At 73.6% G+C, this 113,875-nt stretch carries 98 protein-coding genes and 1 pseudogene (2 of these 99 cut by a window edge); 51 read left to right on the top strand and 48 right to left on the bottom strand.

The genetic code is table 11. The features are described from left to right. On the bottom strand, window positions 1-909 hold the 5' portion of the coding sequence (locus ABT158_RS05065) for a serine/threonine-protein kinase (protein WP_352351022.1). It extends 639 nt beyond the left edge of the window; only the first 909 of its 1,548 coding nucleotides appear in the window; the start codon lies at window positions 907-909; its stop codon lies beyond the left edge, outside the window. 135 nt (window positions 910-1,044) lie between these two features. Between ABT158_RS05065 and ABT158_RS05070 the strand changes: the two genes are divergently transcribed. Then, entirely contained in the window at window positions 1,045-1,683 is a 639-nt protein-coding gene (locus ABT158_RS05070) for a GNAT family N-acetyltransferase (protein ID WP_352351024.1), read from the top strand. Window positions 1,684-2,012: 329 nt separating this feature from the next. Here the strand turns inward: ABT158_RS05070 and ABT158_RS05075 are convergent, their stop codons facing one another. The 4 genes from ABT158_RS05075 to ABT158_RS05090 all read right to left on the bottom strand — a co-directional run bounded on the left by ABT158_RS05075 (window position 2,013) and on the right by ABT158_RS05090 (window position 5,655). Continuing rightward, window positions 2,013-3,089, bottom strand: coding sequence for an NAD(P)-binding domain-containing protein (locus ABT158_RS05075; RefSeq protein ID WP_352351026.1), 1,077 nt, complete (start codon window positions 3,087-3,089; stop codon window positions 2,013-2,015). A 101-nt stretch (window positions 3,090-3,190) separates the two neighbouring features. Then, window positions 3,191-4,042, bottom strand: coding sequence for a phosphotransferase enzyme family protein (locus ABT158_RS05080; protein ID WP_352351028.1), 852 nt, complete (start codon window positions 4,040-4,042; stop codon window positions 3,191-3,193). A gap of 66 nt (window positions 4,043-4,108) precedes the next feature. Then, a complete protein-coding gene (locus ABT158_RS05085; RefSeq protein ID WP_352351030.1) occupies window positions 4,109-4,885 on the bottom strand; it encodes a hypothetical protein in 777 nt (258 codons plus the stop codon). 2 nt (window positions 4,886-4,887) lie between these two features. Further along, window positions 4,888-5,655: a bestrophin-like domain gene (locus tag ABT158_RS05090; RefSeq protein ID WP_352351032.1), complete on the bottom strand. Its 768-nt coding sequence runs from the start codon at window positions 5,653-5,655 to the stop codon at window positions 4,888-4,890. Window positions 5,656-5,915: 260 nt separating this feature from the next. Here ABT158_RS05090 and ABT158_RS05095 point away from each other — a divergent pair, with 260 nt between their 5' ends. Both ABT158_RS05095 and ABT158_RS51275 read left to right on the top strand, forming a co-directional pair. Further along, window positions 5,916-6,266 carry an avidin-fold protein gene (locus ABT158_RS05095; protein ID WP_352351034.1) on the top strand — a complete coding sequence of 117 codons (351 nt, stop codon included), beginning with the start codon at window positions 5,916-5,918 and terminating at the stop codon, window positions 6,264-6,266. 186 nt (window positions 6,267-6,452) lie between these two features. After that, a pseudogene (locus ABT158_RS51275) lies at window positions 6,453-6,587 on the top strand (hypothetical protein); the annotation flags it as partial. Between the two features lie 21 nt (window positions 6,588-6,608). Here ABT158_RS51275 and ABT158_RS05100 read toward each other — a convergent pair. Further along, a complete protein-coding gene (locus tag ABT158_RS05100; protein WP_352351036.1) occupies window positions 6,609-7,160 on the bottom strand; it encodes an Lrp/AsnC family transcriptional regulator in 552 nt (183 codons plus the stop codon). Between ABT158_RS05100 and ABT158_RS05105 the strand changes: the two genes are divergently transcribed. The 10 genes from ABT158_RS05105 to menC all read left to right on the top strand — a co-directional run bounded on the left by ABT158_RS05105 (window position 7,161) and on the right by menC (window position 17,156). After that, entirely contained in the window at window positions 7,161-7,289 is a 129-nt protein-coding gene (locus ABT158_RS05105) for a hypothetical protein (RefSeq protein ID WP_352351038.1), read from the top strand. 63 nt (window positions 7,290-7,352) lie between these two features. Beyond that, window positions 7,353-8,933, top strand: a complete 1,581-nt coding sequence (locus ABT158_RS05110; RefSeq protein ID WP_352351040.1) for an ABC transporter substrate-binding protein — start codon at window positions 7,353-7,355, stop codon at window positions 8,931-8,933. A 12-nt stretch (window positions 8,934-8,945) separates the two neighbouring features. Next, window positions 8,946-10,064, top strand: a complete 1,119-nt coding sequence (locus tag ABT158_RS05115) for an ABC transporter permease (protein WP_352351042.1) — start codon at window positions 8,946-8,948, stop codon at window positions 10,062-10,064. Next, window positions 10,061-10,921 carry an ABC transporter permease gene (locus ABT158_RS05120; protein WP_352328927.1) on the top strand — a complete coding sequence of 287 codons (861 nt, stop codon included), beginning with the start codon at window positions 10,061-10,063 and terminating at the stop codon, window positions 10,919-10,921. The genes ABT158_RS05115 and ABT158_RS05120 overlap by 4 nt, the downstream gene beginning before the upstream one ends. Then, window positions 10,918-11,739, top strand: coding sequence for an ABC transporter ATP-binding protein (locus tag ABT158_RS05125; RefSeq protein WP_352351044.1), 822 nt, complete (start codon window positions 10,918-10,920; stop codon window positions 11,737-11,739). Before ABT158_RS05120 ends, ABT158_RS05125 begins: the two co-directional genes overlap by 4 nt. After that, complete coding sequence (locus ABT158_RS05130; protein WP_352351046.1) at window positions 11,739-12,641, top strand: ABC transporter ATP-binding protein; 903 nt, start codon at window positions 11,739-11,741, stop codon at window positions 12,639-12,641. The genes ABT158_RS05125 and ABT158_RS05130 overlap by 1 nt, the downstream gene beginning before the upstream one ends. After that, entirely contained in the window at window positions 12,638-13,675 is a 1,038-nt protein-coding gene (locus ABT158_RS05135) for a M24 family metallopeptidase (protein WP_352351048.1), read from the top strand. The genes ABT158_RS05130 and ABT158_RS05135 overlap by 4 nt, the downstream gene beginning before the upstream one ends. Window positions 13,676-13,721: 46 nt before the next feature. Beyond that, entirely contained in the window at window positions 13,722-15,299 is a 1,578-nt protein-coding gene (locus ABT158_RS05140) for a Na+/H+ antiporter (RefSeq protein ID WP_352351050.1), read from the top strand. A 70-nt stretch (window positions 15,300-15,369) separates the two neighbouring features. Beyond that, a complete protein-coding gene (locus ABT158_RS05145; protein ID WP_352351052.1) occupies window positions 15,370-15,924 on the top strand; it encodes an acyclic terpene utilization AtuA family protein in 555 nt (184 codons plus the stop codon). Window positions 15,925-16,055: 131 nt separating this feature from the next. After that, window positions 16,056-17,156, top strand: a complete 1,101-nt coding sequence (gene menC / locus ABT158_RS05150; protein WP_352351054.1) for an o-succinylbenzoate synthase — start codon at window positions 16,056-16,058, stop codon at window positions 17,154-17,156. Here the strand turns inward: menC and ABT158_RS05155 are convergent. Continuing rightward, on the bottom strand, window positions 17,125-22,128 hold the full coding sequence (locus tag ABT158_RS05155) for a leucine-rich repeat domain-containing protein (protein WP_352351056.1): 5,004 nt from the start codon (window positions 22,126-22,128) through the stop codon (window positions 17,125-17,127). The genes menC and ABT158_RS05155 overlap by 32 nt on opposite strands. A gap of 166 nt (window positions 22,129-22,294) precedes the next feature. Here ABT158_RS05155 and tuf point away from each other — a divergent pair, with 166 nt between their 5' ends. Then, window positions 22,295-23,461 carry an elongation factor Tu gene (gene tuf / locus ABT158_RS05160; protein ID WP_352351058.1) on the top strand — a complete coding sequence of 389 codons (1,167 nt, stop codon included), beginning with the start codon at window positions 22,295-22,297 and terminating at the stop codon, window positions 23,459-23,461. A gap of 55 nt (window positions 23,462-23,516) precedes the next feature. Here tuf and ABT158_RS05165 read toward each other — a convergent pair whose 3' ends face one another. The 4 genes from ABT158_RS05165 to ABT158_RS05180 form a co-directional block, all read right to left on the bottom strand. Then, complete coding sequence (locus ABT158_RS05165) at window positions 23,517-26,309, bottom strand: glycoside hydrolase family 2 TIM barrel-domain containing protein (RefSeq protein WP_352351060.1); 2,793 nt, start codon at window positions 26,307-26,309, stop codon at window positions 23,517-23,519. Window positions 26,310-26,420: 111 nt separating this feature from the next. Further along, window positions 26,421-27,683 carry a M20 metallopeptidase family protein gene (locus ABT158_RS05170; RefSeq protein WP_352351062.1) on the bottom strand — a complete coding sequence of 421 codons (1,263 nt, stop codon included), beginning with the start codon at window positions 27,681-27,683 and terminating at the stop codon, window positions 26,421-26,423. Continuing rightward, a complete protein-coding gene (locus ABT158_RS05175) occupies window positions 27,680-28,864 on the bottom strand; it encodes an amidohydrolase family protein (RefSeq protein ID WP_352351064.1) in 1,185 nt (394 codons plus the stop codon). Before ABT158_RS05175 ends, ABT158_RS05170 begins: the two co-directional genes overlap by 4 nt. A gap of 62 nt (window positions 28,865-28,926) precedes the next feature. Then, window positions 28,927-30,015 carry an alpha/beta hydrolase gene (locus ABT158_RS05180; RefSeq protein ID WP_352351066.1) on the bottom strand — a complete coding sequence of 363 codons (1,089 nt, stop codon included), beginning with the start codon at window positions 30,013-30,015 and terminating at the stop codon, window positions 28,927-28,929. Window positions 30,016-30,093: 78 nt separating this feature from the next. Here ABT158_RS05180 and ABT158_RS05185 point away from each other — a divergent pair, with 78 nt between their 5' ends. After that, on the top strand, window positions 30,094-31,818 hold the full coding sequence (locus tag ABT158_RS05185; RefSeq protein WP_352351068.1) for a phosphatidylglycerol lysyltransferase domain-containing protein: 1,725 nt from the start codon (window positions 30,094-30,096) through the stop codon (window positions 31,816-31,818). 10 nt (window positions 31,819-31,828) lie between these two features. On the opposite strand, the gene ABT158_RS05190 is transcribed toward ABT158_RS05185, so the two are convergent. Continuing rightward, window positions 31,829-32,437, bottom strand: coding sequence for a hypothetical protein (locus ABT158_RS05190; RefSeq protein ID WP_352351070.1), 609 nt, complete (start codon window positions 32,435-32,437; stop codon window positions 31,829-31,831). A gap of 284 nt (window positions 32,438-32,721) precedes the next feature. Here ABT158_RS05190 and ABT158_RS05195 point away from each other — a divergent pair, with 284 nt between their 5' ends. From ABT158_RS05195 to ABT158_RS05215, 5 genes are all read left to right on the top strand, one after another. Next, window positions 32,722-33,360 carry a hypothetical protein gene (locus ABT158_RS05195; protein WP_352351071.1) on the top strand — a complete coding sequence of 213 codons (639 nt, stop codon included), beginning with the start codon at window positions 32,722-32,724 and terminating at the stop codon, window positions 33,358-33,360. Between the two features lie 135 nt (window positions 33,361-33,495). Beyond that, window positions 33,496-34,578, top strand: a complete 1,083-nt coding sequence (locus ABT158_RS05200; RefSeq protein WP_352351073.1) for an ABC transporter substrate-binding protein — start codon at window positions 33,496-33,498, stop codon at window positions 34,576-34,578. Next, entirely contained in the window at window positions 34,571-35,683 is a 1,113-nt protein-coding gene (locus ABT158_RS05205) for a FecCD family ABC transporter permease (protein ID WP_352351075.1), read from the top strand. The genes ABT158_RS05200 and ABT158_RS05205 overlap by 8 nt, the downstream gene beginning before the upstream one ends. Continuing rightward, a complete protein-coding gene (locus ABT158_RS05210) occupies window positions 35,673-36,458 on the top strand; it encodes an ABC transporter ATP-binding protein (protein WP_352351077.1) in 786 nt (261 codons plus the stop codon). Before ABT158_RS05205 ends, ABT158_RS05210 begins: the two co-directional genes overlap by 11 nt. A gap of 131 nt (window positions 36,459-36,589) precedes the next feature. Beyond that, the gene (locus ABT158_RS05215) at window positions 36,590-38,275 is read left to right on the top strand and encodes an HAL/PAL/TAL family ammonia-lyase (RefSeq protein ID WP_352351079.1); all 1,686 of its coding nucleotides are present in this window, start codon (window positions 36,590-36,592) and stop codon (window positions 38,273-38,275) included. A 46-nt stretch (window positions 38,276-38,321) separates the two neighbouring features. On the opposite strand, the gene ABT158_RS05220 is transcribed toward ABT158_RS05215, so the two are convergent. Further along, on the bottom strand, window positions 38,322-39,245 hold the full coding sequence (locus tag ABT158_RS05220; protein ID WP_352351081.1) for a TNT domain-containing protein: 924 nt from the start codon (window positions 39,243-39,245) through the stop codon (window positions 38,322-38,324). A 298-nt stretch (window positions 39,246-39,543) separates the two neighbouring features. Next, complete coding sequence (locus tag ABT158_RS05225; RefSeq protein ID WP_352351083.1) at window positions 39,544-40,746, bottom strand: PucR family transcriptional regulator; 1,203 nt, start codon at window positions 40,744-40,746, stop codon at window positions 39,544-39,546. A gap of 188 nt (window positions 40,747-40,934) precedes the next feature. On the opposite strand from ABT158_RS05225, the gene ABT158_RS05230 reads away from it, so the two are divergent. Genes ABT158_RS05230 through ABT158_RS05250 form a run of 5 tightly spaced genes read left to right on the top strand, consistent with a single transcriptional unit; the run spans window position 40,935 to window position 45,761 of the window. Then, complete coding sequence (locus ABT158_RS05230) at window positions 40,935-41,711, top strand: ABC transporter ATP-binding protein (RefSeq protein WP_352351085.1); 777 nt, start codon at window positions 40,935-40,937, stop codon at window positions 41,709-41,711. A gap of 23 nt (window positions 41,712-41,734) precedes the next feature. Next, window positions 41,735-42,505, top strand: a complete 771-nt coding sequence (locus ABT158_RS05235) for an ABC transporter ATP-binding protein (RefSeq protein ID WP_352351087.1) — start codon at window positions 41,735-41,737, stop codon at window positions 42,503-42,505. Then, window positions 42,502-43,392 carry a branched-chain amino acid ABC transporter permease gene (locus tag ABT158_RS05240; RefSeq protein WP_352351088.1) on the top strand — a complete coding sequence of 297 codons (891 nt, stop codon included), beginning with the start codon at window positions 42,502-42,504 and terminating at the stop codon, window positions 43,390-43,392. The genes ABT158_RS05235 and ABT158_RS05240 overlap by 4 nt, the downstream gene beginning before the upstream one ends. Next, a complete protein-coding gene (locus ABT158_RS05245) occupies window positions 43,385-44,494 on the top strand; it encodes a branched-chain amino acid ABC transporter permease (RefSeq protein WP_352351090.1) in 1,110 nt (369 codons plus the stop codon). Before ABT158_RS05240 ends, ABT158_RS05245 begins: the two co-directional genes overlap by 8 nt. Continuing rightward, on the top strand, window positions 44,484-45,761 hold the full coding sequence (locus ABT158_RS05250; RefSeq protein WP_352351092.1) for an ABC transporter substrate-binding protein: 1,278 nt from the start codon (window positions 44,484-44,486) through the stop codon (window positions 45,759-45,761). Before ABT158_RS05245 ends, ABT158_RS05250 begins: the two co-directional genes overlap by 11 nt. Before the next feature lie 9 nt (window positions 45,762-45,770). Here ABT158_RS05250 and ABT158_RS05255 read toward each other — a convergent pair whose 3' ends face one another. The 3 genes from ABT158_RS05255 to ABT158_RS05265 all read right to left on the bottom strand — a co-directional run bounded on the left by ABT158_RS05255 (window position 45,771) and on the right by ABT158_RS05265 (window position 52,678). Beyond that, a complete protein-coding gene (locus tag ABT158_RS05255; protein ID WP_352351094.1) occupies window positions 45,771-46,880 on the bottom strand; it encodes a glycosyltransferase family 4 protein in 1,110 nt (369 codons plus the stop codon). A 29-nt stretch (window positions 46,881-46,909) separates the two neighbouring features. Then, window positions 46,910-49,087 carry an amylo-alpha-1,6-glucosidase gene (locus tag ABT158_RS05260; RefSeq protein ID WP_352351096.1) on the bottom strand — a complete coding sequence of 726 codons (2,178 nt, stop codon included), beginning with the start codon at window positions 49,085-49,087 and terminating at the stop codon, window positions 46,910-46,912. A gap of 186 nt (window positions 49,088-49,273) precedes the next feature. After that, entirely contained in the window at window positions 49,274-52,678 is a 3,405-nt protein-coding gene (locus ABT158_RS05265; protein WP_352351098.1) for a phosphodiester glycosidase family protein, read from the bottom strand. A 105-nt stretch (window positions 52,679-52,783) separates the two neighbouring features. Here ABT158_RS05265 and ABT158_RS05270 point away from each other — a divergent pair, with 105 nt between their 5' ends. Continuing rightward, the gene (locus ABT158_RS05270) at window positions 52,784-53,977 is read left to right on the top strand and encodes a cytochrome P450 (protein WP_352351100.1); all 1,194 of its coding nucleotides are present in this window, start codon (window positions 52,784-52,786) and stop codon (window positions 53,975-53,977) included. On the opposite strand, the gene ABT158_RS05275 is transcribed toward ABT158_RS05270, so the two are convergent. After that, the gene (locus ABT158_RS05275; RefSeq protein ID WP_352351102.1) at window positions 53,937-56,186 is read right to left on the bottom strand and encodes a hypothetical protein; all 2,250 of its coding nucleotides are present in this window, start codon (window positions 56,184-56,186) and stop codon (window positions 53,937-53,939) included. The genes ABT158_RS05270 and ABT158_RS05275 overlap by 41 nt on opposite strands. A 176-nt stretch (window positions 56,187-56,362) precedes the next feature. On the opposite strand from ABT158_RS05275, the gene ABT158_RS05280 reads away from it, so the two are divergent. From ABT158_RS05280 to ABT158_RS05295, 4 genes are all read left to right on the top strand, one after another. Further along, window positions 56,363-56,938, top strand: coding sequence for a DUF2690 domain-containing protein (locus tag ABT158_RS05280; protein ID WP_352351104.1), 576 nt, complete (start codon window positions 56,363-56,365; stop codon window positions 56,936-56,938). 60 nt (window positions 56,939-56,998) lie between these two features. After that, entirely contained in the window at window positions 56,999-59,569 is a 2,571-nt protein-coding gene (pulA, locus tag ABT158_RS05285; protein WP_352351106.1) for a pullulanase-type alpha-1,6-glucosidase, read from the top strand. Between the two features lie 156 nt (window positions 59,570-59,725). Beyond that, window positions 59,726-60,415: a hypothetical protein gene (locus ABT158_RS05290; RefSeq protein ID WP_352351108.1), complete on the top strand. Its 690-nt coding sequence runs from the start codon at window positions 59,726-59,728 to the stop codon at window positions 60,413-60,415. A gap of 201 nt (window positions 60,416-60,616) precedes the next feature. Next, window positions 60,617-61,339 carry a VIT1/CCC1 transporter family protein gene (locus tag ABT158_RS05295; RefSeq protein WP_352351110.1) on the top strand — a complete coding sequence of 241 codons (723 nt, stop codon included), beginning with the start codon at window positions 60,617-60,619 and terminating at the stop codon, window positions 61,337-61,339. Between the two features lie 80 nt (window positions 61,340-61,419). Here the strand turns inward: ABT158_RS05295 and ABT158_RS05300 are convergent, their stop codons facing one another. From ABT158_RS05300 to ABT158_RS05325, 6 genes are all read right to left on the bottom strand, one after another. Then, a complete protein-coding gene (locus tag ABT158_RS05300) occupies window positions 61,420-62,058 on the bottom strand; it encodes a LysE family translocator (RefSeq protein WP_352351112.1) in 639 nt (212 codons plus the stop codon). Then, window positions 62,055-62,591, bottom strand: coding sequence for a cupin domain-containing protein (locus ABT158_RS05305; protein WP_352351114.1), 537 nt, complete (start codon window positions 62,589-62,591; stop codon window positions 62,055-62,057). Before ABT158_RS05305 ends, ABT158_RS05300 begins: the two co-directional genes overlap by 4 nt. A 19-nt stretch (window positions 62,592-62,610) precedes the next feature. Beyond that, on the bottom strand, window positions 62,611-62,967 hold the full coding sequence (locus ABT158_RS05310) for a spore germination protein GerW family protein (protein WP_352351116.1): 357 nt from the start codon (window positions 62,965-62,967) through the stop codon (window positions 62,611-62,613). 27 nt (window positions 62,968-62,994) lie between these two features. Next, the gene (gene zwf, locus ABT158_RS05315; RefSeq protein WP_352351118.1) at window positions 62,995-64,362 is read right to left on the bottom strand and encodes a glucose-6-phosphate dehydrogenase; all 1,368 of its coding nucleotides are present in this window, start codon (window positions 64,360-64,362) and stop codon (window positions 62,995-62,997) included. 2 nt (window positions 64,363-64,364) lie between these two features. Next, on the bottom strand, window positions 64,365-65,996 hold the full coding sequence (pgi, locus tag ABT158_RS05320) for a glucose-6-phosphate isomerase (RefSeq protein ID WP_352351120.1): 1,632 nt from the start codon (window positions 65,994-65,996) through the stop codon (window positions 64,365-64,367). Window positions 65,997-66,132: 136 nt separating this feature from the next. After that, the gene (locus tag ABT158_RS05325) at window positions 66,133-67,839 is read right to left on the bottom strand and encodes an IlvD/Edd family dehydratase (protein ID WP_352351122.1); all 1,707 of its coding nucleotides are present in this window, start codon (window positions 67,837-67,839) and stop codon (window positions 66,133-66,135) included. A 62-nt stretch (window positions 67,840-67,901) separates the two neighbouring features. On the opposite strand from ABT158_RS05325, the gene ABT158_RS05330 reads away from it, so the two are divergent. Together ABT158_RS05330 and ABT158_RS05335 are read left to right on the top strand one after the other, a co-directional pair. Then, window positions 67,902-70,205, top strand: coding sequence for a phosphoketolase family protein (locus ABT158_RS05330; RefSeq protein WP_352351124.1), 2,304 nt, complete (start codon window positions 67,902-67,904; stop codon window positions 70,203-70,205). Next, a complete protein-coding gene (locus ABT158_RS05335; protein ID WP_352351126.1) occupies window positions 70,181-71,359 on the top strand; it encodes an acetate/propionate family kinase in 1,179 nt (392 codons plus the stop codon). The genes ABT158_RS05330 and ABT158_RS05335 overlap by 25 nt, the downstream gene beginning before the upstream one ends. Before the next feature lie 24 nt (window positions 71,360-71,383). Here ABT158_RS05335 and ABT158_RS05340 read toward each other — a convergent pair whose 3' ends face one another. The 3 genes from ABT158_RS05340 to ABT158_RS05350 all read right to left on the bottom strand — a co-directional run bounded on the left by ABT158_RS05340 (window position 71,384) and on the right by ABT158_RS05350 (window position 74,015). Next, window positions 71,384-72,808 carry a PAS domain-containing sensor histidine kinase gene (locus ABT158_RS05340; RefSeq protein ID WP_352351128.1) on the bottom strand — a complete coding sequence of 475 codons (1,425 nt, stop codon included), beginning with the start codon at window positions 72,806-72,808 and terminating at the stop codon, window positions 71,384-71,386. 40 nt (window positions 72,809-72,848) lie between these two features. Continuing rightward, window positions 72,849-73,277 carry an ATP-binding protein gene (locus tag ABT158_RS05345; RefSeq protein WP_352351130.1) on the bottom strand — a complete coding sequence of 143 codons (429 nt, stop codon included), beginning with the start codon at window positions 73,275-73,277 and terminating at the stop codon, window positions 72,849-72,851. A gap of 93 nt (window positions 73,278-73,370) precedes the next feature. Beyond that, window positions 73,371-74,015, bottom strand: a complete 645-nt coding sequence (locus ABT158_RS05350; RefSeq protein WP_352351132.1) for a response regulator — start codon at window positions 74,013-74,015, stop codon at window positions 73,371-73,373. A gap of 154 nt (window positions 74,016-74,169) precedes the next feature. Between ABT158_RS05350 and ABT158_RS05355 the strand changes: the two genes are divergently transcribed. Genes ABT158_RS05355 through ABT158_RS05370 form a run of 4 tightly spaced genes read left to right on the top strand, consistent with a single transcriptional unit; the run spans window position 74,170 to window position 78,414 of the window. Beyond that, window positions 74,170-74,652, top strand: coding sequence for a cation:proton antiporter regulatory subunit (locus tag ABT158_RS05355; protein ID WP_352351134.1), 483 nt, complete (start codon window positions 74,170-74,172; stop codon window positions 74,650-74,652). A gap of 8 nt (window positions 74,653-74,660) precedes the next feature. Then, a complete protein-coding gene (locus tag ABT158_RS05360) occupies window positions 74,661-75,821 on the top strand; it encodes a cation:proton antiporter (RefSeq protein WP_352329071.1) in 1,161 nt (386 codons plus the stop codon). Window positions 75,822-75,838: 17 nt separating this feature from the next. Next, the gene (locus tag ABT158_RS05365; RefSeq protein ID WP_352351136.1) at window positions 75,839-76,456 is read left to right on the top strand and encodes a pentapeptide repeat-containing protein; all 618 of its coding nucleotides are present in this window, start codon (window positions 75,839-75,841) and stop codon (window positions 76,454-76,456) included. Window positions 76,457-76,509: 53 nt separating this feature from the next. Continuing rightward, a complete protein-coding gene (locus ABT158_RS05370) occupies window positions 76,510-78,414 on the top strand; it encodes a hypothetical protein (protein WP_352351138.1) in 1,905 nt (634 codons plus the stop codon). Between the two features lie 21 nt (window positions 78,415-78,435). On the opposite strand, the gene ABT158_RS05375 is transcribed toward ABT158_RS05370, so the two are convergent. The 3 genes from ABT158_RS05375 to ABT158_RS05385 all read right to left on the bottom strand — a co-directional run bounded on the left by ABT158_RS05375 (window position 78,436) and on the right by ABT158_RS05385 (window position 80,612). Continuing rightward, window positions 78,436-79,428, bottom strand: a complete 993-nt coding sequence (locus ABT158_RS05375; protein ID WP_352351140.1) for a hypothetical protein — start codon at window positions 79,426-79,428, stop codon at window positions 78,436-78,438. Further along, a complete protein-coding gene (locus ABT158_RS05380) occupies window positions 79,418-79,951 on the bottom strand; it encodes a copper resistance CopC family protein (RefSeq protein WP_352351142.1) in 534 nt (177 codons plus the stop codon). Before ABT158_RS05380 ends, ABT158_RS05375 begins: the two co-directional genes overlap by 11 nt. A 97-nt stretch (window positions 79,952-80,048) precedes the next feature. Further along, window positions 80,049-80,612 carry a hypothetical protein gene (locus ABT158_RS05385; protein ID WP_352351144.1) on the bottom strand — a complete coding sequence of 188 codons (564 nt, stop codon included), beginning with the start codon at window positions 80,610-80,612 and terminating at the stop codon, window positions 80,049-80,051. A gap of 76 nt (window positions 80,613-80,688) precedes the next feature. Here ABT158_RS05385 and ABT158_RS05390 point away from each other — a divergent pair, with 76 nt between their 5' ends. Next, complete coding sequence (locus ABT158_RS05390) at window positions 80,689-80,991, top strand: hypothetical protein (RefSeq protein ID WP_352351146.1); 303 nt, start codon at window positions 80,689-80,691, stop codon at window positions 80,989-80,991. Here the strand turns inward: ABT158_RS05390 and ABT158_RS05395 are convergent. The 3 genes from ABT158_RS05395 to ABT158_RS05405 all read right to left on the bottom strand — a co-directional run bounded on the left by ABT158_RS05395 (window position 80,958) and on the right by ABT158_RS05405 (window position 83,440). Continuing rightward, window positions 80,958-81,923, bottom strand: a complete 966-nt coding sequence (locus tag ABT158_RS05395) for a fatty acid desaturase family protein (RefSeq protein ID WP_352351782.1) — start codon at window positions 81,921-81,923, stop codon at window positions 80,958-80,960. The two genes, ABT158_RS05390 and ABT158_RS05395, sit on opposite strands and share 34 nt — an antisense overlap. Before the next feature lie 223 nt (window positions 81,924-82,146). Continuing rightward, window positions 82,147-82,572, bottom strand: coding sequence for a nucleoside deaminase (locus ABT158_RS05400; protein ID WP_352351148.1), 426 nt, complete (start codon window positions 82,570-82,572; stop codon window positions 82,147-82,149). Further along, window positions 82,559-83,440, bottom strand: a complete 882-nt coding sequence (locus ABT158_RS05405) for an LLM class flavin-dependent oxidoreductase (RefSeq protein WP_352351150.1) — start codon at window positions 83,438-83,440, stop codon at window positions 82,559-82,561. The genes ABT158_RS05400 and ABT158_RS05405 overlap by 14 nt, the downstream gene beginning before the upstream one ends. A 95-nt stretch (window positions 83,441-83,535) precedes the next feature. Here ABT158_RS05405 and ABT158_RS05410 point away from each other — a divergent pair, with 95 nt between their 5' ends. Further along, on the top strand, window positions 83,536-83,994 hold the full coding sequence (locus tag ABT158_RS05410; RefSeq protein ID WP_352351152.1) for an Lrp/AsnC family transcriptional regulator: 459 nt from the start codon (window positions 83,536-83,538) through the stop codon (window positions 83,992-83,994). 36 nt (window positions 83,995-84,030) lie between these two features. Here ABT158_RS05410 and ABT158_RS05415 read toward each other — a convergent pair whose 3' ends face one another. The 5 genes from ABT158_RS05415 to ABT158_RS05435 form a co-directional block, all read right to left on the bottom strand. Next, window positions 84,031-85,170, bottom strand: coding sequence for an FAD-dependent oxidoreductase (locus tag ABT158_RS05415; RefSeq protein ID WP_352351154.1), 1,140 nt, complete (start codon window positions 85,168-85,170; stop codon window positions 84,031-84,033). A 25-nt stretch (window positions 85,171-85,195) separates the two neighbouring features. Beyond that, window positions 85,196-86,764, bottom strand: a complete 1,569-nt coding sequence (locus ABT158_RS05420) for an MFS transporter (protein WP_352351156.1) — start codon at window positions 86,762-86,764, stop codon at window positions 85,196-85,198. Window positions 86,765-86,849: 85 nt separating this feature from the next. After that, window positions 86,850-88,235 (bottom strand): FAD-binding oxidoreductase, encoded by a 1,386-nt coding sequence (locus ABT158_RS05425; RefSeq protein WP_352351158.1) that lies wholly within the window; start codon window positions 88,233-88,235, stop codon window positions 86,850-86,852. Between the two features lie 46 nt (window positions 88,236-88,281). Further along, entirely contained in the window at window positions 88,282-88,542 is a 261-nt protein-coding gene (locus ABT158_RS05430) for a hypothetical protein (RefSeq protein ID WP_352351160.1), read from the bottom strand. A 69-nt stretch (window positions 88,543-88,611) separates the two neighbouring features. Beyond that, window positions 88,612-89,502 carry a hypothetical protein gene (locus ABT158_RS05435; RefSeq protein WP_352351162.1) on the bottom strand — a complete coding sequence of 297 codons (891 nt, stop codon included), beginning with the start codon at window positions 89,500-89,502 and terminating at the stop codon, window positions 88,612-88,614. Window positions 89,503-89,749: 247 nt separating this feature from the next. On the opposite strand from ABT158_RS05435, the gene ABT158_RS05440 reads away from it, so the two are divergent. The 6 genes from ABT158_RS05440 (at window position 89,750) to ABT158_RS05465 (ending at window position 95,578) form a co-directional block, all read left to right on the top strand. Then, window positions 89,750-91,453, top strand: a complete 1,704-nt coding sequence (locus tag ABT158_RS05440) for an exo-alpha-sialidase (protein ID WP_352351784.1) — start codon at window positions 89,750-89,752, stop codon at window positions 91,451-91,453. Between the two features lie 210 nt (window positions 91,454-91,663). Beyond that, the gene (locus ABT158_RS05445; RefSeq protein ID WP_352351164.1) at window positions 91,664-92,494 is read left to right on the top strand and encodes an ABC transporter permease; all 831 of its coding nucleotides are present in this window, start codon (window positions 91,664-91,666) and stop codon (window positions 92,492-92,494) included. Continuing rightward, window positions 92,491-93,234: an ABC transporter permease gene (locus ABT158_RS05450; RefSeq protein ID WP_352351166.1), complete on the top strand. Its 744-nt coding sequence runs from the start codon at window positions 92,491-92,493 to the stop codon at window positions 93,232-93,234. The genes ABT158_RS05445 and ABT158_RS05450 overlap by 4 nt, the downstream gene beginning before the upstream one ends. Before the next feature lie 89 nt (window positions 93,235-93,323). Then, window positions 93,324-94,292 carry an ABC transporter substrate-binding protein gene (locus ABT158_RS05455; protein ID WP_352351168.1) on the top strand — a complete coding sequence of 323 codons (969 nt, stop codon included), beginning with the start codon at window positions 93,324-93,326 and terminating at the stop codon, window positions 94,290-94,292. Next, window positions 94,289-95,131, top strand: coding sequence for a Rossmann-fold NAD(P)-binding domain-containing protein (locus tag ABT158_RS05460; RefSeq protein ID WP_352351170.1), 843 nt, complete (start codon window positions 94,289-94,291; stop codon window positions 95,129-95,131). The genes ABT158_RS05455 and ABT158_RS05460 overlap by 4 nt, the downstream gene beginning before the upstream one ends. A 12-nt stretch (window positions 95,132-95,143) precedes the next feature. Then, a complete protein-coding gene (locus ABT158_RS05465) occupies window positions 95,144-95,578 on the top strand; it encodes an FAD-dependent monooxygenase (protein WP_352351172.1) in 435 nt (144 codons plus the stop codon). A gap of 129 nt (window positions 95,579-95,707) precedes the next feature. Here ABT158_RS05465 and ABT158_RS05470 read toward each other — a convergent pair whose 3' ends face one another. From ABT158_RS05470 to ABT158_RS05480, 3 genes are all read right to left on the bottom strand, one after another. Further along, window positions 95,708-96,604 (bottom strand): DUF2382 domain-containing protein, encoded by an 897-nt coding sequence (locus ABT158_RS05470; RefSeq protein WP_352351174.1) that lies wholly within the window; start codon window positions 96,602-96,604, stop codon window positions 95,708-95,710. 105 nt (window positions 96,605-96,709) lie between these two features. After that, window positions 96,710-97,345 (bottom strand): hypothetical protein, encoded by a 636-nt coding sequence (locus ABT158_RS05475; protein WP_352351176.1) that lies wholly within the window; start codon window positions 97,343-97,345, stop codon window positions 96,710-96,712. Window positions 97,346-97,359: 14 nt separating this feature from the next. Further along, complete coding sequence (locus ABT158_RS05480; RefSeq protein ID WP_352351178.1) at window positions 97,360-97,905, bottom strand: DUF4142 domain-containing protein; 546 nt, start codon at window positions 97,903-97,905, stop codon at window positions 97,360-97,362. Window positions 97,906-98,087: 182 nt separating this feature from the next. Here ABT158_RS05480 and ABT158_RS05485 point away from each other — a divergent pair, with 182 nt between their 5' ends. Beyond that, on the top strand, window positions 98,088-98,537 hold the full coding sequence (locus ABT158_RS05485) for a pyridoxamine 5'-phosphate oxidase family protein (protein ID WP_352351180.1): 450 nt from the start codon (window positions 98,088-98,090) through the stop codon (window positions 98,535-98,537). A 126-nt stretch (window positions 98,538-98,663) separates the two neighbouring features. Further along, window positions 98,664-98,951 carry a HesB/IscA family protein gene (locus ABT158_RS05490; protein ID WP_352351182.1) on the top strand — a complete coding sequence of 96 codons (288 nt, stop codon included), beginning with the start codon at window positions 98,664-98,666 and terminating at the stop codon, window positions 98,949-98,951. A 52-nt stretch (window positions 98,952-99,003) separates the two neighbouring features. Here the strand turns inward: ABT158_RS05490 and ABT158_RS05495 are convergent, their stop codons facing one another. After that, complete coding sequence (locus tag ABT158_RS05495) at window positions 99,004-99,981, bottom strand: acetylxylan esterase (protein WP_352351184.1); 978 nt, start codon at window positions 99,979-99,981, stop codon at window positions 99,004-99,006. A gap of 110 nt (window positions 99,982-100,091) precedes the next feature. Between ABT158_RS05495 and ABT158_RS05500 the strand changes: the two genes are divergently transcribed. Both ABT158_RS05500 and ABT158_RS05505 read left to right on the top strand, forming a co-directional pair. Next, window positions 100,092-100,382, top strand: a complete 291-nt coding sequence (locus tag ABT158_RS05500) for a hypothetical protein (RefSeq protein WP_352351186.1) — start codon at window positions 100,092-100,094, stop codon at window positions 100,380-100,382. Window positions 100,383-100,392: 10 nt separating this feature from the next. Continuing rightward, window positions 100,393-101,556: an alpha/beta fold hydrolase gene (locus ABT158_RS05505; RefSeq protein WP_352351188.1), complete on the top strand. Its 1,164-nt coding sequence runs from the start codon at window positions 100,393-100,395 to the stop codon at window positions 101,554-101,556. 7 nt (window positions 101,557-101,563) lie between these two features. Here ABT158_RS05505 and ABT158_RS05510 read toward each other — a convergent pair whose 3' ends face one another. The 5 genes from ABT158_RS05510 to ABT158_RS05530 form a co-directional block, all read right to left on the bottom strand. After that, window positions 101,564-105,691 (bottom strand): hypothetical protein, encoded by a 4,128-nt coding sequence (locus tag ABT158_RS05510; protein WP_352351190.1) that lies wholly within the window; start codon window positions 105,689-105,691, stop codon window positions 101,564-101,566. A 301-nt stretch (window positions 105,692-105,992) separates the two neighbouring features. Next, window positions 105,993-107,477 carry a DHA2 family efflux MFS transporter permease subunit gene (locus tag ABT158_RS05515; protein ID WP_352351192.1) on the bottom strand — a complete coding sequence of 495 codons (1,485 nt, stop codon included), beginning with the start codon at window positions 107,475-107,477 and terminating at the stop codon, window positions 105,993-105,995. 317 nt (window positions 107,478-107,794) lie between these two features. Further along, the gene (locus tag ABT158_RS05520; protein ID WP_352351194.1) at window positions 107,795-109,336 is read right to left on the bottom strand and encodes a TIGR01777 family oxidoreductase; all 1,542 of its coding nucleotides are present in this window, start codon (window positions 109,334-109,336) and stop codon (window positions 107,795-107,797) included. Between the two features lie 90 nt (window positions 109,337-109,426). After that, window positions 109,427-110,293 carry an aldo/keto reductase gene (locus tag ABT158_RS05525; RefSeq protein WP_352351196.1) on the bottom strand — a complete coding sequence of 289 codons (867 nt, stop codon included), beginning with the start codon at window positions 110,291-110,293 and terminating at the stop codon, window positions 109,427-109,429. Between the two features lie 241 nt (window positions 110,294-110,534). Next, window positions 110,535-111,164, bottom strand: coding sequence for a class I SAM-dependent methyltransferase (locus tag ABT158_RS05530; protein WP_352351198.1), 630 nt, complete (start codon window positions 111,162-111,164; stop codon window positions 110,535-110,537). Here ABT158_RS05530 and ABT158_RS05535 point away from each other — a divergent pair. From ABT158_RS05535 to ABT158_RS05545, 3 genes are all read left to right on the top strand, one after another. Further along, the gene (locus ABT158_RS05535; protein ID WP_352351200.1) at window positions 111,102-111,524 is read left to right on the top strand and encodes a pentapeptide repeat-containing protein; all 423 of its coding nucleotides are present in this window, start codon (window positions 111,102-111,104) and stop codon (window positions 111,522-111,524) included. The genes ABT158_RS05530 and ABT158_RS05535 overlap by 63 nt on opposite strands. An 11-nt stretch (window positions 111,525-111,535) precedes the next feature. After that, window positions 111,536-112,300, top strand: coding sequence for an SDR family NAD(P)-dependent oxidoreductase (locus ABT158_RS05540; protein WP_352351202.1), 765 nt, complete (start codon window positions 111,536-111,538; stop codon window positions 112,298-112,300). A 117-nt stretch (window positions 112,301-112,417) separates the two neighbouring features. After that, on the top strand, window positions 112,418-112,972 hold the full coding sequence (locus tag ABT158_RS05545; protein WP_352351204.1) for a DUF4142 domain-containing protein: 555 nt from the start codon (window positions 112,418-112,420) through the stop codon (window positions 112,970-112,972). Between the two features lie 238 nt (window positions 112,973-113,210). On the opposite strand, the gene ABT158_RS05550 is transcribed toward ABT158_RS05545, so the two are convergent. Continuing rightward, window positions 113,211-113,875 carry the 3' end of a chondroitinase family polysaccharide lyase gene (locus ABT158_RS05550; RefSeq protein ID WP_352351206.1) on the bottom strand. 2,422 nt of this gene lie beyond the right edge of the window, so 665 of the gene's 3,087 nt are visible here — the last part of the coding sequence; its start codon lies beyond the right edge, outside the window; its stop codon occupies window positions 113,211-113,213.

The raw sequence follows: 113,875 nt of genomic DNA on the forward strand, positions 1-113,875 counted from the left end.
CCTGCCGATGATCCCTCCGCCGAGGCCCTCGCCCGTCCCCCCGCCGGTCCCGGCCGACGGCAGCAGCGCGGCGAACGGCATCGCCAGCACGGCCAGGCCCGACCGCCCGCGCAGCTCCCACCCCGCGCCGTACGTCCCGCGCGCCACCTCCTCCAGCTCGGCCAGGAACGCCTCGGCCGAGGCGGGCCGGTGGGCGGGGTCCTTGGCCAGGCCGTGCTCGACGAGGCCGCGCAGGCGTCCGTCCACCTGCTCCAGCGGGGGCGGCATGTGCTGGTGCTGGAAGGCCAGGGCGGCCAGGTTCGCGGCGGTGAACGGGCGGCGGCCGGTGAGGCATTCGTAGAACACCAGGGCCGCGGCGTACACGTCGCAGGCCGGGCCGGCCGGGGCGTCCTCCCACTGCTCGGGGGACATGTAGGCGGGGGTGCCGGCCAGGGCACCGGTCTCGCCGAACCGGGCCGCGACGCCGAAGTCGACCAGCTTGCTGTCGCCGTCCGGGGTGACGATGACGTTCTCGGGCTTGAAGTCGCGGTGGGCCACCCCGCGCCGGTGCGCCTCGGCCAGGCCGAGCAGGGCCCCCTTCAGCAGGGTGAGCGCGGCCTCCACGCCGGTGCCGCCCTCGGCGGCGATCAGGCGGCGCAGCGTGACGCCGTCGACCAGCTCCATCACGATCGCGGACGTGCCCCCGGCCTCGACGTAGTCCAGCAGGCGGGCGGTGTGGGGGCTGTCGATCTCGCCGATGACCCCGGCCTCGGCGCGGAACCGGGCGGCGAACTCGCCGTCCGCGAGCAGGGCCTCGGACAGGTGCTTGATCGCGACCGGTAAGCCGTCGGAGTCGCGGACGGCGAGCATGACGCGGCCGGTTCCTCCGTGACCGAGTTCCCGGATCTCCGTGTAACCGGGAACAGCCATGTCGGGCCCTCCTGACCGGATAAAGATCCTTATGTCAGGACGCTAGCCGAAGGTAACTCGCCGTGTCGAGCCCCTTCGCGCGAGTAACCGCCCCCTGTCTCAATCGGTATTTTTCCTACTTCCTATAGTAGGTCCGTGGCTCTCACCGATCATCTGCGCGAATGGCTCGGGGCCTGGCCGCCCACGGGAAACCTCGACGTCACGGGCTCGCCGCTGCGCACGCTGCCCGCCTGGGACGGGCGCGTGCACCCGGCCGTGGGCGTCGGCACCCCGGAGGGGGCGATGTTGTCGGTGCCGCCCGAGCACGTCGCCCGGGTGCGCGCCGCGCGGACGCTCCAGGAGATCCCGGCGCTGATCGGATATGGGGATCGCGGCTGGTTCGACGCCGTCTTCCGGTGGACCACCGAGCCCGCGCCCCTGCCCGACGCCGGCGAGTGGGTCCCGGCGACGGACGACGCCGTCCCCGGATGGCTGCGCGTGTTCGGCGGCGAGGTGCTGGTGGCCGTGGACCCCGAGACCGGCGAACACCTGGCCGGGGTGGGCATCAAGCGGCACGACCGGTTCGGCCGGGAGCTGTCGGTGGTGACCGCGCCCGGGGCCCGCGGGCGCGGTCTGGCCAGACGTCTGGTGGCGCAGGCGGCGCGGCGGGTGCTGGACGAGGGGGCGGTGCCGACGTACATGCACGCGGTCAGCAACACCGCCTCGGCCGCCGTCGCCAAGGCGGCGGGCTTCCCCGATCTCGGCTGGACCGCCTTCGGCGTCGCCGAGAACTGACCCCTACGCCAAGCCGCACGAAGTGAGGGCAAAGCCACCCAAGGCCAGGCAGCCGAAAGCGCCAGACGCGAGGTCGGGCCCTGGCGCGGGGCCAGGCGGCCCGGGCCGCCTGGCGCGGAGGCAGACGGCCCGAAGCGTCGGACACGAAGTCGGGCCGAGGGAAGGGCCGGTCGTGGGTCGGGCCGTGGGAAGGGTCACGCAGCCATGAGCGCCAGACGCGAGGCCAGGCCGCGGGCAGGGGCACGCGGCCCGAAGCGCCAGACGCGAGGTCACGCCGCGGGAGGCGTCGGGCGCGAGCTCACGCCGCGGGAAAGGCGTGGCGCGCGAGGTCAGGCGGCTGGGATGGCTGGGCGTGGGGTCAGGAGGGCGCGGATGTTGCGGGCGGCGGTGCGGCCCGCGCGGTTGGCGCCGACCGTGCTGGCCGAGGGCCCGTAGCCGACGAGTTTTAGCCGCGGCTCCCGGACGACCCGCGTCCCGTCCACCTTGATGCCGCCGCCCGGCTCCCGCAGGCGCAGCGGCGCGAGATGGTCGAGCGCCGACCGGAAGCCGGTAGCCCACACGACGACGTCCGCCGCGGCCTGCCGCCCGTCCGCCCACTCCACGCCGTACGGGGTGAGGCGGCGGAACATCGGCAGCCGCTCCAGCGCCCCCTTCGCCATCGCCTCCCGCACGACGGCGCTGTAGCCGAGCCCGGTGACGCTGACCACGCTCTGCGGCGGCAGCCCGGCCCGCACCCGCGCCTCCACCAGGGCGACGGCCTCGCGCCGGGCGTCCTCGCCGAAGTCGTCGCCCCTGAAGACGGGCGGACGCCGGGTGACCCAGACGGTGCCGGCCGCGACCCCGGCCACCTCCGACAAAACGTGCATCGCCGAGGCCCCGCCCCCGACCACGACCACCCGCCGACCGGCGAACGCCGCCGGCCCGCGATAACCCGCGTAGTGCAGCTGCTCGCCCAGGAAGTCGCCGGCCCCCGGGTAGTACGGCCAGTACGGACGGGTCCAGGTGCCGGTCGCGTTGACCACGGCCCTGGCCGTCCACTCCCCCGCGTCCGCCGCCACGACCAGCCGCCCGTCCTGCCCCTCCCGGACGGCCGTCACCTTGACCGGCCGCAGGACCTCCAGCCCCACCCGCCGCTCGTAGTCGCCGTAGTACTCCGGGACGACCTCCGCCGCGGGCCGGTCACCGGCCGCCGCCACCCCGTCCGGCACGCCGGGCAGGTCGAAGATGCCGTGCACCTTGTCCATGGTCAGCGACGGCGACCGGTGCCGCCACGCGCCTCCGGGCCCCGCGGCCGCGTCGAGCACGATCGTCCCGATGCCGAACCGCCGCAGGAAGTACGCGCTGGACAGCCCCGCCTGCCCGGCCCCGATCACCACAACCTCGGTCGCCTCCACGGTCGAGTGCAACCCCGCACACCCGCCCACTCTTCCCACCGGCCGTTCCTGCGGCGGCATCGGGCCGTTCTGATGACGACCTCCGGTCAGCCCGGCTGCGATGCCCGGCCGGATCAGGCGGGTGGCGGCTCTGTCAGCGCCGTGGCGAACAGGGCGCGGTGGCGCAGGACGTGCTCGCGGTCAACGCCGTACAACACGTCGTCGCCGCGGGCGATGTGTGCGGCGAAGGCCCGGTGCCCCGCCGCCGCGCGGTCGCGCATGTGCCGTACGAGGTGTGCCAGCCGGTCGGCCGCGGTGACGGGCAGCGCCGGCCGGTCACCGTCGGCCAGGCCGTAGGCGTCGGCGAACAACCGCAGCCTGCGCGCCTGCTCCCCCACCGGATCGGCCCCCTCGTGACGGGGATCGCTCAGCGGGACGAACCGGTAGGCGGCGTAGGCGACGTCCCACACGCGCGGCCCCGGATGGGCGGTGTCGAAGTCGATCAGAGCCACCGGCCGCCCGTCGCGGAACACGCAGTTGTACGGCGCGACGTCCCCATGGCAGATGACCTCGGCGGGTTCGCGCGGCGGGAAGTACCAGGCGGCCCCGGCGGCGGGCGGGAAACCCTCGGTGGCGTCGTGGTAGCGGCGCAGCAGCCGGGCGACGTCGCCGAGGGCCTGGTCGGAACGGGCGTAGTCGGGCAAGGGATGGCCGGGCACCTCGCCGGGGACGAAGTCGAGCACCTCCCGGCCCTGGACGTCGATCCCGTGCCCGGCCGGCGCGCCCGTGAAGCCGCGGGCGGCCAGGTGGGCGAGCAGCGCGTGCACGGCCGGCGTCCACGGGCCGGTCGGGCGGCGCACGGTGGCACCGACCCGCACCACCTGATTGACGCCGCCCCCGGTCAGCAGTTCCCGGTCACCGCCACCATCGGTCAGCGACTCCTCGTCACAACAACCAGTCAGCAGTTCCTCGTCATGCTCGGACACGCCCGCCATCTTCGCATCCCGGCGCGCACCGGCCACCGCCGTGGAGCCCGGCCCCGCCGGGAGGCGTCAGCGGGCCCTGAACGCGACGGCGGTCGTGGAGGCGATCGCCGTCACCAGGACCACCATGACCAGGACCGTGCCGAGCGGGTTCTTGCGCCGCGGCGGCGCCTGGACCTGCTTGACCCGCTTGCGCACCGCCACCGCCGGGGTGGGCCTGGGCGTCGGCGTGACCTCCTGGACGGGCACCCGCACCGGAGGCGCCACGCGCACCGGCCGGGGCGTGGGATGGCGCACCGGCCTCGGCGTGTGCGGCGGAGTGGGCGGGGGCGTAGGGCGGGGTGTCGGCCGCGGCGACGAGCGTGGCGGCGGAGGCGGCGGCGGGGACGGGCGGACGTGGCAGTCGCCCACCTCGACGCTGCCGGTCGGCCCGTACACGCACACCGAGCCGGGGCCGATCGACACGCGCGGCGCGGGGACGCCGGTCCGCGGCGCCCGCCCGCCGGGCCGCGTCGACACCGACGCCCGGGGCTCGGGAGCGTCCCAGATCTGCGCATTCGGGACCGACACCCGGGGCTCCGGAGCGTCCCAGATCCGGGCACCCGGGACGGACACCACCGGCCCCGGGTCGTCCCAGATCTGGGCGCCCGGCACCGAGACCACCGGCCCGGTGCGGCCGTCGCGCCCCCGCCCGCCGTGGATCGTGATCTCCGGGCTCGGGAGCTGCGACGGACGCACGCGCACGGTGCCGGGCGCCGGGGATTGCAGGTCGGCCGCCGCCGGGCCGGCCGCGCTCGCGGCGAGGAGAGCGGCGGCCAGCAGCAGCGGCGCGCGCCTGACGCCCACGGTCACATTCCCCCGGCGATGCGGGAGAACTCCTGCAGCGCGCCCTGGAACGCCTGCGGCCCGACCGCCAGCGGCCCGGCGAAGGCGTGGGAGATGTCCCAGGTCAGATAGGTGCCGAAGCCGAGCATCGCGGCCATCGCGAGCAGCGGCAGGACCGCCAGGCCGCGTGGCCGCGCGCCGGCCAGGTAGGGGAAGACGACGACCAGCAGGCCGGTGAGCACGGTCAGGAACAGCAGCCCCTGGGGCGGGGTGGCGGCGGCGTCCATCGAGCGCTGGGAACGGGCTGAGGCGATCGCGGCGACGCGTTCGAGCACGGCGTCACGGGCGTCCTTGTCGTCGTCGGTCTTGGCGTCGACGGCGCTCACCCGGCTGCGCATGGCGTCGAGCCGGGCGGCGCCGACCGGGTCCATCCGGCCCTCGGCCATCAGCGGCCACTCGTCTCTGACCACGAAGGTGACGTAGTCGCGCAGCGCGGTGCGGACCGTCTGCTGAGCGGTGCCGGGCAGGTCGGCCGCGGCCCAGTAGGCGTCGATCGCGGCCTGGCTCTCGGCCTGGGCGTTCTGGCGGGCGGCGTCGGCGGTGGTCCAGGGCACGATGATCGCGATCGCGAACACCAGCAGGAACAGGGCCGACAACATCGACCCGGCGTGACCGGCCGAGACCCCGTCGGGCTCGGCGTCCTCGCTGCCCTTCTTCGTGAGCCGGAACACCAGCGCGGTGAGCGCCACCACGCCCACGGCCGCCACGATCGAGAGCGTGTACGCCAGCATGAAGATCTCCCAAATCTTCTCGAATACACAGTGTTACATGACTATCACACTATGCAACGCTGGTGTCAGCTACCGGCAGGTAAAGTCGCGGCAAGCGTGTCGGCCACCGACGGAGCGGGCACCGGGCGGCGCCGGAGGGGTCGAGAACCTGCTCGCGCAGGGGTCCGGGGCGGCGCCGCCGCTGGACGGATCGTTGATCATGACCGGGTGTTCTGACCAAACGTCCAGCCGGTCGGTGATGATCCAGAAAAATGGTGACTATGGACGGCGTGAATCTCAACGGCCGTAAATTCGTGATGGTGAGCTCGACGGCGAGCACGGTGGACCCCGACAGCCCGACGGAGTTCCTGTACTGGGAGGCCGACGGCGTGGTGTGGGGCAGCTACACGGGCGACACCGTGACCCACGGCCGCTTCGTCGGGATGCGCGACGGCGCCGACGTCTCCATCTCCTACGCCCACGCGCTCAAGGCGGGCGGCAAGGCGGGCGGCCAGAGCAGCAGCCGCGTCGAGCAGGGCGAGGACGGGCTGCTGCGCCTGGTCGAGGAGTTCCGGTTCGACGGCGACGACACGCTGCACGTCAGCGTGTGCGCCGAGGTCCCGGCCTCCTGACCGGCCCTCCGCCGGGAAGCCGGAAGCCCGGGGGCCGAGCGGCCCGAAGCGTGCGACGCACCGGCCAGCCGGCCACCCGGCGGCCCGGCCACCCGGCGGCTCGGCCGCCCGGTCAACCCGGCCGCCGGGCGACCCGGCGGCCCAGGGGGCGACACCCAGCCCTCCTTCCGGAGGACAGCGCCCACCGTCCTGATCGGGGGGCGGCGCCCCACCGTCCTGATCGGAGGGCGGCGCCCCACCGTCCTGATCGGAGGGCGGCGCCCCACCGTCCTGATCGGAGGGCGGCGCCCCACCGTCCTGATCGGAGGGCGGCGCCCGACCGTCCTTGGCGGAGGGCGGTGGCTAGCCGTCCTTGCGGAGGGCGGCGCGTCCCTCGGCCGCGCCGACGAAGCGCATCATGCCGAGCGGCACGTCCCCTTGCGTCTCCTGGGGTGTCCGCCGCGCGGGACGGGAGGCGTCCCGGTCGGACGGCAGCACGTACGGCCGCCGGAGCACTTCGTCCAGGATGAACACGGTCTCGGTGGCCTTGACCGCCGGGATGTTGGCCAGGCGGTCGGTCACCATGGCGTGCACGGCGGCCACGTCGGAGACCCGTACCTGGATCATGGCGTCGTGCTGGCCGGTGGTGATCGCGCAGTACTCGACCTCGGGCATCCGGGCCAGTTCGGCCCTGAACTGCTTCCACATCTGCTGGCGCACGGTCACGAAGATCAGCGCGGTGATGCCGAGCCCGGCGCGCACGTGGTCGATCTCCGCGGTGAAGCGCTTGATCGCGCCGTCGGCGCGCAGCGCCTCGAAGCGCGTGTAGGCGTTCGCGCGGGAGATGCCCACCCGTTCGGCCAGCGCGGCGACCGAGATCCTGCCGTTCTCGCGCAGGACCTCAAGGATCTTCATATGGACGTCGTCCAGTTCGAGACCGATGCCGATCCGTCCAGGCTGACCGCTGCCGCTGGCACCATTTCTGGAAATATCACTCATCATTACACCTCGACCATTTATATCCGTCTCGCGGACCGCACATGACCTGGACGTTCTGCCGGACAATCCTCGACATCCTTCTCCCGAACGTCCAATTTGGAGGACCCCATGGCGACCCGCTCGCAGACGGCGGCAGTGCTGCTCGCCGGTGCGCTCGCCCTCGCCGCCTGCGGAAGCGGCGGCACCTCGCAGACCCCGGCGGCCTCCGGTGGCGGTGGGAAGACGCTCGTCATCGACACGTCGTTCGACCTCAAGACGGCCGACCCCGGCCGCACCTACGAGCCGACCGGGCTCATCGTCGGCAAGGCCGTCTACGAGACGCTGCTCACCTTCGACGGTTCCGACGTGACCAAGCCGGTCCCGGCGCTGGCCGAGTCCTACGAGCTGAGCGAGGACGGCAAGACGCTGACGCTCAAGCTCAAGAAGGGCCCCACCTTCGCCGACGGCTCGCCGATCACCGCCGACGACGTGGTGTTCTCGCTCAACCGCGTGCGTGACATGAAGGGCACCCCGTCGTTCCTGCTGGACGGCGTCGAGGTGGCCAAGACCGACGACTCGACGATCACGCTGACGTCGAAGGCGCCGAACCCGGCGCTGCCCTACATCCTGCCGAACCCGGCGCTGGGCATCCTCAACAGCAAGGTCGCCAAGGAGCACGGCGCGACGGCCGACGCCCAGGACAAGGCCGAGCAGTACCTGAACGCCTCCTCGGCGGGGTCCGGGCCGTACACGATCGAGTCGTTCAACGTGAGCAGCCAGGTCACGCTCAAGGCGAACCCGAAGTACTACGGCACCAAGCCGGCCTACGACAAGGTCGTCATCCGCAACGTCGAGGCCGCCACGCAGAAGCTCAACGTGCAGCGCGGCGACAGCCAGGTGGCGCTGAACCTGTCCGGTGACCAGGTCACCAACATGCCCTCCACCCTGCAGGTGAAGAAGACCGCCTCGGCGAACGTCATCTTCCTGCTGGCCAACCAGGACTCGGGCGTCAGCAAGACCACGCCGAACGCCAAGTTCGTCGAGGCCGTGCGCAAGGGCGTCGACTACGCGGGCCTGCTGGAGCTGGCCGGCGAGGGCTCGACGCAGGCGCCGGGCGTGATCCCGTCGCAGCTGCTCGGCGCGCTGCCGCCGGAGCAGGCCCCCAAGCGGGACGTCGAGGGCGCCAAGGCGGCCCTGGCCGCCAGCGGCGTGTCGAACCCGACCGTCAAGCTGGAGTTCCCGAGCGAGCTGACCGTCAACGGCCTGTCGTTCCAGCCGCTGGCCGAGCGCATCCAGGCCAACCTCAAGGAGGTCGGCATCACGGTGGACCTCCAGCCCGCGCCGGTGACGACCGCGCTGGACAACTACCGCAACGGCAAGGAGGAGATGGGCCTGTGGTACTGGGGCCCCGACTACCCGGACCCGAGCGACTACCTGGCCTTCGCGCCCGGCAAGACCGTGGGCCTGCGGGCCGGCTGGAAGGAAGGCGCGGCCAAGGAGATCGAGGCGGCCGCTGACAAGGCCGCGACCGCGATCGGCGACGAGGCCCGCAAGACGGCCTACGCCGACCTGCAGACCAAGCTCAACACCTCCGGCCCGTTCGTGCCGCTGATCCAGCCGAGCCAGAACATCGTGTCGGCCGCGTCCGTGACGGGCCTGGAGTACCACCCGGTCTGGACCGTGGACGTCGCCGACCTCGGCGCGAAGTAAGGAGACCGGCAGGTGTCCGACAACCCGGGCGCGGCGGGCTCGCCGCCGCGCCCCGGCGCCGGCTCCCCGGTCGAGACGGCCGCCGCGGGCACGCCGCGGCGGCGGGGGGTGCACCCGCTGGCGCGCTTCCTCATCCGGCGCATCCTCATCGCCGTGCTGCTGGCCTGGGGCATCACGCTCGTCACGTTCCTGCTGACGAACCTGGTGCCCGGCGACCCGGTGGCCGCCAACCTGGGCCAGCGGGCGCTGGGCGACCCGGCCATCGTGGCGCAGTGGCGCTCCGAGCACGGCCTGGACAAGCCGCTGTGGCAGCAGTACGGGATCTATCTGCAGGGTCTGGTCCAGGGGGACCTGGGCATGAGCCAGCAGAGCCACCGCCCGGTCAGCCAGGACCTGGCCGAGTTCGTCCCGGCGACGCTGGAGCTGGCGGGCGCGGCGATCCTGATCTCGCTGGTGCTGGGCGTGGCCTTCGGCGTGGTCGCCGCGCTGCGCCGGGACCGGCTGTCCGACCACGTGCTGCGGCTGGTCAGCCTGATCGGCATCTCGGTGCCGACGTTCTGGCTGGCGCTGGTGGCGTTCTACGTGTTCTTCTTCCGGTTGCAGATCACGCCGGGCAGCGGTCGCGTAGACGCCGCGCTCGGCTCGGCGCCGGCGGTGACCGGGCTGCAGACGATCGACGCGCTGCTGGCGGGCCGGTGGGACATCTTCACCTCCGCCGTCGGCCACCTGATCACGCCCGCGCTGGTGCTGGCGCTGTACACGATCGGCCTGCTGACCCGCTTCACCCGTTCGGCGGTGCTGGAGGTGCTGGGCCAGGACTACGTCCGGGCGGCCCGCGCCAAGGGGCTGCCGGGCCGGGTGATCCTGTTCCGGTACGTGCTGCGCTCGGCGCTGGTCCCGATCATCACCGTGGCCGGTCTGGCCTTCGGCAGCCTGCTGTCCGGCACCGTCCTGGTCGAGGCGATCTTCGCCTGGCCCGGCGTCGGCCAGTACGCCTACAAGAGCGCCACCAGCCTCGACCTGCCCGCCGTGATGGGCGTCGGCCTGGTCGTGGGCGTGGTCTACCTGGTCATCAACCTGATCGTGGACGTGCTGTACGGCGTCATCGATCCCCGAGTGAGGCTGCAATGAGAGGCAAGGGTCTGCTGGGCAGGCTGCCCGAGGCGTGGCGGCAGCCGCTGGCCGTCGCGGGCGCCGTCCTGGCCGTGGCCTGGCTGGTGATCGCGCTGGCCGCGCCGTGGCTGGCGCCGCACGACCCGCTGGCCCAGGACCTGCCGCGGCTGGCGCCCCCGGGGCCCGGCCACTGGTTCGGCACCGACCAGCTCGGACGCGACATCCTGAGCCGCGTCATGTACGGCGCGCGGGTGTCGATCCCGCTGACGTTGCTGCTGGTCGTGCTGTCGGTGCTGGTCGGCGGCCTGCTGGGGGCGTGCGCCGGGTACTTCGGCAAGTGGGTCGGCGAGACGATCATGCGGATCGCGGACCTGGTGTTCGCGTTCCCGACCGTGATCCTGGCCATGGTGGTGGCCGCGGCGCTGGGCGCGAGCCTGGGCAACGCCGTGCTGGCCGTGCTGGTGGTGGCCTGGCCCGCCTACGCCCGCGTCACCCGCGGGCTGGTGCTGGGCGTGCGCGAGCGGGAGTTCGTGCTGAGCGGGCGGCTGCTGGGCTTCTCGGTGTGGCGCTCGCTGCGGGTGGACGTGCTGCCGAACGTGACCGGCCCGATCCTGGTGCTGGCCACGCTCGACATCGGCACGGCGCTGCTGCTGCTGTCCGGCCTGTCGTTCCTGGGCCTGGGCGCCAAGCCGCCGTCCCCCGAGTGGGGCGCGATGGTGGCCTCCGGCGTGGAGGTCTTCGACAGCTGGTGGGTGGCGACGTTCCCCGGCCTGGCGATCCTGACCGTGGTGCTGGCGTTCAACTTCCTCGGCGACACGCTGCGGGACGCGCTCGACCCGCGGACGGCCCGCGCGATCAAGGAGCGTGCGTTGTGACGCTGGACATCACCGGCCTGAAGGTGTCGATCCACGGCAAGGAGATCCTGCGCGGCGTCGACCTGAAGCTGGCCGCCGGGCGCGTGCACGGCCTGGCCGGCGAGAGCGGGTCGGGCAAGACGATGACCGGCCTGGCCGTGCTGGGGCTGCTGCCGCACGGCGCGCGCGTCTCGGGCCGGATCGGGCTCGGCGAGCGTGACCTGCTCACGCTGCCGCCCAAGGAGCTCAACCAGGTGCGCGGCGGCGAGGTCGCCATGGTCTTCCAGGACCCGGCGACCAGCCTGCACCCGATGCTCACGATCGGCCGGCAGCTCACCGAGCACATGCGCCACCACCTGGACCTGGGCAGGGCCGAGGCGAAGGCGCGGGCGGTCGAGCTGCTGGGCAAGGTACGCATCCCGGGCGCCGAGGAGGCGTACGGGCGCTTCCCGCACCAGTTCTCCGGCGGCATGCGCCAGCGCATCGCGATCGCCGTCGCGCTGGCCTGCTCGCCCAAGGTGCTGATCGCCGACGAGCCGACCACGGCGCTGGACGTGACCGTGCAGGCGGGCGTGCTGCGGCTGCTGCGTGGGCTCTGCGACGAGCTGGGCCTGGCCGTGCTGCTGGTCACGCACGACCTGGGCGTCATGTCGGCGGTCGCGGACGAGGTGAGCGTGATGAAGGACGGCCTGGTCGTGGAGACCGGGCCGCGCGGGCGGGTGCTGCGCGACCCCGAGCACCCCTACACCCGCGCGCTGCTGGAGTCCCTACCTGATTCTGCGCCTGATTCTGCGCCTGATTCTTCTGTGCCTGATCCTGCTCCGGACGTGGAGGGCTGATGCTGGACATCGAGGACCTGGTCGTCGAGCACCGCTCCCCCGGGCGTCCGGTGGTGCGGGCGGTGGCGGGGGCCAGCCTGACCGTACGGGCCGGCGAGGTCGTGGGCCTGGTCGGCGAGTCGGGGTGCGGCAAGTCCACCCTGGCGCGGGCGGTCTGCGGGCTGAACCCGGTCACCCACGGGTCGATCGCGTTCGAGGGGCAGCAGGTCACGCCGCTCGGCCTGCGGCGCAGGAAGCTCACGGGCATCCAGATGGTGTTCCAGGACCCGTACGCGTCGCTGAACCCGCGGCGCCGGGTGGGCGACCAGATCGCCGACGGCCTGCGCACCGCGGGCGACAGCCGTACCGACCCGGCCGACCTGCTGGAGCGGGTGGGCCTGCCGCGCGAGTTCGCCGGACGGCACCCCCACGAGTTCTCCGGCGGCCAGCGGCAGCGCATCGCGATCGCCAGGGCGCTGGCGGCACGGCCGCGGCTGCTCATCGGCGACGAGCCGATCTCCGCGCTGGACGCCTCCGCCCAGGCCCAGGTGGCCCGGCTGATGCGCGACCTCGCGGTGGACTCCGGGGCCGGGCTGCTGTTCATCAGCCACGACCTGTCGGTGGTGCGGCTGATCGCCGACCGGATCGCCGTCATGTACCTCGGCAAGATCGTCGAGGTGGGCGGGACGGCCGAGGTGTGGGACGACCCGAAACATCCCTACACCAGGGCGTTGCTGGGGGCCATCCCCAAGCCGGACGGCATGGGCGTGCTGCCCGCCGAGCTGGCCGGGGACGTGCCCGATCCGGCGAACCCGCCGGGCGGGTGCCGGTTCAACCCGCGTTGCCCGCTGGTGATGGAGGTGTGCCGCGAGAAGGAGCCGGACTTCGGGCCGGTCGCCTGCTGGCTGCACGAGCCGGCGTGAGCCGGCGGCACGCCGCGCGGGTGGCGGCCGTGCGGCGGGCGATGGCCCAGGAGGGCATCGACGTGCTGGTGTTGCGGCCCTCGCCCGACTTCCGGTTCCTGAGCGCCTCCCCCGAAGGCCCTCTCCCCGAAGGCGCCTTCCCTGAGGGCGTCCTGCCGGAGGATGCCGGGCCGGGCGTGTTCCTCGTGGTGACGGCCGACGCGATCGTCGAGACCCGCGATCCGGCGGGCCTGGTGCCCGCCTCCGCGCGCCGGGTCGGGGTGGACCCGGAGATGCGGGCGGCCGAGCTGTTCCGGCTGGCGATCGCCGCCGAGCTGGTGCCCGCCTCCGCGGTGCTGGCGCCGCTGCGGCTGCGCAAGGACCCCGCCGAGCTGACCGCGGTCGGCCGGGCGGTCGCGGCGGCGGAGGCGGTGCTGGCGCAGGCGGCCGAGCTGGCCTGGTTCGGCGCGACCGAGCGGGCGATGGCGCGCCGGCTGCGGCTGCTGGCCCTGGAGTCGGGCTGCGAGGAGGTGATCTCGCTGCGCGTGTCGGCGGGCGAGCACACCGCGCGGCCCGAGCACGTGCCCGGCGGGCGGGTGATCAACCCGGGCGACGCGCTGCTGGTGTCGGTGTGCGGCCGCTGGGACGGCTACTGCGCCGAGGCGGGCCGGGTGTTCGCCGTCGCCGAGCCGCCGGAGGACTACGAGGCGATGTACTCGGTGGTGCTGGCCGCCCACCGCGCGGCGCTGGCGGCGCTGCGGCCCTCCGTGCCGTTCGCGGAGCTGGTCAGGACGGTGCACGAGGTCATCGACGCCAGCGGGTACGGCCGCTTCGCCGCCCCGCACGTGGGCCGCGGCGTGGGCCTCGGCCACGACGAGGGGCCGCGGGCCGGCGAGAACGCGGTGTTCGCCCCCGGGATGACGGTCTGCCTGGAGCCGGCCATCTATGTGCCCGACCTGTTCGGCGCCCGGGTGGCCGACGTGGTGGCGTGCACGGCCGCCGAGCCGGTGCCGCTGGGCACGCGGCCGCACACCCTGCACGTCCTCGACCGCTGAGGCGGCCTGCGCTTACGCTGGGTGACGACGATCACCGGGGGGCGTCGTGGACCAGTTCGTGCTGCTCATGCTGGTGCTGCTGGGCGCGCTGGTCACGGTTCCGCTGGGTGAGCGGCTGGGGCTGCCCGCGCCGGTGCTGATGACGCTGCTGGGCATCCTGCTGGCGGTGCTGCCGTTCGTGCCGAACGTGGACATCCCGCCGGGCATCGTGCTGCCGCTGCTGCTGCCGCCGTTGTTGTACGCGGCGGTGCGGCGTACGTCCTGGCGGCAGTTCGCGGCGAACTGGCAGCCGATCTTCCTGCTCGCGGTGGCGCTGGTGTTCGTGACGACGGCGGCCGTGGCGGCCACGGCGCACGCGCTCGTCCCCGGCCTGCCGCTGGCGGCGGCGGTGGCGCTGGGCGCGCTGGTCGCGCCGCCCGACCCGGTGGCGGCCACGGCGGTGGCCGGGCGGCTGGGCCTGCCGCGGCGCATGGTGTCGCTGCTGGAGGGCGAGGGCCTGTTCAACGACGTGACCGCGATCGTGCTCTACCACGTGGCGGTCGCGGCGGTCGTGACGGGCGTGTTCTCGTGGCCGGGGGCGCTGGGCGAGTTCGTGTTGTCGGCCGGGGTGGCCGTGGCGGCGGGGTTCGCGCTGGGCTGGGCGGCCGGGAAGCTGATGGCGCTGCTGGGCGACGCGACGCTGCAGGTGGGCCTGTCGCTGGTGGTGCCGTTCGTGAGCTACGCGGTGGCCGACGAGCTGCGCGGGTCTGGCGTGCTGGCCGTGCTGACCACCGCTTTCTACCTCAGCGACCGCATGTGGGACGCCGACGACGTGTTCGGCAGGTTCGCCTCGTCCACGTTCTGGCAGGTGGTGGACACGCTGGTGACCGGGATCGCGTTCGGGCTGATCGGGCTGGAGCTGCACACGGTGTTCGGCACGGTCCACGGGCGGTTCGCCGAGGTGCTGTGGTGGAGCGCCGCCGTGGTGGGCGTCGTCGTGGTCGTGCGGCTGCTGTGGCTGCTGCCGGCCGCGTGGCTGGCCAAGAAGGGGCGGCGCGAGGACACCGAGGTGCCGATGAGCTGGCGCGAGACCGTCGTCATGTGGTGGGCGGGCATGCGCGGCGTGGCGTCCGTGGCGCTGGCGCTGGCCATCCCGCTGCGGATCCACGACGGGCGGCCGTTCCCGCAGCGGCCGGTGATCGTGTTCATCGCGTTCGCGGTCATCCTGGTGACGCTGGTGGTGCAGGGGCTGACGCTGCCGTGGCTGGTGGCACGGCTCGGCGTCAAGGCCGACACCGCGGCCGAGCGCGACCTGGAGAAGCGCCTGGCGATCCGGGCCGCCCACGCGGCCAAGCGGCGGCTGCGGGAGATCGACGAGGCCGAGGACCTGCCCGAGGAGGTGGTCGAGCTGCTGGGCCGCCGCATGATGGACCTCGGGCTGCGGATCAGCCCCGAGGCCGCCGACGACGAGCGGCGCGAGGCGTTCGAGCAGCGGGCGCGGCGGGCCCGGCTGGTGCGGCGGGTGCAGGAGGAGATGATGTCGGCCGCCCGGCAGGCCGTGCTGGACGCCCGCCGCGACCCGCGGGCCGACCCCCAGGTGGTCTCCCGGGTGCTGCGCGCCCTCGACGCCCGCAGCATGCGCTGACCAGCCCCGATCCGCCACCCGGAGGGTTGACGGTGTGTGATCGCGGGCCGCAGAGGGTAGTCATTTCCATATGCTGCGGATCGGCACGCTGGGCGCCGCCCCGTCGGTCGGCGTCGTGGCCTGTGGCTGGCACGACAGCGGTCCTGGCCCCTCCACCACCGGCATCAAGCTGATCTACACGCTCGGCGGCCCGCTGCCCGAGCTGCCCGGCCTGCGGATCGGGGCCGGGGCGCTCAGGGGCGCCGGACAGATCGCCGCCGCGCTGCTCCAGGGGCTCGACGTGGTGATCACCGAGCCCGCCTGCCCGGCCGCGCCCGTGGTGGCGGCCGGCATGTGGCACTACGGCTGGACCAGGCGCGACGTGTCCGCCCTCGCCGGGGCGACGGTCGCCGGTCTGGCGCTGGCCACGCAGCCGGGCGCGTGCGTGGCCGAGATCGGGCGCGACGGCACCAGCTCCATCGACGGGCAGATGCCGGCCGAGTCCGTACGGGCCCGCCTGGCGGCGGCGTTCTCCGGCGGCCGGTACCGCACGCCGGAGGTGACGGTGCCGCTGGAGGCGGTGCGGCTCAGCGAGGACACGCCGTGCCGGATCCTGATCGCGCGCACCCCCGGCATCGTCGTCTGAGGCCGTCCCGGGGCTGTGGGGCTCGGCGACGAAGAACCGCCGGCCTTTGGTGGCCCGGCACGAACCCTGGTGTCGCCGCATGTCGTACGGTCGCCAGGGAGCACCTGCGCGCCGACCGAGTTGGAGAGAGTGTGAAGATCACAGGAGTAGAGCTGCGCCGGATCGCGATGCCGTTGGTGGCGCCGTTCCGCACGTCGTTCGGCACCGAGACGGCCCGGGACGTCCTGCTGGTCCGGGTGGTGACCCCCGACGCCGAGGGGTGGGGCGAGTGCGTGGCCATGTCCGAGCCGCTCTACTCCAGCGAGTACGTCGACGGCGCCGCCGAGGTGATCCGCCGGTTCCTGCTGCCCTCCCTGCCGGCGACCCTGGACGCGTACGGCGTCGGCCGCGCGCTCGAACCGATCAAGGGCCACCGCATGGCCAAGGCCGCGCTGGAGACCGCCGTGCTGGACGCGCAGCTGCGGGCCTCCGGCGAGTCGTTCGGCCATTTCCTGGGCGCGGCCCGCGACCGGGTGCCGTGCGGGGTGTCGGTGGGCATCATGGACTCGATCCCGCAGCTCCTCGACGCCGTGGCGGGCTACGTCGAGGAGGGGTACGTCCGCATCAAGCTGAAGATCGAGCCCGGCTGGGACGTCGAGCCGGTGCGCGCGGTGCGCGAGCGCTTCGGCGACGACCTGCTGCTCCAGGTGGACGCGAACGCGGCGTACTCGCTGGCCGACGCCCGCCGGCTGGCCCGGCTCGACGCGTTCGACCTGCTGCTGATCGAGCAGCCGCTGGCCAACGACGACCTCGTCCAGCACGCCACGCTGGCCCGCCAGTTGCGCACCCCGATCTGCCTGGACGAGTCCATCGAGTCGGCCGAGCACGCGGCGGCCGCCATCGCGCTCGGCTCGTGCTCGATCATCAACATCAAGCCGGGCCGCATCGGCGGCTACCTGGAGGCGCGGCGCATCCACGACCTGTGCCGGGCCAACGGCATCGCGGTGTGGTGCGGCGGCATGCTGGAGACCGGCCTCGGCCGGGCCGCCAACGTGGCGCTAGCGGCGCTGCCCGGGTTCACGCTGCCGGGCGACACCTCGGGGTCGCGCCGCTACTTCGCGACCGACGTGACCGAGCCGTTCGAGCTGGTGGACGGCCATCTGGAGGTGCCGACGGGGCCGGGGCTCGGCGTCGAGCCGATCCCGTCCGTGCTGGAGGAGGTCACGACGGCCACGGAGTGGATCCCGCTGTAGGGCGCCCGTCCTGGAGGGCGGCCCGGCCGGGGTCGCGGGACCCCGGCCGGTGCCCTGCGGCCGAGCTCGCGTCGAGGTCCACCTTCACCGAGCCGCGGTAGGCGCGGCTGTGCTCGGCGCAGAGATAGAGCGTCAGCCCCTCGGGGGTCGTCGTACGCGAGAGACCTCCCCAGGCCCGCTTCGGGTCGTACTTGACCAGCAGCGCTTCGAGCGCGCGGAAGTCGGCCTCCAGCGTGGCGTGCGCTTCCGGTCCCCCGGCCTCGGACAGCTCCCTGCGCTCGATCGCTAGGTCGGGGATCTGGGCGATCAGCTCCTTCATCGCGTCGGCCTCCGCCTTGGTCTGCTGGCTCAGGTGGTCCACGCTCATCCCGAGAATCGGCCCCGCGAACGGCGCGGCGTGCTTCAGCACGTTGAGCAGGTGCTTCAGGTACGGCGCGATGGTGACGAGCCACTCGGGCGGCTCGTCGAGCTTGTAGCAGCCGTCGTTCCCCGGCAGGCGATGCCAGGCGCCGGGCTCCTCGCAGTAGAGCCGCAGTTCGTACGCGGCTCCGGTGAGCGCCTTTCGCCTGAGCTCCACCAGGGTGAAGACGCTCGGGCAGAGGATCTCCCGGTACGCCTGCGCGATGCGCTGCGTCCTGACGAACATGCGCTGCATGAACTCCGTCTGCCCGTCGATCTTCTCCCCCTGGGCCAGGACGAGTTCCGTGATGCGCTCGATGTCCTCGCGGCTCACGGATCGTTCGGGCGGGGCCAGCCCCAGCAGCAGGCTTTTCACGTTCAGCAGTTCCAGCGATTTCCGGCATTCGATCTGTTCGCGCGGCGGATTGAGGAGAAGGCGTCTCTGCAGATCCTCGTAATCGAATCTCTCCGCGCAGGCGACGTCCGTCCCGGTCCCGCACGGGCAGGGGATGAGCCGTTTGATGCTCAGTCCCGGGAAACGTTCGAGCGTTCTGTTCAGGCCGTCGTCGAGAAGGGAGAAGAACGCGGTGGGAAGCGGGCCCCGTACCGCCAGTTCGACCAGGTTGCGGTGCCGGTCGGCCCGGACGAGCGCAACGTGCCGGCCGTCGGGATGCCTCAGCAGCGCGCCCGTACGCCAGTGGTGGTGGGTGGTGAAGCGGTGCGACCGGGCGATGAACCAGGTCGGGATTCCCGGCGGCATGGAATTGAGCTCGTACAGGACGCGGATCTCCTTCGACGGCCCGGATGCGCCGCCGTCCCACAGATGCTGGTACGGCGGCGGGTTCCAGCCGAGGCGTTCGACCACCAGGCTCAGATCCGTACCGTCGTTCCCCTCCATCTGATAGGAGAGGTCGTACTTGTCCATCATGTCGAGGAAATGATGGCGTAGCCCGCGGTCGAGATCGGACCAGAGAAAGCTCAGATGTTCCCGCGTGAGAACGCCGTTCCGCGCCGCGACCTCGTCGCTGTCGAGAACCTTGCTGATGTAGGCGTTCACCCATTCGGGGCGCAGGATGACCGACTGCGCGAGATTGGGGTCGTCGTGGTAATACAGGATGTCGCCGAGCTGGTGCAGCATGACGGCCACGTACTGCTGCTGGATCGGGTCGCCGACCCCGGCGCGGTCCATCACCGCCCACATGCGTTCCGGGGTGATGTGCTTGTCCTCGATCGCCCGCAGTTCCTCGGCCGCCGCCTGCCAGGTGGTCGGCCATTCCGAGCCCATCAGCGGCAGGTTCGCGGCCTGCTCGCGCAGTTCGCCGCGCAGCGCCTCGATGCCCTGGCGCGTCTCGCTGTCGACGGACAGGCCGGCGACGATGCGGGGATATTGGGCGCGTAGTTCGTCCAGGGGGAGGTCGACCGGGCGGTCGCCCTGGTCGGCGTGGGTCGCGATCAGCAGGATCGGCGATTCGGGGGCGCGCGCGGTGATGATGTCCAGCCAGTACTGGAGTCTCCCCTGTTCCCATCCGAGCCGCGAATTCCACGCGAGCAGGAAAAGGGACCGGTCGGTGAGGAAGAACTGGTGGGTGGCGTGGTAGATCTCCTGGCCGCCGAAGTCCCACACGCTCAAGTGCATGTCGACGTCGGCGCGGCTGGGATGCGGGATGTTCAGCCGTTCGATTCTCAGGCCGTGCGTCGAGGGTTCGGCGTGGTCGTGCGGCATTCCCGCCAGCGCCTTCAGCAGCGACGTCTTGCCCACGCCGCCCTCGCCGACGATCAGCAGTTTGGACACCCATTGCTCGGACGCTCCGTCGCGGCGCGCGCGCAGGAACGTGAGAACGGACACGGTGCCGCCGGCCACGATGGCGGGAGGCGGGCTGATGATCCGGTTTCCGCGTACGGAAAGGACGGAAAGGCTTGTCAGCTGGAGGACGAAATCCGGGATGACGGAGATCTCGTTGTCGTCGAGAAGGAGTTCCTCAAGCCTGCCGAGCCCGGCGATCGCCTCCGGCAGTTCCGTGAACCGGTTGCTCGACAGGTACAGATGCGCGACGCCGGCCAGCCGCCCGAAGGCCACGGGCAACGTCGACAGCCGGTTGCCCACCAGGTCGAGCCGCACGAGTCCGGCGAGTTCGCCGATCTCCTCCGGCAGGGCCGTGAGCCGGTTGTCCCGCAGCTGCAGCATGGTGAGCGCCTTGAGGCCGCCGATCGCGGCCGGCAGCGTCGGAAGCTCGTTCTCCGCCAGAGCGAGCGCGGTGAGCGCGGTGAGCTTCGTGATCTCCTCGGGAAACGTCGTGAACGCGTTGTTCTGCAGGTACAGCGTGTTGAGCGCCTGGAGCCGGCCGATCGCCGCCGGCAGCGTCGAAAGGTCGTTGCCGTCGGCGTCCAGGCGTTCCAGGAGACTCAGCCGGCCGATCGACTCGGGCAGCGTCGTCAGCCGGTTCTCGTCCAGGTTCAGCGCCGTGAGAGCCGTGAGAGCGCCGATCGCCTCCGGCAGTTCGGTGAACAGGTTGCCCGACAGGTTCAGGTTGACGAGGGCCGTGAGGCCGCGGATCGTCTCGGGCAACGTGCCCAGCTCGTTGAGCGACAGGTTCAGCTCGGTGAGCCGGGTGAGGTCGCCCACCACCTCCGGGCAGGTCGTGAACGCGTTGCCCGACAGGTCCAGCGTGACCAGGCCCGAAAGGCCGCCGATCACGTCCGGCAACGAGCTGAACTTGTTGTTCGACAGGTCGAGCCCGGACAGCGCGGTGAGACCGCCCACGGTCGGGGGCAGCGCCCGGAGCTGGTTGCCCGACAGGTACAGGTCCGTCAGCGCGGTGAGCTTGCCGATCGCGTCCGGCAGCACGGTGAACTGGTTGCGCTGCGCGTACAGGGTGGTGAGCGCCTTCAGCCGGCCGATCGACTCCGGCAGCGCCGTCAGCTGGTTGCCGTCGGCGTCGAGGCGTTCCAGGAGACTCAGCCTGCCGATCGACTCGGGCAGCGTCGTCAGCTGGTTCTCGTCCAGGTTCAGCGCCGTGAGAGCCGTGAGATCGCCGATCGCCTCCGGCAGCGTCGACAGCTGGTTGTCCGACACGTTCAGCTCGGCGAGGTCCCGCAGCCCGGCCACCGTGTCGGGCAGGACGGAAAGGCGGTTGGTCGACACGTTCAGCTCGGTGAGAGCCGTCAGGCCGCGGATCGTCTCGGGCAACGTGCCCAGCTCGTTGAGCGACACGTTCAGCTCGGCGAGATTCCGCAGGCCGCCGATCGACTCGGGCAGCGCGGCCAGTTGATTTCCCGCCACGTTCAGGACGGCGAGGGCGGCGAGGTCGCCGATCTCCCTCGGCAACGCGCTGAGCCGATTCCCCGACAGCTGCAGTCTGCGGAGATTGACGAGACCGCCGAGCTCCACGGGTAACGCCGTGAGCTCGTTGTCCGACAGCGAGAGCTCGGTGAGCGCGGTGAGCCCGCCGATCTCCCTCGGCAGCGTGCTGAGCTGATTGCGTTGCGCGTAAAGGGTGGTGAGCTCCTTCAGCCGCCCGATCGCCGCCGGCAACGAGCGCAGCCGGTTGCCGTCCACGTCCAGGTGCCGCAGGGCGGTGCACCGGGCGATCGCGTCCGGCAACGCCGTCAGCGCGTTGTCGTACAGGTTCAGGGTGTCGAGGTTCCGCAGGCCGCCGATGGTCTCCGGGAACGTCTCGAGCCGGTTGCTCGCCACGTACAGCGTGCGGAGCCCGCTGAGATCGGCCACCGCGTCGGGCAGTGCGAGCAGGCCGTTCGCCGACAGGCCCAGCACGTCCAGGCCGGTGAGGTTGCCGAACTCCTTCGGCAGGGTCGAGACGCTGTTGCCCGACAGGTCCAGCTCGACGAGGGCCGTGAGCCGGCCGATCTCCGCGGGCAACCCGTCGAGCCGGTTGCCCTCCAGGCGCAGGATGGTGAGTGCGGTGAGATCTCCGATCTCCCTCGGCAACGCGCTGATCCGGTTGCCCTGAAGGATCAACTCGCTGAGAGCGGTGAGGCCGGAGATCTCGGGCGGCAACGCGGTGAGCCGGTTGCGCTGCGCGTACAGGATGACGAGAGCCGTCAGCCGGCCGATCTCCGGGGGCAGCGCCGACAGCCGGTTGCCGTCCGCGTCGAGGCGTTCCAGGGCGGTCAGGCGGCCGATCGACGCGGGCAGCGCCGTCAGCTCGTTGTCGTCCAGGTTCAGCGACCTCAGTTCGGTGAGGTCGCCGATCTCCTCGGGCAACGACGAGAGCCGATTGCTCGACAGGTCGAGCGTTCTGAGCTCCTTGAAGCCGTGCACGGCGGCGGGGACCTGCGTGAGGTCCAGGTCGCTCAGGTCGAGTTCCTCGCCGCCGCCTTCCTGGGCGAGGGCGACACGCCGGCTCACCTCGTCGTGATCGGTCATCGCGTCCCATTCACCCCTTCGCCCGGCCGGAGATCTCTCCGCCATCATGACCCGCCGTACCGGCCGCGTCACCCCGAACGACCATCGGCGGAGACGTTGCCGGGCGCGCCGGCCGGGGCGGCCGGGGTCTGCGGGTGGCGGGAATAATGCGTTGCGTCCGATCGCTGAGCGGCCCACGATGGTCATCATGTTCCTGCACGTCCGCCGCGCGACGCCCGCCATGCCGGGCGCGTTCGGGCGTGCCTGCGACGGCCTGGAGCGCTGACCTCTCCTCGTAAGTCCTGATGTGACCCGGCGGGGGGAGGTTGCCGGCCCTACGACGGGTCACGGGATTCCAGGCTTCGAGGAAGAAGACATGGCCAAGCAGGCGTACGTGCGGAACAAGCCGCACCTCAACATCGGCACGATGGGGCACGTCGACCACGGCAAGACCACGCTGACCGCGGCGATCACGAAGGTGCTCGCGGAGCGGGGGCAGGCGACGTACACGCCGTTCGAGCGGATCGACCGGACCCCGGAGGAGAGCTCCAGGGGCATCACGATCAACATCTCGCACGTCGAGTACGAGACCGACACCCGCCACTACGCGCACGTGGACATGCCGGGCCACGCCGACTACGTGAAGAACATGATCACGGGGGCGGCGCAGCTCGACGGCGCGATCCTCGTCGTGTCCGCGCACGACGGCATCATGCCGCAGACCAGGGAGCACGTGCTGCTGGCCCGCCGGGTCGGGGTCGAGCACCTGGTCGTCGCCGTCAACAAGGCCGACGGCGCCGACCCGGAGCTGACGGACCTGGTGGAGCTGGAGCTCGCCGAGCTGCTGGCCGGGCACGGCTACCGCGACGTCCCGATGGTGCGGGTGTCCGGGCTGCGGGCGCTGGAGGGCGACCCGGTCTGGACGGCGTCCGTGGAGGCGCTGCTGCGGGCCGTGGACGAGCACATCCCCGTCCCGGTCCGGTACGTGGACGCGCCGTTCCTCATGCCCGTCGAGAACGTGCTCACGGTCACCGGCCGCGGCACGGTCGTCACCGGCGCCATCGAGCGCGGCACCGTACGGGTGGGCGACACGGTGGAGGTGATCGGGTTCGGCGACGGGTTCACGGCGGTCGTGACGGGCGTGGAGACGTTCGGCAGGACGATGGAGCGGGGCGAGGCGGGGGACAACGCCGCCGTCCTGCTCCGCGGGGTGCGCCGCGAGCAGGTACGGCGGGGCATGGTCCTGGCGGCGCCCGGCACCCTGCGCGCGCACCGGACGTTCACCGCCCGCGTGTACCTGCTGACCCCGGAGGAGGGCGGGCGGCGGCGGCCGATCGCGTCCGGGTACCGGCCGCAGTTCTACCTGCGGACGACCGACGTGCCCGGTGAGCTGGCGCTGCCCGCGCCCGCCGAGCCGGGTGACACGGTGACGGTGACGGTCGAGCTGGGCAAGGCGGTCGCCGTCGAGCCCGGTCTCGGCTTCGCCGTCCGCGAGGGCGGCCTCACGGTCGGCGCGGGAACCGTCCTGACGACACCCGCCTGACGGGCAGAGGCCGGGAACCGCCGTACGGGCGGATCCCGGCCTCCTTTCGCGAACGTCAGACCGGGGTGAACCGGAGGCGGAGCGTCGCGGGGGCCGGGCGCAGGTCGTGGCGGGGCAGGGTGCCGGGGCCGCAGGTGGCGGTGCCGATGCCCTGGTGGGCGAGGTCCAGGTGGAGGTGGACGTGGTCGCCGGGCACCAGGTCGGGGCGGTGCCGGGCGGCCGCCAGCTCGGCGGTGCTCCACCGGCGGGCGGTCAGCCCGAACACCGGGTCGCCGTGGATCCTGAACCCGCCCGGCCCGGTCCCGCCGAGCTCGGCCCACCGCACGTCGGCCCGGTGCCCGTTCTCCTGGGGACGGACGTACGGCGTCTGGAGGTCGTCGATCGCCGCGTGCCAGCGGCCGACGCGGGCGGCCGTCCCGGTGTCCGGGTACGCCTCCCCCGGCCCCCGGCCGAACCACGTGACGTGGCCGAGCTCGCCGGGCAGCAGCAGGTGCACGCCCAGCCGCGGGATCGGCGCGGGCCACTCGCCCTCCGGCTCGACGTCCACGGACAGGTTCAGCGAGCCGGACGTGGCGGTCCACGCCCAGGTGACGCGCATGCCGAGGTCGGTGGCGGCGGGGGCGACCCGGGTGCGCACGGTGATGCCGTCGCCGGTCTCGATTCCGGTCACGCGATGGGTGAGGCGATGCAGCCCGAGCTGCCGCCACTTCCGGTCCAGCCCGCCGTAGCGGTCGTTGTCGGTGGGCGCGCGGTACAGGTCGAGGCGCGGGCCGTCCACGTCGAGGCCGAACAGGCGCAGCAGGCGGCCGGTGCGCGGGTCGAACTCGCCGCCGCCCAGCCTCAGCCGCCCGCCGGACGTCTCCGGCCGGACCCCCGCACCGGCGGCGGCCGGAAGGGCGGGGCTCGGCAGGCGGGTCTGGGACCAGGCGAGCTCGTGGCCCGCGGGGGCCCACGGCTGGTCGCCGGCCAGGATGGCGCGGACGGTGAGCCAGCGCTCCCCCGCGCCGTCCGACGGCGGAGGCGGGGCGGGCAGCTGCACCTCGCCGCCGGACGGCGGCACCGCCAGCGGGAACCACGCGACGGGCAGCCCGTCGTCCTCGACGACGGCCTCGAAGGCGAGGTGGGCCAGGTCGCGGAAGTCGTGCCGGTTGACCACCCGCACGACGCCGTCGCCGAACTCGAACCGCACGGGCTCGAAGACCTTCTTCAGGTCCAGCAGGCCCGGGGAGGGCGTGCGGTCGGGGAACACCAGCCCGTCGATGACGAAGTTTCCGTCGTGCACGGGCTCGCCGTAGTCGCCGCCGTAGGCGTACTCGTGGCGGGGATCGGTCAGGCCGTGGTCGATCCACTCCCACACGAACCCGCCGGCCAGCCGCGGGAAACGTTCGAACAGCTCCTGGTACTCGGCCAGGCCGCCCGGCCCGTTGCCCATGGCGTGGGCGTACTCGCACTGCAGGAACGGCATCGCGCGCCGCCGCGCGTCCAGGGCGGGGTCGTCGAGCGGGTCCTCCTCGCCGCGGCCGATGGCCTCGACCTCGGCGTGGGTGGCGTACATGCGCGAGTAGACGTCGGTGTGGGCGCACGACCAGTCGCCCTCGTAGTGCAGCGGCCTGGACGGGTCGCGCTCGCGCGTCCAGCCGGCCATGACGGCCAGGTTGCGGCCGACGCCCGCCTCGTTGCCGAGCGACCACATGATGACGCTGGGGTGGTTCTTGTCCCGTTCGACCATGCGGCGCATGCGGTCGAGCAGGGCGTCGGCCCAGCGCGGGTCGTCGGTGGGGTTGCGCCGCCAGCCGACCTGGCCGAAGCCGTGCGTCTCCAGGTCGCACTCGTCGACGACCCACAGGCCCAGCTCGTCGCACAGGTCCAGGAAATCGGGGTGCGGCGGGTAGTGGCTGGTCCTGACGGCGTTGACGTTGTGCCGCTTCATGAGCAGCACGTCCTCGCGCATGGTCGCGTACGGGACCGCGCGGCCGTGGTCCGGATGGAACTCGTGCCGGTTGACGCCCTTGAGCAGCAGCGGGCGTCCGTTGGCCAGGAGCACGCCGTCCTCGACGGAGACGGTGCGGAAGCCGACGCGCAGCCGTACGGTCTCGTGCGGGGTGGTGAGGACGGCCTCGTACAGGCGGGGCGTCTCGGCGGTCCACGGCTCGGCCTCGACGGTGATCTCGACGCCGGGCGCCAGGTCGCGCACGCCCAGCTCGGGGATGCTCAGCAGGCCCTCGGCCGCCTCGAAGGACAGCCGGCCGTCGTGGGCGGCGTGCACGAACACGTCGGCGGCCGACCGGGTGAGGGTGACGTCCCGGAAGATGCCGGGCAGCCACCACATGTCCTGGTCCTCCAGGTAGCTGGCGGCCGACCACTGGTGCACGCGCACGGCCAGCACGTTGCGTCCCGGACGCAGCCACGGCCCGGCGTCGAACTCGACGGGCAGCCTGCTGCCGGTGGAGAAGCCCAGTTCGTGGCCGTTCAGCCAGACCCTGGCGAAGGAGTCGACGCCTTCGAAGCGCAGCCTGCCGCCGCGCCAGCCGTCCGGCAGGTCGAAGGCGCGCCGGTAGTCGCCGGTCGGGTTCTCGTCCGGGACGTGCGGCGGGTCCACGGGGAAGGGGTAGGAGACGTTGGTGTAGGCGGGGGCGCCGTGGCCGTGCAGGGGCCAGTGGGCCGGCACCGGCAGCTCGTCCCAGGCGGAGTCGTCGAAGCCGGGACGGGCGAAGTCGTCGGGCACGTCGGCCACGGGTGAGAGGCGGAAGCGCCACAGGCCGGCGAGGTCGAGGGCGGGGGCGTCGGAGCGGAGTGCTGCGCGGGGTTCGAGACGGCCCGAACCGGGGGCGAAGGTTGCGAGATCCATCCCTTCCGACAGTAGGGGTTGATGGTGGTTCCGTCAGCGATGTCCCGGCTGGGGGTGCTTGGACTTCCCTGCCGTGGTTGTTGGAGGAATGGACGCGGCAGGGGCCCGGTCTCAGGCGTTCCTGGAGAACAGGATCCCGTTCGCGCCGGCCGGGCCAGGCAGCGCGGAGGCGGCCGCGAGGTAGCCGGCCAGCAGGCTCTCGGCCACCGCGCCCACGGCCGCGTCGCCGGGCAGGAACTCGGGGGTGTGCAGGCCGGCCGCGGTGTCCACGCCGACGAACATCATCAGCGACGGCGCCACCGACGCGTAGTGGGAGAAGTCGTCGGCCCCGCACGAGCGCAGCCCGCCGTCCACCGTCCAGCCCTGGCCGCGCAGCAGCCCGCCGGCGCGCACGGCCAGCCCGGTGTCGTTGACCAGCACCGGCTCGCCCGGCAGGATCGTCACCTCGGCCACGCAGCCGCACGCCCTGGCGACGTCCTCGACCACCTGGGTGAAGCGTTCGTGCAGCTCCTGGCGCCAGTTCTCGGACATGGCCCGCAGGGTCCCCCTGGCCACGGCCTCGCCCGGGACGGCGTTGGGCGCGGTGCCGGCGTTGACCGTGCCGAAGGTGACCACGGTGGGCGTCATCGGGTCGGCGACCCGGCTGACGACCTGCTGGGCGGTGACGATGACCTGCGCCATGGCCACCACCGGGTCCCTGGTGAGGTGGGGGTAGGCGGCGTGGCCCTCCGCTCCCCTGACGACCACCCTGAACTCGTCGGAGGAGGCGTTGACCGCGCCCGGCACGGAGGCGACCGTGCCCTCCGTCAGCAGGGGCTGCACGTGCGCGCCGATCATGGCGCCGACCCGGTGGCGGTGCAGCGCGCCCGACCCCACGACGTCGGAGGCGCCGGAGGGGAAGCCCTCCTCGCGCGGTTGCAGGACGACCAGCAGGGGCGGGTCGGCGCCGAGCCGGTCGAGGGTCCTGGCCAGGGCGACCACGGCCGCCATGTGCACGTCGTGGCCGCAGGCGTGCATCGCGCCCTCGGGGGCGGCCCACTCGACGCCGGTGCGCTCGGTCAGCGGCAGGGCGTCGAGCTCGCCGCGTACGCCGACCGCCGGGCCTGGACCGCCGATGCGCAGGACGGCGCCCGTGCCGGCGACGTGCTCGACCTCCCCGGCGGGCAGCGCGCCGAGCAGCCGGTCCCGCGTCGGGCCCTCCTGGCCCGACAGGCACGGCTCCGCGTGCAGCTCGCGGCGCAGCGCCTGCGCCGCGGGCAGCTCCCGCAGCAGGCCCTCGCGCAGCGCCGCGTAGGCGGCGCTCTCCACGCCGCCGGTCCCGATGACGGCTCCGTCGACGGGCCTGTTGATCGTACGGCCCCCGAAGTCGTTCACCCCGTGCTCTCCTCCCGTGTTCCCAGTCCGTAGACGCGTCGCGCGTTGTCCGCCCCGACCATCGCCGCCACCCGCATCGCCTGCCCGGCCGACCACTCGCCGTCCACCACGAGCCGGCCGAGCACCCGCGCCATCGCCCGCCGCCACAACACCGCGCCGAGGTGGTGCAGCTCGGCCGGCCCCCACCCGTCGGACGAGAACATGATCTTGGCGAACGGCGCCAGCTCCAGGCTCTCGGCCACCAGCGCCACGCTGCGGGCCCCGGTGTAGGTCACGCCGAGCCCCACGTCGAAGTAGACGTTGGGATAGGCCTGCGCGAGGAACCCCGCGTGCCGCTGGAAGGGGTAGCAGTGCAGCAGCACCAGCGGCACCCCGGTCGGCTCCGCGCGCTCGACGAGGCCGCGCAGCAGCAGCGGATCGGCCCGGCGCAGGTCGAGGTCGGGATCGCCGAGGCCGGTGTGGAACTGGATCGGCAACCCTCGCTCGATCCCGGCCCAGATCACGTGCCGCAGCAGCACCGGCTCCGTCAGCTTACCGCCGCCGGACCCGAGCCAGCGCCCGGCCGCCTCGGTGACCTCGGCCCGGCTCGGCGGCTCGGGGTCGAGGTCGAGGCCGTGACGGTAGGCGGCGACGCTCTTGAGCCCGCGCGCGCCGCCGGTGCGCTCCCACAGCTCCCGCGCGAACGCGTCGGCGAAGGAGGACGCGGCGCAGCCGCCGGCCGCGACCTGCTCGGCCACCGTCTCCAGCCGCACCACCTCGTCGGCCGGCGCGCCGGTGAGCTCGGCCATGCCGGACGGGCCCACCAGCTCCTCGCCCCGGTAGCCGGTCTCGACCAGGTAGTGGGCCACGTTCGTGGCGCCCAGCAGCAGCCGGTTCACCTCGCCGGCGCCCAGCCGGGCCCTCCTGGCCAGGTACTCCTCCGGCGTGCAGTGCGGTTCGAGGCCGAGGACGGGCGCGCAGTGGCGCAGGATGGCGTACCCCGTCTGGGAGTCGAACTGCGTCATCCACTCCGGCACCGGCCGGTCGGACTCGGTGATCAGCTCCTCGAACGCGGTGCGCGACAGGTCGCGCGGCACCACGCCGTGGACATGGTGGTCGACCAGCGGCAGCTCCTCGATGGCCCGGACGAACCCGGCCGGGGCGAGGTCGAGGTCTGCGGCGGTGGCGTACAGGTCGGTCACGGAGAGATCTACTCCCCCGTGGGCGCGCCGACGAACCACCCCGCCCCGATCCGGTGTGCCGGCTAGGGTGCCGCGAGGGGCACGGCGAGCTGCTGGACCAGCCACGGCAGCGCCTGCGGCAGCTCCCGGTTCCAGGTGTTGAAGTTGTGGCCGCCGCTGGGCAGGATCAGCGACGAGGCCCGCATGGGCGGTTTGACGGCGTTCAGGAAACGCTCGGTCGGCAGGTAGTCGGCCTCGCCCTTCCTGCTGCTGGTGACGAGCACGGCCACGGGCGGCGCGGGCAGCCGGGCCAGGCGCCACATCAGGTCGTTGCGGTCGGCGAGCGCCTTGTCGCCGTGGAACAGGTCGCCGGTGGTGCCGTCCACGATCGTCTTGTAGTAGCCCGACAGGGAGACGGCGGCGGAGAACGCGTCAGGGCGGCTCATCGCCAGCTTCAGCGCGCAGTAGCCGCCGGTCGAGCCGCCGAGCACGCCCCAGGAGTCGCGGCCGGCCGCCGCCCGGTAGTGCGCGGTCACGGCCTGCCGGACGTCGGTGGCGAAGTACGTCAGCGCCTGCGGGCCGCCCGGCACGTCCACGCACTCGGTGTCGCGCGGCAGCACCACGCTCGGCCGCATCATGACCAGGACGGCCGGCTCGACCTGGTGCAGGGCGATGGCGTGGGCCAGCCGTCCGGGCAGGTCGAGGCGGGTCATGAGGTTGCGCGGGTCGCCGGGGTAGCCGGTCAGGGCGAGGATCGCGGGGAACCTGCGGCGGGGGTCCTTGAAGTAGGCCGAGGGCAGGAAAACGTACGCCTCCTCGCTCAGCCGCGTGGTCGCGCCCGGCAGGACGACCTCCTCGATCCGCCCGCCCGGCACCGCCCGGCTGTCCAGCACCCGCAGCCCGGCCGCGGCCCCGGCGACGGTGATCTGGGCGGCGCCGGTGTCGGCGCCGAGCAGGTCCGCCCAGGAGGCGTAGAAGCCGAAGTAGTAGTTGACCAGCAGCGCGAGCGCCGCCACGGTGAGCGCCTGGCAGCCCGCCAGCAGGCCGGCCCGGCCCAGCAGCGGCGGCAGGCCCCGCCCGGCCAGCCGCGGCCACACCCAGACGGTGGCCGCGAGCCCGGCCACCGCGAGCACCGCGGCGGTCGCCAGCAGCGCGATCGAGGTCAGTCCCATGAACAGCAGGAATATCCCGGCCGGCGTAAGCGCGTGGTTAACGGCGAGATTACCCGGCAGGAGTTTCAATCGGTATTTGTGAAGCGTCCTTGGATCCCCGCGCTGGCGGGTTACGCGTCGCTGGTCATCGGCCTGCTGGACATCGCCAAGGCCGTGGCGCCGCGGCTGGAGCACACGCGGATGGGCCAGTGGTCGGATCTGCTGCCCGGGACGGTGACGACCGTGGCGCGGGCGACGTCGCTGGTGGTCGGCATCATGCTGGTGATGATCGCGCACGCGCTGCGCCGGGGGAAGGTGCGGGCCTGGCGGGCGGTGGTGGTGCTGCTGCCGGTGAGCGCCGTCATGGGCGTGCTGCACCTGCGGCCGGTGACCGCCGCGATCAGCCTCGTGCTGCTGGCCGTGCTGGTGGCCGGCCGGCGGGAGTTCACGGCGCTGCCCGACCCGCGCTCGCGCTGGCGGGCGTTGTGGAACCTGCTCGTGCTCGGCGCGATCGACCTGGCGCTCGGCTACCTGATCGTGAGCGTCCGGCCGGGCGCGCTGGTGGGCCGTCCGGGGGTGGCCGAGCGGCTGGAGCACGTGGCGCTGGGGCTGGCGGGCATCGAGGGGCCGGTCACGTTCACCGTGGAACGCGTCTCCGACCTGGTCTACTTCTCCCTCGTCGGGCTGGGCGCGCTGACCGCCGTGACGACGCTCTACCTGGCGCTGCGTCCGGAACGGCCGGCCGCCGAGCTGACCGCCGACGACGAACGCCGTCTGCGCGCGCTGCTGGACGTCCACGGCGAGCGCGACTCGCTCGGCTACTTCGCGCTGCGCCGGGACAAGAGCGTGATCTTCTCGCCGTCGGGCAAGGCGGCCGTGGCCTACCGGGTCGTCTCGGGTGTGATGCTGGCCAGCGGCGACCCGATCGGCGACCGGGAGGCGTGGCCGGCCGCGATCGCCGCGTTCATGACCGAGGCGCGGCGGCACGCCTGGGTGCCCGCCGTCATCGGCTGCGGCGAGACGGGCGGCGAGGTCTGGACGAAGGTGGCGGGGCTGTCCGCGCTGGAGATCGGCGACGAGGCGATCGTCGAGGTCGACGGCTTCACGCTGGAGGGCCGCGCGATGCGCAACGTGCGGCAGATGGTCAACCGCACCCGCCGCGCCGGGTACGTCTGCCGGGTGCGCCGCGCCCGTGACGTGCCCGAGGAGGAGAAGGAGCGCATCCGCCGGGCCGCCGGGCTGTGGCGCGGCACCCAGACCGAGCGCGGCTACTCGATGGCGCTCGGCCGGTTCGGCGACCCCGCCGACGCCGAGTGCCTGGTGGCCACCGCCTGCAAGGACGGCGACCTCAAGGCCGTGCTGCACTTCGTGCCGTGGGGCACCCGGGGCGTCTCGCTGGACCTGATGCGCCGCGACCGCGACGCCGACCCGGGACTGAACGAGCTGCTGATCGCCGAGACGCTGCAGGCCGCGCCGTCGCTGGGGATCACGCAGGTGTCGCTCAACTTCGCGATGTTCCGCTCGACGCTGGCCCGCGGCGACCGGCTCGGCGCGGGGCCCGTGCTGCGGGCCTGGCGGTCGGTGCTGGTCTTCCTGTCGCACTGGTTCCAGATCGAGTCGCTGTACCGGTTCAACGCCAAGTTCCGGCCGATCTGGGAGCCGCGCTTCGTCGTCTACCCGACCGCCCGCGACCTGCCCAGGATCGGCGTCGCGGCGCTCCAGGCCGAGGCGTTCATCCCGTCGGGGCTGCCGCTGCGCGCCCGGCTGCGCCTGCCCCGGCCCTTCACGCACGACCGCGCCGCCGCCGCTCCCCAGACGCCGTGACCCGCGCGGTTCACGGAGAGGCGGCGGTGCCGGTGGCGGGCCACATGGTGTTGAGACGGCCGGCGGTGGCCTGGTAGGCGCGCTCGGCCTCCGGAGTCAGGACGACGTCGGCGCCCGGCCCGGCGGCGGCCAGCCGTTCGCGCAGGACGATGGAGTCGGCGGTGTCGGCCAGATCGAGCAGCCCGGTGAACCGGGCGGCCGACGACACCAGCTCGGTGGCGGGCAGGCCGGTGCACACGGCGTCGAGGGACTGGCGGACCACGCCCTTGCCGACCGCGCCGAGGCCGAGCGCGACCGCGGCGGCCGACAGGGTGGCCACGTCGAGCGGGTCGACGTCGACCAGGCGCAGCGGCACGTGCTCGACCCGGCCGCCGGGGGCGTACAGGCGACCGGCCAGGCGGGCGGCGGCGGCGCGCCTGCCCTGCGTGGGGCCGATCGCGCGCCAGAGCCGGCGCAGCGCGGTCAGCGCGATCCCGCCGGCCAGCGGGCCGGGCAGCGGCGAGCCCACGGACTCGGCGGCGCGCAGCACCAGCAGCAGCCTCTCCAGCTCGCCCACCGCGCAGGCCAGGTCTTCGCCCAGGTCGGGGACGAGGACCGCGCGCGGGCCGAGGCCGGTCATGTGCGGCTCCTCACGGAGCCCTCGTCGTCGAGCGGTCGTCAGGCGGCGGAGCGGTCAACCGGAGGGTCACAACCGGAGCGTACGCCGCCCCGGCCACGCCGCACACCCCACCGGCGAGCACACCGCCCCCAGCCCGCGCCCACCCCCGCCTCCCCCCTCCCCCAGCCCGCGCCCACCCCGCGCACCCCGCCTCCGCCCCTCCCCAGCCCGGCGCCCACCCCGTCTCCCCCTCCCCCAGTTCGGCGCCCGCACCGCGCACCCCATGAGGAGCGGGCGGGGCGGGCGTGTGGGAGGATCTGGCCTCGATGGGTCCATGGTCGTTGGTGCGGTGGCTGCGTGCGGCGAGCTTCGCCGGCACGTGCGCCGCGCTGGCCGCGCTCGCCCACCTGGCGGGCGGCGGCTGCTTCGACCCCGGGGCGCTGCTGGCGGGGTTCCTGCTGGTCCTCGCGCCGGCCCTGGCGCTGACCGGGCGTGAGCGCACGCTGCCCGCCATCGTGCCCGCCACGGGCGCCTCGCAGGTCGTCCTGCACCTGCTGCTCTCCCTGAGCTGCGACCATCCCGCACCCGTCGCCGCCCCCGCGAGCGTGATTCACGCGCACGACACGGGCGCCCCGGGGTTCGGGATGCTGCTCGTGCACGCGGCGAGCGTGCTGCTGACGTCGGTCTGGCTGCGCTGGGTGGAGTCGGGGCTGTGCGCCCTGGTCCGCGAGCTGGCCGGGTGGGTGCTGCGCCCGCTGCTGGTGCTGTTCCTCGTCGTGGCCGGATGGGCCGCGCCGGCGCGCACACCGGTGGGCGGGCGCGACGACGTCACGGCGCGCGTGCGGCTGTTCCTGCGGCACGTGCTGGTGCTGCGGGGGCCGCCCGCGGATGGACCGGAGCCGCGAGGGCCGGTCCGTCCGACGGTCGTGGGCCTGCCCGCCTAGGCGCGCCCGCGGTCCTTCGCGCGCCCGTCCGCCGCGGTTCCTCCGGCGACAATCCCGGCTCGCCGCCGTGCCCGCCCCCGCCGTGGGGCCGGTCCGGCGTGCGCGCCTCCGGACTCGACTCAGAGGACATCACCCATGAGACCTTCCCGTACCCGCGGGGCCTCGGCGGTCGCGCTCGTGCTGCTGGCCGCCGCCTGCGGCACGCCCGCGGCGACCGGCGGCGAGGCGGCCACAGAGGCGGCCACCGCGGCCGCGTCCGCCGGCCGGACCGCCTACCCCCTCACCTTCGACAACTGCGGCACGCGGGTCACCTTCCGCCGCCCGCCGCAGCGCGTCCTGATCCTGAACGGCACCAGCGTCGGCGAGGTGGAGAGCTTCCTGCTGCTCGGCCTGGAGCGCAGCATCCTGGCCAACGCCCAGAGCTACGGCGTGTCCGACGACCCGTCCATGACGGCCCGCATCAAGGCGCTGCCGACCGGCGGGCTGACCATGAACAAGAACTTCGACGTGCCCGCCGAGCAGGTGCTCAAGCTCAAGCCGGACCTGGTGGTCTCCACCTGGTCCGGTGGGTTCGACCCCGCCCGGGGCTTCGCCACCCGCGAGCAGCTCGCCGCGGCCGGCATCACCTCGCTGGTCAACCCGGTCAACTGCGCGATGGGCAGGCCGGAGGCCACCGAGCAGGAGAAGCGCGCCTACCGCAACCAGTCGATCAACTCCTCGCTGGAGTTCCTCGGCCTGCTCGGGCGGGTGTTCGACGTGCAGCGCAAGGCGTTCGACCTGATCGGGCGGCTGCGGGCGCGGGTGGAGTCGGTACGGGCCCGCGTCGCGGCGCTGCCGCCCAAGAAGGTGCTGATCGCCTATCCCGGCATGGCCATGATGAACGCCAACGGCCTGCCCGCCGTGATGACCGGCGGCATCTACGACGACGTCATCAGGGCGGCCGGCGGGGTCAACGCCTTCGCCGGCCAGACCGCCGACATGACCCGCACCCTCAACCGCGAGCAGCTCGCCACCGCCCAGGTGGACGTGCTGGTCGTCGGGCTGTTCACGCCCGGGGAGAAGGGCGAGGAGGCGGCGGCGAAGCTGTTCGCCGCCTACCCCCACTGGGCCGCGGCCAGGTCCAGGAGCTACACGGTCGTCTCCGACGGCGTCTACCTCGGGCCGCTGAACGCCTGGGCCGTGGAGAAGATCTCCAAGGTGGTGCATCCCGGTGGCTGACACGCTGACCGCGCCGCCGCGGCGCAGCGTCCCCGTCCCGCCGCGGCGGCCGCACGCGGTGTCCGGGCGGGCGACCGGGTTGCTGCTGGCCGGGCTCGGGGCCGCACTGGTCGTGGCCCTGGTGATCGGGATCTCCGCCGGGTCGGTGAACCTGCCGCCGGACCAGGTGTGGGGGGTGGTGTGGGCGTACCTGACCGGGCGGGGCGAGCAGGCCGATCCGCTGCTCGCGCAGGTCGTGTGGGAGATCCGCACGCCCCGGGCGCTGCTGGCCGCGCTGGCCGGGGCCGCGTTGTCGGTGGCGGGGGTCGCGCTGCAGGCGCTGGTCCGCAACCCGCTCGCCGACCCGTACGTGCTGGGTGTGTCGTCGGCGGCGTCGCTGGGGGCCGTGCTGGTGCCCGCGCTCGGGGGCGGGGCGCTGGCCGGGCTGACCGGCGCGCTCGGCGTCACGGGGGCCGCCTTCGCCGCCGCGCTGCTGTCGGCGCTGGTGGTGTACGTCCTGTCCCAGCGTTCCGGCAGGCTGCTGGACTCGTGGCTGGTGCTGACCGGCGTGGCCGTCGGCTACCTGTGCTCGGCGGCCACCACGTTCGTGCAGCTCCAGCTCAACCCGACCGAGCTGCAGGGCATGATGTTCTGGCTGATGGGCAGCGTCGCCGGGGCGTCGTGGGCGGATCTGGGCGTGCCCGCGCTGCTCGTGGTGTGCTGCGTGGCTTGGCTGTCCTCGCAGGCGCGGGCGCTCAACGCGCTGCTGGCCGGTGAGGAGTCCGCGGTCGCGATCGGCGTGCCGGTGGCCGCGCTGCGGATCGGGCTGCTGGCGGCCGGGTCGCTGCTGACCGCGACGGTGGTCAGCGTGGTCGGCGGCATCGGGTTCATCGGGCTGATGGTCCCGCACATGGTCCGGTTCGTGGTCGGGGCCGACCACCGCCGGGTGCTGCCGGTCTCGCTGCTGGCCGGCGCGGTGTTCCTGGTGCTGGTCGACCTGGCGGCGCGGATCGCCGACCGGCCGAACGAGCTGCCGGTGGGCATCTTCACCACGGGGCTCGGCGTGCCGTTCTTCCTGTGGCTGCTGCGCAGGCGGCGGGCGGGAGGCGGCGGCGATGCGGCTTGACCTGGCGGGCGTCAGCGCGAGCATCGACGCGCGGCCCATCGTCACCGACGTCACGCTGAGCGCCGGGCCCGGCGAGTTCGTGGCGCTGGTCGGGCCGAACGGCAGCGGCAAGTCCACGCTGCTGCGCACGGTCTACCGGTCGCTGCGCCCGTCGGGCGGCGTCGTCCGGCTGGACGGCGACGACCTGTGGCGGATGCGGCCCCGGCACGCCGCGCGGCGGCGGGCGGTCCTGCCGCAGCACAACCCGGCCGGAGAGGGCTTCTCCGTGGCCGAGGTCGTCGCGGCCGGGCGGCACAGCCACAAGCGGGCGCTGGACCGGGAGAGCGCGGGCGACCGGGCGGTGGTCGCCACGGCCCTGCAACGGGTCGGCATGGACTGGGCGGCCGACCGGCTGATGACCACGCTGTCCGGCGGCGAGCGGCAGCGCGTGCTGCTGGCCCGCGCGCTGGCCCAGGAGGCGCCGCTGCTGATCCTGGACGAGCCGGGCAACCACCTGGACGTCGGGTCCCAGCTGCTGCTGCTGGACCTGATCCGCTCGCTCGGCCTGACGCTGCTGGCCGCCCTGCACGACCTGGACCAGGCCGCCGCCTACGCCGACCGGATCGTCGTGCTGCGCGAGGGCCGGGTCGCCGGGCAGGGGCCGCCCCTGGACGTGCTGACCCCGGCCTTCATCGAGGAGGTCTTCGGCGTCCTGGCGCATGTGGGGCCGCATCCGATCACCGGGCGGCCGCACGTCGCGGTGGCGTCCAGGGCGGGAGGTAAGCGCCTGCCCTAGGGCCGGTCAGCACTCGTCCCCCGGTGCGGAGCCGTGCCCGGCGCCGTCCGTCCGTCCGGTTATAAACGGAGCGGAGTGGATCTTCGTGGTGAAGGGACCGGGGGACCGTGTCGATCAGCAAGGTAGGACGAATGGCCGCCGGTGTCGGCCTGCTCGCGGCGGTGTGCGTGCCGGAGCGGGCCGTCGCCGTCCCAGCCCCTCCCCCGCAGGCGCCCCCGGTCGCGGCGCCGGTGCCCGCGCGGGCGCCGGTGCTGGACCTGGTGCTGGACGGCGGCCGGTTCGCGCTGCGGGACGCCTTCGCGATCCTGGCCGGCCGGCCCGTGCTCGCGCGGGTGTCTGACGCCGCGCGGGCCCGCATGGCGCAGTCGCGGGCGGGGGCGCTGGCGGCCCTGAGCGGCCAGCGGGTGTACGGCTGGAACCAGGCGCTCGGCCCGCTGAAGGACCGCCCGCTCTCGCCGGAGGAGGCCGAGCAGTTCCAGCGCAACGTGCTGCGCTCGCACGCGGCGGGCGTCGGCCCGGCGTTCCCCGACGACGTGGTCAGGCTGGCCCTGGTCCTCAAGGCCAACCAGATGGCCAGGGGGAAGATGGGCGTCCGGCCCGAGGTGCCGCAGCGGCTGCTGTCCCTGGTGAACGCCGGGGTCGTGCCGGTGATGCCGCAGATCGGCTCGCTCGGCACCGGCGACCTGCAGCCGCAGGCGGCGGCCGGGCTGGCCGCGCTGGGCGAGGACGCGCCGGTGCACTACCGGGGCGAGACCGGTCCGGCGTCGCGGATGTTGCCGCGGGCCGGGCTGCCGGCGAGCTTCACCTTCGAGGCCGGGGAGGCGCTGCCGATCGTCAGCGGCAGCACGGTGCTGGCCGCCACGCTGATGCACGCCGTGCACCGGGCCACGGTGCTTGCCGACCAGGCCGAGGGGGCCTTCGCCCTGTTCATGGAGGCCACCAGGGCCGAGCGCGGCTCGCTGGACGCGCGCACGCACCGCGAGCGGCACATCCCTGAGGAGGACGCGGTCGCGGCGCGGCTGCGGACCATGGTCGCGGGTTCGGGCTGGATGACCGAGGAGGGCCGCAGGCGGCTCGACCCGGCCAACTACACCCCGCGCGTGCAGGACGCGGTCTCGGTGCGCGCGGCCCCGCACATCATGGCCGGGCTGCGGCAGGTGCTCGCCGCCACCCGCCGGGCGCTGGCGCGCGAGGCCAACTCCTCGACCTCCAACCCGCTGGTCTTCCGGCGCGAGCGCGGCCCCGGCTACGAGTTCGTGATGGGCGGCAACTGGGACGGCTCGATCATGGGCCACCTCGCCGACAGCCTGAACGCCGAGATCACCGACCTCGGCGTCCTGTCGCAGGAGCTGTCCGGACGCCTGCTGTCGCCCCGCTGGAGCTACGGCCTGCCGGCGAACCTGGCCGGCGGGAGCGTCGGCCTGAACTCCGGGATGGTGCAGGCGCAGTCGGTGGCCGCGGCGGTGGTCCCGGAGATGCAGGTCAGGGCCCATCCGGCGGGCACGTTGTCGCGTCCGGTCAAGGACGGCCAGGAGGACCACAACACGATGGCCATGGCCTCGGCCCGCGACCTGCACGCCAACCTCGACCGCCTGGAGATCGTGCTGGCGGTGCAGTACCTGATGGCGGCGCAGGGCATCGACCTGATCGCGGCGAAGATGGCCGGCCTGCCGCTCGGGACGGTGACCCGCGCCCTGCACGACGAGCTCAGGCGCTACGTCGCGCCGCTGGGCGACGACCGTTACCTGACCCCCGACCTGGAACGGACGATCTCGCTGGTGCACGCGGGCGGCCTGACGCCGTACCCCGCCCGGTGACGTCCCGGAACGGGTGAGGGGCGCGCGGGCCGCCGCGGCTGCGCGCCTAGGACCGCCCGGACCTGGACGGCCGCGTCATCGGGGCGGGCTTGCCGGCCGTGACGTACCTGCCGCCGTCGATCACGTCGCGGGCGGCGGTGTCGCGGCCCCCGACGTCGCGGGCCCCGACGTCGGAGGCGGCCCCGGTGTCGCGGGTCGCCGTGTCGCCGCCGGTCCTGACGGTCACCAGGACCGGTTCGATCTCCTCCAGGTATCCGTTCGCCAGCAGCCAGCTCACCGGAACCTCTTCGCTGGTCTGCGGAGCCTCCGGGATGTACCTGCTGAGCACGTGGTACTGCGTGCCGCCGCCCGACTGCTCGAACGCGGGCGACGCCGGGCCCACCTCGACGCGGAACGACTTGAGCACCCGGAACGCGTGGTAATTACAAAGATGCTGCGGATCCTGCGGATTGGTGTTCAGGTTGCGCGGCGGGAGCGCGCGCAGGACGAATTGGTCGCCCAGCGGCGACAGGAACGCTCCCCCGTAACCGCCGAAACGGTCGAGCCGCATGCCGATCTGCAGAAACGTCGTCTTGAGCAGCAGTCTTCCGTTGGGGTAATTGCCGGAGCGGCCGAAACCGGAGTCGGGCGGGAAACGGTAATTGTTGGCGGCGTAATCCCAGTAGCGGGAGAGGAAGTGCTGCGGGGTGAGACCGCCCAGCGGCACGTAGTCACGCAGCAGGGCGCCGAGGTAGCCGGTGCGGGGCAGGATCGTCGGCCCGAGGTCGGGGTCGCCGGTCACGTACGGCGGCCCGCAGACCAGCCCGGCCTGACCCTCCTCGGGTTCGGCCGTGCCGGCAGGCTGTGCCGGCCGGACGAGCGGGGCGCTCTGCCGGAGTGTGCTGTCGGCGTGCGCGGGCACGCCCCCCATGGGGTCGGCCGCCAGGCACATGGCGGCGACCAGGACGACGCTTCGTCGGTTGATTCGCATGACATTCCCGTGGATCGTGCAGAAGAAGCGAATGAAGAGCGATCACAAGCGATTCGGCGGCATGGACGCGACGTCCGGATATTCATCGGCAATGCCCGCTCGTGTGCAGCCGGGCGTCGAATGCGGTGATCGACAGCTACATTCCCGCCGGTCGCCCATATCGCAGCTCCGGCATGACAAGAGAACAGCAAAGAGTGCAGCCACGAAAACGGCCATTCTCGCTAAGGATTGAAATATCCGAGAATGCGACGATTTGTGCGTCTCGCCGTCCAGGGTCGATCGGCCCGTCGCCGAGAACTCACACGGCGGGCGGGGGCAGCAGGCGGACCGCGTCCAGGGCCAGGGCGAGGTCCACGATGTCCCGCGGACGGGTGAGCGAGCGGCCGGTGAGCTGCTCGATCCGGCGGACCCGGTTGATGATCGTGTTGCGGTGGCAGAACAGCCGGCCGGCGGCCCTGGCGGCCGAGCCGTCGCAGGCGAGCCAGGTCTCCAGGGTGGTCAGCAGCGTGTCGCGGTCGGCCGGGTCGAGGGCGAGCAGCCGGCCGAGCGCGCCTTCGACGAGGTGGCCGGTGACGCCGGGCCGGCTGATCATCAGCACGGCCGGCACGCGCTCGTCCAGGCGGGCGATCTCGGGGCCGCCGTCGGCGCAGGTGCGCATGGCGAGGGAGGCCAGCTCGTGCGCGGTGCCCAGCTCGTCCAGGCCGGTGACGACCGGGCTGACGCCGGCCACGCCGCTGACGATGAGGCTCAGCTCCTGGCACAGGTCGTCCAGGGTGGCCCGGCCGAGCGCGACGACGGCGACCTCGTGGCCGGTGCGCATGCGCCACAGCAGCCGCAGCGCGCCCAGGGACGCGGGCAGCCGGACGTCGTCGTGGTGTCGTCCGCCGGGGAAGCGCACGGTGACGACGGCGTAGCGGGCGCGTTCTGGCAGGCCGAGCGAGTCGGCGGCGGCGCGCACCACCCCAGCGTCGGCGGTGCCGTCGAGCAGGGCGTCCAGCAGCGCGTTGACGCGCTCCTTGCTGCGGCCGAGTATCTCCTGCTCGCGCCTGCCGTAGACGTCGCAGGCCACCAGCGACTGCCGGTCGATCGCGTGCCAGACGTGGCTGGCGGCGCGGACCAGGACGTCGAGGCGGTCGGGGCGCTCGCGTTCCATGTGGTCCACGATCGCCGACCAGGTCACCTGACCGGCCAGCCGGTACATGCGCAGCAGCGACTCCAGCGGAAGGCCCTGCTCGGCCCTGCGCTGGGCCATCGACCGGGTGAAGACCAGGTCGCGCCGCTCGGACGGCTCCTGCAGGATCGCGGTCAGGCCCAGGCGCACGCCTTCGAGGGTGCTCTTCCAGTGCTCGTCGTAGGGGACGCAGGCGCTGTAGACGTCGTCGCCGCCGCGCGTCCTGGCGACCAGCTCGCCGGTCAGTTCGGGCAGGCGTTCGAGCAGTGCCCTGGCTGCGGTGCGTAACGTCTGGCGGACGTCCTCGTCCACGACCGTAGGGGGACGCATTCCCCGAGGCTGCCACCGGCCGCCGTTCCAGAACAAGGCTCTGTAGCGTTTTGTGACCTCGCGTTGTGCGGCTGCACAACGGGCCCCGGGCCGCGGTGGGCAGCGAGCCCGACTTCGCCGCCGCATCTGGACGGCGGCCCCGCCCGCCGGTTTGGGTGGGCCGCCATGGGGTCCTGTGAGGAAGACGAATGTCCGAGCTGAGCGTGGACGGTCTCGTGGTGGACTACGGTCCCGTCCGGGCGCTGGACGGCGTGTCACTGAGCGTGCCGTCCGGGGCGGTGGTGGCCGTGCTGGGCGCGAACGGCGCCGGGAAGACGACGTTGCTGCGGGCGGTCTCGGGAACGCTCCGGTTCCACCGGGGCCGGATCGCCGCGGGCGGCGTCACCGTGGCCGGGGCGCGGGTGGACGGGCAGCCGGCCGCGGCCGTGGTGCGGCGTGGCGTCACGCACGTGCCCGAGGGCCGCCGCGTGTTCGCCCGCATGACGGTGGAGGAGAACCTGCGGGCCGGCGGCCTGGGCACGCCGCGGGCGGCCGCCGTCCGGGCCGGGCGGCGGGTGCGCGAGCTGTTCCCCGTCCTGGCCGAGCGCGCGCACCAGCGCGCCGGGCTGCTGTCGGGCGGCGAGCAGCAGATGCTGGCCATCGGCCGGGCGCTGATGGCCGAGCCGTCGGTGCTGCTGCTGGACGAGCCGACGCTGGGCCTGGCCCCGCGGGCGGCCGCCACGATCGCCGCCACGATCAGGGCGATCAACGCCGCCGGCACCTCGATCCTGCTCGTCGAGCAGAACGTCGCCACGGCCCTGTCGCTGGCCTGCCACGCGTACGTGCTGGAGGTCGGCGCGGTCGCGCTGGCCGGGCCCGCGGCCGAGCTGGCCGCCGGTGACGAGGTGCGCCGCCGCTACCTGGGCGTGGACGACGGGACCCCGGCCCCGCGGGCGAGGGCCGGATTGCCGAGGTGGTCCGCGTGACCCCGACATACCAACCGGATGGTATGCCCGCTCTGGAGGTGCGCGACGTGACCGTCCGCTTCGCCGGCCTGACGGCCCTGGACGGCGTCGGCTTCACCGTCGCGCCCGGCACCGTGCACGCGCTCATCGGCCCCAACGGCGCGGGCAAGTCCACCTGCTTCAACGTGCTGTCCGGCGTCTGCCGGGCCGCCTCGGGCAGCGTCCGGTTCGGCGCGAGCGAGCTGACCGCGCTGCGCCCGCACCGGATCGCCGCGCTCGGCGTCGCCCGCACGTTCCAGAACATCGCGCTCTCCCCGCACCAGCCGGTGCGGGACAACCTGCTGCTGGGCCGCCACCGGCTCACCCGGGCCGGGTTCGTCGCCGCCGGGCTCGGCCTGCCGGGCGCGCGCCGCGAGCAGCGCGCGCACGCCGCCAGGGTCGCCGAGATCGCGGCCTTCGCCGGGCTCGCCGCGGTGCTGGACACGCCGGTCGGGCTGCTCCCGTACGGCCTGCAGAAGCGGGTCGAGCTGGCCAGGGCCCTGGCCATGGAGCCACGCCTGCTGCTGCTGGACGAGCCGGTCGCCGGGATGAACGGCGGCGAGCGGCTGGAGATGGCCGGGCTGATCCGGTCGGTACGCGAGAGCCTGGGCGTCTCCGTCCTGCTGGTCGAGCACGACATGGGCATGGTCATGCGGCTGGCCGACCGGGTGACCGTCCTGGACTTCGGCCGCCGCATCGCCGACGGGCCGCCCGCCGAGGTGCAGAACGACCCGGCGGTCATCGGCGCTTATCTGGGCGTGGAGGAGACGGAGTGATCACTTTTGTGGAGCTGCTCGTCAACGGGGTCTCGCTGGGTGCCGTCTACGCGCTGATCGCGCTGGGCTTCGTCGTCATCTTCAAGGCGACCGAGGTGGTGAACTTCGCGCACGCCTCGCTGCTGCTGGCCGGCGGGTACGTGGTGGCGCGGCTGCACCCCCACCTCGGCTTCTGGCCCGCGCTGCTGGCCGGGATCGCGGCGGCGGCGGTCATCGGGGCGCTGGTGGAGTTCCTGGTCATCCGCCGCTCGAAGGCCGGTTCGCACAGCGTGCTGGCCATCGTCACCATCGGCGTGGACATCGTGCTGACCACCGAGCTCACCCGGCGGATCGGCACCGAGGTGCTGGCCATGGGCGACCCGTGGGGCTCGCGGGTGCTGCGCCTCGGGCCGGTCACGGTCGCCGAGACCAGGGTCGTCGCGCTGGTGGTGGCCGGGGTGCTGATCGCGGCGTTCCTGCTGGCGTTCAAGTACACCGGGTGGGGGGTGGCGATGCGGGCCACCGCCGAGGACCCCGAGACTGCCGCGCTCATGGGCGTGCGGCTCGGCCGGGTCTCGGTCAGCGCGTGGGCCGTGGCCGGGGCGCTGGCCGCGGTGGCCGCGCTGTTCCTGTGCGTCTTCCCCACGCCCGGCCTGGACCGCGGCTCCTCGCTGGCCGCGCTGAAGGCCTTCCCCGCCGCGATACTCGGCGGCCTGGACTCCACCACGGGCGCGCTGGCCGGCGGCCTGATCGTCGGCGTCACCGAGGCCCTGACCACCGGCTACCAGAACGACCTGGCCTTCCTCGGCCGCGGGATCGGCGACGTGGCGCCGTTCCTCGTCATGGTCGTCGTGCTGCTGCTGCGGCCCGCCGGGCTGTTCGGGACGCGGGAGCGGGCCCGTGTCTAGAACCGTGTCCAGGCCGGTCGTGTCACTGGTGGCCGTCTTCGTCGCCGTGCCGTTCTACCTGGAGGGGTTCTGGCTGCAGGCGGGCCTGTTCGCGATGGCGGCCGCGATCGGCGCGATCGGCGTCAACCTGCTGACCGGGGCGACCGGGCAGCTGTCCATGGGCCACGCGTTCTTCCTGGCCGTCGGCGCCTACGCCTACGTCTACCTGGCCGCCGAGCCCACCGCGACGCTGGGCGGCCTGGGCCTGCCGACCCCGGTGGCCGCGGTGCTGGCGGTGGCGCTGGCCGGGGTCGCGGGCGGGCTGTTCAGCCCGATCGCGGGCCGGCTCAAGGGCGCCTACCTGGGCATCGCCACGCTGGCGCTGATCTTCGGCGGGCAGCATCTGCTGTTCAACGCCGGGCCGGTCACCGGCGGGTTCAACGGGCGTGCCGTGCCGGCGATGGAGGTCTTCGGGTTCGCCTTCGCCGACGGGCCGGAGCTGGTCGTCATGGACGTGCCGTTCGGCGCGCTGGAGCGGCTGTGGTTCCTGGGCGGCCTGGCGCTGCTGGCAGCGGCGCTGTTCGCCCGCGGCGTGCTGCGCGGGCGGCCCGGCAGGGCGCTGAACACGATCCGCGACCACGAGATCGCGGCCGGGGTGATGGGCGTGCCCGTCACCCGCTACCGGGCCGGCGTCTTCGTGTTGTCGTCCATGTACGGCGGCCTGGCCGGGGTGCTGCTGGCCCTGGTCTTCCAGCGGACCGTGCCCGACTACTTCGGCATGCTGCTCTCCCTCGACTACCTCGCGATGATCGTCATCGGCGGCCTGGGCTCGGTGGGCGGCGCGGTGCTCGGCGCCGTCTTCGTCTCCCTGCTGCCGCAGCTGCTGACCCGTTACGGCGACGCCATCCCCCTGGTGTCGCCGTCCGGCTCCGGCGGCGGCCTGTCCCCCGCCGAGGCCGCCCGCATCCTGTACGGCGCCGCCGTCGTCGCCGTCGTCCTCTTCCTGCCGGGCGGCCTGCTCGGCCTGCCGCGCGCCCTGCGCGGCCGGTCACGGGGGCGCCGCCCGTCCGCATCACCGTCACCGGATCCGTCCCCGAAGACCAGGAGCTCACATGTCCCGTAACCGCACGGCCGTCCTGGCCGCGCTGCTGGCGCTGGGGCTGGCGGCCACCGCCTGCGCCAGCGGCAAGGCCACCGGCGGCGGCCAGGCGACCGCCACCGCCCCCGGCGGCGACGGCGTCAGGACCGGCCCCGGCGTCACCGCCGACACGATCACGCTCAGCCTGCTCACCGACCTGACCGGCCCCTACGCCTCGCTGGGCAAGAGCCTCACCCAGGCGCAGCAGCTCTACTTCGAGCAGGTGAACCAGGGCGGCGGCGTCTGCGGCAGGAAGATCGAGACCATCGTCCGCGACCACGGTTACGACGCGCAGAAGGCGATGGCCGCCTACGCCGAGGTCGCGCCGAAGACGGCCGCGATCCCGCAGTTCATCGGCTCGCCGATGGTCACCGCGCTCAAGGACCGGATCACCGCGGACAAGATCCTCACCCTGCCCATGGCCTGGGCCACCGGCCTGCTCGGCAGCGAGGCCATCCAGGTCACCGGCACCACCTACGACGTGGACATGATCAACGCCGTCGACTTCCTGGTGAAGGAGAAGGGCGTCAAGGCCGGGGACCGGATCGGCCACCTGTACTTCGAGGGCGACTACGGCGAGAGCGCCCTCGCCGGGTCCAAGTACGCCGCCGCCGAGCTGGGGCTCACGCTGGTCGAGCAGAAGATCAAGGCGACCGACCAGGACATGACCGCGCAGGTGGCGGCGTTCAAGAAGGCGGGCGTGCGGGCCGTGCTGGTCTCGGTCGGCCCGCGCCAGGCGGCCTCGCTGGTCGGCGTGGCCCTGGCCGCCGGGATGGACGTGCCGTTCGTCGGCAGCAACTCGGCCTACAGCCCGCAGCTCCTGGCCACCCCGGCCGCGCCGGCGCTGCTGAAGGACTTCTTCTACGTGACCGCGGGCGCCCCGATCAGCGCGCCGCTGCCCGCCTACGCCAAGCTCATCGCCGACTACCGGGCCAAGTACGCCGGCCAGCCCCTGGACAGCGGCGTGGCGGCCGGCTGGACCGCGGCGATCATCGTCGGCGACGCGCTGCGCAAGGCGTGCCAGGCCAAGGACCTCAGCCGGGCGGGCATCGTCGCGGCCCACCGGTCGCAGAAGTCGTGGGAGGCCGGGCTGGGCGGCACGCCGATGGACTTCAGCGTCTTCGACCGGCCCGCCTCGCGCGCCTCCTACGTGGTCAAGCCCGACAAGCAGGCGGTGGGCGGCGCCGTCATCCTCAAGGAGGCGGCGGTGTCGGAGCTGGCCGGGAAGTACACCGTGCCGCCGTCCGGCTGACCGGCGGGCTCACACCGGCGGGCTCACCGCCCGGCGGGCTCGCCGGTGAGCCCCGCCGGGCGGGGGGGCGGCCAGCATGCGGCGGTAGACCGCCTCGTAGGCCGCGGCCATCGCCCCCACGCCGAAGTGCCGTTCGACGTGGGCGCGGCAGGCCCGCGGGTCGAGCCGCCCGGCCGCCTCGATCGCCGCGGGCAGCTCGGCCGGCTCCCGCAGGACGAACCCCGTCACGCCGTCCACCACGATCTCCGGCACCGCGCCCCGGCCGATGGCGACGACGGGCGTGCCGCAGGCCATGGCCTCGATCACCACCATGCCGAACGGCTCCTCCCACTGGATGGGGAAGACCATGCACCGGGCGGCGGCCAGCAGCTCGCGCTTGCGCCCGGCGTCGGCCTCGCCGAGATAGGTGACGCCGGGGCCGAGCCGCGGCCGTACGTGCTCGTCGAAGTAGGCGTGCTCGCACGGCTCGGTGAGCTTGCCGGCCAGCACGATGCGGCGGCCCGCCGCGCGGGCGGCGTCGATGGCCAGGTGCGGGCCCTTGCTGTGGCTGAAGCGGCCCAGCCACAGCACCCAGTCCTCCTTGTGCTCCCGGAAGGGGAAGGAGGCGGTGTCGAGCGCGTTGTGCACGGTGGCGATCCAGTTGAGGTCGGGGGCGTCGGCGCGCTGGGCGTCGGAGACGGCGATCAGGTTGACCCGCTCGCCGAGCGCCCGGTACACCTCGCCCAGCTCGCCGCCGGCGTCGCCGTGGCAGGTGACCACGGTCGGGGTAGCCCGGCCGAGGGCGGTGAGCGGCCCGGCCAGCGAATGGTCGTGCACGACGTCGGCGGGCAGCCCTTCCAGCGCCCGCCACGCCTGGGCGGCGTGCAGCACCTCGGGCAACCCCTCCCCGATCCGCTCCGAGGGCGCCTCGGGGTAGGTGACCAGGAACTTGGCCGGAAGACCCGTGCTGCCCGCGCCGATCAGCGTCACCTCGTGGCCGCGGGCGGACAGGCCCGTGATCAGGTCGGCGAGCATCTGCTCGATCCCGCCGTAGGCCCGCGGCGGCACCTCCTCCCAGGGCGGAGCGACCATCACGATGCGCAGCGCGCCTTCCCAGTCGTCCTCGGCTTCCGTCGTCATCCCAGCACCTCCCCGTGTCGGTCCGGTCGTCACAGCGCCGGCAGGCCGTGCGCCCTGCGGGCGGGGCCGGAGCGGCAGGCGCCGCTGATCGGGCAGCGCGGTTCGGTGACCAGCTCGACGCCGTCGGGCAGGCCGGACACCAGCGGCGTGCCGTCCTCGCCCCTGATGCGGATGCCGACCCTGGAGTCGCCCACCGGCATGCCCTTGATCGTCACCTCTCCGAACCCCTCGGGCAGCGCCGGGACCAGCCACAGCTTCCCGTACGGCACCCACGGGTCCAGCCGCAGCAGCGTGCGCAGGAGCTGGATGGGCGCGGCGGCCGCCCACGCCTGCGGCGAGCACGACGTCGGGTACGGCACCGGCCGCCGGTACTCCTCCTTGCCGAACCCGCAGAACAGCTCCGGCAGCCGCCCCCCGAAGGCGTGCGCGGCCTCCAGCAGCCCGACGGCGATGCGCTGGGCCTCTTCGACGTGCCCGTAGCGCATCAGCCCGGCGGCGATGATCGCGCTGTCGTGCGGCCACACCGAGCCGTTGTGGTAGCTCATCGGGTTGTAGGCCCCCATGGACGAGGCCAGCGTGCGCACCCCGAACCCGGTGAACATCTCGGGCGAGAGCAGGTGGCGGGCCACCTGCTGGGCCTTGTCCTCGTCGGCGATGCCGGCCCACAGGCAGTGGCCCATGTTGGAGCCGAGGCCGTCGATGGGCCGGCCGCGCCCGTCCAGGCCCATGGCGTAGTAGCCGGGGCCGGGCAGCCAGAACCGTTCGTTGAACGCCTCCCTGATCTCGCGCGCCCGCTGCACGTAGCGCCGCTCGGCGGCCTCGTCGCCCTGCTGGCAGGCGAAGTGCGCGCGGGCGAGGTAGGCGGCGTAGACGTAGCCCTGCACCTCGGCCAGGGCGATCGGCGGGCGGGCGATGGTGCCGTCGGCGAAGTTGACGCCGTCGAAGGAGTCCTTCCAGCCCTGGTTGACCAGGCCGCGGTCGGTCTTGCGCTGGTACCAGACGAAGCCGTCGCGGCTGGCGTACTCCTCGATCCAGGCCAGGGCGGCGTCGGCGTGCGGCAGCAGTTCCTCGACCGCCTCGCGGTGCACGCCCCAGCGGCGCAGCTCGCCGAGCAGCATGACGAACAGCGGGGTGGCGTCCACCGAGCCGTAGTAGGCCCGCCCGCCGTACGGCGAGGAGCCATCCTGGACGCCGAAGCGCAGCTCGTGCATGATCTTGCCGGGCTCCTCCTCCGACAGCGCGTCGACCTTGGTGCCCTGGAGCCGGGCCAGCCTGCGCAGGGTGCCGAGGGCGAGCGTCTGGTCCAGCGGCAGCGCCATCCAGGAGGTCAGCAGCGAGTCGCGGCCGAACAGCGTCATGAACCAGGGCGCGCCGGCGGCGATCGCGGGCGGCTCGTCGGGATGGTCGCGGTCGAACAGGCGCAGGCTGCCCAGGTCCTCGCGGGAGCGGGCCAGGGCCTCGACGAGGGCGGCGTTCGTGCTCTCCAGGACGGGGGTGCTGGCGGTCCACTCGGCCAGCCGGCGGGCCGGCTCGGCGTGGTGGGGAGGATGGGCGACCGGGAACCGGGCCGAGGACTCCTCGCCCTCGTGGACCGGCGTCACCAGCACCGTGACGTGCCATTCGCCGCGGGCGGGCACCACGACGTCGAAGGTGAGCAGGCCCGGCGCGGTGACGACCGGCGTGCCGGGCGGTTCGACGGCGATCCTGGCGCCGCGGGCGCGGCTGGGCGAGTAGACCTCGATGCCGCGTTCGCCGGGGTTCATCTCGACGTCCTCGGCGGGCCAGCTCCGTTCGGACTTCACCTCGAACAGGTCGGCCAGGTCGGCGCCGGCCTGCACGCACACGACGCAGCCCGCGGCCTCCTCGGACATGTTGCGCAGCGTGAGGTCCTCGCGCAGCCCGCCGCCGACGTAGCGGTCGCGCACCACGAGCAGCGTGCTCTCGGCCCATCCGGGACGCGGCCGGGCCTTGCCGAGGAAGGTGGCGTGGTACGGCTCGCCCATGATGACCTGCAGCGGCTCGACGGGATGGTCGTCCACGCGCAGCATCCAGCGGGACAGCAGGCGGGTGTCGGCGTGGTAGACGCCCTGCGCGCCCCCGGGGACGATGTCGCCGCCGCACTGGCACACGCAGAACGAGCCGCCCTCCACGAGCGTGACCGTGTCGCCCAGCGCGCCGGGTTGTCCCTCGAAGGTCCATGCGTTCACCGACGAACCCCCAGTCCTTCCCCCGGTCCCGCGCCTCGCGGGGGCAGGTCCCCGCACGTCAGGAGTGCTATCCGGAGGAAGAAGGGGAAATCCCATGACTGTCTAGATTCTTAACCCTTCATCCCGATATTTCGGTATCTGGGAGGGTTTCGGCCGAGGAGGGTGATTCCTCCCCGGCCGGGGGCCTCAGGCGGCGGCCTTGGCGGTGAGCGCCACGGTCGCCTGGCGGGTGATCCCGCTGACGGTGACCGCGACCGTCACCTGGCCCGCCCGCAGGGCGGTGATCGTGCCGGTGCCCGGGTCGAGCACCGCCACGTGCCACGGCTTGGCCGTCTGGCGGGTGCCGACGTGCAGGTTGGGCGAGCCGGACCAGGTCACCGAGACCGGGTAGGCGGCCGGGACGGCCCGGTCGTCCTGCCGGATCGCCGCCGTGACCGGCGCGGGCGCGCCGACGGCGACGGTCGCGGGCGCGGTCAGCGTCAGCTCGTCCACGTGCGGCCGCACCTGCGCGCCGATCCAGTCGGGCGCGTCGGTGAACCAGTTGCGCCGGACGTGCTCGGCCTCGGCGGGCGTCACGGGGTCCACGCCCCACAGCGACCAGCCGGTGAAGCCGCCGTCCTCGGGGGCGGTGGCCGGGTTCTTGCCGGAGTTGCCGTTGATGAAGTACGGCACCGCGTCCACCCGCGAGGCGTTGAACGTGCCCACGTGCCCGCCGATGAAGGCCGCGCCCTTGCCGGTGTCGCGCTGGAAGGCGGCCAGCCAGCCCTCGACCAGCGCGGCCTCCTTCCGGTCGCCGAGCTGGCTGCCCTTGCCCGGCGTGGGGTCGCGCGGCGGCACGTGGAACAGCACGGCGACCGATCCGACGGAGGCGTCCTTCGCCGCCTTGTCGAGCTCGGAGCGGAGCATCGCGACCTGGTCGTAGCCGCCGCCGCGCAGGTTCAGGCGGGAGGTGTCCAGGGTGACGAAGCGGGTGCCCTTGTGGTCGAAGGTGCCGTACGTGTCGCCGAAGACGGCCTTGAAGTTGTCGATCTTGCCGCCCATGACCTCATGGTTGCCGGGGATGTAGTGATATTTCAGCTCTCCTCCCAGCTCCTCGTCGAGGATCTTCTTCGCCAGCGCGAAGTCCTCCGGCGACGCCTCGTCCACCAGGTCGCCGTTGATCAGCAGGAAGTCGGGCTTGGCGGCCTTGATCTCCTTGAGCGTGCGGCGGGCGTTCCTGACGATGTCGCTGTCGGGATTCCTGGCCACGAACTGGGCGTCCGACATGACCGCGAACCGCCAGGGCGCCTTGGCCACGTCCGCCTTGACCACGGGGTCGGCGACCTTGGCCACGGGGGGCGCGGTGATCGACGGCGGCACCTTGGCCACCAGGCCGTCGATCAGGATGTCGTTGCTGTACTTGGCGTCGGCCCTGGTCTCGGCCACGTAGAAGCGCCGGAGCTTGAGCGGGTAGTTGACCCCGGCGGGCACCGGGAACTCGACGTACTGCCAGCCGGTCCACGTCAGGTACGGCCCGCGCAGGATCTGCGACTGGCCGAGCGCGTCGTAGAACTCCAGGCTGGGCCACTCCCCCTTGCCGGTGGAGTTGATCCACAGCCCGAACGCCTGCGGCTGCCCGTCCACCACGATCTGCTGCGGCGGGCTGGCGTAGGCGGCCCGGGTGGCGGTCGAGGTGGTGAAGTCGTAGGACAGCTTGAGCCCGCCGCCGCTCTGGCCCGGCGCGGCCGACAGCGAGCCGGTGGCGCGGGCGGCGGCGAAGGTCCACTTGGCCGCGTCCTCGAAGTCGGCGACCGGCTTGGACTCGAAGCCGACCGTCACCGGCACGGCCGTGGTGATCTTGCCGACCTTGGCGGTGATCAGCCCGGACCCGGTGGCCTGCCGGGCCTTGACGGTGAAGTAGCCGTGCTCGGCCGGGGTGACCTCGAACAGGTTCCGGTCGTAGTCGAGCGTGAGGTCGTCCGGCTCGATGGGCGCGGAGTTGCCGTTGTGGTCGTAGCCGACGACGCCGAAGGCGGCGCTGCCGTCGGCGCCCGAGATGCCGAGCCGGTCGGCCGTGGCGCCGAGCCGCTGCAGCGGCTGGAGCACGGTCAGGTCGATCGTGCCCTTGGCGCCGCCGCGCGCGGCGGTGACCGTGGTCTGGCCGGGCACCAGGGCGTGGAACCTGCCGTTCCTGATCACGCCGTGCACGGCCGGGTTGGCCCGCCAGGACGGCGTGCCGGCCGCGGGGCCGTACGTCTCGTCGTAGCCGGCGGCGGTCAGCCGCCTGGTGAGGCCGGGGAAGACGCGGTCGGGACGGCCGCCCGCGACCGGGCCGACGCCGGGCGCCTTGGCCGGGTCGCTCGCGGTCTCCAGCCAGAAGCCCTTGAGCTTGCCGCTGCCCTCGGGCGCGTACAGCGCCAGGCCGTTGGGCACGTGGCGCTCGCCGCCGTCGGAGGGGCTGTTCTCCACCTGCACCTCGGCCGAGCCGGGCTCGCGCGCCAGCAGGGTGGAGGAGCCGCCGCCGTCGAGGTTGAGCGCGTTGGCCGCGCCCAGGTCCACCATCATGGCGGCCAGCTCGTTGAGCGTGACGCCGCGGCTGTCGGCCTGGCGGCCGTCCACGGTCAGCAGGTACATCTTCCTGCCGTCGGCGGAGAAGCCCACGGCGGTGCGCGGGTGCGCGGCCGGGTCGCCGCTGTTCTGCACGACGCCGTCCTTGACCAGGACGTAGTTGCCGCCGACGGCCGCCTTGACGGCTGCGCCGTCCGACGCCTTCGGCTGGTACCTCACGTCCACGCGGTCGCCGGCCTTCAGGGCCGACAGGGCGGCGGCGCCGGCGTCCCGGCCGAGCAGGATCGTGGTGCCGGCCGGGATGGGACCGGTGCCGGCGGCGTTGCGCACCTCGGTGACCACGCCGTCCACCAGCACGACCTCGGCGACCGTGGCGGCGCCCTCGACGGCGCGGGCCCGGCTGTAGGAGCCCCACAGCGGCGTGAACAGGCCGACGCCGCCGTTCTGCACCATCTGGTTGAACTGGGTGAGCGCGATCGGCGCGCCGCCGGAGGGCGTGGCGGTGCCCTCGAAGTACATCTTGAGCACCCGCCCGACGCCGTCGCCGGTGACGGCGACGGCGTTGTCGTGCCCGGCGGCCGGCGACTGGACCAGCGTGCCGTCCTGCACGCCGATGCCCTGGGCGGCGCCGGAGTTGTTGATGTCGAAGAAGTCGCCGTTGACCGCCGCCACCGCGCGGGTGCGCCCGGCGGGGCCGGACAGCGGCTCGGTCTTGGTCACCTCGCCGGAGAAGACGTAGTCGGCCCTGGGGCCGCCCTTCCCGCCGAGGTCGGCGGTCAGCGCGTCGGCGCGCAGCCAGCCCTGCGCGTCGTAGGTGTCGAACGAGGTCAGCGAGAGGCCCGGCGCGACCGGCCTGGTCCTCTTGGCCGTCTCCAGGCGGGGCTGCCCGGCGGTGGCCTGGCTGATCAGCGTGGAGGGCGGCGGGTAGGAGGACGCCTTCAGCGCGTCCTCGGCGGGCGGGGCGGGGTCGGCCTGCGCGGGCGCGCTCAGGGCCACCGGCCCTAACACGAGCGCGGCGGCGGCCAGGAAACGGAGGGTCTGCACGACCGAACTCAATCGTTCGTGGATATAAGTTTCAAGACTTCGGAGTGAACTAAAAGAAAATTTCAGATCTTGTGGCGCCCCGGGCCGCGCCGGACGATGGGACGCGTGGATCGACAGGCGCTCTACCGCGACCCGTACCCGCTCTACGCCCGCGCCCGCGCCGCCCCCGGGCTCACCTTCGTCGAGGAGCTGGACGCCTGGCTGGTGGCCCGGCACGACGACGTGCGCGAGGTGCTGTCCAGGCCGGACGACTTCTCCTCCCAGAGGGCCCTGCGGCCCGACGTGATCCCGAGCCCGCGGGCCTTCGCCGAGCTGGCCGGGGTGCCGGGCGGCGCGCCCGTGGTGCTGAGCACCGACGGCGAGGCGCACCGGCGCTACCGCAGGCCGCTCACCCGCGGTCTGTCGCCCGCCCGGGTGGCCGCCGCCCTGCCGTTCGTCACCACCACCGCCGCCGATCTGGTCACCGCGTTCGCCGAGGCGGGCGGGGGCGAGTGGATGTCCCGCTACGCCAGGCCGCTGCCCGCCGCCGTGATCGGCCACCTGCTGGGCCTTCCCCCGGCCGACGTGCCCATTGCCATCAGGGGCGGCTTCCGGGCCGAGGACCTGCTGTTCACCCCGATGCCCGAGGACGAGCAGATCGCCGCCGCCCGCGACGTGGCCGCGCTACGGCGGCTGCTGGCCGCCCACGCCGCCCGTTCAGGCGGATCCGACGACCTGACCGGCGAGGTGGTGCGCGGCCTGGCGCCCGGCCCCGGCGAGCCGACGCCCGTCCAGCGCGACGAGATCGCCTCCAACGTGGAGAACGTCATGCTCGCCGGGCATCTCACCACGACCGCGCTGCTCGGCTCGGCCGTGCACCGCCTGCTGCGCGACCGCCGCCAGTGGGAGCTGCTGTGCGCGAGCCCGGCCGAGCTGATCCCGGCCGCGATCGAGGAGGCCGCCCGGTACGAGGCGCCCGTCCAGGGCTTCCGCCGCCGCGTCACCAGGCCGCTCACGCTGGCCGGCACGCCGTTGGAAGAGGGCTCGACGGTCTTCGTCTCCTTCGCCTCGGCCGGCCGCGACGAGGCGGTGCACGAGCGGCCCGACGTCTTCGACATCACCCGGCCGCGCGCCCGCCACCTGGCGTTCGGGCACGGCGTGCACGGCTGCCCCGGCGCGTTCCTGGCCCGCGAGCAGCTCAGGGTGACGCTGGAGCTGCTGGTGGCCGAGCTGCCCGGCCTCCGGCTGGCCCGCGCGGACGTCGTGATGGCCGCCACGCTCATCCACCGCGCGCCCGAGGAACTCCATCTGACCTGGTGAGCTGGGCCAGGGTCTCCTCGTAGGCCGGGTCGAGCCAGTAGTCGGAGTGCCAGCGCGCCTCGGGCAGCGGCTCGCCCGGCCCCGGCTGGAGCGGGTCCCAGCAGAACCGGTCGACGGTCTCCTCCCCCTCGCCCGCCGGACGCGGCCCGAACGGGTCGACCCGGCGGAAGACCGGCCCCCCGATGGGGTCGCTCAGCCGGTACAGGTTCGTCCAGCGGACGGCGTCGCGCATCGCCGACAGGCCGGGCGTGCCGAAGTAGGCGGGGAAGAAGGCGGCGTACAGGCGGCGCAGCGGCGAGCCGTGGGTGAGCAGCCGGACCCGGGGCCGCAGCTCGGGCCGCACCTGGAGGACGAGCGCAGCGGTGAGCACGCTGCCCTGGCTGTGGCCGGACAGCACCACCTCGTCGTCGGCGGTCCTGGTCAGGGTCTTGACCCGGGCGAGCAGCTCGGGGATCACCCGCTCGGTGTAGCAGGGCGGCGCCAGCGGGTGGATGGCCCTGGGCCAGAAGGTCGAGACGTCCCACAGGATGCCGACCGTGCGGCGCAGCCGCGTGTCGCTGTACGTGCGCCGGCCCAGCAGCACCAGGCCCACGACGATCGCCGTCATGGCCCAGCTCCCGATCGAGGCCAGCAGCCCGGCCAGCCCGCCCACCGGGGCGAACAGGTGGAACCGGTAGATCACGGTCACCGCGCCGGAACCGGCCACGCCGATGCCGGTGAGCACGGCCAGCACGAGCCCGGCGCGGTCGGTGAGCGCGGCCAGCGCCCACTTGCCGGCCACGTCCCGGTCGTAGGCGCCGTAGTAGGGGGTCAGCTTCGGGGTGAGCGCGGCGGCGGCCGACCCGCGGGCCAGCCACAGCTCGGCCGCCACGGCGACGAACCCGATCATCAGCAGCGGCACGAGCGCGGCCGTCCACCAGACCGGGTCGTCGAGGTAGAGCCTGCGCTCGACCGGCCCCGGCTCGGCGGCCGAGGCGGGCACGCCGAAGAACGTGGCGGTCCAGAACAGCAGGCCGAGGGCGAGCACGTTGGCGCTGCCGGCCGCCACCATCAGCGTGAACCAGGCCGCCATGCCGCACATCGCCCGCCGCTCGATCGGGTCGCCGGTCTCGGCCGGCCGGTCCATGCGCGCCAGGACGAACGTCGCCACCAGGATGAACAGCCCGAGCCCGACAGTCAGCGCGAACTGGAACGCTCCAACGCCGATGCCGGGCAGCTGCCGTCCCGGCAGCGCGGGCGACATCCCGGCCAGGGCGGCGGCGATCGTGGCCACGAAGGCCAGCGGCCCGGCCACCCGCAGCGCCCGGCACGCGCCGGTGAGCCAGGGCGGGACGGCCTCGCCGGGGGCCAGCCGCCTGGCGATGCCGGGCAGCGCCGCCAGCACGGCGGCGGCGACCTGGACGGCGGCGTTGGCGGCCGTCAGCGCCAGCCCCCGCGGGTCGCCCACGAACGGCGCCGACACCGCCAGGCCGATCGAGCCCAGCGCGAAGGCGACGTGCACGGCCCGCAGCCGCCACACGGGCGCGCCGCCGTGCCACAACCGCGGCCGGGCCAGCAACGGCCCGGGACGCGAGCCGCCGTCGTGCGGGATGCCGGTCTGCTCGTCGCGCTCCCAGGTGCGCCGCGCCAGCCACCACAGCAGCACGACCACCGCGAACGGCGCCAGCGCGGCGACCGCGAGCCGCCGCGACGGCTCGGCGCCCCACAACTCGCTCATCCAGTGGACCCAGGCGGGCGCGCTCTCGCGGGCGCAGGCCCGGCCGGCCGCGGTGCACTGCCAGCCGACGAGGTCGACGCTCGCCCGGGTGACCGCGCCCACGAGGGTGCCGGTGAGCAGCAGCGCGAACAGCCGCTGCGCCGCCTCGGCCACGTGCCGCAGGCGGGCGCCGGCCGGCGGTCTGGGGAGCATGAAGTAGGACAGGTTGGCCAGGGAGAAGGGCAGCAGGAGCAGCCAGAGCGCGATGGTCCTGCCGCCGGAGGTGAGGCCGCCCCAGGCGTAGGCCTCGCGGTGGCGGACGCCGGGCAGGTCGTCCTGCTCGCCGTCGGGCCGGCCGCCGGGCCACCAGCGGCGGTAGAAGCCGGTGGTGGCGTCGCCGGCGATCTGGCGGGGGTGGGGATGGTTGAGGATGCTCGCCGGCGGGGTGCCGGAGACGCCGTGCACACGTAGTTCGGTCATGCCTCCGCAGGTGGGGTCCAGGAATCCGTCCATGAGCCCAGGATCACGCAAAGTCACTGATTACGCAAAGTAATGACACGGTCACGTAAACGCAGGCGGGTTCTCCGGCCCTCTCCTGGCGGCTAGAGCCCTGTGGGGAAAGCCGTATTTCCGCACATCGGGGGCTTACTCGGCGTACATCTGAAGCGAGGGCACTGAAGCGAGGCATCATGACGACGACGCTGCCGCAGCAGCATTCACCGGGACCGGACGACCAGCTCCGCTCGGCGCGGATCAACGGCTGGTTCGCGGTGCTCGCGGCGGTGCTGGCGGCGGTGGTGACCTTCGTCGGCACGGTCGCCTACCAGGAGGCCGCCAAGGAACGCCAGGGCTGCGCCGCGACCCCGAGCCGCGAGAACTGCGACAAGAAGGACGCCGGCGTCACCGGCTGCGACAAGGACGCGGTCACCGTGCCCGGCGGCACCGCCGTGCGGACGGTCGCCGCCGGGAGGATGCTCCTGGAGCTGCGCTGGAGCCGCACCTGCCAGACCCTGTGGGCGCGGGCGCAGCCGCAGAACAACGTCTTCTACCTGCAGCCCTGGACGGAGCCCGACCGGAAGGACGCGACCCGCTTCTTCGCGCCGGGCGAGCGCACCCGGGGATGGCTGGAGTCGCCGATGGCCTTCAGCCCGGGCGGGAACGTCGCCGCCAAGGCGTGCTCCTTCGGCGGCCACGGCCGGGCGGACGCCGAATACGCCTGCACGGCCATGCTCATGCCCGACGGCACCGACGTCACCGAGAGCTAGGGCCTGCGCCCGGCGCGGCGTCCTCGCATGGGCCGCCGCCGGGCGGGCACCATGATCTACGTGACCGCGATCGGCGACGGCGAGGCGCGGGCCCACTGGATCGACAGGGAGACGGTCGTCTGGACGGTGGATCCGTCGCTGACGCACGCGCTGGCCTGCGCCCCGGCCGGCGGCATCGCCTGCCACGACGGCCGCCTGACCGGCCATGCCGTGACCGTCCCGCTCACGCCCGGCGCGCTGGACGACGCGCGGCGGCGGGCGTGGCCGCACCTGGCCGGCGGCACCGCGCTCAAGCTGCGCCCCGAGGACGCCGGGCTGGTGAAGGAGGCCCTGCGCGGCCAGGTGGTGGCCGTGGCCCGCGACGGCTCGGGCGCGGTGGCCGCGGCGACCGGCGTGCAGATCCCGGGCGTGCTCGACGACGTCTACGCCGGGGCCGTGCGCGCCGGGCTCGGGCCGTCCGGACGGCTGCTGCCCCGGCTGGCCCTCTGGGCCCCCACCGCACGGCGGGTGGAGCTGGCGCTCGGCGGCCGCCGGCACGCGATGCGGCTGGAGGAGGAGACCGGCGTGTGGTCGATCCGCGGCCTGCCCACCTGGTACGGCAAGGACTACACCTACCGCGTCACCGTCTACTCCCCCGCCGCGGGCCGCGTCGTCACGAACGAGGTCACCGACCCCTACAGCCTGGCCACCGCGCCCGACGGGGTGCGCAGCAGGCTGGTGAGCCTGGACGACCCCGCGCTCAAGCCGCCCGGCTGGGACCGGCTGGCCAAGCCCGTCCCGGTCCCGCTGGACCGCGCGGTCATCTACGAGCTGCACGTACGCGACTTCTCCGCCTCCGACGCCACCGTGCCCGAGGAGCTGCGCGGCACGTACGCGGCCTTCGGTCACGACGGCGCCGGCATGCGCGAGCTGCGCGCGCTGGCCGCGGACGGGCTCACCCACGTGCACCTGCTGCCGGTGTTCGACGTGGCCACGATCCCCGAGCGCCGGTCGGACCGGACCGAGCCCGGCTGCGACCTCGCCGCCCTGCCGCCCGACTCCGAACGGCAGCAGGAGATCGTGGCGCTCACCGCGGACCGCGACTCCTTCAACTGGGGCTACGACCCGCTGCACTACACCGTCCCAGAAGGCTCGTACGCGACCGACCCGGACGAGCGGATCACGGAGTTCCGCGCCATGGTCGCCGCGCTGAACGAGGCCGGGCTGCGCGTGGTCATGGACGTGGTCTACAACCACACCCACTCGGCGGACGTGCTGGACCCGATCGTGCCCGGCTACTACCACCGCCTGCTGGAGGACGGCTCCCTGGCCACGTCCACCTGCTGCGCCAACACCGCGCCCGAGCACGCCATGATGGGCCGGCTGGTGGTCGACTCGGTGCGCACCTGGGCCAGGCAGTACAAGGTGGACGGCTTCCGCTTCGACCTCATGGGCCACCACCCGAAGGCCAACATCCTGGCCGTGCGCGCCGCGCTCGACGCGCTCACCCCCGAGCGCGACGGCGTGGACGGCCGCTCGATCATCCTGTACGGCGAGGGCTGGAGCTTCGGCGAGGTGGCCGGCGACGCCAGGTTCGAGCAGGCCACGCAGGCCAACATGGCCGGCACCGGCATCGGCACGTTCGACGACCGGCTGCGGGACGCGGTGCGCGGCGGCGGCCCGTTCGACGCCGACCCGCGCGTGCAGGGGTACGGCTCCGGCCTGGCCGGCGCGCCCAACGGCGCGCCCGTCAACGGCTCGGAGGAGCAGCAGCGCGAGCGCCTGCGCCACTGCACCGAGCTGGTCATGCTGGGCCTGACCGGCGGCCTGCGCGACTACGTGCTGCCCTCGGGCCGCGCCGGCTCGGAGGTCGGCCACAACGGCGCCGCCGCCGGTTACGCCGCCCGGCCGGACGACGTCGTGTCCTACGTGGACGCGCACGACAACGAGACGCTGTTCGACGCGCTGGCCTACAAGCTGCCCGCGGGCACGCCGATGGCCGACCGGGTGCGCATGCAGGTGCTGTCGCTGGCCACGGTGCTGCTGGGGCAGGGGGCGGCGTTCGTGCACGCGGGCAGCGAGCGGCTGCGCTCGAAGTCGCTCGACCGCAACTCCTACGACTCCGGCGACTGGTTCAACCGGCTGCTGTGGGACTGCTCGGCGGGCAACGGGTTCGGCGCGGGCCTGCCGCCGCGGGCGGACAACGAGGCCGCCTGGCCGTACGCCCGGCCGCTGCTGGCGGACCCGGCGCTGCGTCCCGGCTGCCCGGCGATCAAGGCGGCGCGGGCGGCGTTCGGGGAGCTGCTGCGGATCAGGGCCTCGACCCCGGCGTTCGCGCTGGGCACGGCGGAGGAGGTGCGGCGGCGGCTGTCGTTCCCGGCCGGCGGCGACGGCGTGATCGTGATGCGGGTGGACACCGCGGGGCTGGACCCGCGCTGGGACGCGGTGCTCGTGGTGCTCAACCCCACCCCGTCGCCCTGCACGCGGGTGCCGGGGGCGCCGCCGGGCCGCCGGGTGGCGCTGCACCCGGTGCAGGCAAAGTCGGCGGACGAGGTGGTCAGGCGGTCGTCCTACGACCCGGCGGCCGGCACGCTGACGGTTCCGGCCCGCACGGCCGCCGTTTTCGTCATAAATGCCGAAAATTCCTCATAAATTAAAGTCTTTGGTGCCATAACCATGAATAGCGGTTGAGGAATGATCGCATCGCCTGAGGGAACCATTCCTGTGGAAGATGCCCGATCACTGGCTTTGACGCGCCCGACAGCGCAAACTGGCTGGACGGCGATCGCGTGGAGCATGGAGCACCCCGTGGACAATCACCTTGATCACATGCCGGTCCTGTCCCGCGGCAGGCATCGCAACCCGAAGCGCGGCGCCTGTTTCATGGAACTGGCGTCCTACCTGGCCGGCGAGCGGTGGAGCGACCACCCGGCCTGCACCCATCCGCTGCTGGCCGCACTCGCCCGCCTGGTCAACGACAACACCGGCGACGAGAGCCGCGCCCAGCTGGTCGGGCTCGTGCCGTCCATCATCGGGCTGGCCGGCGACGATCTGCGGATCGACGCGCACATCGCGCTGCGCTGCGCGACCACGGCCCTGCCCGTCGCCGCCGCCGAGCGCCAGCTCGCGCTCGCGGTGTCGGTGCTGGCGGCCGAGGAGATGCTGGCCAGGCTCGACGGCGCGCCGTCCGGCCGGTTGAGCGAGCTGAGCCGCAGGGCGATGGAGCAGGTGCCGCACGCGGCCGAGCAGGCCAGGCGCTTCAGCCGGGCCGCCAAGATCACCGAGAAGGGCTTCCGCCGGTACGCGGCGCCCAACGCGGTGCAGCTCGCCGTGGTCGGCATCGTCCAGGCGTGCATCAAGGACCCCGACGCGCTGCTGCGCAGGCTGCTGGAGGACGCGATCGCCGACTGCGACGCGATCGTCAACGGCCCGAAGGCCACCCGGGCCGCTCAGCCCGGTGCCGCTGAGCCGGCTCCCGTCAGCCCGGCGCACGCCTGACCCCGTCCGCGTCCCTCCGGCTCCCGCGTGCCGCGGGCTCCGGGGGGACGTTCGCGTTTCCCGTCCCCATGCACGTGGTCGCGTGTGCACGGCCGGTGACGCAGCGGGAAAACCGCAGATCAGGCTAGCCTCTCCTTCGTTGCGGATCATGCCGGAAGGCCCTAGATTCCGTGACGAACTGCCAATAAGGGGAGGATTGTCATGACGATCGAGCTTGCCCGGCCCCACTCTCCTGAGAAGCACCACAGCCACCGTGACGTCACCGGCGGCTGGTTGCGCCCGGCGGTGTTCGGGGCGATGGACGGGCTGGTCTCCAACGTGGCGCTCATCGCCGGCGTCGTCGGCGCCGCGGGCGCGGGGCGCGGCGCGGTGCTCGCCGGGTTCGCCGGCCTGGTCGCGGGGGCCTGCTCGATGGCGGCGGGCGAGTACACGTCGGTGCGCTCCCAGACCGAGCTGATGCGGGCCGAGATCGCCGTGGAGCGGCGCGAGCTGGCCCGCAACCCCGACGGCGAACGCGCCGAGCTGGCCGCCCTCTACCGGTCGCGCGGCCTGGACGCCGACCTCGCCCGGCGGGTCGCCGAAGGGCTGTCGGCCGATCCGGAGCAGGCGTTGCGCGTGCACGTGCGCGAGGAGCTGGGCGTCGACCCCGACGACCCGCCCTCGCCCTACCTGGCGGCCGGCTCGTCGTTCGTCGCCTTCGCCGCGGGGGCGCTGGTGCCGCTGGCGCCGTTCCTGTTCGGGGCGTCGGGGCTGTTCCTGGCGCTGGCGCTGAGCATGGTGGCGCTGTTCGGGTTCGGCGCGGCGGTGGCGGTGATGACCGCGCGGCCGTGGTGGCTGGGCGGCCTGCGCCAGCTCGGGCTGGGCGCGGGCGCCGCCGCCGTCACCTTCGGCCTCGGGCACCTGCTCGGCGTAGCCGTCTCCTGACGCGGCCGCGCCCGGCCGGCGGCCGCGCCGTCTGCCGACGCGGCCGCGCACCGCTCATGGCCGGGCCGTCGAGGGGCCGCTCAGGGGCGGCCGGCGACGGCCAGGTTGACGCCGAGGCCGATGAGCGCGGCGCCGGTCAGCCCGTCCACGGCCTTGCGCACGCCGGACCGGGCGAACACCCGGCGCAGCGTGCTCACCACGTTCGCCACCGTGAGGAACCAGACCATCGTGCCGGCCAGCGCGACCGCCGACAGCAGCAGCGTGTCGCCGAACGCGCCCCCCTCGCTCACGAACTGCGGCACCAGGGCCACGAAGAACAGCGCGGCCTTGGGGTTGAGCACGTTGGTCAGCAGCCCTTCGGCGAAGGCCGCCCACGGGCCGCGGTCGGCGGGGGCGGGCAGGTCGAGGTCGAGCGCGCCGCCCTTGCGAAGGGCCGCGCGCAGCGCCTTGACCCCCAGGTAGAGCAGGTAGGCGGCGCCGACGATCTTGACCACGGTGAAGGCCATGGCCGAGGCCGCCAGCAGCGCGGCCACGCCGGTGCCGGCGGCCACCACCCAGACGGCCACGCCCACGGCGATCCCGGCCGCCGCGGCCATGCCGTGCCCGCGCCCGGACAGCGCCGAGCGGCGGACCACGACCGCGAAGTCGGGGCCGGGCGACATCGCCCCGAGCATCACCAGGGCGCCGAATCCCACGAACTGCGTCAATGAGGTCATCATGGCGTCCACCTTACGAGCACCCGGCCCTCGGGGATCAAGGTGGACAGCTCCCACGTCCAGCTCGGCACCGTGATCATCTCGGCCGGATGGTCGAGCGGAACGGGCGTGTCCAGCAGCACGGAGTGCGACGTGAGCGGCAGCCCGCCCTCGGGGACGACGACGCTCACCAGCGGGGTGCGCAGGCTGGGCCCGTCGGGCTCGTCCAGGTCGCTGGACACCCAGGTGGGCTCACCGTCGAAGAACGTGCACACCAGCGCCCCCGCCGGCGCCGCGCCGGAGTGCCGCAGGGCGCCGGCGGGCAGCCAGGCGTGCTCCCCCGGCAGGTACCTCACCCCCGACACCCGCAGCTCGCCCTCCAGCAGCACGAACTCCTCCCCCGCCAGGTAGTGGCCGCGGCCGGGACGGCTCCACCGGGGCGGGAAGCGGACCAGCGACGTGCCGCCGCCCAGCGGGGCGACCCGCACCGGCAGGTTGGAGCCGGGCAGCAGCGCCTCGTGGCCGGGCAGCCCCGCGTCGAGCAGATCGATGAGCACGTCAGATGATGTGCCCCCGTTACTTCCTGTGACGCCACTTCTTGAAGATGGTCCGGATCGTCAGCACCAGGGCGAGGCCGACGATCTGGCCGCCCAGCACGATCCGGTTGACGTCGACGGCCGGACGCCACTGCACGTCGCCGTCCTTGATGACGAACACCCCGGCGGGGGTGGCGCTGTAGCCGAAGCCGCCACCGCCGCCGCTGCCGAGCTCCTCGCCCTTCTCGTCCCGGCCCTGCCCCTGACCGGCCCCGCCGCCCTGGGCGACCCGGGCGACGGGGATGACCAGGACGTCGCCGTGGTGGATCGGCTCACCGAAGACGCGCCTGACGGTGACGGCGTCCTTCGACTGTTCCAACAGCTCCTTGATGTCCATGCGCCCATCGTTCACCCGGATCGGCCGCTAGTCGAACGTGGTGGAGATCTCGTGCCAGCCGCCCGGCGGGATCCTCTCCGCCGGTTCCGGCCCCCAGGTGCCCTTCTCGTACGGCAGCGGCTGGTCGGGCAGGTCGAGCAGCCGGCCCACGATCCGCCACGACTCCTCCACCAGGTCGAACCGGGCGAACCGCCGCGGGTCGCCGCTGACGGCGTCGGTCAGGATGCGCTCGTAGGCGGCCTCCATCGGCCCGAGCACCTTGGTGAAGTCGACGCTCACCGGCACCGGGATCGTCCGCTGCCGGCCGGGCTCCTTGGCCAGCACGTCGAAGGTCACCCCGGCGTCGGGCTGCAGCCGGAACCTGATGAGGTTGGGCCCCGGCGGCACGTCGCCGCCGCGGAACATCGTCACCGGCGGCTTGCGCAGCTCGGCCACGATCTCCAGGTCGGTGGTGGGCAGCGCCTTGCCCGAACGGATGCACCAGGGCACGCCCGCCCACCGCCAGCTGTCGATGTAGAGCCGCATGGCGACGAACGTCTCGGTGGTGGAGCCGGGCCGGACGCCGGGGGTGTCGAGGTAGCCGTCGTACCGGCCGCGCACGACGTGGGCCGGGTCGACGGCCTGGACGGCGCGCAGCACCCGCCACTTCTCGTCGAGCTGCGCGCGGGCGTCCATGGACGGCGGCGGGTCCATCGCCAGGATGGCCAGCAGTTGCAGCAGGTGGTTCTGGACCACGTCGCGGACCGTGCCGTTGGCGTCGTAGAAGCCGCCGCGGTCGGCGACGTCGAAGTCCTCGGCCATGGTGATCTGCACGCTGCGCACGTAGTTCCGGTTCCACAGCGGTTCCAGCAGCATGTTGGCGAACCGGAACACCATGAGGTCCTCGACCGGCTCCTTGCCCAGGAAGTGGTCGACCCGCCGCAGGTGGTCCTCGTCGAAGTACTTCAGCAGCTCGTCGTTGAGTTTGCGCGCGGAGTCGAGGTCGTGCCCGAACGGCTTCTCCACCACGAGCCTGGCCTCGTGGTTGAGCCCGGCGCCGGCCAGCCCCTCGGCGACGACGGAGAACAGCGCGGGCGGCACCGCCAGGTAGTGGACGAGGAACCCCTTGCCCTCGACCTCCTGCCGCAACCTCGCGAACGTCCCGGGGTCGCGGTAGTCGCCCGCCACCAGCCGCAGGTTGCCGGCCAGCTTCTCGAACGCCGCGTCCTGGACGCCGCCGCACGCCTCGCGGGCGTGCTCGCGCAGCGCGTCGAGGTCCATGTCGGTCTTGGCGACGCCGATGATCGGCAGGTCGAGCCTGCCGTCGGCGGTCAGGTGGTAGAGCGCGGGGAGCAGCATCTTGCGCGCGAGGTCGCCCGTGACGCCGAACAGGACCAGCGCGCCCGCCCGCCGCATCTCTAGGCCCGCCTTCCGCGCAGCTCGCGATACCTGCGCACGAGTTGTTCGGTCGAGGAGTCGGGGAAGGTCTGCGGCGGCTCGTCGGAGGTGAGCGCGGGCGCCACGTCGAGCGCCATCTTCTTGCCCAGCTCGACGCCCCACTGGTCGAAGGAGTCGACGCCCCAGATCGTGCCCTCGACGAACACGATGTGCTCGTAGAGCGCGACGAGCTGGCCCAGCGTGGACGGCGTGAGCTTGGTCACCAGGATCGTCGAGGTGGGCCGGTTGCCCGGCATCACCTTGTGCGGCACGATCTCCGGCGGCGTGCCCTCGCCCGCGATCTCCTCGGCGGTCTTGCCGAAGGCCAGCGCGCTGGTCTGGGCCAGCAGGTTGGCGGTGAGCTGGTCGTGCATGCCCTCGCGGTCCTCGAACGGCTCGGCGAAGCCGATGAAGTCGGCCGGGACGAGCCGGGTGCCCTGGTGCAGGAGCTGGTAGAAGGCGTGCTGGCCGTTGGTGCCCGGCTCGCCCCAGAAGATCTCGCCGGTCGGGACGGTGACCGGGCTGCCGTCGGCGCGCACCGACTTGCCGTTGGACTCCATGGTGAGCTGCTGGAGGTAGGCCGGGAAGCGGTGCAGCCGCTGGCTGTAGGGCAGCACGGCGCGGGTCTCGGCGCCGAAGAAGTCGGTGTACCAGATGCCGAGCAGGGCCATCAGGACCGGCATGTTGGCGTTGAAGGGCGCGGTGCGGAAGTGCTGGTCCATGCTGTGGAAGCCGGACAACATCTCGCGGAACCGGTCCGGCCCGACGGTGATCATCAGCGACAGGCCGATGGCGCCGTCGTAGGAGTAGCGGCCGCCCACCCAGTCCCAGAAGCCGAACATGTTGTCGGTGTCGATGCCGAACTCGGCGACCTTCTCGGCGTTGGTGGAGACGGCCACGAAGTGCTTGGCGACCGCGTCCTCGCCGAGCGCTTCGACCAGCCAGGAGCGGGCGACCCTGGCGTTGGTCAGCGTCTCCAGCGTGGTGAAGGTTTTGGAGGCGACCACGAACAGCGTGCTGGCCGGGTCGAGGTCGCGCAGGTTGCCCAGGATGTCGGCGGGGTCGATGTTGGAGACGAACCTGGCCTCGACGCCGGCGTCCACGTAGTCGCGCAGCGCCTCGTAGGCCATGGCCGGGCCGAGGTCGGAGCCGCCGATGCCGATGTTGACCACGGTCCTGATCGGCTGCCCGGTGGCGCCCTTCCACTCCTTGGACCTGACGCGGTCGGCGAAGGCGCTCATCTTGTCCAGCACCGCGTGCACGTCGGCCACGACGTCCTGGCCGTCGACGACCAGCTTGGCGTTCTCCCGCATGCGCAGCGCGACGTGCAGGACGGCGCGGTCCTCGCTCACGTTGATGTGCTCGCCGCCGAACATCGCGGCGATGCGCTCGCGCAGGCCCGCCCGCTCGGCCAGGGCCACCAGCAGGTCGATCGTCTCCTGGGTGGCGCGGTGCTTGGCGTAGTCGAGGTAGAGGTCCCCGGCGCTCACCGTCATCCGCCCGGCCCTGCCCGGGTCCTCCGCGAACAGCTCACGAAGCTGCTTTCCCGCCAGCTCCTCGTGATGCTTGCCCAGAGCCGCCCACTCCTGGCTCTGGCTGATGTCGCCGTTCACCGCTTCCTCCTCATACGTCGTCAAACCTGATCACATCGTCCCGCACTCGCGGGAGATCCGCTGAGCCGGGCTCCCGTCAGGGAACCCCGTACCCCACGGGGAAGATTCCGCGCGCGGCGCCGGGCACTCTTTGCTTTCAGTGGGACTCCCGGCCGGGGGCGTCGCCGGAGGAGCCGGTCAGGAAGTCGAGGTCGGCGCCGAGGTGCGCCTGGGTGACGTGGTCGACGTACAGGCGCTCCCAGCCGCGGGCCGGCCGGGCGTGGCCGGTCATGACCGGCTCCCTGGCGGCCAGCTCGGCCTCGGGGACGTCGACGTCGATCCTCCTGGCGGCCACGTCGAGCACGATCGGGTCGCCGGTGCGCACCCGCGACAGCGGGCCGCCGGCCGCCGCCTCCGGCGAGGCGTGCAGGACGACCGTGCCGTACGCGGTGCCGCTCATCCGGGCGTCGCTGATCCGCACCATGTCGCGCACGCCCCTGGCCAGCAGCTTGCGCGGCAGCGGCAGGTTGCCGACCTCCGGCATGCCCGGGTAGCCCCTGGGCCCGCAGCCGCGCAGCACCAGCACCGAGGTCTCGTCGACGTCGAGATCGGGCGAGTCGAGCCGGGCGCGGGCGTCCTCGACGCCGTCGAAGACGATCGCCCTGCCGCGGTGGCGCAGCAGCTCCGGCGAGGCGGCCGCGGGTTTGATCACGGCGCCGTCGGGCGCGAGGTTGCCGCGCAGCACGGCGATGCCCGCGTCGGGCAGCAGCGGGTCGGAGCGCCGCCGGATCACGGTGTCGTCCCAGATCTCGGCGCCGGCCAGGTGCTCGACCAGCGGCCTGCCGGTGACGGTGATCGCCGCGGGGTCGAGCAGGTCCTCGACCTCGCGCAGCAGGGCGGTCAGGCCGCCCGCCCGGAACAGGTCGTCCATCAGGTGGCGGCCGGCGGGCTGGAGGTCGGCCAGCAGCGGCACGCCCGAGCCGGCCCGGTCGAAGTCGTCGAGGCTCAGCTCGACGCCGAGCCGCCCGGCGACGGCCAGCAGGTGCACGACCGCGTTGGTCGAGCCGCCGATCGCGGCCAGCGTCACGATGGCGTTGAGGAAGGAGGCCCTGGTCATGACGTGGCTGGGGCGGCGGCCCGCGTGTACCAGCTCGACGGCCAGCCGGCCGCTGTCGTGCGCGCGTTCCAGCAGGCGGCTGTCGGGGGCGGGGGTGCCGGCCGTGCCGGGCAGCGTCATGCCGAGCGCCTCGGCCATGCAGGCCATGGTGGAGGCGGTGCCCATCGTGTTGCAGTGGCCGCGGCTGCGGATCATGGACGACTCGGAGGCGAGGAACGCCTCGCGGGAGAGCGTGCCGGCCCGCACCTCCTCGCTGAGCCGCCACACGTCGGTGCCGCAGCCGAGCGGCACGCCGCGGAAGTGCCCGGTCAGCATGGGCCCGCCGGGCACGACGAGCGCCGGCAGATCGACCGAGGCGGCGGCCATGAGCAGCGCAGGTACGGTCTTGTCGCAGCCGCCGAGCAGCACCACGCCGTCGATCGGGTTGGCCCGCAGCAACTCCTCGGCGGCCATCGCGGCCAGGTTGCGCCACAGCATGGCGGTCGGGCGCACGTTCGTCTCGCCCAGCGACAGGACGGGCAGGTCGAGCGGCACGCCCCCGGCCTCCCACACGCCGTTCATGACGCTGCGGGCGACCTCGTCGAGGTGGGAGTTGCACGGCGCGAGGTCGGAGGCGCTGTTGGCGATCGCGATGTGCGGCCGCTCGCCCTCGAACGCCTCGCGCGGCAGGCCGCGGCGCATCCAGGCCCGGTGGATGTAGGAGTTCCTGTCGTCACCGGAGTACCAGAGGGAACTGCGCAGCGCCATGTGACGGCACATTATCGGCAGCGCGGGGATTCAGCACCGCCTGCGGAGGAATGGGCAGGGGCATGGACCACATAGACGCGTACTGGCGGGCGGCCAACTACCTGTCCGTCGGGCAGATCTACCTGCTGGACAACCCGCTGCTGACCGAGCCGCTGCGCCCCGAGCACATCAAGCCGCGCCTGCTCGGCCACTGGGGCACCACCCCGGGGCTGAACTTCTGCTTCGCCCACCTCAACCGGGTGATCTCCGAGCGCGACCAGGACATGATCTACATCGCCGGTCCCGGCCATGGCGGGCCCGCCGCCGTCGCGCACGCCTGGCTGGAAGGCTCCTACACCGAGCGCTATCCGGACGTCTCACAGGACGTCGAGGGCATGCGCCGGCTGTTCCGCCAGTTCTCCTTCCCCGGCGGCATCCCCAGCCACGTCGCGCCCGAGACCCCAGGCTCCATCCACGAGGGCGGCGAGCTGGGCTACTCCCTGGCCCACGCCTACGGCGCCGCGTTCGACAACCCCGGGCTGGTGGTGGCCTGCGTCATCGGCGACGGCGAGGCCGAGACCGGCCCGCTGGCCGCGAGCTGGCACTCCGACAAGTTCCTCGACCCCCGGCGCGACGGCGTCGTGCTGCCGATCCTGCACCTGAACGGCTACAAGATCGCCAACCCCACCGTGCTCGCCCGCATCCCCGAGCAGGACCTGTTCAAGCTCATGGAGGGCTACGGCTACCGCCCCCACCTGGTCGGCCCCTCGCACGAGGAGATGGCCGCCACCCTGGACACCGTCTTCGACGAGCTGGCCGAGTACAAGGACGGCCAGGACCGGCGGCTGCCGATGATCGTGCTGCGCACGCCGAAGGGCTGGACCGGCCCGCGCGAGGTGGACGGCAAACCGGTCGAGGGCACCTGGCGGGCCCATCAGGTGCCGCTGCCGGGCGTCCGGGAGAACCCGGCGCACCTGGCGATGCTGGAGGAGTGGATGCGCTCGTACCGGCCGCAGGAGCTGTTCGGCTCCGACGGCAAGCCGGTCGAGCAGGTGCTGGCGACGGTGCCGCGGGGGCCGCTGCGGATGAGCGCCAACCCGCACGCCAACGGCGGCGAGCTGCTGCAGCCGCTGCGGCTGCCGGACTTCCGCCGGCACGCGGTCGAGGTCAAGTCCCCGGCCGCCCAGCTGACCGAGCCGACGCGGGTGCTCGGCGGGTTCCTGCGCGACGTGATCGCCGGCAACCCGCGCAACTTCCGGCTGATGGGCCCCGACGAGACCGCCTCCAACCGGCTGCAGGACGTGTTCGAGGTCACCGACCGGGCGTGGAACGCCGAGCTGCTGCCCACGGACGAGAACCTGGCGCCGGGCGGCCGGGTGATGGAGGTGCTGAGCGAGCACCTGTGCCAGGGCTGGCTGGAGGGCTACCTGCTGACCGGCCGGCACGGCCTGTTCAACTGCTACGAGGCGTTCATCCACATCGTCGACGCCATGTTCAACCAGCACGCCAAATGGCTGGAATCGTCGCAGAAGATCTCGTGGCGGCGGCCGGTGGCGTCGCTGACGTACCTGCTGTCGTCGCACGTGTGGCGGCAGGACCACAACGGCTTCAGCCACCAGGACCCCGGCTTCCTGGACGTGGTCGTCAACAAGAAGGCGTCGGTGGTGCGGGTCTACCTGCCGCCGGACGCCAACACTTTGCTGTCGGTGGCCGACCACTGCCTGCGCTCGCGCGACTACGTCAACGTGATCGTGGCGGGCAAGCAGCCGGTGCTGGACCTGTTCACCATGGACGAGGCGATCGCGCACAACACGCGCGGCCTGGGCATCCTGCCGTGGGCCTCCACCGACCAGGGCAGCGAGCCGGACGTGGTGCTGGCCTGCGCGGGCGACGTGCCGACCCAGGAGACGCTGGCCGCCGCAGCGCTGCTGCGCGAGCACCTGCCCGAGCTGAGGGTGCGCGTGGTCAACGTGGTGGACCTGATGCGGCTGCAACCGCGGTCGGAGCACCCGCACGGCATGCCGGACGCCGAGTTCGACACGCTGTTCACCGTGGACCGGCCGATCATCTTCAACTTCCACGGCTACCCCTCGCTCATCCACCAGCTCGCCTACCGCCGCGCCGGGCACGCCAACATGCACGTGCGCGGCTACAAGGAGGAGGGCACCACGACCACGCCGTTCGACATGGCCATGCTCAACGACATCGACCGCTACCACCTGGTCATCGACGTCATCGACCGGGTGCCGGGGCTCGGTTCCAAGGCCGCGCACCTGCGCCAGCGGATGAGCGACGCGCGGCTGCGGGCCCGCGCCCACACCAGGGAGCACGGCGAGGACCCGGCGGAGATCAGGTCGTGGACATGGCCGGCCGAATTCTCGTCCTGAACACCGGCTCCTCCTCCATCAAGTACGAGCTGGTGGACGTGCGCACCCGCGAGCGGCCGGCGCGCGGGCTGGTCGAGCGCATCGGCGAGGAGGGCGGGCGGCTGACGCACCACGCCGGCGGCGGGCCGCCGTACGTGCGGGAGGAGCGGTTCCCCGGGCACGCCGAGGGGCTGGCGGCGATGCTGGAGGCGTTCGCGCGGGCCGGGCCCGAGCTGGAGCCGGTCGCGGTCGGGCACCGGGTCGTGCACGGCGGCACCCGCTTCACCGGCCCGGCGGTCGTCGACGACGAGGTGATCGCCGCGATCGAGGAGCTGGCGCCGCTCGCGCCGCTGCACAACCCGGTGAACCTGGCCGGGATCCGGGTGGCGCGGGCGGCGTTCCCCGGGGTGCCGCAGGTGGCGGTGTTCGACACGGCGTTCCAGCTCACGCTGCCGCCGCAGGCGTACACGTACGCGGTGCCGCGGGCCTGGCGGGAGCTCGGCGTGCGGCGTTACGGCTTCCACGGCACCTCGTGCGCCTACGTCTCCCGCCGCGCCGCCGCCCTCCTCGGCCGCGACCTGGCCGGCCTCGACCTGGTCGTGCTGCACCTGGGCAACGGCGCCAGCGCGACGGCGATGTCCGGCGGGCGCAGCGTGGACACCTCCATGGGGCTGACCCCGCTGGAGGGGCTGGTGATGGGCACCCGTTCCGGCGACGTGGACCCCGCGATCGCCGGCTACCTGGCGCGGGTGCGCGGCCTGGGCGGCGAGGAGGTGGAACGCGCGCTCAGCCACGAGGGCGGCCTGCGCGCCCTGGCCGGGACGCTCGACATGCGCGAGGTGCGGGCCCGCGGCGACGAGGAGGCCCGGCTGGCCCTGGAGGTCTACACCCGGCGCATCCGCAAGTACGTCGGCGCGTACTACGCCCTGCTCGGCCGCCTGGACGCGATCGTGTTCACCGGCGGCGTCGGCGAGCACGACGCGGCCACCCGCGCGGAGTCCCTGGCCGGGCTCGACCGGCTCGGCATCACCGTGGACCCCGAGCTGAACGCGGCCGGCCCGGCCGGGGAGCGGGCGGTCTCGCCGCCGGGCGCGGAGGTGGCGGTGCTGGTGGTGCCCACGGACGAGGAGTGGGAGATCGCCCGCCAGTCACTGGAGGTGCTCCCCCGCCGCTGAGCGCCGCTCCGCCGGCCGCCGCGGTCAGGCGTGCGGGACGGCCGGGACCCAGAAGTCCACGGTGGTCCCGGCCCCCGGCCGGTCGGTCAGGCTCCACCAGCCGCCCGCGATCTCGGCCCGTTCGCGCATCTCGATCAGCCCGAAGTGGCGCAGCGGCCCCTCGGCACCCGGCGGCAGCCCGGCGCCGTCGTCGGCGACGCGCACGTGCACGCCGCGGTCGAGGGAGACCAGCGAGAGCCTGATCGAGGTGGCGCGGGCGTGCTTGCGCACGTTGGTGATCGCCTCCTGGCAGATCCGGAAGATGGTGACGGCGGCCTCGGGCGGCGGGTCGGCGTCGAGGCGGTGGTCGATCTCGAACGACAGGCCGGTGCCGGCCGTCACCTGCCGCAGGTAGCCGGCCAGGCCCTCGACCAGGCCCTCCTCGTCGAGGGCCGGCGGGCGCAGCTCGAAGGTCAGGTCGCGCAGGCGGGCGACGGCGGCCTCGACGGCCTCGCCGATGCCGCGCACCTCGGCGGCCCGCTCACCGGCGAGGCCGCTCTCCATCGCGCGCAGGCGCATGCCGACGGCGACCATGGACTGGATCGTGTCGTCGTGCACGTCGTAGGCGATGCGGCGGCGTTCGTTCTCCTGGGCGCGGACCAGGTGGGCCAGCAGCATGCCGCGTTCGTCGAGGGCGCGGGCCACGTTGCGGCGCTCGGTCAGGTCGCGGGTGACCTTGCCGAACCCGCGCAGCTCGCCGCGCTCGTCGTACAGGGCGGTGATGACCACGCTGGCCCAGAACCTGGTGCCGTCCTTGCGAACGCGCCAGCCCTCCTCCTCCCACCGGCCGTCGGCGACGGCGACCTCCAGCTCCATGGCGGGCTTGCCGGCCGCGACGTCCTCGGGCGGGTAGAAGACCGAGAAGTGGCGGCCGATGATCTCCTCGGCGCGGTAGCCCTTGATGCGCTCGGCGCCGGCGTTCCAGCTGACGATCCGGCCGTCGGCGTCGAGCATGAAGATGGCGTAGTCGACGACGTTCTGGACCAGCAGGCGGAAGCGCTCCTCGCTGTCGCGCATCGCCTGCTCGGCCAGGCGGCGCTCGGTCAGGTCGCCGGTGACCTTGCCGAACCCGCACAGCAGGCCCCGCTCGTCGCGCAGGGCGGTGATGACCACGCGCGCCCAGAACCGGGCGCCGTCCTTGCGGACGCGCCAGCCCTCGTCGGCCACCCGGCCGGCCGCCGCCGCGCGGCCCAGCAGTTGTTCCGGACGACCGGCCGCGACGGCCTCGGGCGGGTAGAACACCGAGAAGTGGCGGCCGATGATCTCCTCGGCGCGGTAGCCCTTGATACGCTCGGCGCCGGCGTTCCAGCTGGTCACGTGGCCCGCGGGGTCGAGGAGACAGATCGAGTAGTCGACGACGCTGCGGACGAGCAGCTGGATGTCCTCTGACTGCCTGTCTTGACCGGGCATACTGCAGCTTCGCACGGCCCGGCGGAAGACCGAAACTCGATCACGCCCTGGAACGCTCCTGGGCGGGCGCGACGACGTGGGGCGCCAGCTCGCACCACACCACCTTGCCGCCTTCTCCACCTCCCTCGGCGCGGGAGACGCCCCAGCCGGTGGACAGCAGCTCGATGACGCGCAGGCCCCAGCCGTTGTCGGGGCCGGGCTCGCGCGGCTCGGGCAGGCGGGGGCCGGAGTCGCGCACCTCGATCCGCACGTGGGAGGGGGTGCAGCGGATGCGTAAGGCGGGCGGGCCGTCGCCGTGGACGAGCGCGTTGGTCACCAGCTCGGAGACCACGAGCAGGACGTCCTCGCGGCGCCCGCGGTAGCCGCACTCGGCCAGCACCTCACGTGCTCTCTGACGGGCCGCGGTGATGCTGCCCATCTCTTGCGGCAGCTGGGTGTCCACCTGGTACGGCGCAGCGAAACTGCCCATCCTCCTACTGTCGGGCAGTACAGGACCGATCACGAGACGCAGCGGAACCACCCTTTCCGGTGCGGATGAGGGACGCCGTCTGGTGCATCTGCGTCAGTCGAGCAGCCCTTCCCTGCGCGCGACGGCCACGGCCTCCAGCTTGGACCGGGCCCCGAGCTTCTCCAGGACGTGCTGGACGTGGTTGCGCGCGGTGTTGCGGGCCACGCCGAGCCGCGCGCCGATCTCGTCCGTGCCCGCCCCTTCGGCCAGCAGCCGCAGCGTCTCGCGCTCGCGCGGGGTCAGCGCCGCACCCGGGCTCCGCACCCGGCCGGTCAGCCGGTCGAGCACGCCGGGCAGCAGGCCGGGCGCGAACACCACGCCGCCGGCGGCCACCTCGCGCACCGCCGACTCCAGCTCCTCCAGCCGGGACGATTTCACCAGCAGGCCCGCCCCGCCCGCCTCCACCACCCGCGCGGCGACCGAGGCGGTGGCCTCCCCGGTGAGCACCAGCACCCGGGCCCCGGGCGCGACCGCCGCGAACCGGCTGATCGCCTCGACGCCGTCGCCGTCGGGCAGCCGCCGGTCGAGCACCACGACGTCGGGCCGGCGGCGGGCGGCCGCGGCGAGGGCGGCGGCGACCGTGCCCGCCTGCGCCACGACCTCGATGCCCGGCGCCCGGCCGAGCGCCAGGCCGATGGCCTCGGCCACCATCGCGTGGTCCTCCACGAGCAGCAGCCGGATGGAGGAAGTGGTCGGCATCGCTTCGTCTCGCCTCTCCCGCGGCAACGTCCCCGGCATCTTCCCACCCGCGCACCGGACGGCGGGGGCGGGCGGGATACGAGGAGGTCAAGCCGGCGGAGACCGTTGGTAGTGTTGTCCAGAAATATGCGTATTTTTTGGATGGGTGGGATAGGTGGAGGTTGAGCAGACAGCGTTGCCGGGCATCGGGCTTCGGCACGATTTCACCACCCGCGCCGGCCAGCGGGTAGGCATCGTCTCGCACCGCACCGGCCGTCGCGACCTGGTGATCTACGACAAGGACGACCCCGACCGCGCCTGTCAGACGGTCAAGCTGAACGACGAGGAGGCCGACGCCCTGGCCGAGCTCCTCGGCGCCCCCCGCATCGTGCAGCGGCTCAACCAGCTGCACCAGCAGGTCGAGGGCCTGGTCAGCGTCCAGCTCCCCATCCCGTCCGGCTCCCCCTACGCCGGGCGCACCATGGGCGAGGCCCGGGTCAGGACCCGTACCAGCGCCTCCATCGTCGCCGTGGTCCGCGGCGGCCAGGTGTTCGCCAGCCCCGGCCCCGACTTCGTCTTCCGCGAGGGCGACGTCGTGGTCGTGGTGGGCAGCGCGGACAGCACCGCGGACGTCGCCGGCATCCTGGCTGACGGGTAGGACCGCGGGTGCACGAAACCGCGGTCATCTTTCTCGAGTTCGGTGCTGTTCTTCTGGGTCTGGGGGTTCTGGGCGCGCTCGCGCTGCGCGGCGGCATCTCACCGATCCCGCTCTACCTCATCGCCGGTCTGGCGTTCGGCACGGGCGGCGTGCTGCCGCTGGCGACCAGCGAGGAGTTCATCTCGGTCGGCGCGGAGCTGGGCGTCGTCCTGCTGCTGCTGACGCTCGGCCTGGAGTACAACGCCGACGAACTGGTCACCAGCCTCACGAGCAACGCGCGGGCCGGCATCGTCGACCTCGTGCTGAACGCCGCCCCCGGCGCGATCTGCGCCTTGCTGCTGGGCTGGGGGCCGGTCGCGGCGGTGGCCATGGCGGGCGTCACCTACGCCACCTCCTCCGGCATCACCGCCAAGGTGCTGTCCGATCTGGGATGGATCGGTAACAGGGAGACGCCGACGGTGCTGTCCCTGCTGGTGTTCGAGGACCTGACCATGGCGGTCTACCTGCCGGTCCTCACCACGTTGCTGGCGGGCCTGAGCCTGGTCAGCGGGGCGATCTCGGTCGGCATCGCGCTCGGCACGGTGAGCGTCGTGCTCGTCGTGGCGCTGCGCTTCGGGCGCTTCATCGAGGCGTTCGTGTCGAGTCCCAACTCCGAGGTGCTGCTGCTGAAGGTGGTCGGGCTGGCGCTGCTGGTGGCCGGGCTGGCCCAGCAGCTGCAGGTCTCGGCGGCGGTCGGCGCGTTCCTGGTCGGCATCGCGCTGTCGGGGCAGCTCGCGCACGACGCGCAGGCGCTGCTCGCGCCGCTGCGCGACCTGTTCGCGGCGGTGTTCTTCGTCTTCTTCGGCTTCCAGACCGATCCGGCGAAGATCCTGCCGGTGGCGGGGCTGGCCGCGCTGCTGGCGCTGGTGAGCATGGTGACCAAGCTGCTGACGGGCGCGTACGCGGCCAGACGGGCGGGCATCGGCAAGGCCGGTCAGGCACGGGCGGGCATCGCCCTCATCCCGCGCGGCGAGTTCAACATCGTCATCGCGGGCCTGGCGGTGGGCGCCGGGGCCCATCCCGACCTCGGGGCCCTGGCGGCGGCGTACGTGCTGATCCTGGCGGCGTTCGGGCCGCTGGCGGCCAAGCTCGTCCAGCCGCTCATCACGGCCATCGCGAACAAGGCGTGATCCGCTAGTTTGTTCGCATGGCCGACCGTAAGCACGGGGTGCCCGCGCCCCCGATCGAGACGACGATCCACGCCGACGACTGGGACCGGACGGAGATCGCCGGTGAGACCTTCCACCGGGTCCTGTTCCAGGGCGTCGACCTGACCGAGCTGGTCGACCAGGGGGCGTCGTTCGAGGAGTGCACGTTCAGGAACGTGCGGCTCAACGTCTCCACCCACGAGGACGCGCGCTTCCTCAACTGCCTGTTCAGCCGGTGCTCCCTGTTCGACGCCACGTTCAGGGGGTGCAAGCTGACCGGCAGCATGTTCGACGGCTGCACCTTCGGGCTGCTGAAGGTCGACGGCGGCGACTGGTCCTACACCGGGCTGCCCGGCGCCGACCTGCGCGGCAGCGCCTTCCACGGCGTCCGGCTGCGCGAGGCCGACCTGACCGGGGCCCGGCTGGCCGGGGCCGAGCTGCGCCGGGCCGACCTGTCGGGGGCCTGGCTGCACGGCGCCGACCTCACCGGCTGCGACCTGCGCGGCAGCGACCTGAGCACGCTCGACCCGCACACGGTCACGCTCAAGAAGGCGGTCATCGACCCCTTCCAGGCCACGGTCGTCGCCGAGGCACTGGGCCTGGAGGTCCGCTCCTGAGACTCCGGGTCGTGGAGGTCCGCTCCTGAGGCGGGGTCGGCGATGATGGCGGGGTGCCGATCGCCGATCTCAACGACGCCGAGCGGGCCGTGGCCGCCGCGCTCGCCCACGGCCGCGCCGTTGACCTGCGCACCGGCGACCCCGCCGCCGACGACCCGGCCGGGGCCGCGTCCTGGGACCCCGGCCGCACCGTCCGGGGCGAGGTGCTGGCCGGGCTGCTGCTGGCCGGGTTCGACGAGCCCGCCGCCAAGCCGCGGCTGATCCTGGCGGGGGCGCGGATCACCGGCGCGCTCAACCTGGCCTTCGCCGAGCTCCCCTTCCCCGTCACCTTCCAGGGCTGCGCCTTCGACGCCGTCCCCGACCTCTACCACGCCCGCACCCGCTTCCTCAGCTTCAGCGGCTCGCTGCTGCCCGGCCTGACCGCCTCGAACGTCCAGGTCGAGGGCAACCTGCGGCTGGCGGGCAGCCACGTCACCGGCGAGCTGCGGCTGCCCGGCGGCCGGATCAGCGGCAACCTCGTGCTCAACTGCGCCCGCCTGAGCCATCCGGCGGGCACGGCGCTCAACGGCGAGCACCTCGACGTGGCCGGCCACCTGCGCGCCCAGGACGGCTTCGCCTGCCACGGCACGCTCGTCCTGGCCTCGGCCCGGATCGGCGGCGCGGTCGAGCTGGACGGCGCCCGCCTCGACGCGCCGGGCGGCACGGCCCTGGAGGCGTCCAACGTGATCGTCCAGGTCGGGCTGTTCGCGCGGGACCTGGAGGCCGACGGCGAGGTCAGCCTGCGCTTCGCCCGCGTGTCCGGCCCGCTCACGTTACGCGGCTCGCGCATCCGGCGGCCGGGCGGGCTCGCGCTGCGCGCCACCGGCCTCAACGCCGAGGCGGGCCTCTTCCTGGCCGGGCTGACGGCCGAGGGGCAGGTGCGCCTCAACCGCTCGGTCATCGGCGGCACCCTCGGCCTGGAGGGCGCGCGACTGAGCGCGCCGGGCGGCGTGGTGGTCGCCGCCGACGGCCTCACCGTGAACGGCTCGCTGCTGGCCTGGCGTGGGCTGCGCGCCGAGGGCGAGGTCAGCCTGCTCGACGCCACGGTCACCGGACCGGCGCACTTCGAGGGCGCGACCCTGGTCAACCCCGGCGGGGCGGCGCTGTCAGCCAACGGCCTGTCGGTGGGCAAGGTGCTCAACCTCTGCGACGGCTTCTCCGCCCGCGGCCGGATCAGGCTGACCAGCGCCCAGGTCGGCAGCCGCCTGTGCCTCGACGACGCCACCCTGGCGGCGCCCGGCGAGGTGGCGCTGAAGTGCTGGCGGCTGGAGGCCCGCGAGCTGGCGCTGCGCACGGCCGCGCCGGTCGAGGGGGTGGTGGAGTTACGGTACGCGCGGATCGGCGTCCTGCGTGACGATCCCGCCGGGTGGCCGCGGGCGATGCGCATGGACGGGCTGTCGTACGAGGTGCTCGACCCCATGCTGCCGGCCGCCGGGCGGCTGCGCTGGCTGCGTACCGACCCCGACGGTTACCTGCCGGGCGCCTACGAGCAGCTGGCCGCGATGTACCGGCGGCTCGGCGCCGACGCCGACGCCCGCGAGACGCTGCTGGCCGGCCAGCGGCGACGCCGCGCCGCGCTCCCCTGGTACGCCCGCTTCTGGGGCCACCTCCAGGACGCCACCGTCGGCTACGGCTTCCGCCCTCTGCGCGCGGCAGCCTGGCTGGCCGCGCTGCTGGCCGCGGGCACGGTCGTGTTCGGGCTCGACGTGCCGCCGCCGCTGAAGCCGGGCGAGGCGCCGCCGTTCCACGCGCTGGTCTACACCCTCGACCTGCTGCTGCCGATCATCGACCTCGGGCAGGAGAAGGCCTACAACCCGCAGGGCGGCGCGCAGTGGCTGGCCTGGGGGCTCATCATGGCCGGGTGGGTGCTGGCCACGACGATCGCCGCCGGTCTGACCCGCTCGCTGCGCCGGACCTGAGGCCGGCGGTTCGGGGGCCCGTCAGCACAGTGCCATGGCCGTCTGCCACAGGCTGGGCAGGGCGGCCAGCACGTGGTCGCCGCGGCGGCGCCGGGCGGCGAACGTCTCGGCGCCCAGGTCGGCCAGCAGCTCCTGGAAGCCCTCCTCGTACCCGGCCGGCGCGCCCGCGGCGGCGCGTTTGTCCAGGCAGCGCGCGTACGTGGCGACCAGCCAGAACACCGCCTCCCGGTGCAGCCCGGCGGCGACGAGCTCGCGGCTGCCGTCGATGGCGATCGGGCGCGCCTGCGGCGTGATGTCGGAGGTGAACCGGTAGGAGGGCGCCTCCAGCCGGGCCGTCGCGTCGAAGACCGCCTCCAGAGCCGCCAGGTGCCGCTCCACCCGTTGCGGGGTCATCCGCGCGCAGCCCAGCAGTTCGAGCAGGTGCTCGTGCCAGTCGAGCCGGCCGTGCCCGGCCAGCAGCTCGCGCACGGCGGCGTACCGGCGGCGCACGGTCGGGTTGCGCAGCCCGGCGACCAGCAGGACGTGCGTGGTCACGCCGGTGCCGAACAGCCAGGACGCCACCTGCTCGGGGACGGGCGCGTTCTCGTCCATGGAGTTGATCCAGCCGCGCACCCGGTCCATCGCCTGCGTGCAGCGGGCGATGATCCAGGGCCGTTCGGCGAAGTCGCGGGCCACCAGGCGCTGGATCTCGCCGAGCCGCCCGGTCGGGTCGGCCAGCACGCTGGGCAGGTGGAAGCTGCCGGCCAGGTGGTAGTCGCTCAGCACCTCGTGGGTGGAGCCGATGCGGGCGATGCCGGAGACCTCCAGCAGGACGCCCTCGTAGCGGAACTTGCCGATCGCGGGCGGCGGGTCGGCGAGCACCATCACGTCCACGTCGGACGTTGGGCCCAGCTCCGTGCCCGGGGCCGCCCACAGCGCGGACCCGGTGAGGAACGCCCCTTCGAACCCGGGCAGGCGGGCGCCCTCGTCGAGCACCCACTGCCGCGCGAGCTGCCTGGCCCGCTCAACCAGCATCCACGTCCTCCCGGTCAGGGCCGCGGCGCGCGCCCCTGATCAGGAGGACCGCGCCCAGCACGACGAGCACCGCCAGCCCGCCCCAGATCCAGCCGGGGACGCCCGTCGCGGCGGGCCGTTCCTCGACGGGCGAGGGCGCCGCTGCCGGTTGCGAAGTAGATCCTTTCATGACGAACGGGATTTCGCCCTCGATCGGATGTCCGTCCGAGGACACGACACGCCAGGCGATCACGTACGAACCGGGCGCGGGCTGGCGGGGCACCTCGGCGACCACCTTGGGCCCCTCGACGCGGGGCTTGCCGACCTCGACGGCCTTGCCCGCCGCGTCGTGCAGCACGACGAAGGGGAACTGGACGTGGGCGTTGAACTCCAGCTCGATCCGCTCGATCGCGGACAGCTGCGCGTTCTTGGCCGGTGAGCTGCTCTTGAGCGTGTCGTGGGCGAGCGCCGCGGTGGACGGCAGCAGCGCCAGGAGGGCCGCACAGGCGAGCGCGGCCAGGCGGAAGGGCCAGGAGGGTTTCATGGGAACTCCGGATGCGGACGGCCGGACCGGCGCCGGGGCGCCGTCCGGGCACGGAAGAGCAAGGACGGGGACGCGTCCAGAGACCGGACGCGGGACTTCAGCGGAGGCGGAGCCGCCGGGGTGGTCCTCGCCGGGTGACCGTGCGGCAGGCGGTCCTGCCCATCGGAGTGGGGACGTCGGCGTACGCCGGAGCGCGCCCGCCGGGGCGGCGCGGCTCGATCGGCGCCTCGACCGGCGCGAGCGGCAGCGGCCCGAGCATCGGGGGCGGCGCGGCGGACAGGCGGATCATGAGCCACAGCGCGCGCTCGCCGCGGTGCAGCCACCACGCCGTCAGCGCGGCGACGGTGAGGTGGACCAGCGCCATGGCGGGCGCGGGATGGCCGTGCCCGGCGGCGGCGCCCGTGGCGGGCGCGAGGCGTTCGAAGAGCTGGTGCAGCACGAGCTGGGTGAGCGTGGTGGCGGCCAGGATCGCCGCGGGGCCGCGCTCGCGGCCGTTGATCGTGAGCGCGGCGGCGAGGGCGGCCAGCACCCCGAGCGCGCCGCCCCAGAGCGGGACGGCCCCGCCACCGGCCAGCAGGTGTCCCGCCGCGGACACCAAGCCGCAGACCGTCGCGAACACGACGGCCCGCGACAGACGCAGCCAGACTGACGCGGCGGTCACAGCCGCCATCCTTACACAACCGCCACACTTACCAGGCGGCGCGTTCGGCGTGTCCGCGCGGGGGCAGCTGACTCTGATGGACTTCGCCCGAGGCGATGGGCCGGATCTGGAACTGGTGGTCCGGCGGGAGTTGACCGACGCGGGTTTCAACGTCGAGCCGTCCCTGCTGCCGGTCGACGGGGGGCTCACCGTCTGGCTCGATCCGTCCCGCGGGGTGGTGGTCGTCTGGGGCCCGGCCGGCACCGACACGGCCGCCCGCCTGGTGAAATACACGACCATCCGCACCGCGGTCCTGCTCGCGCTGCGGATGGTCCTGGCCGGGGCCGGCCACGAGATCCGGGAGGATCACGAGGGCCTGGAGCTGGTGGTCACCTCCTGAGGGGCGCGCAGCGGCGCCCCGACCTCGTGCAGGTGCCGCATGGCCTGGGCCCACGACTCGACGAGCCCGCACTCGACGTACGCGACGCCGAGCTCGCGGCAGTACGCGCGCACGAGGGGCCGGGCGCGGCGCAGGTTGGCCGACGGCATGCCGGGGAACAGGTGGTGCTCGATCTGGTAGTTGAGCCCGCCGAGCGCGACGTTCATCAGTCGGCCGCCGCGCACGTTCCTGGAGGTCAGCACCTGGCGGCGGAGGAAGTCCAGGGAGTCCTCGGCGGTGAGCACCGGCATGCCCTTGTGGTTGGGCGCGAACGTGCAGCCCAGGTACACGCCGTAGCAGGCCTGGTGCACGGCCAGGAAGGCGAGCGCCTTGCCGGGCGACAGCACCGCGAACACCCCCGCCAGGTAGGCCAGGTTGTGCGCGACGAGCAGCAGCCCCTCGGTGCGTCCGCCCTTGACCCTGCGCAGGGCGCGGAAGCCGGCCACCTTCAGGTTCAGGCCCTCCAGGGTGAGCAGGGGGAAGAACAGGAACGCCTGCCACCTGCCGATGAAGCGGGGCAGCCCGCTGCTGGCCTCGGCCTGCCGGCGCGACCAGATGAGGATGTCGGGCGCGACGTCGGGGTCGTGGTCCTCGTGGTTGGGGTTGGCGTGGTGGCGGGTGTGCTTGTCCATCCACCAGCCGTAGCTGAGCCCGACGGTCAGGTTGCCGACCACCAGCCCGGCGATCCTGCTGCGCCGCCGCGACCGGAACACCTGGCCGTGCGCCAGGTCGTGGGCCAGCAGCGTGACCTGGGCGAAGGCGACGGCCAGCAGCACCGCGACGCCGAGCTGCCACCAGGAGTCGCCGACCGTGGCGAACAGCGTCCACCCTCCGGCGAACAGGGCGGCCACCAGGCCGATCCTGATCGCGTAGTAGGCGGGCCGCCGCTCCATCAGCCCCGCCTGGGCGATGCGGCGCGACAGCTGCGCGAAGTCGCTTCCCCGGGGCGCGGCGCGAGGGGTTTCCACCACGGTCAAGGCTCTCTCCGATGCTGGTGAGGCGGGCGTGAACACTCCTCAGCATCGCGGCGGCGGCCCTGCGGCGGACCCCCGCTGTCACCCGTCCTGATGGTGGGGCAGGCCCTACCATCGGCGGCCCCCGGCGGGGCCGCGCGGGTCAGCGGTAGTAGCCCTCCAGCGGCGCGCTGGCCTCGGCGTACAGGGCCGGGCCCTCCTGCGGGACGTGCGGCCAGCCGGGGCCGGTCCTGAGGCCGGCGAGCTGCTCGTTGGACAGGGCGTACACCACGCGGCCGAGGCCGGAGCGTTCGATGGCGCCGGCGCACATGCCGCACGGCTGGCAGCTGGTGTACATGGTGGTGGCGGCCGCGGCCTCCGGGGTCAGCTCGCGGGCGGCCCAGCGGGCCAGCTTCAGCTCCGGGTGCGCGGAGATGTCGCGGTCGCCGAGGACCGTGTTGTGCTCCTCGGCCAGCACCTCGCCGCCGGGGCCGGCCAGCAGCGAGCCGAAGGGGGCCTCGCCGTTCGCGCGGGCGCGGGCGGCCAGCTCGATGGCCCGGCGCAGCAGGGTCTCGTCATCGGGGGTCATGGTCGTCCTCCTTGGACGGGTCGCGGGATTCGAGGTCCCAGTGGCCGGCCACGGCGGCGAGCGCGTGCCAGGCCGTCTGGGGGTGCAGCGTCTCGGCGGGGTCGCCGGCGAACGGGTCGAGCACGACGGTGTCGGCGCCCAGCTGCCGCAGCGCGTCGAGGTCGGCCAGGATCTGGTCGAGGGTGCCCTCCCCGGCGTGGCGGCCGGGGCCGGTGACCGGCTCGGCGGTCAGCCGCAGCAGGATGCGCGGCGCGAACGCGGGCACGGGGCGGCCGAGCTCGCCGGCGACGTCCGCCAGCCGCCCGGCGGCCGCGCGCAGCCAGGGCAGGGTGTTGCGCAGCGGGTGCCACGCCTGGCCCAGCCGTACGGCGCGGCGCAGGCCGGCCTCGCCGTTGCCGCCGACCCAGAACGGGATGGGCCCGGCCCGGTAGTCGTCGGCGGCGGACCAGGCGGCGCGCATGGCAAGCAGGTGCTCGTCGGTCAGCCGTCCGCGCCGCTCGAACGGCACCCCGAGCGCGTCGAACTCCTGCCGCGCCCAGCCGATGCCCACGCCGAGCACCAGCCGGCCGCCGCTGAACCGGTCGAGGTTGGCCGCCATCCGGGCCATCACCAGCGGATGCCGGTACGGCACGATGAGCACCGAGGTGCCGAGCCTGACCCGCGTGGTGATCCCGGCCAGCCACGAGAGCGTGGTGAACGGCTCGTAGAAGGGCCCCGGGTACTGCGCGGCGACGTCGGGGGTGATCGCGACGTGGTCGGAGATCATCAGCAGGTCGTAGCCGAGGCCCTCGACGGTCTGCGCCCATCGCCGCAGCGTGGCCGGGTCGGTGCCGGGCCCGAAGTTCGGTACGTTCACGCCGATTCTCATGACACCGAAGGCTATCCAGGCCGTCCCGCCGGGCTGAAGGCCGCACTCACGGTGTACGGCGCGGATCGCCGTGGATCTGCCGGTATATTCGCCGGATGGCCGAGGATCTCGACGACACCGACTGGGCGATCCTGGCGGAGCTGCAGCGGGAGGGCCGCCTGCCGCTGACCGAGCTGGGCCGCCGGGTCAACCTCAGCGCCTCGGCCACGACCGAGCGGGTCAGGCGGCTGGAGACGCTGGGCGTCATCGCCGGCTACCGGGCGGAGGTCGATCTGGGCAAGGTCGGGTTCGGCGTGCTGGCCGTGGTGCGCCTGAAGTATCCCGGCAGCCGGCACGAGCCGCTGCGTCGCCTGCTCGGCGAGCGCCCGGAGATCCTCGAATGCCTGCGCACCACCGGCGACGACTGCTACACGCTGAAGGTGGCGGCCGGCTCGATGCCGCACCTCGAACGCGTCATCGACGAGCTGGCCCGGTTCGGCAGCACCACGACCAGCATCGTCTACAGCCAGACCCTGCCCTACCGGGGCCCGGCCGCCCCGCCCGCACGGCTCTGAGGCGGGCGCGCCGGGGCCTCCCGGAGGGCGGCGGGGTCAGATCGGCTGCAGCGCGGGAGCGGTGCGGGGGGCGGCCTCGTCGCCGTAGATGTGCAGGTCGGCGCGGAAGGCCCGCAGGTACGCCCGCCGGTCGTGGAAGGTCGCGGCCAGGGCGTCGCCGTAGTCGATGAGCTGCCGGTGCGCCTGCCGGCGCGGCTCGTAGCGGGCCTGGAGCAGCTTGTCGAGCAGCGGCAGGTCGCCGCCGGCCGCGGAGATGACGTCGGCCAGGATCTCGGCGTCGTACAGGGTGTAGCTCATGCCCATGCCGGTCATCGGGTGGCAGGCGAAGGCGGCCGAGCCGAGCAGCGCGGCGTTGCCTCTGTGGTACGCCCCCACCCGCAGCGACGAGACCTTGATCGGCTGCCAGGCGGCGGCCTGCAGGGAGGCGAAGGCGTCGGTGCTGTCGGTGACGAAGCCCTTCAGCATGTCGGGCAGGCCGGCGGCGCCCTGGCCGAAGACCTCGTCGTCCTGCTCGGGGGGCAGGCCGACGAACACCCTGGCCTGGTCCTTGTCGAGCGGGTAGAGGTAGGCGAGCCAGCCTCCGGAGCTGAAGTAGAGCCGGTTGAGCCGGGCGACGCTGGCGCTCAGCGGCACGGTGGCCACCCGCATCAGCAGCCGGTCGTAGGGCAGGGTGACCTGGTCGATGTCGAGCGCCCGGCGGACGGCCGACCTGGTGCCGTCGGCGCCCACGACCACGTCGGCGCGCAGCCGGCTGCCGTCGGACAGCGTCAGCAGCTCGACGCGGTCGCCGTCGCGCTCGACGTGCTCGATGGCGGCGTCGAAGCAGAACTCGACGCCCTCCATCGCGCAGCAGGCGTAGATGAGCTCGACCAGCTCGCGGTAGGGGCGGATGAGGAAGCCCCCGTCGGGGAAGCGGCACTCCCTGATCGGCTCGCCGTCGTGGTAGTAGCGGATGAGGTCGCGCCGCAGGCCGTGGCGCTCGACGAGCTCGGCCAGCCCGTGGCGGGCCAGCACCCGCAGGCCGGGGGGCTTGAGGAAGTCGGCGCCCGCGCTGGGGATCGAGGGTCCCTGCTCGATGACGACGACGCGCTGCCCGCGGCGGCGCAGCAGCAGTGCGAGGAAACAGCCGCCGAGCCCGGCGCCGACGATGGCCACGTCGCACGAGGTGGTTGCCATGACGAGAGCCCTTCTTGAGGTTGAACTAGACGTGCGTGGTTCCGTAGGTCTCCGAGCTCTCTGCCGCCCGGGGCCTCGGGATGTGATCCCTGGGGGTCGTGCGGGTCTCGACAGGCAGCAGCGCGTCGGCCTCCGCCGCGACGGTGGCGAGGGTCGTGCGCAGCTCCAGCAGCAGCCGGCGCGGCACCTTGATCATGTCGTCGCCCGGGTCGGTCCGCAGCCGGGTGATCTTGGTCAGTGCGATGGCCCCGATGAACACCGAGATGGCCACGCACATGGCGAGCGCGCCGGCCAGCCCGGCCAGCGGGCCGGTCAGGATGAACGGGTGGTCGATGACGAGGGAGACCACGGCGATGCCGACGGCCCCGCCGACCATGCGCGCCATGGTGGCCGCGCCGACGGCGGAGGCGTACTGGCTGGGGCGGGCGGCCAGGGTGGTGGCCACGGAGGTGCCGGGCGCCAGCGCGCCGACGCCCATGCCGACCACGACGCTGGCGATCAGGCCCCACACCGTCGGCCCGGACTGGGTCAGCACCAGCACGCACGCGCCGCCGCAGAGCAGCGAGCCGGCGTAGATCAGGCCGTACGCGCCGATGTGCTTGAGCAGCTTGCCGGCCAGGTAGCTGGTGACGACGACGGCCACCGAGGTGGGCGTCAGCCACATCGCCACCTCCAGCATGGGGTAGCCGAGGTGCAGCAGGTACAGCGGCTGCACGGTCAGCAGCCCGTAGGACAGGGCGCCGAAGAACCAGGTGGCCAGCCAGCCCCAGACGAACTTGCGCTGCCGCCACAACGCCAGGTCGATGGCGGGCAGGCGGTGGTGCCTGGCCTGGGCCAGCGCGCCGCCGAGCAGCGCCAGGGCCGCCACGGCCAGCCACACGACGTCCATGCCCCAGGCCATGGCCTTGGAGATGGCCAGCACGATCACCGCGATCCCGGCGGCCAGCAGCCAGGCGCCGAGCACGTCCGGCACGCCCTTGGCCGCGGCGCGCCTGCCGGACGGGAGCGCGGCGCAGGCGATCAGCAGCGCGACGCCCATGACGACGTCGGGCACGAACAGGGCGCGCCAGTCGACGGTGGCGGCCAGCCAGCCGCCGCCGGCCTGCATGAGCAGGCAGCCGAGCCCGGAGGCCGAGCTCCACAGCGCGATCGCGCCCCGGCGCTGCGACTCGGGCAGCTCACCGAGCAGCAGCCCGAGACTGGCCGGGATCATCGCCGCCGCGCCCGCGCCCTGCACCGCCCGCGCGGCCAGCACTAACGACCAGGACGACGCGGCCACGGTGGCGATCCCGCCGGCCACGAAGACCACCAGCCCGAACGCCAGCACCCGGCGGCGGCCGAACAGATCGGCCCAGCGGCCGGCCGTGGCCAGCAGCGCCGCGATCGGGATGAAGGCGGCGCTGGTCAGCCAGACCAGGTCGCCCAGCGGCATGCCGGCGCCCGCAGGGGTGTAACGCAGCACGCCGACGGCCAGGGTGGTGGCCGTGGTGTCGGCCATCACGGTCAGCATCACGCCCGCGCCGACCAGCCGCAGCATCACGGCGTGACGGCGGGTCACGCCGGTTCCTCTGACGGCCACTGGTGTCTCACGCACTCGGTCCTCCTCGCAAGAAAGCCTCAGGTTCCCCGCCGGCCGGCACACTGCGGTGGGTGCGACCGGCGCGGGGCGGTTCGGGGGGTCAGGCGCCGTAACGGCCGGGAGACAGCAGGCCGTCCGGGTCGAGAGCGGTCTTGAGCCGGTGGAGCATGCCGAGGCTGGCGGTGCTGGTCTCGGACCAGACGTCGGCGGCGGCGTGGTCGATGTCGGAGCGGTAGATGGCGCAGCCGTGGCCGCGCAGCAGGCAGCTCGCGTCGTTGCGCAGCTGGTGGGCGCGGCGGGCGGCGTCGGCGTCGGCCCGGTCGAAGAAGATCTGGATGACGGCGTTGGCCATGTGCGGGCTGACCAGGTTCCACTCCACCATCAGGGCGATGCCGTGGGTGTCGACGGCGCTCTGCAGGGCGTCGAGGATGCGCTCGGTCTTCGTGGCGTGCAGCGGCATCAGCGGCAGCAGCACGAGGAAGCCCATGCCGCCGGCGTCGATCTGGTCGCAGGAGGTGACGCCGAGCGCGTTGCGCACGCCCTGGCAGGTCGGGATGCCCTGGGCGGTGAGCGCCCTGGTGTAGAGCGGGTCGTCGGGGCCGACCGCGGCGGCGTCGAGCACGCGCAGCGTCTCGCCGCCCTCGACCTCGATGAGCGCCTTGCGCAGCATCTCCTCGGCCAGCTCGACGGTGGCGCCGGTGCCGAGCAGCGGCCCGAGGACGGTGAACTTGCCGGTGTCCACGCCCGCCGGCAGCAGCCAGCCGCCGTCGCGGCCGGGCGCGAGGGCGAGCTCGCGCAGCCGCATGAGCCCGCCCGCGGGGTTGCCGCGGCGCAGGAACCCGGTCATCGCGCCGATCGCGGCGCCGACCTGGTCGCGCCGGATGCGCGCGTGCACGAGCCCGATCGTCTCCGGGCGCGGCACCAGCGAGACGGCCATGGCGGTGACGACGCCCAGGTTGTGCTGGACGAACGCGGCCGTCAGGTCGGGCCCGGCGACCCGGCCGTGGTAGACGCCGGTGGGGTCGAGCCCGCCGGTGGTGATCACGCTGCCGTCGGCGAGCACGGCCTCGATGCCGGCGACGTCCTGGACCCGGGAGCGGAAGCAGCCGTCGCCGCGTTCGAGGGCGTTGCCGATGACGGAGGTGTCGGCGCAGGAGGCGGTGACGTTGAGCATCCACGGCGTGTCCCGCAGCGCCTCGGCGAGCTGGGCCTGGGTCACGCCGGGCTCGATGACGGCGTAGCCGGCCTCCAGGTCGAGGCCGCGGATGCGGTTCATCTGGCTGAGGTCGACGACGACGTTGTCCTCGGTGACCGGCAGCGCGGAGCCCATGCCCCAGTTCCTGCCGGTGCTGACCGGGTAGAGGCGGCTCTTGCTCACCATGGCCCGGCGGACGAGGGCGCGTACCTCGTCCAGGGTGTGCGGGGTCTCGGTGCCCGCCAGCGAACGCGGTCGGTGGGCGCCCACGTCACGCGGCCGCAGATCCACTCGCGATAGTCCCTGCATGGCTCTCCTCGGGGGATGCGAAAACACGTCAGGCGGTGTGCTGGAGGAGGTCGTCGATGGAGCCGATGGCCTGGGTGGACATCTCCCTGATCTCACGCAGCCGCTGCTCGGTGAACGCCTCGTAGGGCGCGGGCGGGACGGCTGTGGGGGCGGGGAAGTCGAGTGAGCCGCGCGGGGCGGCCTGTGCGGGCACGTCGTGCGGGCCGTAGGGGTGGCGGCGGGCGCGGGTGCGTCCGGTGTCGGACGACTCGTGCCGGACGAGCGCGGGCAGATGCGGTGGGGTTCGCATGACGGGAGTTCTCCTACAGGGTTCGTACGGGTTGTGCGTGCTGCCGTCCGTGGAGCGGCACGTGGGTCGTCACGTGCTCTCCTGGTGGCCGGAGCGGGGGATGACGGCCGTGGGGGTCGCCCTCGGCACGCCGTGGTTGATGACGCTGGCGGCGATCCGGCGCTCGGTCAGCCCCATGTGCGGACGGGGCGCCCCGGCCGGGCGCACGGCGGCCGTGCCGCGGATGATCGAGCTGGCGTGCACCCACCGGCGGGTCTCGGCCAGCACCTCGCGCTGCGCCCTGGGCAGGTCGCCGTGGGCGGCGTAGTGCTCGCAGACGGACCACGCGAGGGCGCGGGCCATGATCAGGTGCTCCTCGCAGGCCGCGGCCACCTTCGACTCCAGCCCGACCACCTGGGCCAGGAGCAGTTGCAGGTGGGACAGGCCGGAGCTGCGGTCGAACCCGTCGAGCTCGGCCAGCCGGGCCGGCCAGCGCAGCCGCCGCTCGACGGCGGCGCGGGTCGCGGCGGCGACGTCGGCCGCGGTGCGGCCCCGCGGGTCCTCGCCCTCCAGTTGCACGGCCCGCTGCGCGGTGTGCTCGAAGTCGGACAGCCGCTTCAGCCCGCTCTGCAGCAGCCTGATGCGGTTGTGCAGGCAGGCGGCGCTCCAGCCGAGCACCAGCAGCCGGTCGCTGTCGGCCTCGCAGTGCCAGCCGACGAGGCTGACCTCGCGGGCCATGCGGTGGTGGAGCACCCACGACTCGCGCGGGTCGACGTGGACGGGGGCGTCGATCCACACCTGCAGGCCGCCGGGAGGCAGCTCGCCGACGCCGACCTCGACCCCTTCGGGGGCCACCCTGGCGCAGATGCGCTGGACGACCTTCTGCTGCGCCGCCGTCTCCGGCGCCACCGGCGCCGGGTCCGCCGCCCAGACCGGCGGCACGCGCTCGGGGGCGACTCGCGCCCTGGGCTCGATGCTCATCTGAGGCCACCTCCAGACCCGAAGGTCCCTCCTGCGTAAATTGACACTTAATCCTGCAGCTCTGATCCTCGGGTCGCAGCTCGCCGCTGTCAACTGACACTTAACGAATACCTATCGGACGCACGGTTGGCAACCCTGGGACACAGGTGAAACACGGGGCCGGAGGGGGCAGAGACAAGGCATGGCCTCGCCCGTCGCGAGGCGGCCGCCCGCGAGCGGCCACGAGAGGAAGGAGTCCCCGGTGGCGATGCCCAGAGCCGCGCTGGCGGCGGTGTTCCTGGCCGCCGGGCTGCCCGCGGCCCATGGGGTCACGCACGCCGGCGAGACGTTCTGCCGTCTGCCGGAGTTCACCGGCAAGTCGGTTCCGGAGGGGCCTTACCTGATCGACACTGATGTCTCACCGCGGTGGATTTATCCGTACCCGACGCCCGCCGAGCGCGAGCCGTCATCGGAGCAGCGGCTCGACTTCGCCGGGTTCCCGAGCGTGGCGGCGCTGGACACGGTGGGCCGCGACGGCGCTCCGGTCAGGAAGCTCCTGGTCACCTACGCCACCAACGTGGACAAGGTCGTCACCCTCTCCAGCGAGTCGGCGACCTCCGACGACGGCGGCGTCACGTTCGGCCCGAGCAACCGCACGCCGCTGCGGGAGGCGCCGATCGAGCTGCGCGACGGCCGGCTGCTGGCCCTGGAGTACTACCTGCGGCGCTCCGGGCCGGGCACCGCCAAGCTGGGCGTGCTGTCCTCCACCTCCGCACACGACGAGAGCTGGGTGCGCTGGGAGGCCACGGTCTCCTCGCCGGACGCCGGCGCCTCCGGCGGGGCCGCGCACGGCCTGCCGATCCAGCTCGCCGACGGCACGATCCTGTTCACCGCCTACATCCGCCAGGGCGACACCGAGACCTACCAGCCCGAGGTGTTCGCCAGCGACGACGGCGGCCGCACGTTCGCCAGACGCGGCGTGATCGCCCCTCCCCAGGGGCCGTTCGTCTACAACGAGACCGCCCTGGCCCAGACGCTCGACGGCTCCCTGCTGGCGGTGCTGCGCAGAGACGGCGAGCCGCCCTCCACGCTGCACCAGAGCCGCTCGTCCGACGGCGGCCGCACCTGGTCGCCGGTCCGGCCGCTGCGCATCGACGGCCAGGACTGCCTGGTGCGCGGCGTGGCGCCGCGGCTGCTGCTGATGCCGGACGGCGTGCTCGTGCTCAGCGCCGGGCGTCCGCACAACTGGCTGGCGATCGCCCCCGACGGGATCGGCGAGGAGTGGCGGCAGCAGACGGTGACGTACCGCAACAGCGACGGCGTGCGGGACGTGCACGGCTCCTCGGGCTACACCGCCGTGGCCGCCATCGGCCCGCACCGGCTGATCCAGGTGTTCGACAACTGCAAGCTGCCCGGCGTGCGCCCCGACGGGCTGCTCAACGAGACGGCCTGCCCGGCCCACGGCAAGTTCGAGAACGGCGGCTGGTACGCGATCAAGCGCCGCCTGTTCACCGTCACGCCCCCCGGCCCCGACCTGCTCGACCTGGCCGCCCTGTACCGCCGCGGCGCGCTCAAGGTCGAGACCGACATGCGGTGGACCCGCCCCGGCCGGCCGCGCACCGGCCCGGCGGGCGCCTTCGACGGCAGCACCGACTACTGGTCCGGCGCCGTCGCCGCCGGCCCCGGCCGGTACGTCCTGCACCTCGACCGCCCGTACGCGATCAACCGGATCGGCCTCGCCCTGCGCCCCGGGCACGCGGCCGGCGCCCGCGTGTACGTCTCCGCCGACGGCCGCTCCTGGGGCGAGCCCGTCGTCACCGTCGAGGACCGGACCGACTACGCCATGCGCTACCACACGGTGGCCCGCACCGGCGCGCACGTCATGATCGTCACCGAGCCGGCGGACGACTGCGACGCCGAGATCGGCGACTCCTGCAGCATGCTCAACGAACTCGAACTCTACGGACGCTGAACCCGGCCGGAATATGCGCCTTATCAGGCGGGCCGAAATAGCGCGAGCCTACGGAATGTGACGCCGGAACCGGCGGGCTTTTGATGACCGGAGTTTTCCCGGCCGGGCGGACAGGCGCGGCTCGGTTACTGTGACTTCCGTTCCTCTCTGCCCGCCTTCCGGCCTGCCGCGGTGACGAATGGCCGGACCGATGTTCCGGAGAGCCGATAAATGGCCGCCCCATTCCCCCGGCGCGAAGGCGTCGCCGTGCGCCTGATCCCCTCCCGTCCCTTCGACAGCGCCGCCGTGTGCGGCGTGACGGGCACCGTCGCGCTGCTGTGCGCCGCCGAGGCGGCCGGCCGCCTCGGGCTCGTCTCCCAGCTGGAGCTGCCGCTCGCCTCGGCGGTCCTGGCCACCGCCGCCGGGCTCGCCACCGACCCCGCCTTCCTGGCCGACGTGCTGGCCACCTGCGGCGCGTGGGCGCTCGGGCTGGCGACCGCCGTGGCGGTGGCCGTGCCCGCCGGGCTGCTGCTGGGCAGCCTGCCGCCGGTCGAGCGGGCCCTGCGTCCCGTGCTGGAGTTCCTGCGGCCCATCCCCTCGGTGGCGCTCATCCCCCTGGCCGCGTTCGTCTTCACCGGCCGCCTGGAGACGGAGGTCGCGATGATCGTGTACGCCGCCACCTGGCCCGTCCTGCTCAACACCATGTACGGGCTGCGCGAGGTGGACCCGCTGGCTAAGGAGACGATGCGGGCCTTCGGCTTCGGCCCGCCGGCCGTCCTGTGGCGGGTCAGCCTGCCGAGCGCGGCCCCCTTCGTGGCGACCGGCGTGCGGGTGGCCGCGGCCATCGCCCTGATCCTGGCCGTCAGCACCGAGCTGCTGGCCGGCACCGGCGGCATCGGCCACTTCATCATCGTGGCCGAGAGCAGCCCGGACGGCCTGCGCCTGACCATCGCCGCCACCCTGTGGGCCGGCGCCCTCGGCCTGCTCACCAACGCCCTGCTCGCCCGCGCCTTCCGGCGGCTGCTGCGCTGGCACACGACGCTGACGGGAGCGGCACGATGATCAGATCCGTGGCGCGGTTGTGGGCCGTGCCCGTCGTCGTGGCCGTCTGGGAGCCGGCCACCAGGGCGGCGGGCAACCCCTACTTCCCGCCGCCGTCCACGATCGCGCTGCGCCTGAGCGAGCTGTGGATCAGCCGGACGGCCCTGGACGATCTCTCCCACAGCCTGGGCCGGCTGCTGACCGGCTGGGCGCTGGCCGGCGTGGCGGGCGTGGCGGCCGGGGTCGCCATGGGCCGCTCGCCGCTGCTGTCGAGGTTCGTGGACCCGGCGGTGCAGTTCTGCCGGGCGCTGCCGCCGCCCGCGCTGCTGCCGGTGTTCCTGGCGCTGTTCTCGACCGGCACGCTCATGCAGGTCGCGGCCATCGCGTGCGGCATCGTCTGGCCGGTGCTGGTCAACGCCGCCGACGGCGCCCGCACCGTTGACCGGCTGCACCTGGACACCGCGCGGGTCTTCAGGCTGTCGGCCGGGCAGCGCCTGCTGCGCGTCGTACTGCCCTCGGCGGCCCCGAAGATCCTCGCCGGGCTGCGGCTCAGCCTGTCGCTCGCGCTGATCCTCATGGTGATCGCCGAGTTCTTCGCCACCGACGGCGTCGGTTTCCGCTTGCGCGCCGCCCAGCGTTCCTTCGACCTGCCGGGCATGTGGGCGGCCATCACCGTGCTCGGGGTTCTGGGTTATCTGCTCAATCAGGTTTTCCTGGCTCTGGAACGCCGGTTGGTGGCGCATTACGGCGCGACCGAATAAAGCCGCCCGGGAATGCGGAAGATTGCCGGACGGCTGTTCTTTTCCCCGGCACGCTTTGTTCGCGAACTCAACTCTCTGGGAGCGTTTTCATGCGTCTGTTACTCGCGGCGGTCGCCGTCGCCCTGGCGATGACCGGGTGCGGCGGGGCGGATCCCCGGCCGTCGTCCGGCGGGCCGGAGAAGGCCGTGCTGAACCTCGGCATGCTGGCCCTTCCCGAGGTGGCGCCCGTCCAGATCGCCATCGACAAGGGGTTCTTCGCGGCGGAGGGGCTGACCGTCAAGCCCGTCGTGATCCAGGGCGGGGCCGCCGCGATGCCCGACCTGATCAGCGGCAAGCTCGACGTCCTGCACAGCAACTACGTCTCGGCGATGCTGGCCGCCGCGCGCGGCGTCGGCCGGTTGAAGGTCGTCGGCGACGCCTACGCGGCCAAGCCCGGCAACTTCGTTCTCATGACGCGCAAGGACTCGCCCGTCACGAAGCCGGCCGACCTCAAGGGCAGGAAGGTCGGCGTCAACACCCTCGGCAACGTCGCCACCCTGGCCGTGAGCGCGCTGCTCAAGCCCGCCGGCGTGGCGCCCGCCGACATCACCTTCGTCGAACGGCCCTTCCCGCAGATGGCCGGCGCCCTGGCCAACGGCGACGTGGACGCCGCCGTGCTGCCCGAGCCGTTCTGGCAGGCCGCGGCCGCCACCGGCGGGGCCCGCAGCATGTCGGACCTGTTCACCGGGGCGACCGCCGACTTCCCGATGGCGGGTTACCTGACCACCGAGGGCTTCGCGGCCGGCAATCCGCGCACGGTGGCCGCCTTCCAGCGCGGCCTGCGCAAGGCGGTGGACCTGGCGATCGCCGACCCGGCCCAGGCCAAGGCGGCGCTGCTCAAGTACACGAAGATCGACAAGGCGACGGCCGACCTGATGACGCTGGGCGGCTACTCCACCACCGTCGACAAGACCCGGTTGCAGCGGGTGGCCGACCTCATGCTGGAGTTCAAGGGCAACGGCTACCTGGAGGCGCCGTTCGACGTCTCGGCCCTGCTCCTTCCCGGCGGCTCCTCATGACGGGCCTCGCGGGACGACGCCCGCGGCGGGTGGTCATCGCCGGGGCGGGCATCGCCGGGCTCACCGCCGCCCTCAGCCTGCACGCCGCCGGCATCACGGACGTGACCGTGCGCGAGGCCGTCAAGGACATCCGGCCGCTCGGCGTGGGCATCAACCTGCTGCCGCACGCCGTGCGCGAGCTGATCGAGCTCGGCCTGGGCGACCGCCTGGCCCGCGTCGGCGTCGAGACGGCCGACCTGACCTTCGTCACCCGGCGCGGGCAGCGCATCTGGACCGAGCCGCGCGGCCGGGCCGCCGGCCACGCCTGGCCCCAGTACTCGATCCATCGCGGCCGGCTGCAGCTCCTGCTCCTCGACGCCGTGCGCGAGCGGCTCGGCCCGGACGCCGTGGTCACCGGCTCCCCCGTCACCGGGCTCGACCACGACGCCGACCTGCTCGTCGGCGCCGACGGCATCCGCTCCGAGGTCCGGGCGGCGCTGTTCCCCGGCGAGGGCGAGCCGCTGTGGGGCGGTCACGTGCTGTGGCGCGGCACGTCGCGCGTCCGGCCGTTCCTGACCGGCCGGTCCATGATCATGGCGGGCGACGGCGCCCAGAAGATCGTCGTCTACCCGATCGCGCCGCCGGACCCCGACGGCACGCAGCTCGTCAACTGGGCCATCCAGCACCGGGCCCCCGAGACCGTCCCCCGGGGCGACTGGAACCGGGAGGTGGAGATCGGCAAGTTCCTGCACCACGTGGCCGACGTGCGCTCCGACGCCCTCGACATCCCCGGTCTCATCGCCGCGGCGGACAAGGCGTACGAGTACCCGCTGGTGGACCGGGACCCGCTGCCGTACTGATCGTCGGGGACGGTGACGCTGATGGGCGACGCCGCGCACCCGATGTACCCGACCGGGTCCAACGGCGGCACGCAGGCCGTCATCGACGCCCGCGTGCTGGCCCACGCGCTGGCCACCGGCCAGGGCCTGGAGTTCTACGAGAGCCGGCGGCGGCCGGTCACGAACCGGATCGTGCTGGCCAACCGCGAGGACGGGCCCGAGGTCGTCCTGAGGATGGTGCACGAACGCGCCCCCGGCGGGTTCGCCGACATCGAGGAGGTCATCCCCAGGGACACGCTGGAGAAGATCGCGCTGCACTACAAGCAGCTCGCGGGCTTCGAGCCGGTCACCCTGAACGCCCGCCCCAGCTGGTCGGTCCCCCCGGAGACCGGCCAGGGGCCTGTCTCCCTGAACGCCGGCCAGAAGTCGGTTCCCCTGAACGCCGGCCAGGCCGAGGGCGCGCCCTGACCAGGGTCGCGTCCTGGTAGCGGGCGACGTATTGGCAGCGGGCGCGTCCGGGTGGTGGGCGCGTTCCGGAGGCGGGCGTGGTGAGGCGGGGGCGCGTGGGCGCCCCCGCGCGGGACCGGGTGCGGCCTCCTACCGCTTGGGCGGGAGGTCGTCACCGCGGTTGCGGTTGCGGGTGTGCTCGCGCGCGTCGCCGTCCTCGTCGACCTCCAGGCGTTCCCTCCTGACCTGGCCCTCGACGGTCTCCTCGTGCTCGACGCGCTCCTTGTGCACGCGAATGTGCTCGACCGGCCTGGTCTCCTTGCCGATCACCGGCCGCTCCTCGTGCAGGGTGATCTGCTGCTCGTCCTCGCCGATCTCGTACGTGCCGGGCTCGCCGTCCCTGATGGGCTCGCGCTCGATCACGACCTCCTCGTGCGCGAGCGGCACCCTCTCCTGGACGTTCTCGGTCTCGACGTACTTGCGCAGCCGGACGTGCCCGCTCTCGCGGCTCTCCTTGCCGATGTGCAGCTGCTCCTCGGACGTGGTCATGTCGATGTCGCGGTCGCCCACGTCCCTGGCGCGCGTCCGGCCCGGCTGGCCCGTCGCGCCTGTCTGGCCGGTCGGCGGCTGGCCGGTCATGCCGGGGCGCATGCCGCGTTCCCCGGCCGTCCGCGGCTCTCCGGTGGCCCGCTGGGCCTGCCGCTCCCCCGCGGCGGGCGAGCGCTGGGACGGGATGGTGGACGGCTGCATCCCGTAGTACCGGTAGAGCTCGGCCTCCTCCTCCAGCGACAGGCGGCCGTCCACGTCGATGTTGGGCGCGCCCTTGATCATCTCCTTGTCGAAGGGGACCCTGATCTCGTCCCCGGAACGGCGGGCGTTGGCCAGCGGCACGAAGGTCTGCTTCATGCCGAAGAACCCCGTGCGCACGGTGACCCACTCCGGCTCGCCGGTGCGGTCACTGAGGTAGACCTGGCCCACCTTGCCGATCGACTGTCCGTCCGACCCGATCACATGGCACTCGAGCAGGCTTCGGATCTCTGTTTGCATAGCCACGACGATCCCCCCGATTGTTCGTCCTGGTTCAAAAAGGACAAATACCCCAGAGAGTCGCATTTGCACACACAGGTCGGCCAGTCTTTGCCATGGATCGGCCTACGGCGGAGGCACGCCGCGGCCCTCCCGGGAGCCCTCGTAGGCGGCCCGCCGCAGCCTGGCCGTCCATCCGGCCGGACGCAGGCAGGGGGCGCTGTTGAGCACGGGGTCGAAGGTCAGGTCCGCGCCGGGCAGCGCGGTGTGCAGGCGCAGACGGGCCAGGTAGCGCCCGCCCGCCCACAGGTGGAACAGCAGCGGGCCGCGGGCCAGCGCGCCGGGCAGCAGCGCGGGATCGGCGGGCACCCGCTCCCCCTCAGGCCGGGCGACCAGCCGGTACCGGCCGGTTCCGTACACGTACGTCGTGAGGCTGGAGTACGGCCCCGACGTGAAGGTGCGGCGCGGCACCGGCACCGGGCCCGCGCCGGTGGACAGCAGCAGGTCCACCCCGTTGGGCAGGCGCACGGCCAGCCCCAGCACGTCGGGCAGCCGGCCCGGCAGGGACAGCCCCTTGGACAGCCGGGCCCGCACCTCGTGCTCGCCCGGCTCCCCCAGCGGCGCCGCCTCGACCGTCAGCGTGCCGGCCAGGAGCAGCCCGCGCCGGTGCAGCGCGCGGCCGTGCCGGAGCCCGGCCAGCACGCGCGCCGCGGCGCGGGCGAAGGAGTCGAGCGCGGCCGGAGGGCCCGCGCCGCCGGGCATCGCGGACGCCCTCGTCAGTAGTTCTCCTGCGCCTTCTTCAGCGCCTTGAGGTGCTCCTGCAGCGTCGGGGACGCGGACTTGGCCAGCGCCACCACCGCCGGCGAGGAGCCCTTGGAGATCTCCTCCTTGGTGGCCTCGATCGCCGTCTTGTGGGCCTTGACCATGCCGACGACGAACTCCTTGTCGAACTCCTTGCCCTTGGCGTCCTGCAGGCGCTTGGCCATGGCCGCCTGGGCGGAGGTCGGCGCGGCGGGAAGCTGGATGGCGAGCTGGCTCGCGGTCTCGGTCACCTTCTTGTCGAACTGGGTGTGGTCGTCGACGAGCATCCGGCCGATCGACTTGATCTGGTCGGTGGCGCCCTTCTTCTCGGCCAGGCGGCCCGCCTCGATCTCGGCCAGGTTCCCCTGGTGGATGGTCGCCATCCAGGTCCTGTCCTGCTCGGACGGCTGAGCGTCGGTCCGCGGCGCCAGCCCCGCGGTGTTGGTTGTGGCGCTTTCGCCGCACCCGGACAGGGCGACGACGGCCGCGGCGGCCAGCAGCATGGTCAGACGAGTACGCATGAGGTTTCCTATGACATGGTGACACTTCTCCGACACAGAGAGTAACCATGCGTTCGCGACTTCCCCCTCAGGCGCGCCGCGTCGCCACCCTGGCCGGGTGTCGCGGGCCGCCGCCGTGAGCCGTCATCATGTTGACGGACGAGACGCGGTCGCACCCGACCGCCGAGAGTGCGAGGAGAAGGATGACGCCACCGGCCCGATCACCGGAGCAGCGCAAGCGGGACACGCTCGACCGGCTCGAACACGACGTCGACGCCTGGGTGGCCACGGCGGGCGACGGCGGCCCGTACATGACGCCGCTGTCGTTCCTGTGGGACGGGCACCGGCTCCTGCTCTCCACCGCCGACGCCACACCCACCGCCCGCAACCTGCTCGACGGCGGCGCCGTGCGCCTCGGCCTGGGCCTGACCAGGGACGTCGTCCTCATCCACGGCACCGTGACGGCGCAGCCGGCCGCCACGATCCCCGGGGACATCGGCGACGCGTTCGCGGTGAAGACCGGGTTCGACCCGCGGGTGTCGCGTGGCCCGTACACGTACTTCTGGGTCACGCCGGTGCTGGTGCAGGCGTGGCGCGAGGTGAACGAACTCGCCGGACGCGACCTCATGCTAGACGGGAAGTGGACCGTCTGACCGAACTCCAGCACCAGCCTGGTGTGCCGGGAATTCTCGGTAAAAGAAAACGCCAAGAAGGGTTGGGCTCCGGGATGGGGGGAATGGCAGGCAACTTCTGTACGTCGACCGTTTGGAGGAGCCGTAGTGCTCACCCTGACAGCCAACGCAGCCCAGGCGATCCGCGACCTGACCGCGTCCGCGCCGGAACCCGCCCAGGGCGGGATCCGCATCTCGTCGCAGGGCGAGGGCGCGAACTCGCTCACCCTCTCCCTGGCCACGGCCCCTGAGCCGGCCGACGAGGTGGTGGAGACCGAGGGCGCGCGGGTCTACCTCGATCCCGTGGCCGCGACCGTGCTGGACGACAAGTCCCTCGACGCCGGGGCCGACGCGCAGGGGAGCGTGTCGTTCACGGTGACCCCGCAGGCGGTGTGACGGGCAGCCGCCGTACCGGTGTTCACGCCGGTACGGCGGCCCCGCACCCGGGTCAGCCGGCCAGGAGCTTGTGCAGGTAGCGGACCTGCTCCTCGGTCTGGTAGCCCGCCCCGCCCTCGTGCCCGTTCCAGGGCCAGACGGTGATCTCCTTCGGCCCCTGCCAGTGGTTGTAGGCGGCGAAGACCGTGGAGGGCGGGCAGACGTCGTCCATGAGCGCGACCGAGTACAGCACGGGCACCCGGCCGCGGGCGGCGAAGTTGACGCCGTCGAAGTACGACAGCGTGCGGAACACCTGGTCGGCGCCGTCCCGGCGGGAGGCCAGGAAGCGCACCACCTCCTGGTACGGGTCCCGGTCGGTGATCTCCAGCGCCCGCCGGAAGTGCGTCAGGAACGGCACGTCCACCAGCGCGGCCCGGACCGACGGGCGCAACGCGGCCGTGGCCTGCGCGATCGCGCCGCCCTGGCTGCCGCCCGAGACCACGATGCGCCCGGCGTCCACCGCCGGGTGGGCCGCGGCCACGTCGACCGCCCTGGCCGCGTCGGTGAACACGCGCCGGTAGTAGTAGTCCTCGGGGTCGAGGATGCCGCGCGTCATCATGCCGGGCGCCTGGACGTTGGCGCTGCCGTGCGGGTCGCCGGTCGTGCCGGGGCTGGTGACGCTGGCGCCGCCGTGTCCCCGGGTCTCCATCACGAACACCGCGTAGCCGGCCGCGGGCCACAGCAGGTGGTCCTTCGGGAACCCACGCCCGCCGCTGTAACCGATGTAGTGCATCACGCACGGCACCGGCTCCCGCACGCCGCGCGGCAGGATGAACCAGCCGCTGATCCGGTGGCCGCCCCACCCGGCGAACGACACGTCGTAGACGTCGACGCCGCTCAGCGGCAGGTCGTAGGGCACGAACTCGGCGGCCGGGTCGAACGCCTCGGCCTCGGCCAGCGTACGGGACCAGAAGTCGTCGAAGTCGGCGGGCTCGTCGCGGTCGGGGAGGTAGGCGCGCAACTGCTCGATCGGGAGGTCGAACAAGGACACGGGGGACTCCAAGCTGTAGGCAACCCTGATATTTCACCTCATCAGCCCAGGTAAGCGCTATCCTTCGCGGGCGGCAGCTGAAAACGCGCGAGCGGGGTAGTGGAGGTCGCGTGATCGAATACGTGATCGAGGTTCCTTCCTCCCATCTCTATCCCGGCCTGGTGCTGGAGGCCCCCGCGGACGCCGAGGACTTCCTCGTGCTGTTCACCGACGACTCCGAGTCGCGGGCCCAGCTCCTCGGCGACGCCTCGGGACGTCCGGTGCTCAGGGTCGGCGGATACATGACCACGAGCGGCACCGTCATCGACGAGCGGGTGTGGACCGTGCGCGAGACGCTGCGCACCGGCGACCGCCTGCGCATCCGCCTGGGCCGCTCGCTCCCGTCCCCCGTCAGGGGCTAGCGTCCCCTTTGTGAGGTCTTTCGCCGGGATGGTGGCGGGCGCCGCGGTGCTCGCGCTGTCGCCCGTCGCCGGGCTGGCCGCGCTGGCCGGGACGGCGATGGTGGGCGCGCGGCCCGGGGTGTTCACGGTGACCGGCCTGGCGGTGTTCGCCTCGGTGTTCTACCTCGGGCTGCTGCTGTGCGTGCCCAGGCCGGGCGCGACCTGGGGGCGGTGGTTACGGGCCGCGCTGATCCTGGCCGTCGAGGTCGCGGTGGTCTGGCGGGTCGCGGACGCGACGCTGACCCCGCCGCCGGCGCCCGCCGCGGCCCCGTCGCCGGTGGCCGGGCAGCGCGAGTGGCGGCTGCCGACGGGGTCGCGGCTGGCGTACGTACGGGTCGCGCCGAAGCGGGTCACCCGCCCGGAGCCGGTGGTCTTCCTGTCCGGCGCGGCCGGCCTGGCGGACCTGGCCGCCGATCCGGCGTTCTACCGGCGGCTGGCCGCCGACGGCCACGAGGTGTACGTCTACGACCGGGTGGGCGCGGGACGCTCGGCCCGCCTGCCGGACCCGGCCGCGTACGGGCTGGGCCGCGACGTGGCGGACCTGGAGCAGGTGCGGCAGGCGATCGGCGCCCGCCGCCTCACCCTGGTCGCGCGTGGCGAGGGCGCCCGGCTCGCGGCGGCCTACCTGTCCGCCCATCCGGACGGGGTGTCCAGGGCGGTGCTCGCCTCCCCCGCCGGCCTCGACCGGGCCCGTGCCGCGACGCTGCTGGACGACGGCCCGCCCAGCGCCAGGATGCTCGCGGTCTACACGCTGCTGCGGGTCGAACCGGCGGCGGCGCACGCGTTCGCCGGCGACGCCGAACTCGACGCCCGCGCCGCAGGCACGACCGTCTGCCCGGAGGGCCGGCCCGCCGGTTCGGGTGGATATGCGCGGCTGGTGGAACGGCCGTCGCCGCCCGGGATGCGGGAGGGGCTGGCCCGGGTCACGGCGCCCGTCCTGGTGGTCAAGGGGGCGTGCGACGGGGAGAGCTGGTCGGCGGCCACCGACGTCCGGCGGGCGATCCCCGGTGCCGGGCTCGTCTACGCCGAGGGGCGGGGGGCGTACCTGGCGACGCTGCGGGCGTTCCTGGCGGGGCGGGCGGTGCCGCCGTACGAGGGGGCCACGCCCCCGGCCGGTTACCGGGGGCCGTGGTGAACCCGGCTCAGCGGTCCCGCGTCCGGGACTCCGGGCGGCCGGGACGGGCGCAGGAGCCGGCCGTGGCCGCCGCCACCTTCCATCCCGCGTCCGGGAACGGCGACATGAAGTGGGTCAGCAGGTCCACCGCGTAGTCGGGGGCCTGCCCGCCCGGGTCGAGGAAGGACACCATCTGCGGGCCGTCGGAGCCGCGCAGGGTGATCGCGCCGCCCCTGCCGCCGGAGGCGAAGCCGGGCTTGGCGTCCACGGTGAGGCAGACGAGCCCGATCCCGGCGGCGGCGATCTCCTGGCGGGCGCCGATGCGGCGCATACGCTGGTCGTAACGGCGCAGGGCGAGCGAGGTGGCCCGGGTGAGCCGCAGGGAGCCGGTGAAGGCGTCCGCGCCGATCCTCCTGCTCAGCCTGACCCGCAGGGAGACGTCCGGCCGCAGGTCCACGCCCTTGGCGGCCAGGCGGAGGCGGTCGTAGGCGCCCTCGAAGCCGGGCGCGAGGAACCCGGCCGCGGCCGGCGCCTTGAGCCCGAACGGGATGCGCCCCGGCCGTACCCGCAGCCAGGACACGCGCCGGACCGCCAGCGACACCTCCCGCACCGCGCTCGCGCCGAGCGCGAAGTCCCCGCCGACCTGGTAAGTGAGGAACCCCGAGGTGTACGGGACCTCCTTGGACACGGCGATCCGCTGCCGCTGGACCGGGTCCACGCGCAACCCGGCGCCCACCGCGATGCGGCCCGTCGGCCCGGGTTTCGAGACCAGGTCGAGCGACTGGTCGGGATTGAGGCGGATCGTCGTGTCGGCGGCCAGGTCCTCGACCGCGAGCGAGACCCCGCCGAGCCGCCCGGACGGGTCCACCAGGCGGCCGTCCACCGCCAGCCGGCCGTCCAGGGTGCTCGCGCCGCCCCGGTAGGTGAGCGTGGGGACGCTCAGCCCGGCGGCCGAGGCGTCGGCGTCCAGTCCGAGCACCGCCGGGACGTCGGTCAGCCGCAGCCCGCCGCTGCCCCGGCCGGGCAGGGTGACCTCGGCGGTCAGGCGTTCGACCGGCGCGGAGTTGCGTACCCTGATCCGGGTCTGGGCCCCGTACGTGCCCCGCACGTCCACGGCGGCGGGCACCGGGTCGAGGGCGACGTGGCCGCGCAGCCCGCCCGCCACGGCCCGCACGTCGAGCGCGCCCAGCGTGGCCGACGGCTCGACGCGGTAGGCGACGTGCCCGGCGTCCAGCGGGCCCAGGGACAACCGGGTGATCTTCGGCGGCAGCCGGGTCAGCGTGGCCCGCGCCCTGATCGGGACCGGCGCGAGCACGCTGCTGTCCAGGTGGAGGGCGAGGGTCCGGCGCCTGGGGGCGAAGCCGGAGAAGGCGAACGTGCCGCCCGCCGGGTCGATCGTCACCTGGCTGGGCAGGCCGGTGACGTCGAGGTAGCCCTGCAGGCCGTAGCAGCCGCGTCCCGCCGCGCAGAACGGGCCCTGACCGCAGCCTCCGGCCGGGCAGCCGCCGTCCACCAGCGAGAGGCCGCCCTCGACGGCGGGCGCGGGACGCATGCGGGCCAGCGCGGCGGTCCTGCCGAGCCAGGCGCGGGCGGTCATGCCGAGCCGGGAGCCGGAGTAGGTCAGCCTGCCCTCGGGCGTGGCGGCGACGGTCAGGTCGCCCGGCACCGGCCCCACCCTGCCGAGGACGCCGAAGCGCACGTCCCCCAGGACGATGTCGGCGTCCACGGCGAGCCGCTGCCGGGCGGCCCGGAACCGGGCCAGGAACCCCTGTCCGGACGGGCTCAGCTCGACCCGCGACAGGCCCCTGACCAGCACGCTGGCGTCCAGGTCGCCGCCGGCCCGGTCGTAGTGGGCGGCCAGGTGGGGGCCGTCGGGGGACGTGGCGCCGTCGTGGTTGGCGACGGCGAGGGCCGCCGACCCCACCGGGCCGGACAGCCCGCGGAAGCGGTAGACGCCGCCCTTCCAGGCGGCCTCGAACCGGGCCGGGACGCCGGTCACGTCGGCGGCGGCCCTGAGCACCCGGCCGCCCGTCCTGATCCGGGCCAGCGCTGACACCTTGGCCACGGGGGCGCTCGCGGTCCAGGTGAGCGTCCCGGCCGCGGTGTCGGCGGCCAGTTCGGCCCGCCTCGGCGCCCCGTCCACCGCCACCCGCACGTCGTCCCCGGCCGAGGGGCCGTCGAGGGTGGTGACGTACGACCTGGCCGCGTAGAGGCGGAGGCCGTGGAGCCGGCCGGACGTGGTGGCCTCGACCGACGAGCGCTCGCCCAGCGTCCACGCGGTCCTGACGTCCCCACGCACCCCGCGGGCCGTGCCGTCGATCGTCGGCCCGTTCCGGACGTCGGCGTAGGCCGCCCGGACCCGGTCGATCGCGCCGCCGGCCCGGTAGACGGCCGTCCCGGCGGCGGGGTCGAGGGCGAGGTCGGCCTCGGCGGGCGTGTTGGAGATCTCCAGGCGTGCCAGGCGCCTCCCGTCGAGCCCGGCCGCGGCCACGAAGGGCCGGTCGCTCGCCCTGGCCTTCAGGTGGGCGTGCGGCGCGCTGCCGTAGGTGACGTCGAACCCCGACACGCCGGACAACAGCGCCGAGACCCCCGTGGCGTCGCCGTTCTTGATCAGGGTGACGTGGCCGCCGGCCGGGCTGGAGATCGCGCCGCCGCCGCGTTGCAGGACCGCGGCGAACCGGCCGATCGGCGAACTGGCCGTCTGCGTGACGCGGTGCGCGGCCGGGTCGCTCTCCAGCCGGACCCGGGCCGGCAGCCCGCTCAGCTCGGCCCGCAGCACGGTCCCGGACGCGGCCCGGTCGTAGGAGAGCACCTTGGCCGAGCCCGCCCGCGCGGGCCCGGACGACTCGACGGTCAGGCTCTGCCTGCCGCCGGACGTGACGTGGGCGGCGGTGAACGAGCGGGGCACCTGGCGCAGCTCGGCGCTCGCCGCCGTGGCCAGGCGGCCGTCGCGGTAGAGGTGGGTGTGCAGCTCGGCGCGGGCGATCGGGGCGGGGGCGGTGAAGCGCATCCGTCCGCCGGACAGGCGCACCTGGGCGCGGGTGGGCATGCGGTCCAGTACGGCCTGCGTGAAGCGGCCCGGGGAGACGGCGATCGCGTCCAGCTTGGCGGGACGGGAGGCGGTGGCGTCCAGCTCGACCGCCGGGGAGGTGGTGGCGTCCCGCTCGGCGGGCGTCGAGGTGGAGGTCTCCGGCTCGGCGGCCGGGGTTGGTGAGTCGAGGGTGGCCTTGACGGTGAGCCGTTCGGTGGCGGGGGTCTGGCGCAGGATCACCGCCGTGCGTCCGGTCAGGGCCGCCAGGGTGACGGCGGACGGTCCCGGGTCCTTGCGGGTGAGGCTCGCCCTGACCGTCCGGCCGTCCGGGTCGATGGTGAACGTCCCGCGGTCGAGCGCCGACAGCGACGCGCCGCCGCGCAGGCCGTCGAAGCCGACGGTCACCTTGCCGTCGTACTCGGCCCAGACCAGCGCCCTGACCCTCTTCCCGGACAGGCTCCTGACGGCGAACCCGAGCCCGATGTCCCCGCTCCCCGGATTCGCGGCGGGCACCAGGTCGGCCGCCAGGTCGGGGAGGCCGTCCCCGGTGACGTCCGCGGCGACCGGCACGGCGACGGGCCTGCGCATCGAACACGCCACCGCCCGCTCCACCCCCATCACACACAACCGATACGTCACCCCTTGCCTCCTGGGCAGAGCGCCACCGGCCGCGCCCCCCACCGGCCCTCTCGCCGAGACGACCGCGCGGGCTCCCCGGGAGCGGATCGGGGGGACGGCCGTGCGACCTCCCTGCGGGCGGATTACGCGGCTTCCCTGGGGGTGGATTGTGCGGCCTCCCTGGGGGTGAAGGTGCAGGCGCAGGGCGTCCAGGGCTTTGGTGACGGACGGGGGCGGGCGCAGGAGGGTCAGCGGGGCGGCGCCGGTCGTGTCGGGCAGGAGGGCGGCGGGGTCGGGGGCCCGCCGTCCGAACCCCTGCCGTTCCTGCCGCCGAGCCGCCTGGGCGGCGATGGCGTCGGCGAGCCCCGTCCCGGCGGGCGTGGTGATCTCCAGCCGTTCCGGCCCCACCGGCCCCTTGCCCATCGGCCGTACGGCGGGCGACGGCCGCGACGGAACCCGCACCACGGCAGGCGGCGGCTCCGGAACCCCGGCCACCTCCCGCGCCATCACCTGACCACCCGTCGACGCGTGGACCACTCCCGCAGCCGAGGCGTGACCCGGGGCTGCGACGGGCGGACCTGCCAGTGCGGTGACCGCGATGGACGTCGAAGCGAGCACGCGCAGAAGGGCGTGCGGCATGAAGCGTTCCCCCGAACCCGTCTAACTCATCCCATCAGAAACAATGGTCACGAGATGACCATATTTCCTCACTAATCGTCAAACGCGACCCAACATGGAACTCCAGTTTCCGCCGACGCCACCTCATCCCCGCCCCCGCCGACGCGTTCACTCGACGCCAGGTGAGCCGCTACGCCGGCCGGCGCGCCCCCGTCCGGCTCACCGCCGTGACCACGGTGGCCGCCACGGCGAGCACCAGCAGGACGCCCACCGCCAGCCGGTAGCCGTCCTGCAGCACGCCGGCCACGCCGGACAGCCGGGCGGGGTCGGCGGCGTACACCAGGTGCCGCTCGGCGGCCGGCACGGACGCGGCGACGATGGCCAGCGACATGGCCGTGCTGATCACGGTCGAGACGTTGACCAGCATGAGCCGTACACCGTTGACCACGCCGAGCCGGTCCTGCGGCGCGTCCATCATGATCGCGGTGGTGTTGGCGGTGATGAACAGCCCGCTGCCCGCGCCCACCAGCGCGAGCGCCGTCCCGAGCCAGGCGTAGGGCACGGACGGATCCAGCGCGGCCAGCATGACCGCCATGCCCGCCGCGCTCACCGCCGAGCCGGCCACCGCCACCGTGCGCGGGTGGAACCGTCCGGTCAGCGCCCCGGCGACCAGCGAGGTCAGGGCCGAGGCGGCCGAGACGGGCAGCACGGCGAGCCCGGCCTGGGCGGGCTCGAACTGCCGGGTGGACTGCAGGAACAACGAGATCACCAGCACGATCGAGAACTGCCCGAGCGAGTTGAGCACGGCGGCCAGGTTCGCCAGCGCGAAACCGCGGTCGCCGAACAGCCGCAGGTCGAGCAGCGGCGTCCGGCTGCGCCACTGGACCAGCGCGAACACCGGGGCCGCCGCCGCGAACGCCACCCCGCCCGCCACCACCCACGGGCTCAGCCAGCCGAGCGAGCTGCCCTGCGACAGGGCCAGCAGCAGCCCGCTCAGCCAGGTGAACAGCAGGACGATCCCCGGCACGTCCAGCCGCTCGCGCGGGCCCCTCGGCACCGGGCGGAGAGTGACCGCGCCCCAGACGATGGCTGCGACCCCGACCGGCACGTTGAACCAGAAGATCCATTGCCAGCCCGCCGCGCCCGCCAGGAACCCGCCGAACGACGGCCCCACGAGCCCCGCCACGGAGATGATGGCCATGTAGACGGCCATGCCACGGCCCAGCCGGGCCGGCGGGAAGGCGCCGGCCAGGATGGCGGAGCTGTTGGCCAGGATCATGGCCGAGCCGCACGCCTGTGCGACGCGGGCCGTCAGCAGCATCTCGATCGAGGGCGCGAACCCGGCCGCCAGGCTCGCGACGGTGAACACCACGAACCCCAGTAAGTACGTGCCGCGCCTGCCGAACAGGTCGGCCACCCGCCCGAACACCACCAGCCCGACCGAGCTGACCAGCATGTAGGCGAGCAGCACCCAGCTCGCCAGGAAGGCGCCGACATGGAAGTGCGCGACGACGGCGGGCAGGGCGACGTTGAGCGAGCTGGAGTTGAGCCCGGTCAGGAACATGCCGAGGCTGGTGACCGAGACGGCCCGCCAGGCGTACCGCAGCTGCGCGGCCTCGTCCTCCGCCGCCGCCCCCGTCACCGGCACCGCCGCGACGGCCTCGGACTCAGTCACGCCGGACCGCCTGAACGTTCATGCATCCACTCTTTCTAGAATCCCCCTCTAGGAAAGAGTCCACCCCACTGATTGTCAAGATCCCAGCCCAAGGAACGTACGGCCACAGGCGCGGGCGAGGGTGGGGGGTGGGGGTGGGTGCGGGCGGTAGCAGACGCAGAGGCGCCACACACAGAGGGGTGCACACACAAAGGGGTGCACACGCAGAGGCACCACACGCCGCACACACAGAGGCGCCACACGCTGCGCACGCAGACCGGGCACAGGGGGCGGACACAGGGGGCGCTGTGGGAGTCGGCGCCCCCAGTGGGGAAGGTTCAGGCCAGTGTGCGGAGGGCCTGTTCCACGGTGTCGCCGGTGCCGACGGCCACCTCGCCGCCGTCGTCGTCACGCGCCACGGCGATCACGCCGGACCCGGTCGGATGGCGGCTCAGGGTGACCGTGCAGCCGTCCCGCAGCAGCGCCTCCACGTCGACCGCCCTCTGCGGCGCGGCCCGCTCACCGGAGCCGGGCCCGAGCAGGCGGGTGGCCGCGATCAGCGCGGCGACCGGCGTCCGGTGCCGAGCCAGGAGCACAGGGCTGTCGTCGTACGGCTCCGAGACCTGCCGGACGAGCTCCCCCAGCTTCGCCTTGGCCGTGGACAACGACACCACGGGCAATCCGGTCAGCATCCCGGGAACCTTGGACAGCGGCACCAGCGCGGCCCACTCCCAGCGCTCCCGCGTGATCAGCGTGATCTGCCCCTCGCCCGCCGCGCCCACCAGCGCCCCCCAGCGGGACCGTGCCTCCTCGACCCCGATGGGCACGCCCAGCCTGTCCTCCATCTCGCTGTAATTGATCATGAGGAAACCGTAAGGCACCTTACGATATTCGCGCAAGGATCCGCGCCCGCCGCCGCAGGGCGTCCGGCGCGCCCACCTCCCGCGACGCACCCTCCGGACGAGGTCGTCGGCGGCCTCCCCCCACTGCGGGTACTCGAAGGCGAAACCCGCCTCCAGCAACCGCCCAGGGACGACCCGGCGGCTCTTGAGCAGCAGCTCGGTGTCGGACCGCAGCGCGTACGCCCCAAGCTCGGCCATCCACCGCGTCGCGGGCAGGCCCACCGGCACGCCCCAGGCGGACCGCAACGTCCGCATGAACGCGGCCTGCGGCAGCGGCCCGGGCGCGGCCAGGTTGACCGGTCCGTCCAGGTCGTCCCGCCCGGCCAGGAACTCGACCGCGCGGACGAGGTCGCGGTCGTGGATCCAGGAGACGTACTGCTCGCCGCCGGCCAGCGGCCCGCCGAGGCCGAGCCGGGTCATGCGCAGCAGCACGTCGAAGACGCCGCCGCGGTCGGGGCTCATCACCATGGCGGTGCGCAGGGCGACCTTGCGCGTGTGCGGGGTCTCGGCCCGCTCCTGCTCCCGCTCCCACGCCTTGGCGATCTCGACGCTGTAACGCCAGTAGCCCGGGACGCCGGGCTCGTCGCCGCCGATCAGACCGGTCGCCTCGTCGTTGGGCGCGTCGAAGCGGTGGGCGTAGACGGTGGCGGTGCTCATCTGCAGCCAGACCCGGGGCGGACGTGCGGCGGCGGCGATCGCCCGTCCCACGACCCGGGTGGAGCGCACCCGCGAGTCCATCATGGCCCGCAGGTTGGCGGGGGTGTAGCGGCAGTTCACGCTCCGCCCGGCCAGGTTGACCACGAGGTCGCTGCCGTCGATCTCGCGCGCCCACGCGCCCAGGGTCTCGCCGTCCCAGGCGACCTCGCCTTTCCGGGACGGCCTGCGGGTCAGCACCACGACCTCGTGGCCGGCGGAGGTCAGCGCCCGGCGGAGAATCTCGCCGACCTGTCCGGTTCCTCCGGGAATCACGGTCTTCACTCTGCCGACCCTACTCCCGTCTTTTGAACGCGTTCAGGGCGGCCCCGGGCGCCGCCGAAGAGTGCGCTCGTAGCCGGTGGGAGTGTTGGGTCAGGACGTGAGGGCGTCCAGCGTCCGCATGTCCTCGCCGGTCAGGGCAAGGTCGGCGGCGGCCAGGTTCTCCGCCAGATGGACGGCCGAGCCGGTGCCGGGCGTGGGCAGGACGACCGGGGAGCGGTGCAGCAGCCACGCCAGCGCCACCTGCCCGGACGTCGCGCCGTGCCGGGCGGCCACCCGCTCGATCGCCGCCCCCGTCCCGGCCCCCGTCCCGGCCCCCGCGGCGAGGGAGCCGTTCCCCAGAGGGAACCACGGCAGGAACGCGATGCCCAGTCCTTCGCACCGCGCCAGCACCGGCTCCGACTCCCGGTCCAGCACGTTGAACCGGTTCTGCACCGACGCCGGCCGCAGGACGGTCAGCGCCTCGTCGAGCTGGTCCAGGGTGACGGTGTCGAGCCCGATGTGCCGGATCTTGCCCTCTTCGCGCAGTTCGGCCAGCGTGCCGAGCTGGTCGGCGAGCGGCACCGCGGGGTCGATGCGGTGGAGCTGGTACAGGTCGATGGTGTCGGTGCGCAGACGGCGCAGGCTCGCCTCGCACATGGCGCGCAGATCCTCGGGGCGTCCGGCGGCGTGCCACTTGTCCGGTCCGGTACGGATCACGCCGCCCTTGGTGGCCAGCACCAGGTCGCCGGGGTACGGATGGAGGGCCTGGGCGATCAGTTCCTCGGCGATGTCCGGGCCGTAGTTGTCGGCGGTGTCGATGAGCGTGACGCCGCGCTCGACGGCCAGGCGCAGGAGCGCGACCGCCTCGCCGGGCGTGAGGCGTGGACCCCAGTAGCCGGGGCCCGTGAGCTGGGCGGTGCCGTAGCCGAGGCGTCGCACCCGCAGCTCACCGGCGATCTCGAACGTCCTGCCCACCACCGCGCCCGCCCTTCCCCCGATGAAAGGGCTTATCGTACGGCGGCCTCACCGCCGGGACCGCCGCACCCCTGACGGGGCGACGCTCGTCCGGCAGTGACGCCGGGCCAGGCTCCAGCCGGAAGCCCGTAGCCCGTAGCCCGGAAGCCCGGAAGTCAGGGAGCCAGGGAGCCGGAGAGCCGGGAGCCGGGAGCCGCAAGCCGGGGGCAGGCATCGGCGCATCCAGGGGTCGCTGGGCGTGTTCTCAGAGCGTGGCCACCACCGCGTAACGCTCGTCGGTGATCTCCTTGCCCCACAAGGCCGGGTCGGGCAGAGGATGCACCCGGAGATCGCCGACCAGGGGACGGAGGGCCGTGGTCAGGTTGTCGGCGGTGACGCCGCCCATCCACGGTAAGTGCTCACCCGGCACGTAGTCGGACTGCCCGCCGGAGGTCTGCCAGCGGCCCTCGACCAGCACCAGCCGGCCGCCGGGACGCAGCAGCGACACCCAGCGGGCCAGCGCCGCCGCCGGATCGGGGATGGTCCACAGCAGGTGGCGGGCCAGCACGACGTCGAAGCGGCGGTCGCCGACGGGCGGGGCGGCCGCGTCTCCCGTCAGCACCGTGGCGCCGGTGGCGGCCAGCTTGGCCTGGGCGCGTTCGACCATGCGCGGGGCCAGGTCGACGGCGGTCAGGCGGTGGCCCTGGACGGCCAGCAGCAACGACAACGAGCCCGTGCCGCAGCCCAGGTCGAGCACGTCGAGCGGCCCGGCGGGCACCCACTCGGCCAGGCGCGCCGCCCAGGCGGCCCTGACCTCGGGGTCGCGGAGCCCGTGGTCGGCTTCGTCGTCGAAGGAGTCGGCGGCGGCGTCCCAGAAGCCTGCGATGGTCGTCATGAGTCGCATCCTGGCAGGCGCCGCCGACAGTTTCGGGCCGGCGTCCGCACGCCCCCAACACGCCGGACTCCCAGGCCCGGCGCGGTCCCGGCCCACCGACCGTTCCGTGCGCCCCAACGCGCGGGATCCCCGGACGGGCGGCGCGAGGAGGGCGGCCCCCGGAGGGCGGCGCGGGGCCATCGGCGCGGGGTCATCGGCGCGGAGCGCGCGGACGTAAGCGGCGCGGACGTAAGCGGCGCGGACGTAAGCGGCGCGGACGTAAGCGGCGCGGACGTAAGCGGCGCGGACGTAAGCGGCGCGGTCGCGCGCGGCGCGGTCGCGCGCGGGAGAACCTGGTGTACTGGTCTGACCAGTCGCTAGTGTTTCTCAGCATGACGGGATATGACGCGCTGTTCCGCCTCGACGGGCGGCGGGCCGTGGTGATCGGGGCTGGCAGCGGGATCGGCAGGGAGTCGGCGTTCGCCCTGGCCGCGCATGGGGCGTCCGTGGTGTGCGCGGACCGGGACCTGGCCGCCGCGCAGGAGACCGCCGCCGGGTGCGGGGGCACGGCCCGGCTGCTCGACGTGCTGGACGCCGACGCCGTCCGGACGGCCGCCGCGGAGGAGCCGGCCGACGTGCTGGTGTTCACGGCGGCGACGAACGTGCGCAAGCGGCTGCTCGACTACTCCGGCGAGGAGTTCGACCGGGTGGTGGGGCTGAACCTGCGGGCGTCGTTCGACGTGGTGCGGGCGTTCGGCGCCGGGATGGTGCGGCGGGGGCGCGGGTCGATCATCGGGTTCGCGTCGATCCGGGCGTCGGTGACCGAGCCGGGGCAGGGCGTCTACTCGGCCACGAAGGCGGGGCTGGTGCAGTTGCTGCGGACGGCGGCGGCCGAGTTCGGCCCGCACGGCGTACGGGTCAACGCGATCGCGCCCGGCGTCGTGGAGACCCCGCTGACCCGGCAGATCAAGGACAATCCCGACTGGTACGCCGCGTACGCCGCCAAGAGCGCCCTCGGCCGGTGGGCCACCGCGCCCGAGATGGCCGGCGCGGTGGTCTACCTGGCCGGCGACGCGGCGAGCTTCGTGACGGGCTCGGTCCTGTACGTGGACGGCGGCTGGACCGCCGTGGACGGCCGTTTCGATCCGCCCAATTAATCCGCCCAATCAACTCGAATACTCCCGACCGGATGGGGCAGCGGGCACGGGTCCCATTGAAGGGAGGGACTCATGAGAACAGCACGGAGCCACTTAGCACCCGCGGGAATCGCGGCCGTGCTGGCGTTGACCGTGTCCGCCACGGCACCCGCCGCGGCCCAGGCCGCCACCACCGTCCGGCCGGTGGCCGCGCCCGGCGCCGCAGCCGCCCCGTCCGTCCAGGCGTTCCACGCCTCGGGCCAGGACCGGGCGTACCTGCGGCAGGCGCACCGCGGCAATCTCGCCGAGATCGCGGCCGGGAAGGCCGCGCTCCGCAGGTCGCACGACGAGGACGTGCGCGAGATCGCCTGGCGGCTGATCCGTGACCACCGCAGGCTCGACGCCCGGCTGCGCGAGGTCGCGCACCGGCTGCGCGTCAGCCTTCCTGACGCGCCGAGCGCCGCCCAGCGCGACGACCTGGACGCGGTGCTCGCCCGCCGTTCCGGCCACCGGTTCGACCGGGCGTGGCTGCGCCTGGAGGCCGGAGCGCACGAGCAGACGCTCACGCTGATCAGGCGCGAACTGCGGGACGGTCACTCCGGCTGGGTCCGGGATCTGGCGCGCGACGGCGCCCCCGCGGTCCGGCACCACCTGCGCGAGGTCCGCGCGGAGCTCGACCGGCACACCCGCTGACCGGGCGCGCACCATCCCACCCCGTGACCGGGACGCGAACCGTCCGACCGGGACACGAACCGGCTGACTGGAGACGCAAACCGTCCGGCCGGGACACGAACCGGCTGACTGGAGACGCGAACCGGCTGACCAGAAACGTGAACGGTCCGACCGGAGACGTGAACCGGCCGATCGGGACGGTGGTCGTCGTGGTCGCGGGCGTGAACTCCGGGCGGGGGCGCCCCCGCCCTCGCCCGGGTCAGGTCGCGGGGCTCAGCCGCACCTGCACCGGCCGTCCGTGCACGGTCTCGAACTCCAGGACCGTGCGCGGCCCGGTGATCCTGGCCCGGCACGGCTGGCCGGCGTCCGTCCGCCAGCGCCCGTCCAGGGTCACTCTCATGCGGTGCGGGTGGCTGGGGCCGGCCAGCCAGGGCCGCGACCACGGGCTGTAGTGCCCGACGTAGCGGCCCTTCTCGTACTGGTCGTGGTCGATCCCGCCGTACAGGCGCAGATCCGGATCGCACACCGCGATCACCAACGTCTCCCCCTCCGTACGGACGAGCAGCATCGAAGGCGTGTCCACCTCGCGTACCAGACCTTCCAGACGGGTGCGCTCGAACACCGCGTACCCGGTGATGCCGGTGTCGCGATCCCGTACGACGTGGGCCGCCGTGTCGGCGCGCAGCACCCGGTAAGGGGCGTTCGCCGCGTCCCCCATCGCGGCGGCGAAGCCGGCCATGCGCTCGGCCGTGGCGTTCACCACCATCGCGTACTCGTACGTCCCGTTCCGAGGGGCGGTGCCGTGCCTGATCCAGGCTGTGGCGAAGTCTCCGCTGGTGGGCTCTTCCGTGGCGTTGTTGCGGGAGGTCTGGGCCGAGCGGGTCAGGGCCACTTTCTGCCCGGGCGCCAGGTAGTAGCCGATGC

It is taken from the genome of Nonomuraea sp. NPDC001636, assembly GCF_040298265.1.
Lineage (GTDB): Bacteria > Actinomycetota > Actinomycetes > Streptosporangiales > Streptosporangiaceae > Nonomuraea.

What these genes read in the sequence shown, in the direction of transcription:
- ABT158_RS05395 (WP_352351782.1), bottom strand. Translation starts at nt 81,923, where the DNA reads ATGGAGCGGCGGCCCGCCTACTACGCGATCAGGATCGGCCTGGTGGCC.
- ABT158_RS05445 (WP_352351164.1), top strand. Translation starts at nt 91,664, where the DNA reads ATGGCCGCCCCATTCCCCCGGCGCGAAGGCGTCGCCGTGCGCCTGATC.
- ABT158_RS05375 (WP_352351140.1), bottom strand. Translation starts at nt 79,428, where the DNA reads ATGCTGGTTGAGCGGGCCAGGCAGCTCGCGCGGCAGTGGGTGCTCGAC.
- ABT158_RS05365 (WP_352351136.1), top strand. Translation starts at nt 75,839, where the DNA reads ATGGCCGACCGTAAGCACGGGGTGCCCGCGCCCCCGATCGAGACGACG.
- ABT158_RS05450 (WP_352351166.1), top strand. Translation starts at nt 92,491, where the DNA reads ATGATCAGATCCGTGGCGCGGTTGTGGGCCGTGCCCGTCGTCGTGGCC.
- ABT158_RS05300 (WP_352351112.1), bottom strand. Translation starts at nt 62,058, where the DNA reads ATGATGACCTCATTGACGCAGTTCGTGGGATTCGGCGCCCTGGTGATG.
- ABT158_RS05380 (WP_352351142.1), bottom strand. Translation starts at nt 79,951, where the DNA reads ATGAAACCCTCCTGGCCCTTCCGCCTGGCCGCGCTCGCCTGTGCGGCC.
- ABT158_RS05190 (WP_352351070.1), bottom strand. Translation starts at nt 32,437, where the DNA reads ATGACCGGCCTCGGCCCGCGCGCGGTCCTCGTCCCCGACCTGGGCGAA.
- ABT158_RS05230 (WP_352351085.1), top strand. Translation starts at nt 40,935, where the DNA reads ATGTCCGAGCTGAGCGTGGACGGTCTCGTGGTGGACTACGGTCCCGTC.
- ABT158_RS05105 (WP_352351038.1), top strand. Translation starts at nt 7,161, where the DNA reads ATGGACGTCGTCCAGTTCGAGACCGATGCCGATCCGTCCAGGCTGACC.
- ABT158_RS05390 (WP_352351146.1), top strand. Translation starts at nt 80,689, where the DNA reads ATGGACTTCGCCCGAGGCGATGGGCCGGATCTGGAACTGGTGGTCCGG.
- ABT158_RS05145 (WP_352351052.1), top strand. Translation starts at nt 15,370, where the DNA reads ATGCTGCGGATCGGCACGCTGGGCGCCGCCCCGTCGGTCGGCGTCGTG.
- ABT158_RS05430 (WP_352351160.1), bottom strand. Translation starts at nt 88,542, where the DNA reads ATGCGAACCCCACCGCATCTGCCCGCGCTCGTCCGGCACGAGTCGTCC.
- ABT158_RS05510 (WP_352351190.1), bottom strand. Translation starts at nt 105,691, where the DNA reads ATGGCGCGGGAGGTGGCCGGGGTTCCGGAGCCGCCGCCTGCCGTGGTG.
- ABT158_RS05475 (WP_352351176.1), bottom strand. Translation starts at nt 97,345, where the DNA reads ATGCCCGGCGGCGCGGGCCCTCCGGCCGCGCTCGACTCCTTCGCCCGC.
- ABT158_RS05180 (WP_352351066.1), bottom strand. Translation starts at nt 30,015, where the DNA reads ATGGGACTGACCTCGATCGCGCTGCTGGCGACCGCCGCGGTGCTCGCG.
- ABT158_RS05440 (WP_352351784.1), top strand. Translation starts at nt 89,750, where the DNA reads ATGCCCAGAGCCGCGCTGGCGGCGGTGTTCCTGGCCGCCGGGCTGCCC.
- ABT158_RS05415 (WP_352351154.1), bottom strand. Translation starts at nt 85,170, where the DNA reads ATGGCAACCACCTCGTGCGACGTGGCCATCGTCGGCGCCGGGCTCGGC.
- ABT158_RS05455 (WP_352351168.1), top strand. Translation starts at nt 93,324, where the DNA reads ATGCGTCTGTTACTCGCGGCGGTCGCCGTCGCCCTGGCGATGACCGGG.
- ABT158_RS05095 (WP_352351034.1), top strand. Translation starts at nt 5,916, where the DNA reads ATGGACGGCGTGAATCTCAACGGCCGTAAATTCGTGATGGTGAGCTCG.
- ABT158_RS05480 (WP_352351178.1), bottom strand. Translation starts at nt 97,905, where the DNA reads ATGCGTACTCGTCTGACCATGCTGCTGGCCGCCGCGGCCGTCGTCGCC.
- ABT158_RS05470 (WP_352351174.1), bottom strand. Translation starts at nt 96,604, where the DNA reads ATGCAAACAGAGATCCGAAGCCTGCTCGAGTGCCATGTGATCGGGTCG.
- ABT158_RS05275 (WP_352351102.1), bottom strand. Translation starts at nt 56,186, where the DNA reads ATGGACGGATTCCTGGACCCCACCTGCGGAGGCATGACCGAACTACGT.
- zwf (WP_352351118.1), bottom strand. Translation starts at nt 64,362, where the DNA reads ATGCGGCGGGCGGGCGCGCTGGTCCTGTTCGGCGTCACGGGCGACCTC.
- ABT158_RS05100 (WP_352351036.1), bottom strand. Translation starts at nt 7,160, where the DNA reads ATGAAGATCCTTGAGGTCCTGCGCGAGAACGGCAGGATCTCGGTCGCC.
- ABT158_RS05295 (WP_352351110.1), top strand. Translation starts at nt 60,617, where the DNA reads ATGACGATCGAGCTTGCCCGGCCCCACTCTCCTGAGAAGCACCACAGC.
- ABT158_RS05155 (WP_352351056.1), bottom strand. Translation starts at nt 22,128, where the DNA reads ATGATGACCATCGTGGGCCGCTCAGCGATCGGACGCAACGCATTATTC.
- ABT158_RS05310 (WP_352351116.1), bottom strand. Translation starts at nt 62,967, where the DNA reads ATGGACATCAAGGAGCTGTTGGAACAGTCGAAGGACGCCGTCACCGTC.
- ABT158_RS05530 (WP_352351198.1), bottom strand. Translation starts at nt 111,164, where the DNA reads ATGACGACCATCGCAGGCTTCTGGGACGCCGCCGCCGACTCCTTCGAC.
- ABT158_RS05130 (WP_352351046.1), top strand. Translation starts at nt 11,739, where the DNA reads ATGCTGGACATCGAGGACCTGGTCGTCGAGCACCGCTCCCCCGGGCGT.
- ABT158_RS05120 (WP_352328927.1), top strand. Translation starts at nt 10,061, where the DNA reads ATGAGAGGCAAGGGTCTGCTGGGCAGGCTGCCCGAGGCGTGGCGGCAG.
- ABT158_RS05250 (WP_352351092.1), top strand. Translation starts at nt 44,484, where the DNA reads ATGTCCCGTAACCGCACGGCCGTCCTGGCCGCGCTGCTGGCGCTGGGG.
- tuf (WP_352351058.1), top strand. Translation starts at nt 22,295, where the DNA reads ATGGCCAAGCAGGCGTACGTGCGGAACAAGCCGCACCTCAACATCGGC.
- ABT158_RS05225 (WP_352351083.1), bottom strand. Translation starts at nt 40,746, where the DNA reads ATGCGTCCCCCTACGGTCGTGGACGAGGACGTCCGCCAGACGTTACGC.
- ABT158_RS05460 (WP_352351170.1), top strand. Translation starts at nt 94,289, where the DNA reads ATGACGGGCCTCGCGGGACGACGCCCGCGGCGGGTGGTCATCGCCGGG.
- ABT158_RS05330 (WP_352351124.1), top strand. Translation starts at nt 67,902, where the DNA reads ATGGACCACATAGACGCGTACTGGCGGGCGGCCAACTACCTGTCCGTC.
- ABT158_RS05210 (WP_352351077.1), top strand. Translation starts at nt 35,673, where the DNA reads ATGCGGCTTGACCTGGCGGGCGTCAGCGCGAGCATCGACGCGCGGCCC.
- ABT158_RS05540 (WP_352351202.1), top strand. Translation starts at nt 111,536, where the DNA reads ATGACGGGATATGACGCGCTGTTCCGCCTCGACGGGCGGCGGGCCGTG.
- ABT158_RS05280 (WP_352351104.1), top strand. Translation starts at nt 56,363, where the DNA reads ATGACGACGACGCTGCCGCAGCAGCATTCACCGGGACCGGACGACCAG.
- ABT158_RS05345 (WP_352351130.1), bottom strand. Translation starts at nt 73,277, where the DNA reads ATGGGCAGTTTCGCTGCGCCGTACCAGGTGGACACCCAGCTGCCGCAA.
- ABT158_RS05405 (WP_352351150.1), bottom strand. Translation starts at nt 83,440, where the DNA reads ATGAGAATCGGCGTGAACGTACCGAACTTCGGGCCCGGCACCGACCCG.
- ABT158_RS05350 (WP_352351132.1), bottom strand. Translation starts at nt 74,015, where the DNA reads ATGCCGACCACTTCCTCCATCCGGCTGCTGCTCGTGGAGGACCACGCG.
- ABT158_RS05325 (WP_352351122.1), bottom strand. Translation starts at nt 67,839, where the DNA reads ATGGCGCTGCGCAGTTCCCTCTGGTACTCCGGTGACGACAGGAACTCC.
- ABT158_RS05090 (WP_352351032.1), bottom strand. Translation starts at nt 5,655, where the DNA reads ATGCTGGCGTACACGCTCTCGATCGTGGCGGCCGTGGGCGTGGTGGCG.
- ABT158_RS05165 (WP_352351060.1), bottom strand. Translation starts at nt 26,309, where the DNA reads ATGGATCTCGCAACCTTCGCCCCCGGTTCGGGCCGTCTCGAACCCCGC.
- ABT158_RS05255 (WP_352351094.1), bottom strand. Translation starts at nt 46,880, where the DNA reads ATGACGACGGAAGCCGAGGACGACTGGGAAGGCGCGCTGCGCATCGTG.
- ABT158_RS05220 (WP_352351081.1), bottom strand. Translation starts at nt 39,245, where the DNA reads ATGCGAATCAACCGACGAAGCGTCGTCCTGGTCGCCGCCATGTGCCTG.
- ABT158_RS05340 (WP_352351128.1), bottom strand. Translation starts at nt 72,808, where the DNA reads ATGCCCGGTCAAGACAGGCAGTCAGAGGACATCCAGCTGCTCGTCCGC.
- ABT158_RS05335 (WP_352351126.1), top strand. Translation starts at nt 70,181, where the DNA reads ATGGCCGGCCGAATTCTCGTCCTGAACACCGGCTCCTCCTCCATCAAG.
- ABT158_RS05410 (WP_352351152.1), top strand. Translation starts at nt 83,536, where the DNA reads ATGGCCGAGGATCTCGACGACACCGACTGGGCGATCCTGGCGGAGCTG.
- ABT158_RS05200 (WP_352351073.1), top strand. Translation starts at nt 33,496, where the DNA reads ATGAGACCTTCCCGTACCCGCGGGGCCTCGGCGGTCGCGCTCGTGCTG.
- ABT158_RS05215 (WP_352351079.1), top strand. Translation starts at nt 36,590, where the DNA reads ATGGCCGCCGGTGTCGGCCTGCTCGCGGCGGTGTGCGTGCCGGAGCGG.
- ABT158_RS05485 (WP_352351180.1), top strand. Translation starts at nt 98,088, where the DNA reads ATGACGCCACCGGCCCGATCACCGGAGCAGCGCAAGCGGGACACGCTC.
- ABT158_RS05235 (WP_352351087.1), top strand. Translation starts at nt 41,735, where the DNA reads ATGCCCGCTCTGGAGGTGCGCGACGTGACCGTCCGCTTCGCCGGCCTG.
- ABT158_RS05110 (WP_352351040.1), top strand. Translation starts at nt 7,353, where the DNA reads ATGGCGACCCGCTCGCAGACGGCGGCAGTGCTGCTCGCCGGTGCGCTC.
- ABT158_RS05400 (WP_352351148.1), bottom strand. Translation starts at nt 82,572, where the DNA reads ATGACCCCCGATGACGAGACCCTGCTGCGCCGGGCCATCGAGCTGGCC.
- ABT158_RS05435 (WP_352351162.1), bottom strand. Translation starts at nt 89,502, where the DNA reads ATGAGCATCGAGCCCAGGGCGCGAGTCGCCCCCGAGCGCGTGCCGCCG.